This is a genomic window from Shewanella sp. 1311 (assembly GCF_059338235.1).
Genome location: NZ_CM181686.1, coordinates 4,898,484 through 5,013,826, shown reverse-complemented (window position 1 = coordinate 5,013,826; position 115,343 = coordinate 4,898,484). Strand labels below are relative to the sequence as shown.

Genomic DNA, 115,343 nt, shown 5'->3' with positions numbered 1-115,343 from the left:
AGGGGAGCATAATGCTCCCCTTGATGTTTTTAGGCGGTTATCACAGCGTCAATTATAACTGGCTGTCTAACAAGCGCGATGAGGTGATTTCAATTTTACGTGGTTTCAATGCTTCAGGAATTTCACGCACTAAATCAACATTGAGTAAGCCATTTTCTAAACTTGCACCGAGCACAGTGACATAGTCTGCCAGCTGGAAAGTACGCTCAAAACCGCGTTCAGCTATGCCTTGATATAGGTATTTACGCTCGGTTTGGCTTTCGGCTTTATTGCCTTTCACCAGTAATTTTTCACCTTCACTGCTAATCTCAAGTTCATCCATTGAGAATCCGGCTACGGCCATCGTTATGCGATAACGATTTTCGCCGAGTAATTCGATGTTATATGGAGGATAACCTGAGTTGCCATTATTGGCGGCGGCATGTTCTGCCAATTGCGCTAAACGGTCAAAACCAATGGCACTGCGGTAAAGTGGTGTTAAATCATAAGTACGCATATTCATATCCTTGTCTTAAGCAATATGGAGAATTGGCGGACTGTTTTCAGGATGAAAACGTTTGTAGAGTCTGCCGAATAAAATCTTCTGTCCTTACGGCACAGAATTCACACAAGGACCCTCATCGAGCGATCCTGAAATAGATATAAGGACGGGAGAGAAAATTTCAAGCAAGAAAATTAAAAAAATGTGCAGAACTTTAAAAGACCAATAAAAACAAACGCTAATTCAACTTTAAAACGGTGAAGCGAGATGTAATTGGTATCGCGGCATTAGATTCATTGCGCACGGCAAGCAGTATTCGCTAAATTGTAGCCAATAAAAAAGGAGCCTAGGGCTCCTTTTTCAGTCTTAGCATCGAATTAACGAGTGCGTGGACACAGTTCTTCAGCGCTGAAGAAGTAAGCAATTTCACGAGCAGCAGATTCAACAGCATCAGAGCCGTGAGCCGCGTTTTCGTCAATGCTTTCAGCGAAATCAGCACGGATAGTACCAGGAGCCGCTTGAGCTGGGTTAGTTGCACCTAAAATTTCACGGTGAGCTAAAACAGCGTTTTCGCCTTCTAATACTTGGACCATGATAGGACCAGAAGTCATGAATGCAACCAGAGCACCGAAGAAGCCGCGTTCGCTATGCTCAGCATAGAAACCTTCAGCTTGTTCTTTAGTCAGGTGTAACATTTTTGATGCAACGATCTTAAGACCAGCAGTTTCAAAACGATTGTAGATAGCACCGATGTGGTTTTTTGCAACAGCATCAGGTTTGATAATAGAAAATGTGCGTTCGATCGCCATAACTAGCTTCCTTTGTCAGCAAGTTTAAAAAATTCGCGCGGATTATACGAAATTTAAAAGCTAAATCCTATCTTTATAGCAAATTAGACTGAGATATTGCGCACATTCGCTTTATTCGTAATCAGCTTGATCACGCAAAAGACCCCGCTAGGAGGATAAATCCTCAGCAGGGTCCATTAACTCATTAAAAAATGGGATTATTTTCTATTTTTTGCCCAAATACCTGCCCAAGCAATCAAAGCGACTAAAATGACTGCGGGAGCAAGATCTAACAAGTGATGGAATAAACCGACACCGCCATGCCCTGGATGAGCCCAAGCCATTGAAGGGACAAGCATACATAACAATACAAGCAAAAGTTTCATGTGAACATCCTTGCAGTTGCGATAACAAAGTTAAGCCATTTAAATGCCTTAACCAATATACAACAAGGTACGATATCCGCTAAAAATGAACTTGACTGTGATCAAACTCTCGCCAAATATTCTCTGCGCCGCTGCAAATACGTGAGGTAAATCACCTTAGTTAAACGTCAAAAGGACAAGATGCCTCACATAAAAAGCCGTATCACCACTGTGCTCACTACTTTTCATCAATCCAACACTGCTGAATCGCTTCCAGTATTTTTTCATTACAGTGCTTGGGATCATCGGCAAAATCATCCAAGGCTAACACCCACTCATACAATTGCGTGAAATGCAACTGAGTAGGATTCACCTCTGGGTGTGCTTCGAGTAATTCCAACGCAATATCTAACGAATCTATCCATGTTAATGTCATCGTTTTCCCCTATTCGGTTCGCTTTAATGGGTAAGTTCTTGCTAAACGGCGTTACCCATAAGGAGGTGAATCAAGTGTTGATATTCCGTAGTCAATACTCGACAGCAAGGGCACTAACCCTGTGCTTGCGTCACCTTTTTTACTTTAATCGCATTTTTTTCAACAAAATCAATAATAGCACCCGCCACATCTTTCGTGGTGGCGCCTTCAATTCCTTCAAGCCCTGGTGAAGAGTTCACTTCCATGATGACAGGACCGTGGTTTGAGCGTAGCAAGTCAACACCAGCCACATTAAGCCCCATGGTCTTAGCCGCACGAATGGCGACTGAGCGTTCCTCTGGGGTTAATTTGACTAAACTTGCCGTGCCACCACGGTGCAAGTTAGAGCGGAACTCACCGGGCATAGCTTGACGCTTCATGGCGGCAATCACTTTATCGCCGAGCACGAAACAGCGAATGTCTGCGCCATTGGCTTCTTTAATATATTCCTGCACCATGATGTTGGCTTTAAGGCCCATAAAGGCTTCAATCACGCTCTCAGCCGCTTTACGGGTCTCGGCTAATACCACGCCGATACCTTGGGTGCCTTCGAGTAATTTAATCACCAGAGGCGCGCCACCCACCATATCAATCAAGTCGGGGATATCACTCGGTTTATTGGCAAAACCAGTAATGGGCAAGCCAATACCGCGGCGTGACATCAACTGCATAGAGCGCAATTTGTCACGTGAGCGCGAGATCCCAACAGAATCATTTAAAGCATATACGCCCATCATCTCAAACTGACGCAAAACCGCAGAGCCATAAAAGGTAATCGACGCCCCTATACGGGGGATCACAGCATCAAATGCGGGTAACTCTCGCCCACCAATGTGGATACTCGATTGCCGCATGTTGATATTCATATAACATTCAAGGGGATTGATTACGTGTACTTCATGACCACGTAATTGAGCCGCTTCAACGAGTCGCTTCGTTGAATATAACTCAGGCCCTTGCGATAAGATCGCTATTCTCATTCTGGTCTCCGGCAACCATTAATTTTGAGCGCATAATACGCCTGCGCAGGGATAAATCAAACAACAAGAGGCATAGACAAGATTAGTTGCACAAATGCTCAACGCCAAAAGCAAAAAACCAGTCACGTGGACTGGTTTTAACAATTATCGCGGCAGCATTAATTGCCTTCGCTGACCATGTTAACCGTGTATTTAGGGATCTCAATCACCATGTCAGTGTCGACCACTTTCGCCTGACAAGATAGACGGCTTTCGGGCTCAAGTCCCCAAGCTTTGTCTAACATGTCATCTTCCAGCTCATCACTTGGCTCAAGATCATTAAAGCCTTCACGCACGATACAGTGACACGTCGTGCAAGCACAGGACTTTTCACATGCATGCTCGATATTGATGCCATTACGCAGCGCAACATCAAGAATGGTCTCACCAACATTCGCCTCAAGCACTGCGCCATCTGGGCACAACTCGGCATGGGGAAGAAAGACTAATTGGGGCATTACATCACCTATATGTTGTCGATCGACTGGCCTTTGAATGCCACTCGAATAGAATTGTCCATACGTCTGGCAGCAAAATCTTGGGTTTGCTCATCCAGTTTTTCAATCGCGAGCTTAATCGCATCGGCATCATCGCCCGCGGCAACTTGCGCCACATTGGCCATAGTGGCATCGATTTGTCCACGCTCATCGGCATTCAGCAAGTCGCCATCTTTCGCTAACGCGGCATGTAAAGACTCGAGTACCCTCGCAGCCTCCACTTGCTGCTCGGCCAGCATACGACGACCGATATCGTCTTTGGCATACTTCATCGAATCTTTCAGCATAGTGGCAATTTCAGTATCCGATAAACCAAAAGATGGCTTAACTTGAATGCTAGATTGCACGCCGGTGGATTTCTCCATCGCGGTCACGCTGAGTAAACCATCGGCATCCACTTGGAAAGTCACACGAATGTGCGCAGCGCCTGCAGCTAACGGCGGAATACCTTTTAAAGTAAAACGCGCCAGTGAGCGGCAATCGGCAACGAGCTCACGCTCGCCCTGCACCACATGAAATGCCATGGCCGTTTGACCATCTTTAAAGGTGGTAAATTCCTGTGCTCGCGCAACCGGAATCGTCGTATTACGCGACACCACTTTTTCCACTAAACCGCCCATGGTCTCTATGCCTAATGACAAAGGGATCACATCGAGGAGCAGCAAATCAGATTCGGGTTTATTACCCACTAAAATGTCGGCTTGAATAGCTGCACCAATGGCGACAACACGGTCGGGATCGATAGACGTCAGTGGTGGTTTACCGAAGAAAGCTTCAACCTGTTCACGCACTAATGGCACGCGCGTTGAACCGCCAACCATCACAGTTTCAAGCACTTCATCTGTCGTCACGCCCGCATCACGCAGGGTACGGCGACAGCTAGCAATGGTCTTCTTAACCAACGCCGCAATCATGGCATCAAATTCAGCTTTAGAAACGATTTGCGTGAGCTCAGTCCCATCGGCAAGGATCACTTTTGCTTCAGTTTCTGCTGCATCCGTTAAGGCTTCTTTGACTCGACGCGATTCAATCAACAGTTGACGGCTTAATTGTGAGTCGATGTCGCTAAGCTGCCACACTTGTTGCATATGTGCTTGCAGTAAATGATCGAAATCATCGCCACCAAGCGCAGAATCACCGCCGGTGGCTAACACTTCGAATACACCGCGATTCAAACGCAAAATAGAAATATCGAAGGTACCGCCGCCTAAGTCATAGATGGCAATTACGCCCTCTTGCTTAGAATCTAAACCGTAGGCAATCGCAGCAGCCGTCGGCTCATTCAACAGACGTAGCACTTTAACACCCAGCAAAGCTGCAGCATCTTTCGTGCCTTGGCGCTGGGCATCATCAAAATAGGCCGGTACGGTTATCACGACACCTTGCAGCTCGCCACCTAAGGTTTTTTCAGCGCGGGCAATCAGCGGACGTAAAATCTCCGCAGACACTTGCACTGGATTCACTTGGCCTTGGGGAGTCACGAATAAAGGTAAACCGTTTTCGCTTTCGGCAAACTCGTAGGGGAATGATTGCTCGCCGGCTTTGATATCAGCCAGGCTGCGGCCCATAAAACGCTTAACCGAAACGATCGTGTTTTGCGGATCCTGCGCCGAACTCAACGCCGCAAGGGCACCGACTTCGACTGAATCTTGGGTATAACGCACGATAGAAGGTAATGAATGCTGTCCCAGTTCGTCCGGCAGGGTCGCCGTCTCTCCACTTCGAACAGCCGCCACCAAAGAATTGGTCGTACCTAAATCGATGCCAACGGCAAGTCTATGTTGGTGCGGCGCGGCACTTTGACCGGGCTCAGCTATCTGAAAAAGGGCCATATATATCCAACTTAGTAATGCCAACTCAAGCGTACTTGAGTCAGCAAAGTAACATAAACACGGAAATCAATCTAACAGAGCGTCTTCGACTCTGGTCAACTCGTCGTGTAATTTTGCCATAAATTTGAGTTTGCGAACTTGATCCGCCGCTAACAATGCATCTTCAGCCTGCTCACTGGTTAACAGTTGAGTCAATTGCTGAGTGAGTTGCACGCGGTACTCTGCAAACGATTGATATAGCTCGTCAATACTCGCTTGAGGATCGTCACTATCGCGTATGTCTTCCAACGCCTCGCGCCATTCCATTTGCTGCATCAAGAAGCCAGTATCTTTCACTGTCGTGGTTTCATGGCTTAATTCAATACCACGCAGCGACAACATATGCTCGGCGCGGCGAATGGGATCTTTTAAGGTTTGAAAACCATCATTGACTTGCGCCGTGCGCTGCACCGACAGCAATTTTTGCTGCTCAGTATCATTGGCAAATTTATCGGGATGAACCGCCCGTTGCAGTTCGCGATAGCGTTCTGCAAGTAAGGCGGTATCAATATCGAAGGCAGGGGAAAATTTAAACAGCTCGAAATAATTCATGCGTCAACTTTAGCGGTTAAACAGTGAAACTCTCACCGCAACCACACTCACCTTTTGCGTTAGGATTGTTAAATTGGAAGCCTTCGTTCAGCCCTTCTTTAACAAAATCCAGCTCGATCCCTTGAAGATAGATGAGGCTCTTGGCATCGATGATGATTTTAACATCTTCGATATCAAACACTTCATCGTCATCATTTAAAGAATCAACGAACTCAAGTACATAAGCCATACCAGAACAGCCTGATGTTCTTAAGCCGAGACGCAGGCCTACACCTTTGCCTCGGTTGACTAAGAAAGATCTGACACGATCGGCTGCCGCTGGGGTCATTGTAATCGCCATCTTAACTCCAGATGTTACTTAGCTTGTTTCGATTTGTACTCGTCGATAGCAGCTTTAATGGCATCTTCAGCCAAAATTGAACAGTGGATCTTCACCGGTGGCAATGCCAATTCTTCAGCGATATCTGTGTTCTTAATCGCCGCAGCTTGTTCGATAGTCTTGCCTTTAACCCACTCAGTTACCAGTGAGCTAGACGCAATCGCGCTACCACAACCGTAAGTTTTGAACTTAGCGTCTTGAATGATGCCATCAGCACCAATTTTCAACTGAAGTTTCATCACGTCACCGCAAGCAGGCGCGCCTACCATACCGGTCACGACCGAAGGATCGTTTTTATCAAAAGAACCAACGTTACGTGGGTTCTCATAATGATCTATCACTTTTTCACTGTAAGCCATGGTACTGCTCCAAAATTATCTATTGTAAAGGTCAGAATTAATGATGTGCCCATTGAACTTGGTTCAGGTCGATTCCATCTTTAAACATTTCCCACAAAGGAGACATTTCTCTTAATTTATCAATAGATTGAGTAATTACTTCGATAGCGTGATCAATTTCTTCTTCGGTTGTGAAACGGCCGATAGAGAAACGAATCGAGCTATGTGCCATTTCATCGTTTAAGCCAAGCGCACGTAATACGTAGCTAGGCTCTAGGCTCGCTGAGGTACAAGCCGAACCCGATGAAACCGCTAAATCTTTCAGTGCCATCATTAACGACTCGCCTTCAACATAGTTGAAGCTGACGTTGAGGCTACCGCTAACACGCTCAATCGCATCACCATTGATATAGGTTTCTTCAATGTGCTTGATGCCATTCCATAATTTGTCACGTAATGCACCGATACGAGCGTCATCAGAGGCCATTTCCGCTTTTGCGATTGCAGCAGCTTCACCTAAACCTACGATTTGATGCGTTGGTAACGTACCGCTACGCATACCACGCTCATGGCCACCACCGTGCATTTGCGCTTCTAAGCGAATGCGTGGCTTACGACGAACATATAGCGCGCCGATACCTTTAGGGCCATACATTTTGTGACCAGAAATCGAGATCAAATCCACTTTAGTGGCTTGCACATCGATAGGCACTTTGCCTGCACTTTGCGCTGCATCCATGTGGAAAATAATGCCTTTTGAACGGCACAGCTCACCGATTGCATCGATATCGTGGATCACACCGATTTCGTTGTTCACGTGCATGATGCTGACAAGGATAGTGTCGTCACGCATTGCCGCTTCTAAACGTTCCATCGGAATGATGCCGTTAGCCGCTGGCTCTAAATAAGTCACTTCGAAACCTTCACGCTCTAATTGGCGACAGGTATCAAGAACGGCTTTATGTTCAGTCTTACTGGTGATGATGTGCTTACCTTTCTTGTGATAGAAATGAGCAACACCTTTAATCGCTAAGTTGTTCGATTCCGTCGCGCCAGAGGTAAACACTATTTCGCGGTGATCGGCGTTAATTAACTCAGCAATTTGATTGCGAGCAATATCTACCGCTTCTTCAGCTTGCCAGCCGTAGCGGTGTGAACGTGATGCCGGATTACCAAAGATGCCGTCCATTGTCATACATTGGAACATCTTTTCCGCGACTCTTGGATCAACAGGCGTGGTGGCGGCGTAATCTAAATAGATAGGAAGCTTCATAACACACTCCGTACTGAGCAGTCTCTGGTAGAGGCTACATACAACGTACAAAAATTATTTTTATATATAACAAAGGCCGTTATAAACTGACTCTTTGTTCCTTTTGCATAGTGTCTTGCTTAAGCGAGATAAATTGCACATCTCGTTTCTGCATCAAGCCAGCAAGACTGATACCATCTAAAAAATCTGAAATTTGTTTGCTTAAATCGCCCCAAAGTGAATGGGTTAAGCAGCGAGTTCCACTCTGACAATTACCAAGTCCTTGGCAACGAGTCGCATCGACAGACTCGTCTACAGCATGGACAACCATGCCGACTGAAATATCATTGGCTTCTAGGCCTAAGCGATAACCACCGCCCGGTCCACGTACACTGGCAACTAAGCCGTGTTTTCTTAGCTTAGCGAAGAGTTGTTCCAGATAGGAAAGCGAAATCCCTTGTCTTTCAGAGATATCCGCTAAGGGAACTGGTCCCGATGCTGAGTGGATTGCCACATCTAGCATAGCGGTTACTGCATAACGACCTTTTGATGTAAGTTTCATAACTACCATAGCTCCCGAACAGGTATGCATTATTTCAACATACCCGAGTAATTCAGTCAAGTATTAAAACCTACTAAAACACTCAAGTATATGAGTGTGCAAATAACCAATACCCTTTCATCTTGGTGGGGTATTTAACCTTTTTCTAGCTTAAGATTCAATGCTAGAGCGCCAATTAATCGACATCTAGCATGATATAAACCCACAATAAAAGTCATCGCTACACTGTGACGCGATCAAACTCAGGTTTGATCGCAATATGCGCCTTTACAACAGGATGAGCTAAAGTAAAACGCTAAACGATACCCTTGCGAAGGTCAGCCCTTAAGTAAGGCCACTAAGTTAAATGATTTCGTTGAACCATTTCTTGAAACTTAGATACTCGGATCAAACTCATCGATAGCATTTTGTCGCTTATCGGCGGCGGCTTTCTCTGCATCATTAAACTCGCCCATATCCAGCTCTGGCAGTTTTTCGGTGCAGACATTACCTCCCAGCCCTTGAATGGCTTGACACAACTCTTGAACTTTCGAGTCCATCAGATGCATATGATCCAGCATCTGCCCTATCGCATTGGCAACAGGATCGGGATTATCCGGTGATACTGCGTATGCATCAAAACCGTATTTTTTCGCCATCGCGCTGCGGCGTTCGGTTTTCTCTTTCGATTGTGGTGACGGTGATGCCACCACGCGCCCAGGAATACCCACTACTGTGGTATCTTTTGGCACATCTTTCACCACAACCGAGTTTGAACCCACACGCGCACCATCGTGCATGGTAATAGGACCGAGGATTTTTGCTCCCGCGCCCACCACCACGTTATTGGCTAACGTCGGGTGACGTTTACCCGCCTGCCATGTGGTTCCGCCGAGCGTTACACCATGATAAAGGGTGCAATCATCGCCAATTTCAGCCGTTTCACCAATCACCACCCCCATGCCATGGTCGATAAAAAATCGATGACCTATGGTGGCGCCGGGATGGATTTCTACACCCGTCAACCAACGGGAAAAAGTCGATAAACAACGTGCCGTTAAGCGCCAATCGCGCTTCCATAGCTTATGGCTTATCCGATGCAACCAAATGGCATGCATGCCCGGATAGTTAACCAAGATCTCAAACGCGCTGCGCGCCGCAGGATCACGGTGATATATAGATTCAATGTCTTCTTTTAGCCTAGCTATCACGCCCATTGTTTATCCCTTTACGGTCATTCTGTATGGTAATTATTGATGATTAGGATTTGGCTATTTGTCTTTAGAACCCGTCACTTTCTCAATAGAGGTCAAAATACCCCTGAGGATATTCATCTCCTGACTCTCAATCCGTGCGCGGCTAAACAAGCGGCGCAGTTTCATCATCACTTGTCCGGGATGATTCTTAATGATAAATCCGGTTGATAGCAGTGTCGTCTCAAGGTGTGCAAAGAAACGTTCCTGATCGGCGGCCAAGGGATACTCAGTCAGCTCTTCTTCGGCCACTTCTTTTTGTGCGAGGTGGGCAACACGGGTTTCATAACAAATGATTTGTACGGCTTGCGCAAGATTGAGCGAGCTGTATTCAGGATTTGCAGGAATCGCCACATGATAAGTGCATTGTTGCAACTCTTCATTGCTCAACCCGTGGTTCTCACGGCCAAACACGATTGCAACGGGGCCTTTAAGTGCCTCGGTCGCTAATCTCACCCCAGCTTCTCTTGGCTCTAACATCGGCCAATCTAAGGTGCGACTGCGCGCGCTGGTTGCAATCACGAGACTGCAATCGGCAATCGCTTCAGCGAGTGAATCCACTTTCACAAGGTGTTTCAGAATATCCGATGCACCCGCGGCTAATGCAATGGAATGCCCATCGGGTTCAACACGCGGTTCTGCAAGGTACAGATTTGACAGACCCATAGTCTTCATCGCTCTGGCAGTGGAACCAATATTGCCGGGGTGCGAAGTCCCCACTAAAACCACTCGAATATTACTTAGCATGAAACAACTTAATTTAATTCATAAAACGTTGGGGACGAATATTATCACAGCCATTGCCGAATGCTTATATGAAAATCGGTATTTGATATAACTATCAAATCGGGTATAATGCCGCCCGCTATTTTAACGTTCTTTAACATCCAGGGGATTGCAATGCATCCGATGCTGACGATTGCTGTACGCGCTGCCCGCGCGGCCGGCCAAAATATTATGCGCGCCTATACCGAACTTGACCGTATTGAAGTCAGTTCAAAAGGTATCAACGATTTTGTTACCAGTGTAGACAAGGAAGCAGAAGCGACAATTACTTACCAAATTCGTAAATCTTACCCTGATCACACTATCGTGGGTGAAGAGAAAGGCGAAAACCGCGGTGAGAATAACGACTACGTTTGGATAGTTGACCCTCTGGATGGCACTAACAACTTTGTTAGAGGCATTCCCCACTTCGCGATTTCAATCGCTCTGCAACATAAAGGTAAAACTGAAGTTGCGGTTGTTTACGATCCTGTCCGTGAAGAACTCTTTACCGCCGTCCGTGGTAAAGGTGCAAAACTCAATGATTTCCGTCTGCGTGTTACCAACGTGAATGAATTAGCTCCTACCATGATTGGTACAGGCTTCCCATTCAAGGCGCGTCAACACACTGAAACTTATATGGCTATTTTCGGCGAAGTTTTCGGCCAATGTGCTGACTTACGTCGCGCAGGTTCTGCCGCATTAGATTTAGCCTATGTTGCTGCGGGTCGTTTAGACGGTTTCTTCGAAATCGGCTTAAAGCCATGGGATATCGCTGCTGGCGATCTTATCTGCCGCGAAGCGGGCGGTACGGTTACCGATTTCACTGGCAACCATAACTATTTGATTTCTGGTAACATCGTTGCAGGTTCACCTAAAGTGACCACAGAATTAGTTAAAATCATGCGTCCTTTATTGAACGAAGCTTTAAAGCGTTAATTGTAGGCGTTAATCTCGAAGCGTTAGTCTCGATTAACACTTAGCTTTCCAAAACGCATAGATACAAAACGTTAGACATAAAAAAGGCCAGTGGCAATCTCTTCTAAGAGCGCTCACTGGCCTTTTTGTTTATGTAGCTTTCATTTCTAAAACTTTAACAAGATACCCCTGCAAGCGTCAGTACTGATTTCAGCATCAATCGGCTAACAGGACGTACAACCACTGATTGCGTTATCTACCCGCTAAGGCTTGCGCTGGCGCAATCTGGCTGGCTTTCCAAGCAGGATAGAGCGTGGCGATTAAGCTCATCACAAACGCCATCACAATCACCAACACCGCATCTGAGCCATGTAACTCAGACGGTAAAAAGTCGACAAAGTACACATCGGCTGAAAGCAGTTGAATACCGAGTAACTGCTCCATAGTACTGGCAATCGCACTTAAATTTAGTGCCACACTCACGCCAATAATCCCACCAAGACCACAGCCAAGCAGACCATTCAAGGCGCCCTGCACCATGAAAATCCCCATCACAGCAAGGCGGCTCAGACCCATAGTCATCAAAATCGCAATCTCAGAGGCTTTATCCCGCACCGCCATTACTAAGGTGGAAACGATGTTAAAGCAGGCGACACCAATCACCAGCACAAGCACTAAGTACATGACTGTGCGAACCAACTGAATGTCTTGATATAAATGCCCTTGGGTACGGGTCCAGTCACTGATATAAACCGACTGCTTTTGCGCATAACCAAGTTCACGCACTTTGACGGGTGCATCAAACACTTTATCGACGCTAATACGCACGCCAGTCACGCCGCTCTTCATGTTCAAAATCTGCGCCGCGTACTGCATAGGAATATAAGCCGTGGTCAGCTCAAGCTCGCCGCCAAGATTATAGGCGCCAGACACCACAAAACGATGGCTCTTCGCGGCGCGTAAACTGCCCGCCGCTTCTGGATCCATATCCTGCACATATAAGGCCAGCGTATCGCCAACCTCAAGCCCCAACTTGGTCAACAAACTCTGCCCAAGGACGATGTTATTCTCATCTTGGCCTAGACTCTGCCAGCTGGCATCGCTCATAAATTGCGCCAGTGTCGAGACATGGATTTCTTCTTTTGGATCGATCCCCACGACAGCTAAGCCTTGAAAACCGCCGGGCTTTTGCACTAAACCTTGCATGCGGATAAAAGGCGCCGCGCCGCGAATACCTTCAATTAACAGCGCCCCCTCGGCAACACTTTGCCAATTTGCGATAGGCTCGCTCACACCGACTATGTCCGCCTGCGGCACGACGCCAAGCAATCTATGTTCTAACTCGCGCTCAAAACCGTTCATCGCCGACAGAACGATGATCAATACCGCCACGCCTAAGGCGATGCCCGCAGTCGATGCGAAGGAAATAAAGCTAATAAAGCTGTTTGATTGGCGGGCGCGATAAAAACGCCAACCAATGGATAAGGCTAACGGTCCTTTCATACTTGGGTTTCCGCCGCTAATTGCAGGAAGCCGTTCTTCATCATCAGCTGACGGTCCATACGGGCAGCCAATTTATGATCATGGGTCACCACCACAAACGCTGTACCCAGTTGTTCGGCCAACTCGCGGATCAACTCATAAACCGCATCGCCACTGTTGGCATCTAAGTTACCCGTAGGTTCATCGGCCAGCACTAACTTTGGTTTATTAATCAAGGCCCTTGCGATAGCCACACGCTGACGTTCGCCGCCCGATAACTCGGCGGGAATGTGCGTCATGCGATGCCCTAACCCGACCCGCTCCAACAAGGCTTTAGCATCGGCGAGCGCCAGCTTACGATCTTTACCTTGAATAAATGCCGGCATAGCGACGTTTTCTAACGCGGTAAATTCAGGCAATAAATGATGGAATTGATAGATAAAACCCAAATCTTGGTTACGGATCTGCGCTTGACGCGCACTGGACACTTGATATAAATCTTCGCCTAACAGCAAGACTTTACCTGCGATTGGTTCATCCAACGTGCCCATGATGTGCAGCAAGGTACTTTTACCTGAGCCTGAACTGCCGACAATCGCCAACTGCTCGCCCTTAAACACTTGCAGATCAACATTAGACAACACTTGCGTGGTCACGGCGCCATCATGGTAACTCTTACTGACACTCTGCACTTGCAGTAACACGTCTTGCATTGAAGTTCTCTCTTAAACAGGCTTTGGCATCGATTTATGTCATTAAATCAGTGCATTTAATTATTCGCTTCTTGCTAAACCGTCGCTCAATTCAAAAATGCCGACGGTTTACAGCTATTGGCGCATACCGTTACTCATATCTGAGCGCAGTCGCGGGTTGCACATTGGCGGCGCGCAGTGCGGGATATAAGGTCGCCAGCAGGGTCACCAGTAGCGTACCAATCACGATCACAGACAACTGCATCAACTCCAATTTCACCGGCAAGCTCTGCCCCACACCTAAAATAGAAATCCCTAAGGTGGTCATAATGCCATTCAGATTCAAGGTGATGAGTATCCCAACCGCCAGCCCCAGCACTAAACCGAGCACTGCATTGAGCGACCCTTGCACCACAAAAATGCCCATCACGGCGGGGGTGGTCACGCCTTGGGTTTTGAGCACCGCCACATCTGTGGTTTTATCGACCACCATCATGACCAGCGCCGAGACGATATTGAATGCGGCCACGGCCACAATCAGACTCAACATCAGCGACATCATGTTCTTTTCCATTTTGACCGCGCCAAACAAGTGGCCATAGGTATCACGCCAATCGCTGGTTGTCGCCTTAACACCTTGTTTAGCTAATATATCCTGAACTTTAGGCGCTAAAGCGGGTGCGCTAAAGGGATCGGCTAAATAGAGTCTAAGCTGATCGATAGCCTCACTGGGTTGGCGCATCAGCCGTTTCGCATCTTGATAATGGATATACGCCACGCCCGCATCGACCTGAGAGCCCATTTCAAAAATGCCCGAGACTAAAAACTTACGTTGGCTCGGCACTGGGCCTAAGGGCGAGTACACCACACCATCGCCACTCAATAATCGCACCGTATCACCGGGGGCGACTTTAAGTTGCCTTGCCAGCTCAGAGCCCAAAATTACCTTGTAGTCGCCGCTCGTCAGCTGCTCAAATGCACCTGAGTAAGTGTGCTGGGCAACCGAAGATAACTTTTCCGCTAACTCGGGGAACACGCCATAAACCTGCACAGCACGAATACTCGCCGCCGATTGCACCATGGCCTGCGTTGACACGCTCGGCGTCACGCCTAATACGCCCGGTAAGGCTTTAAGCGCACTCGCCTGCTCAGTCCAATCGACTAAGGGCGCTTCACTATAAAGAGTTAATTGCGGTACTGCGCCTAAGATACGTTGTTTGAGTTGGCCTTCGAGACCATTCATCACAGAACTCACAACAATGAGCGCGGCAACGCCTAAAAAAATGCCCGAAACGGCAAATAGAGTAATGAACGACGCGAACGCGTTCGCTTTTCTGGCCCGCCAATAACGGTAACCAATATAGAAAGGAAATCCTGGATTCATTGAAAGAGGGTTGCGTCCTGTGTGCTGAACTTGCTAAATCATGAAGATGGGCACGATAATAGGGGTATTGGTCCTATAAATAAAGAGGCAAGCCTTGTTCACTGACACCAATCCGTATTTTAGTGTGCCTCACCCTTTTACCGCCTACTTAAGTCTGTGGCCGAGTTCCGAGCCATTACCCTCTGAAATGGCATTAAGATCAATGCAATCATTGGGTATTCAGCTACTCAGCGAAGTGAAAACGCTCGAGGCCAATTGCTTGCTGCAACTGCGCCATTTAGACAACGACGCTAAGGTGGTGGTGGACTTTTTAAAGCTGCAATCCCGCAAAGTGGATTTAGTACTGCAGCATGTATTAGAGAAAGAAACCCGAGAAGGCGAAAAATGCATTGGCAATCAGTTTGGTGGCAGCGGCCTAAGACTACTCACACCCACAGCCTTGGCCATCGGCTCACACTATAAAATCACCCTGTTTATTCACGACGAGCTAGTCGCCATTCTTTGTTTTGGCAAAGTAACCGCCTCTACCGCGCAAAAAACGCTATCCACCGAGTGCAGCGCCAATAGCGATACTAATAGCGGTGACACACAAAATGCCGAACAACATACTCAGGCGGAACTTCACTCTCCTGCCACGCAGTGGCAAACCGACTTTGAATTCAGTCAAATTCTCGAAGCTGACGTGGAGCAATTAGTCAAAGCCAGCCTCAATGTGCAGCAGAAACAACTCAAGTTACGTAAACTCGCCAGAGACGAGCGTCAATAGCCGCTGACTTTTCACTGGCACCTGCGCCATCAAGTCTCTACAATGTCTGCAACTCTTTGTGAATGAATCAGTTTATCGCACGCCAATGACTCACATATCAGCCTTAACGCCGCCAGCCGTCAAAAATGGCACTCAAATCCAGACTCTGTCCACCATGGGCGGCGTTTGCCAAGCCGTTACACTCGCCAGTTTAGCGCGTCAACATAAGGGGACGACCTTAGTTGTCACCAGTGATACGCCAAGCGCCTTAAGCTTAGAGCTAGAACTGAGTTATTTGCTCGGTAAAACAGGCATTAAGGTCAGATTATTCCCTGACCGCGAAACCTTGCCCTACGACAGTTTTTCGCCCCATCAGGATTTGATCTCCCAGCGACTCGAAACCCTGTCGCAGCTGTCTCAAATTGAGCAAAACATCGTTATCGTGCCCGTCACCACCTTGATGATGCGCCTGCCACCTAAGGCCTATTTAAGCGCCAACGTGTTTGTGCTGAAAAAAGGCGATAGCTACAAGTTACACGATGTACGCCAGCATTTAACCGACACTGGCTACCATTCCGTGGAGCAAGTGTATGAACACGGCGAGTTTGCGATTCGCGGCTCGATTCTGGATATCTTCCCCACTGGGATGAACATGCCACTGCGCATCGAGCTATTCGATGAAGAAGTGGAAACCATCCGCCATTTTGATCCCGAAACCCAACGTTCATTGCAGCCTGTCGACTCGATTCGCCTATTGCCCGCGAAGGAATTTCCGACCGACAGCTCAGCCATCGAAGGCTTTAGACAAAGATACCGTCGCCGTTTTGAGGTCATAGTTAAAGAGCCGGAATCAGTTTATCAGCTGGTGAGCCGTAACTTGATGCCGGCGGGGATTGAAAACTACCTGCCGCTGTTTTTTGATGACACAGCGACCCTATTCGATTACTTGCCCAAGGACACTCAGTTAGTCACTTTAGGGGATATCGAAAAGTCGGCGCGCGCGCATTTGCAAGAAGTCGAACATCGCTATCAAGACAGACGAGTCGATCCACTGCGGCCGCTACTGGCGCCTAAAGAGCTGTATTTACTCATTGAAGAGTTATTTGCCGCCTTTAAACCGCTACCACGTTACCAAATGCACGTGCCGATAGATGGCACTGAAACGACAAAAGCTGTGGTTATTGCCGCCAGCCCCCTGCCCGATATCAGCGCCAACCATAAATTAAAGCAACCGCTGTTAGCGCTGCAAGATTATGCCAGCAGCGCCAAGCGCATGTTGTTTAGCGCTGAGTCCGAGGGTCGCCGCGAAGCGCTACTTGAATTGCTCGCTAAAATTCAGTTAAAACCTGCGCTGTTTAACCATTTTGATGAATTTATTCAAAGTGATGCCAAGTTAGGCCTTATCGTATCGCCGCTGTCACGCGGTTGTTTACTGCAGATCAGCGCCAAAGATGGCATCAGTATCATTTGTGAAACTGAGCTCTTTGGCCATCGAATTTCCCAGCAACGTCGCCGTGAAAAACAGCGTCAGATCAGTAACGACGCACTGATTAAAAACTTGGCCGAGCTCAAAGTCGGCCAGCCCATTGTGCATTTAGAACACGGTGTTGCCCTCTATAAAGGCTTAGTCACGCTAGATACAGGCGGACTGGTCGCCGAATACCTGCAACTGGAATACGCCGGCGGCGATAAACTGTATGTGCCAGTGTCTTCACTGCATCTTATCAGCCGCTACAGTGTTGGCGCCGACGAAGACGCCCACTTAAATAAACTCGGCAATGAGACCTGGGCTAAAGCCAAGAAAAAAGCCATTGAAAAAATCCGCGATGTTGCGGCCGAGCTGCTCGATGTATATGCCCGTCGCCAATCCCGTCCCGGCGAAAGCTGTGAGATTGACGAAGAAGAATACGCTCAGTTCGCCCGCGGTTTCCCCTTCGAGGAAACCGTCGATCAAGAAAGCGCCATTATCGCCGTGTTAGCCGATATGCAATCGCCAACCGCCATGGACAGATTAGTCTGTGGCGATGTGGGCTTTGGTAAAACCGAAGTCGCCATGCGCGCCGCCTTTGTGGCCGTCAACGCCGGTAAACAAGTGGTCGTGCTGGTCCCGACCACATTGCTTGCCCAGCAACACTATGAAAACTTTAAAGACAGATTTGCCGACTGGCCCGTGGTCACCGAAGTGATGTCACGCTTTCGCACCGCCAAAGAGCAGACTCAAGTGCTACAGCAATTGGAAGAAGGCAAAGTCGATATCGTTATCGGTACCCACAAGTTATTGCAATCTGAGGCCAAGTTTGAAAACTTAGGCCTACTGATCATCGACGAAGAACACAGATTTGGTGTGCGTCAGAAAGAGAAAATCAAGGCACTGCGTGCCAACGTCGATATCTTAACTCTGACCGCAACGCCTATTCCACGGACCTTAAATATGGCCATGTCGGGCATGCGCGATTTATCGATTATCGCCACCCCGCCCGCCAAACGTTTAGCGGTAAAAACCTTTGTGCGCGAGTCCGATCCTGCAACCGTGCGCGAGGCCATTTTGCGGGAAATTCTCCGTGGCGGCCAAGTGTATTACCTGCACAATAATGTTGAAAGTATTGAAAAATGTGCCCAAGGCATTATCGATTTACTGCCAGAAGCACGGGTAGTCGTCGCCCACGGTCAAATGCGTGAACGCGACCTTGAGCGGGTGATGTCTGACTTTTATCACCAAAGATTCAACGTGTTAGTCTGTACCACTATTATCGAAACCGGTATCGACGTCCCGAGTGCCAACACCATTATTATTGAGCGCGCCGATACCTTTGGTCTGGCGCAGTTACACCAATTACGCGGCCGCGTCGGACGCTCGCACCATCAGGCTTATGCCTATTTGATGACGCCGCATCCTAAACGTATGACTCCCGATGCGCGTAAGCGTTTAGAAGCCATTGATGCCCTTGAAGATCTCGGTGCAGGCTTTATGCTGGCGACACAAGATTTGGAGATCCGCGGTGCAGGTGAACTCTTAGGTGATGAGCAGAGCGGCCATATTTCGAAAATTGGTTTTAGCTTATACATGGAAATGCTCGAAGCGGCAGTCAAAGCTTTAAAACAAGGCAAAGAGCCATCGCTGGCGCAAATGCTGAATCAACAATGTGAAATTGAACTGCGTATCCCCGCCCTACTGCCTGAGGCCTATGTGAGCGACGTGAATATTCGTCTATCGCTCTATAAACGCATCGCAGGTTGCGAAACCGAAGCGGCGCTGGATGAGTTAAAAGTCGAATTGATCGACCGTTTTGGCCTATTGCCCGAACCGACGCGCAACTTAATGGAAATGACCCTCTATAAACATGAGGCGACTCGCTTAGGGGCGACTAAAATAGAAGTGCACAGTAAAGGTGGCAGCATAGAATTTAGTCATGATCACGTCATCGATCCTATGTTTATTATTGGATTACTCCAAAGCCAGCCACAAATCTATCGAATGGAAGGACCGAATAAGTTAAAGTTCAGCCTTGCGGCCGAAACCAGCAAAGACAGGCTCGCTTTAGTGAAACTCTTGCTTGAACAATTATCGCAACATCGTCTTGGAGATAATAAATAGTGTTACGTAAACTCGCGGTCTCTATCGCTACCCTCATTGCACTATCGCACAGTCAGGTGGTCCAAGCTGAAGCTTGGTTCGAAGTTGAAGTCTATGTATTTGAACGCCAAAGTCAGTCAACTGAGCAATGGCCAGATACGCCGATCAAGACAAAAACCGATAAAGCGATAGACTTGATCTCTCCAGCGGTTGCACAAGTCGTTACCCCAATGGCGAGTGAGTCGGCGCCTTGTACGCTAGTATTTGATGCCGATGCCAATAGCCATTGCGCTGAAAGCTTAAACGGTGATCCAACGTCTGAGCCTATAGCCGCCGCGCCAACCAGTGTCGAATATCGCTATCCGCCAGTGATCCCGTCAGACATCAGCAGCGCAACGACCAGCTATGCCAGCGCCAATGGTGGCCCAGTGTTATTAGCACGCAGCCAAAGCCAGTTCGCGAGCATTATCAATAGCATCTCCCGTGAACGCGGCACGCGCAGTTTACTGCACATGGCGTGGCAACAACCGATGCGCGGCAAAAGTGGTTCAGTGCCTATTCGTTTATTTGCGGGTAAAGATTTCTCGGATACCTATCATTTTGATGGCAGAAAAATCGTTACGCCAACTCAAACAGAACCTATGATCAATGCCGATGGCACGCCTATGCTTGCGCCTGTGGTCTCGCCTGTTTGGGAATTAGATGGCACGTTAAATATCTACTTGAGCCACTATTTGTATATTGAAACCGCACTGAATATGCGCAAAGAAGGTAGAAAGCTATTACCAGCAATGCCAAGCGATGCCGCCGATACCAGCGCAACACTCACGGCGCCTAAAGTCATGACACCGTTTTTAATGTCAGTGCCTTTGGAACAAAACCGCCGGGTGAAGAGTGAAGAAATCCATTATTTAGATCACCCCGAAATGGGCATGGTGATCCAAATTCGTAAGATGGCACAACCTAGTGCACAGCAAAAAAGTCAGAATGCCGAATCGATACAAACGGTTGGGCAATACTGAGTCAGCAAGTAAACAACAAAAGACTTGAGTCGTACTGTAAAATGAATGACTTAGACTGTACTGCTGTTTAAGACTGTACTATGGAGAAGTCGAGGTAGATATCATCGGCTTCGTCTTCTCCCACAGTGACAGTTAATCCCTCGGTACAAGGCACGCCCACTTCGCACCAAGCAATCAAGTTATTCACCGCAATATCACTGCCTTGGGCTAATACTTCGACACTGCCATCACGGCAATTGGTGACATAGCCTGTCACGCCCAATGCTCTGGCCTTAGTCAAGGTCGCATGCCGACAACCCACACCTTGCACTTTACCCGTTAAACTTATCAATACACGCTTCATCTCACGCCCCTTTTGCATTGCACACAAGCCTGTTATTGGATTAAGCATAGCCGCAATTATCCGAAGGCTAAGTGTTAACCTATGGATCTATAGAGCAAAAAACAAACGATATTTTATTTTAGGCAAAAAAAACAGCTAACAAGACTGCAGTTAGCTGTGTCGGGCGACATACGCAAAGGGATATCCAATAAATGGACAAATACAACAGCAACTCTGTAGCATTTTGTTACAAAATAGCAAGGCTGGCTACTTTACACAATAAATAATTATTTTCAAGAGTTTGAAAAATAAAACTATCCCTCCCTAACGAATATAATGCTTTTAGCTGAAAATCGGCTCCTACCTCTGCCTACATTGTTCATTTAAAAAAACACTCCTGTGAAAATCGCAGAAGTATGAGGACACGTTGACGTTCAACGCTGGGATTGTGTTTGTTCAGGCCAGATCGCAATTGCGAAACGAGGGTTTGGGAAATAAGGGGGTTAGAAGTGAGGGTTGTAGAATTGAAGTGTCGCTATGCCACGCTAATAACGGGTGCTGTGTATGGCGAAGCGTTACAGCAAGACAAGCAAAATATGCCAGCTACACATTCAAAAGACAAAAGACAAAAGCAAAAAGCAAAAAACAAAAAACCGGCATAGCCTGTAATGCCGATCAGTTAAGACAGATCGCTTGACGATCTCGCTGAAAAGATCAAAATCCGATGACCTCATGTCATCGGATTTTTTTATGCAACTCTCAGAAGCACTCGCTCGCACTCATATTACCCGCCTAACCGAATTCACCAGCTTAGTTGATGTGTTAGAACCTGAGTTAATTCAATCTTGTTTGGACTCTCAAGGCGTTGCGACATTAAGACGGCGTAAATTGCCGATGGACGCGATGATTTGGGCCGTTATTGGAATGGCTTTGTTCCGAGGGGAGTCTGTTCGGTCACTCATCAACAAACTCGACATTGTTTTGCCGCAAGAGATTGATTATGTTGCACGCAGCGCCGTGACTCAGGCGCGTAAACGATTGGGCAGTGAGGTTATTCGAGAAGTGTTTAGTCGCAGCGCCAATACCTGGCACGCGAGAGCTGAACATCCTCATTGGTGCGGTCTTAACTTGTATGGTGTTGACGGTGTAGTGTGGCGGACACCCGATAGTGTCCAAAATCAAGCCGCCTTTGCGCGAACCGCAAACGCTTCAGGCGAAGCGGCTTATCCGCAAATTCGCATGGTTTGCTTGATGGAGTTAAGCAGCCATTTGTTGGTCAACAGCGCTTTTGATTCGGTTGCCGAAAATGAAATGAACTTAGCATCTCAGCTCATTCCTAGCATTCCCAATCACAGCCTAACCCTATTTGATCGAGGATTTTACTCGCTCGGCCTTCTGCACGCTTGGCAGCAAGCGCAACCTGATAGCCACTGGTTGTTACCATTGAAGAAAGGCACTCAATATGAGGTGGTTCGAACATTGGGAAAACATGACCAGTGGGTGAAACTCACCACCACGCCTCAAGCCAGAAAGAAATGGCCGCAGCTCCCTGATACCCTTGAAGCGCGTTTACTCACTAAGACAGTGAAAGGTAAGTCAGTTGCCATTTTGACCTCGTTGACTGACCCGATGCGTTACCCCAGCGAAGACATCGTCGACTTATATGCCCATCGATGGGAAATCGAACTGGGCTACAGAGAGATGAAACAACATCTGTTGGAGAGTCGTTTTACGCTACGCAGTCAACTACCGGAGCTGGTGACTCAAGAGTTGTGGGGCGTGCTACTGGCCTATAATCTCATTAGATATAAGATGTTGCTGATGGCTAAAAGCTTGCCATCGGTCCATCCTAATCAACTGAGTTTTAGGGATGCGGCGAGTTATATCATCTTCAAGTTGACGCAACTGCCATCACAAACACCGGGGAATGTCCCGAGAGATGTATTGGATATAGAACGAAATGCACGGCAATTTAAGTTGGATGGTAAACGGGAAAGGGCTTATCCAAGAGTCCTTAAAATGAGCAAAAACAAGTTTCCGGTTAGACCAAAGAAAAATGCCGTTCACTCTTAAGTGAACGGCATTAGGCAGAGCCTGCCGGTTTTTACTTTATTGCGCGATAAGTTGATTACGCGATAACCTGCTACTCGCTGATCATCTGACCATTTTGATAGCGATACTCGGATGAGGGTTCGCCATTAAAGTAATACACCGACCTGCCGTGCAGTTGATTATCAAGATACTCATCACTTTGTAGCAGGCTGCCATCTTCGTTAAAACTGTAACCTTTACCCTGCAATTGACCTTTATCATCATACTGCGTCTGCCCTAATAAATGGCCATTGGCGGAAAAGGCTTGCCAGTGACCCACTTCGTGTCCTGCTTTATAGTTACCATGCCAAAGCTTAACCATGCTGTAGCTGCTTTCATCTTGCAGCAGCCATTGGCCTTCACGCAGACCGTTAACATACTGACCTTGGGCTTGCAGCTGTTTATCAAAGCCACGGAGTAAATACGCGCCATGTAACTTAGCGTTTTTATAAAACTCTCGGCGCATTATCGTGCCATCGGCTGCGATTTCTGTTTGTTCGCCACTCAGCTTACCTTGTTGGTTAAACTGCTCATTGCGTGTCGTGTCACGGGTTTGCGTGACCCACTTGCCGACCTTTAAACCTAGGTGGTATTGGCCGCTGACAAAACTGCCGTCCTCTACATTATCTTCCCGATAGGTACCGTGCATTTGACCTTTGCTATAGCTCGCACGTTGGACAGCGCCATTCCAGCCAATCCCGATATACAAGCCATCGTATTGCCCCTTGAGTTGTTCATCGCGTTCAATCAATTCACCTGCAGAGTCGAAGCGCTGACGTAAACTCCAGTTTTTTGCAGTATCACGCTGATATTGATGGGTTAACTTTCCAGTGGCATCGAAGCGCTGTTCAGTGCTAATCCGGCCTTTTGCAAGATATTGAGTATCGGTTTGGGTGGCGACATTACCAGCATCATCATAGGTAATATTCTGTATTTCACGGCCATCATTATCGTACTCTTGCTGCATGGCTAACAGCCCTGGCCCTTTAAAACGCTGCTGGTTTCCTACCTGCTTGCCATGCTGATAATGTTTGATCTCTTGCAGAATATCTGCGGCCTGATAGATCAACACTTCTCCGTGCATTTTTCCATTCAGGTAAAACTCTTTGGTGTATAACCAGCCCTCTTTAGTCCAATACAGTCGTTCACCTTGGTATTTTCCCGCCACCATATTCACGCTTTGTTCTGGCTTACCATTGTCATAGAAGCTTTCATATCGCCCTTCCATACCGTTTGCGCCATAGTTTGCGCGCGATGCCAGCTGGCCGTTGGCATGATAACTTTGCGATAAGCCTAATTCAGCCCCATTCACGCGATGCTGAAGTTCCCGCAATTGACCATTGGTATGGTAACTTTTCTGATCTCCATGCAACTGGCCATTCTGGTAGTGGTACTCTCCCGAAAGCGCTCCGTCTTCCCAATAATGCAGATGCGTGCCCTGATAATTTCCTTGCGCATCGCTACTGCCCTTGCGAGACAATTGACCGTTGGGGTAGAAAAACTCGAAATCGCCAACGATAAAACTCTCGACTAAATTGGGATTGTTGACACTGCCCTTAAAAACCGGTTTATCCGTTTCTAAATAAAATAGCTGCAATGGCCACTCGCCATTTTGTTCTGTCGGCGCTTGCTCCAGATAATAAATGGCTTCGCCAGGTACATCGTTAAGCCGCCATTCTTGGTCGAGTAAAATTCGCTCAGCCAACAAATTAAACGACATCAGTAGCGCAGATAATAGTAATAAGACTCGCATTTTCTGCTCCTTAAGGTAACGCAGGGAATATATTAACCCACTGTTTATTGACCGGTTCGCCACTTATCGTCAGCTGTTCTATCTTTGCAGCGCGCCCCGCCAGCACAAACCAGCGTTGCTCACGTAATACTTGCTGCAACGGACGCTGATAAAAGTCACTGCCATAATCTTGAATAGCAGGCGCAAGGGGTAAATTCTGCGCATTTAAAAAACGATAGCGCCGCATAACGTCGGCGACGGTTTGAGTGGCATCAAGATTCGGCAGTTGAGTGATATCAATCAACCAGCTTTGCTCAGGTTGATACGCTAGCGCTTGCCATTTGGGCGTACCAGTACAGGCCAAGGTGCTGCTGACCTTGATGTCGTAAAAATTGCGGCGGATCCCATCGGCGCTGCTCAGTTGGTACTGCACAAACTTATCCAGCCCAGCACCAAAACCCGTGTTGCTGCTGGCGCTGGTGTTTGTCCATTGCAGTGTATGTCCGTTGACCTTAGGGGCATCGACTACACTGAGGGTGCACACCGCTGCCTGCTCGGACGTTAACAGCATGCTGACGCCATATTTAGCAACGATTTGCGGCTCAAGTAAGGCAGGACCAGCAGGTGTGCTAGGTTGCGGCTGATTATCATAGGACGCATACATATCATCGCTGTAAAGCAGTTGCTGCTGCGCCGGCGGATAAGCCATATTTTGCGCGTAATCTAAGGTCGGCATAAAACGAATATTTTTAGTCAGTTCGCCGCTGTCAGTCGCAGTATTCACATAGAGTGTCAGTGTCGACGGCGCGGCGGCAAAGGTAAACTGTGTAATCGTTTCATATTGCGCCGATGAGGCCAGCGACAGCATATTTTGCTCTGCCGACGTTAGCCAATCCGGTCCAGTGGCTGGCGGTGGCAGATAGTGCACCATAGCGCCTTCGGCACCGTCATAGCGCCGGTACAACCAAGTTTTGTCAGCGCCGCCTCGCGATTTCAGTAAATAACTGAATGGTTGATCTGGGATTGGCGAGAGTTCCAGCTGTAAATCTTCATACTGCAAGCTCACAGTTTTGTTTGGGTCGGGGGTCAGGTTAAGTTTGACCAGTTTCGCACCATGATAATGGGCCGTCGCGCGAAACTCAGCAACCTGAGCTAAGAGGTCATTTGGTGCATTCCAGCCAATAAGCAGATTTTGCTGCACAGATTGATGGAAACCATCCTGTTCTGGATAACTGTAACTGCCCACCTTGCTCAGTTGCAGCGGCAGAACTGTGCCATCCGCGCTGTATGCCGTGATATCGGTTAAGCTAAATCCGCCTTCGGGTTTAAAACCTGAAAAGTCATGATGATAGGTTAGATTTAATAGATCATCTTGCTGGTAAAAGTAACCCGCATCATAGGCAAACACAGCATCAATGCCTAAGGTCTTATTGATGTCATCCAGTACAAAGTCAGGCTGTTTTTGATACTCAAAGGCAGGGAAATCATAATCAAAACCTAAACGCTGTGTTAAATCACCCAACTGGCGCTGCTGCGGCAACATAATAACGTTGCTGCGCACTGTGCCCTTATAGCCGTAACGCTCAAACGGCGCTTCTGCCACTAAGGCTAACTGTGCTAACCAACCCCGCTCACGTTCTAACATCAGCTGACCGTATATTTTGGCTTGCTCACCGTCACTTTCAACTTTGGCTAATACATGCGTATCAGTGACTTGCAATACAGTAAGTTTGGCATTGGCGTGGCCTTGATAGGTAGGAAGCGCGACGACCGCCCCCGCTTTGGCGGGTATGGTGCTAAGGAAGGCCGATGAGCTAAAGAGTTTTTTCAGTTCCTGCTCAAGCTCTGCGCCGCGTTCAGCCAGCAGCGCCTGCCATACCGGTTTGTTCAATGCACTGAATTCTTTAACGCTGCCATCGTCTAGATTTAACGTAAATTCAAATCCCTGCGAGAAAATAGCGTGCATTTCGGGATTACGATCGGCCCGCTGGCCACTACTGACGCCGCTCCCTTGACCATCGCGCATGTTCATATAATCGACATGCACTTGAAACCGACTGTTTTTGCCTGTTTCGAGGACCTTATAACGCAGCAATTGATGTGAGCTAGTATTAACCGTTTCGGTACGCCGACCGTTGTCTACAGTGATGTTGGTGGTGCTATACAGCTGATACGAGCGCTCTTCCCCTTTCTCAGGTTTGAACTCAACATCAGCATCCCCAAAAGAACAGGCCGATAATAAACAGCATGCAACTACGCTAACCAAGTACTTCATGGTTATTCCTTGTATCTCAAATAATAAGCGCCGCATTATGCCCTTTCACGCCCAGTAAATAAAATGCTTTGCTGTTTTTGCCTGTCCAGCACAACACCTAAGTGCGCGACTAAAATATCCTTTTAGATCGTCACAGGTAGGGCAATACCTATCTTAGGCAAGTTCTTAATGACGAATTACAACATAAAGAACTGATGCGCAAAGCTAGTTCTGCTGTATTAATTGTCATTATTTACCCAGTGACTCACCGTCTTTTTATTTAATAAGAAGTATCCCTTTGGGCTCGACGATAACATCTGCAGCACACGGAAGTGTAAATGCCGCGTTCACATGGTCTAAGATGTTCCCAACATCATAGACATTTCCCATATCCCTATCGGTCAGATGTGAAAGAGCGGCCATGTTACCAACGGTCACGGTTGCAACAAGGTCAAGCTTAACTAAGCCATTAATACACAAATCAGCCCTAAACAGCTTTTGCCCCAAAGTGTGTTTCGTAGTTTGAATGCTTTAATCAAAATCAAAGTCGTGGGGCTTCACCCCACACCCGACCAAGGAGGACTGCTCGTCCTATCCTCCTTGGATGCTCCAAGACGCCCCTAACGGAGTTGAAAGCCCCTTGTGCTCATTGCCAAATTTGCTATCGCTTCCGAAGGATGCGTCCCTGCACCTGCGAAAGCTAGTCGTCATCCATGACCGAACTCACGCAATTTGTCTATTCGCCCTGCGGCAACTCCGAGGGGAGGTGTATTCCTTGGAGTTTTGAGTCGTTAGATAGCTATTCATCATCAAAAAATAATAGCGAAAAATGAGAAAGCTAAAACGATATCAAGTGATTACTCACCAAGCTGTATAAAAAACCGCTACCGTAAAAAAGCAAATTCCTATAGCATCATTCATACCAATTGACATGGATGTGGCAGCGGCCAAGTCCAACAAGCGATTTATGCTCTGCAAACAGCGCAGCGCATAAATACTAAGACGTTAGCTTCATGGATAAATCGATGCTTTTAGAAAAATTGCAGAATTCGTTAAGAGATGCATTTCAAGAATGTATAAGTTCAAATTATTCTAAGCCTAGATTATTTCATGCGGCTAGAAGTAAAGCTTGGGTGAAAAACATCGCAGCATCATTTAGAGAAGAATATGTTCAAACTGAATACAGAGTTTTTTCAGCAGATTATTCTGATAATAGAAGCGAATTTAAATTAAATGAATTGCTTTTTGATATTAGTGTTGTGAATGTTAAATCTATACCTTCTGCGTCAAACAAGAAGCAGCTAATCTATGTGAATAAAATGGAATGGGCTATTGAAAGTGAATTTCAAAGAAGCGATAGTCGCGCTTCTATAATCGATTTTAGTAAATTGGCCATGGCTCGATCAGAAAATAAGTTATTGATACTCTCTCATAGTAAAAGTATAAAAAATTGGGCGTTATCAATACTGAGTGGTGCAGTACCGGAAGATGGCGATAATTACTTCTTAGCATTTGTACCTCATCCTGAAAGTTGGAATGAAGACATGAAAGTGGAACTATATTCTCATGGTAAAGATGGCTGGGAAGCAAGAAGCTAACAAGGCAAGACACAAGACCTCAGGCAACTTGCGGGGCAAAAAAAGCGCCAGTTACCTCCGACGTGTGCTCGCGGCGTTGACCATAGAAATTTTAATTCGAAACTCACTAATTCGAACTAAAAGTCTAACTCGGAAATGTTCAAAGTGTGTTGCGTATGTCTTTTAAATCTACAGGTTACGTGAATGCACGAAAGGTGAGCCATGGTGATTGGCGAGACGACCGTCCGCCACATGGACGGGGCGGTCGTGCATCCACGGACGGACTGGCTGCGAGTCGGTGAGTCAATGCCATGGCAAGCCTATATGCGTGGATACCAGCCAACGCTAAACCTCTAAAACCTAAAACCCAAAACCCAAAACCCAAAACCAAAGTTGCCGATCCCCCGCGCTGGTTACCAACACATTTCTATCCAAAACCAATATAGTCGATTTTATAATCTAGAGCCCTCAATATGCCCTACTTAAATATATACCCATAGTCACGCTAATATTCAAAGTCGCAAGATGCGCCACATGAAGTACGAAAGCCAAAACCATAAGGCGGAATAGCCGATGAGATAAATCCACTCCCCTCTTAAATAGAAAAAGAGGAGTGATACTTTTATTCAATCGATATCAATCAAGCCAACTTAAAGGCTTTTATTTTGGGCAGATGTGCGGCGAGTTGGGGGAATTTGTGGGGTTGAACGTCATCCCAATCAATCGAATAATAGGCGCTTAATTCACTGGCGAGTTGCTTATTATCGAACATCTCATCATTCACTGAGAAAAGAAAAATGGACATCCAGTCTTAATGGCATGGTAATTAACCTCCGACTATGCTTGGTTAAGCATTTAACAAGGAGGTTTGTATGCCGCGCCCTCGCAGAACTCAGATAAGTGTTGAAGACACGCCTTATTACCATTGCTGTAGCCGCGTGGTGCGGCGTGCATTTTTGTGTGGCGATGATGCCTATTCGGGAAAAAATTATGACCATCGCCACGCTTGGGTAGAATTGCTACTGTTTGAACTCGAAGCGGTTTTTGCCATTGATGTGGCGGCCTTTGCAGTGATGTCCAATCATCTGCATGTGGTGCTGCGGGTCGATATCGACAGCGCCAATCGTTGGACTGACCGCGAAGTACTTGAGCAGTGGCATAAGCTGTTTAAAGGCGATGAATTAACGCACAAATTCGCCAAAGGTGAGTTAGTTGAGGCGCATGAAGTTCACAGATTAAAGCATTCAATCGCAATTTACCGCAGCCGATTATGCGATATTTCATGGTTTATGCGCTGCCTTAATGAACCGATAGCAAGACAAGCAAATCAAGAAGATAACTGTACAGGTCGTTTCTGGGAAGGTCGCTTTAAATCGCAAGCCCTGCTCGATGAAGCCGCTGTGTTAACTTGTATGGCCTATGTTGATTTGAATCCTATTAGAGCGCAACTGGCTGATACACCAGAACAATCCGACCATGCCAGTATCCAGTTGCGTATTCGGGCTGCATTAAAAGGTGAGCAACCTAAAAATCTACTGCCTTTTATCGGTAATGAGCGCGACAACCAGCCCAATGGCATTGCGTTTTTATTATCGGATTACCTTGAATTGGTCGATGATACAGGTCGAATAATTCGAAGTGATAAACGTGGGGCAATCAGTGTAAATAGCGCTAAGTTACTGGCAAGATTAAATATCCCACATGACAATTGGCTTAAGCTCACCACTGAGTTTGGCAGGCTATTTCATGGTCCGGTGGGTACGCTGCAAGCACTCACTGATTACTGTGAACATCTAGAAAAGCGACGACGGCACTTTGCGGCAAGCTGTCAGCACTTTCACAGCAACTAACTGTAATACTGCTTAACCAAACCAATCACTGCCCATTTGTTTTATTGGGTGGGTTAGTATGTCTTAAATACACCATTTTTTAATGAGTTAGCTCATTTTTATGCTTTAGCTTTAGCCCTTCAACTTTTGATGACTCTCATTTAAGCAATTTTAGCTCGTACAAGTTGTAGACAAACCAAAAGTGCATTATGTTGTTGATCTAAAATGGATGGCCAGATTTTTTTTCTTAGATGGCTCTAAGCTAGCTCCCAAATTGTCACCGCAAGTCACTCTCGTCGGTCTGCTTGCCTCTGGGGCATCTAGTGCCCTGAACAAAGATGTTACTTTGATAGAAGCTGTAGTCAAGTCAGGTGTTGATGTTAGTATGGCTCTTGTTGGCTTGCGGGGCGGAGGAGTGGGTACAGCTCTATCCATTGGTTATTCGGTAGTAGATGTTACATATCCAGGCGGATGGATACAGGCGAATAAAGACGCCAATAGAGGTATATCGCAATTTTCAAAAGAAATTGATACACATAATATCCAGAAAGGATGGCGAGAAGACCCTGTGAATACAATGAAACAGATTTTTGGGGTACCGGTGATTAAATTATGAAAACTTTTTTCTTTGACGACTTTCTAATTGGTGGGTGGGCGTACGCAAGACGTCATGGTACGTCAGACGATCGTGCTTGTAGTCTTGCTGTCGCTCAAGTTGAGCTATTTATCTTATTTCCTCTCATGCCTTGGTTAGTTCTGTTACTAAAATATTTAAAGTTCGAAAGTTCCAATATCATGTACGTGATAATTGGTTCTGCAATCATGTTGGGTATTATTTTTGAATTATATGTCAGTAAGAAAGGTCTGTTTAGAGATATAGATTTCCACAGTGAAGAAGTAAGCAAAAAGATCAAAAAGTGTACATATTTTTTTGTTTTTCTATTTTTCTATATGCCACTATCGACCTACATTACGTGGCCCATTATGAGGCAGCTCTAATTTCTATCAGCTCCATTTCCTTGGGAGCTTTTTCTTGCCTGATACAGGGCAATTTTGCCAGCGCTCTGGGCAGTCGTTACCAGTAGAACTGATCAGTGTTTGCCAGCAGGGCGGGCAGTTTGGTGCAGCGCCGCTACTTGGCGGCTCTGGAGAAAATGATCGCTTCTGCTGTCTAAGAGTGATCACTTCTACCGTTTTGAGCTGCTCAGTCTGCTGCGAGTTTTGACCAAATGAGTTTTTGGAGATTATTCGCTTAAGTTCATGCAAAGAAAATGGATGGCTTGTTTATCGGGTTTGATACTAACGTTCAATAATCGCCTTACAAATATTAATCCGAAACCAATGAGTTAGAGTAAAAAATCTAGCAAGGTTTTGTCCAAAAGTGTGTTGCGTATGTCTTTTAAATCTACAGGTTACGTGAATGCACGAAAGGTGAGCCATGGTGATTGGCGAGACGACCGTCCACCCCATGGACGGGGCGGTCGAGCATCCACGGACGGACTGGCTGCGAGTCGATGAGTCAATGCCATGGCAAGCCTATATGCGTGGATACCAGCCAACGCTAAACCTCTAAAACCCAAAACCCAAAACCCAAAACCCAAAACCCAAAACCCAAAACCAAAGTTGCCGATCCCCCGCGCTGGTTACCAACACATTTCTATCCAAAACCAATATAGTCGATTTTATAATCTAGAGCCCTCAATATGCCCTACTTAAATATATACCCATAGTCACGCTAATATTCAAAGTCGCAAGATGCGCCACATGAAGTACGAAAGCCAAAACTATAAGGCGGAATAGCCGATGAGATAAACCCACTCCCCTCTTAAATATAAAAAGAGGAGTGTTACCTTTATCCAATCGATATCAATTAAGCCAATTTAAAGGCTTTTATTTTGGGGAGATGGGCGGCGAGTTGGTGGAATTTGTGGGGCTGAACGTCATCCCAATCAATCGAATAATAGGCGCTTAATTCACTGGCGAGTTGCTGATTATCAAACATCTCATCATTAACCGAAAATATGCACATGGCCTTGTGAGTATTTTTTTCACGAAATTGCGACACGCACTTATTAGCAATATCGGCATATTCTTCTGGGCGGTCAATCTTGCCCTGCATATTATCTTCTGGGTGCAAATTAGGATTAATCAGCACAGATTTAAGCCCATTTAAAAAACCAATGCGTTCGGCCCAATAAGCGCCGAGTCCCACGCCAACCATTAACGGCGCGGGATCGTCGCTATGCTTCATTTGCTTGGCGACTTCCTTGAGCAAGTGTTGCATGTCGTGCTTAGGGTGCAAGGTGCTGTAACTGATCAAACGTACGTCAGGGTCGATAAACTGCAACTGACGCATTTTTTCGTGATTACCTGGGCTAGTCGCATCAAATCCATGAAGATAGAAAATCATATCAAGGCCTTTTAATCATTTTTGATTACAGTGAATTAACTAACCCTAGCAAAAGAGTGATCTCACACCTTGCGCTACATCAAACTTTCGCCTGTTGGGCCAAACAAATTTGCTCCGCAAGCTGTTTCGCGTTTTCCCAACGGGCGGTGTTATCGAGCGCTGCGGCCGTTTGTGCGGCATTGGGCTTGAGTAAACTTGCAGGATGCTGCGGCGCGCTCGCTGGCCATGTAAAGCCATCGAGTAGCGACATCACGCCCGCATTGTCATTGCACACTAAAATCATATCGCAACCAGCGGCTAAGGCGGCGCTGGCCCTTGCACGGTAATCGCCCGCAAATCCTGCGCCTTGCATGCCTAGATCGTCGGAGAAAATCACACCGTTAAAGCCAAGATCTTTGCGCAGCACTTGTTTTAGCCAGTATTCAGAAAAACCCGCAGAATTGGGGTCAACTTTAGGGTAAACCACGTGCGCGGGCATCACGCCTAATAACTTTTCTCTTGCGATCAATTCTTTAAACGGCAGGATATCCTTTGCAAAAATCGCCTCGGCATCGCGCTCGTCAATCGGTTTCTCGTAGTGCGAATCCGCCACTACACTGCCGTGTCCGGGGAAATGTTTACCCACGGCGCCCATGCCAGCTGCGGCCATGCCCGCAATAAAGCTTTCGGCCAGTGTAATGACCTCAGCGGGCTCTGGGCTAAAGCTGCGTTTACTTATGACTTGACTCACGCCGTTTAAGTCCAACACGGGCGCGAAACTTAAGTCGATATCGCAGGCCAGTAGTTCAATCGCCATCAAGAAACCGAGCTCACAGGCCCAACGTTTGGCTAACGCTATATCGCCCTTTGCTGCGGGTAGAATATCGCCCATAGCGGGAATAATGGTAAAGCCATCGCGGAAGCGTTGTACTCGACCACCCTCATGATCGACGGCAATTAATAGCTCAGGGCGGATTTGGCGTATCTGTTGTACCAGATGGATCAACTGATCACGGCTTGAAAAATTGCGGGAAAATAGAATTAAACCACCCACCTGTGGATGGCGTAGCATCTCAGATTCTGCCTCACTGACGTCCAACGACAGTAGGTCCAACATTAAATAGCTCATACTTCTCCCTAAAAAATTTCATTAATACTCAAAAAACAACCACTCAAGCCATAAGTAGTCCGCGCTCACAAAAATGCTCAAAAAAGCGAACCATCTGCCCTTGTAGCGCGTTTAAAGCCTGTATTCTTGGCCATAAAATGGCCAGCAAAAAAGTCCCAATTAAGTTCAGCTTATCCGAACTATATCGAATTAAAAAAACTAATGTGAATTGTCACGCTAATCTATGGGATACTGAGGTTAGAGTATCACACAAGCAGATTTCGCATGAAAGAGCGCCGCCATTGACCAGAGTTCACGTTGAAGATTAGCGTGCTTCAATCTGCAGAGCGAGCAATCCCATGCACTCAGACTAAAATAATAAACAAGACACAACAGGACTTCTATCATGATTAGCGTATTTGACATGTTCAAGATCGGCATAGGTCCATCGAGTTCACATACTGTCGGCCCAATGAAAGCGGGCAAAATTTTTATGCAAAACCTGACTGACTCAGGACTCGTGACCCAGATTGATGAATTAAGAGCCGAGCTCTTTGGCTCCCTCGGCCAAACAGGCAAAGGCCACGGCACGGGCAAAGCAGTGATTTTAGGCTTAATGGGTGAAGATCCAGAAACCGTAGACACTGACAGTATCGACGGCATTTTAGAGCACGTCTCCAAGGACGAAACCTTAACCCTGCACTGTGGCAAAGTGGTTAAATTTACCCGCGAGCAAGGCATTACTTACCACAGACGCAAAACCTTGCCAGCACACGCCAACGCCATGACCTTATACGCTTATTGTAAAGATGAGTGTATTTTCGAGCGCACTTATTATTCTGTCGGCGGCGGCTTTATCTTAGATGAAGACGAAATCAGCCAACGTAATGCATCACCTGCATCACCAATTGAAGCAGCACCTTTTGATTTTGGCAGCGCAGCACAGTTATTAGAATTGTGTGGCGAGCAAGGTCTGAGCATTTCTTCTTTGATGATGGCGAACGAACTGAGTTTAGCCACAGAAGATGAAGTCAAAGCCAAGCTGTGGAACATTTGGCAGACCATGAAAACCTGTATCGAACGCGGTTATCAAAAAGAAGGCATTTTACCTGGTGGCTTAAAACTGCGTCGCCGCGCCCCTGCCCTGTACCGTCGTTTGAAAGCCGAAGGCCGTAACAACGTCGATCCATTAACCGCAATGGATTGGGTTGATTTATTCGCCCTGTCAGTAAACGAGCAAAATGCGGCTGGCGCTCGCGTCGTGACGGCGCCAACAAACGGCGCTGCGGGAATTATCCCTGCAGTATTATGCTATTACGATACCTTCGTACAAGAAGTGGATATCGATGTCTGCGCCCGTTACCTGTTAACCGCCGCCGCGATTGGTATTTTGTACAAGAAGAATGCCTCAATTTCTGGCGCCGAAGTGGGTTGCCAAGGTGAAGTTGGCGTAGCCTGTTCTATGGCCGCTGGCGCACTGACTGAAATCATGGGCGGCACGATTGAGCACGTTGAAAATGCAGCTGAAATCGGCATGGAACATAACTTAGGCTTAACCTGCGATCCTGTGGGCGGCCTAGTGCAAGTACCTTGTATCGAACGTAATGCCATGGGCGCGATCAAAGCGATCAACGCCTCTCGTATGGCCCTACGCGGTGACGGTCACCACAAGGTTTCACTGGATAAAGTGATCAAAACCATGATGGATACCGGCAGAGATATGCGCAGCAAATACAAAGAAACCGCCAAAGGCGGCCTAGCGGTCAACATTGTTGAGTGCTGAGTGTTAATTCACTCCTACTAATCGCTTAAACTGCATCATAAAAAATGCCGCAACTCACTGAGTAGCGGCATTTTTGTTTTAGCTCATCGGCGTGACTGCTGAATCGACGATTCAGGGCTTAAAGTACAAACTATGGAACTTAAGGTGTTCTTCAATAAAGCTCGCGATGAAGTAGTAGCTGTGATCGTACCCCGGTTGCATCCGCACATCTAAGGGATAGCCCTTAGCATTGGCAATGTCCACCAGCGATTGTGGCATTAATTGGGTGTCTAAAAAGCTATCGGCTTCACCTTGATCAATCATAACTGGCACCTCGGCAATGGCGAGCTTGAGCAACTCACAGGCATCGTACTGGCGCCAGTGTTCACGATTCTCACCTAAGTACTCACTGAAGGCTTTAATACCCCAAGGCGCATTACTTGGATTCGAAATCGGACTAAAGGCCGAAATGGAGCTGTATCTGTGCGGATTACTCAGGCCAATCACCAAAGCACCATGGCCACCCATCGAATGGCCGGAGATGGCGCGCTGGGTAGTCACAGGAAAATGGGCTTCAATCAACGCGGGCAACTCGTGGACTATGTAATCGTACATTTTGTAATGACGATTCCACGGTACTTTGGTCGCATTGAGGTAAAAACCCGCTCCTAAGCCTAAATCGTAGGCTTTGTCCGCTGCATCGGGCACATCATCACCGCGAGGACTGGTATCAGGGGCAACAATCGCCATCCCAAGTTCAGCCGCCATGCGCTGCGCGCCCGCCTTCTGCATAAAGTTTTCATCGGTACAGGTTAGACCTGAGAGCCAATACAGCACAGGCACAGGTTTATTCACCGCTTCAGGTGGCAGATAAATCGCAAAGCGCATCTCGCAGTTTAACGACTGAGATTGATGGCGATATTGCTTATGCCAACCGCCGAAACTCTTGTTACAACTGATATTTTCTATGGTCATACAAGTCCTTTTAAGCTCAATCTTTTAGCGCTTGTCTTAGCGTTAGTCATGTCATTTGTCTTAGCGTTTGTCATCTGCTCAGTGCAACACAGCAGACAGATTGTCACCTGTCTGCCGGTTTGTCACATCAAAGTGAAGCATCAAGTTAGCGTACAAAATCGCTTATTTATCAAAATGGATCACACTACGGATGCTCTTACCTTCGTGCATCAGCTCGAACGCTTCATTGATTTGCTCAAGCCCCATAGTGTGAGTGATAAAGTCATCGAGCTTAAACTCACCCGCCATATAACGCTCAACAATGTGTGGCAGTTCAGAACGCCCTTTCACGCCACCAAAAGCAGAACCGCGCCACACTCGGCCAGTAACTAATTGGAATGGACGAGTTGAAATCTCTTGCCCTGCACCGGCAACACCGATGATTACCGACTCGCCCCAGCCCTTATGACAACACTCTAAAGCGCTGCGCATCACGTTGACGTTGCCGATACACTCAAATGAGTAATCTACGCCGCCGTCGGTCATCTCAACGATCACCTCTTGGATGGGCTTATCGAGTAATTTAGGGTTGATGCAATCGGTCGCGCCGAGTTTTTTGGCTAACTCGAACTTAGACTCGTTGATATCAATGGCGATAATGCGGCTGGCTTTTGCCATAGTCGCGCCAATGATCGCCGATAAACCAATACCGCCGAGGCCGAAAATCGCCACGGTTGCGCCTTCTTCCACTTTGGCCGTGTTCATCACAGCGCCCATGCCGGTAGTCACGCCACAACCTAACAGACAAATTTCTTCTAATGGCGCGCTCTTATTGACTTTAGCCAATGAGATTTCAGGCAGCACAGTATATTCAGAGAAGGTCGAGCAACCCATATAATGGAAAATAGGTTTACCATCGAGATAAAAACGCGTGGTGCCATCGGGCATTAAGCCCTTACCTTGGGTCGCGCGAATTTTTTGGCACAGGTTAGTTTTGCCCGATAGGCAGAACTTACACTCGCCGCACTCGGGAGTATAAAGTGGGATCACATGATCGCCCACTTGCACACTGGTCACGCCCTCGCCCACTTGCTCAACGATACCGCCGCCTTCGTGGCCTAGAATCGCCGGGAATACCCCTTCTGGATCGTCACCGCTCAGGGTAAACGCGTCCGTGTGACACACGCCTGTGGCCACAATGCGCACTAAGACTTCGCCCGCTTTTGGTAACATCACATCCACTTCTTCAATCTTCAGTGGTTGTCCTGGTCCCCAAGCAACAGCGGCCTTTGATTTAATAAACTGCGGTTTTTCGTTCGACATTGTTACCGTCCCTTGATAGGTAATAAGAGAAAATTATTGTTGTAATCGATTCTACTTAAGCTAAAGCATCTTGGTTCAAACATATTGGCTCAAACATACCGACTCAGCATACGCTGATACCGATTGCACTGATGCTACTGCACTGATGCTAATGAATAGTAAGATTGTATTTGTTTCTCAGCGAGAGACAATCTAGTATTCAAGCAATTCATTTTTACTGAGCAACAACAATGTATCTCTGGGATGGCATTTCTGAGTTTGTCGCAGTGGCTGAGGCTGAAAGTTTTACCTTAGCGGCGCAGCGACTGAATATCTCCACCGCCCACGTGAGCCGCCAAGTCAGCGCCTTAGAGAATCGCCTCGGCACTAAGCTGTTTTACCGCACTACTCGCAAAGTGTCGCTAACCGAAGAAGGCACCATTTATTATCGTCATTGCCGCCAATTACAAACCGGGTTAGAAGAAGCCGAGCGCGCCATCTCAAACCTAAAGGACTCACCCCAAGGCCTAGTCAAGCTCACCGCTCCCGTGGCCTATGGCGAAAAATTTATCATGCCGTTACTCAATGATTTTATGGTGCAATATCCCAGTGTTGAGTTTAGCGTCGACCTCACTAATCGCACCTTGGACTTGATTGAAGGCGGTTATGATCTGGCCATTCGCCTCGGCAAACTCGCCGATTCGAGTTTAATGGCCAAACCGCTCAGCAGCCGTACTCACTATGTGGCCGCCTCACCGAGTTATGTGGAAAAATACGGCCAGCCCCATACGCTATCAGAGCTTAACCAGCACAATTGCTTGATTGGTAATCACAATTACTGGCGCTTTGTGGAGAATGGTCGCGAACGCAATATCAAAGTGCGCGGCAATCTCAATTGTAACAGCGGCTACGCATTAAGGGATGCTGCGCTAAAGGGAATTGGTATAGTACAACTGCCTGATTATTATATTGAAGAAGATATTCAAGCTGGACGTTTACTGTCCTTACTCGACGGTCACCGCGAAGCCAAAGAAGGCATTTGGGCGCTCTATCCACAAAATCGCCACCTGTCGGCCAAGATCCGCGTATTGGTCGATTACCTCGCCGAAAAACTCATCGAACAGGACTAATCTTTTTCTGAACAGCTGGTTGTTGAGCAGTATTTTGTGGAGCAGTCTGTTGCTAAAAAATCTATTGCTGAGAGGTTTATTGTGGAGCCGTCTGTTGTTGAGCGGATTACTCAGTTCGAACAAACGAAGCGATAACAGACAAGACGCCGCAAACTAGCGCCAGTTTTCCCGCAAGGTGTAATACAACATGCCTAACGCCAGCGCTTGATTGCCGAACCATTCATTTAACGGAATGCGGATATGGCGCATGGCGGCAAACAAATCAAACTCACGCAATTGCCCGTCCATCGCATTGGCCATGATCTCGGCCATAATGTGCGATGTCGCCACCCCATGTCCTGAATATCCTTGGCAATAGAACACATTAGGCGACACTTTGCCGAGCTGCGGGATACGGTTAATCACAATCCCCGCCATTCCCGCCCACGCAAATTCGATATCAACGCCCTTTAATTGTGGAAACGTGCGCTCAATTGCAGGCCGTAATTCCGCCGCCACATTTTTAGGATCGCGGCCGCTATAGTTAGTGCCGCCGCCGAACATCAACCGTTTATCTGCAGTCAGGCGATAGTAATCCAGCACAAAGCGACAATCGTACACGGCTAAATCCTGCGGATTAATCTGCGAAGCGATCTCATCGGGCAGAATCGCCGTGGCACAATTGCCTAAGGACGCTGGAAATAACATGCCACGTAGTTGAGGACGCGCAAGTTTATGGTAGGCATTCCCCGCGATCAGCACGCTATTGGCGCGCACTTTTCCCTTGGCGGTGACAACGGTAGCAAGATCGCCCTCCTCAATATCGAGCACGGGCGAGTTTTCAAAGATCAACGCCCCAAGACCTGCTGCGGCGCGGGCCTCACCAAGACATAAATTCACTGAGTGTAAATGCATGTTGCGCCGATTGACTAAGCCACCGTGATACAAGGGCGAGCCTAAATAGGCGGGCATTTCATCGGCGGAGACCAAGGTCATAAACTCCCCTATGCCGCGACGTTGCGCTTCATCATGCATAGCCCTAAGCTCCTGCATGTGCTTTGGCTGGTAAGCGGTTTGTATATGACCAAATTTTAAATCACACTCTATGCCGTACTTGGCCACCCGATTTTTAATAATGTCATGACCGCGCCAACGTAAATTCCACACATAATCTTCAGCTTCATTACCAATCTGACGACGCAGTTGTTTTGTCATCGCGGCATCGCCAGACAAACTGCCGGTCACCTGCCCACCGTTGCGTCCGGTTGCGCCCCACGCAATTTTGTTGGCCTCAATAAGCGCCACCTTGTAGCCCTTCTCGGATAATTCCAGCGCCGTTGCTACACCGGTAAACCCGCCACCGACAATCGCCACATCGACGCGAATGTCGCCTTCAAGCTCAGGATAATCCGACTCTTGGTTTATGGTGGCATTGTAGTAGGAGGCGCAACGCTCTGCTGGCATAGTCATTCCTTGATGTTGAAAGTTAAGTGTTAAAAGTTAAATATTAAAAGTTGAGTGTTGAACGTTAAGTACTAAAAGCTGTGTGCTGGTAATGGGTGTTGAGTCTTAGTTTATAGGCGCGAGTGTTAACACGTTTCCCCCGACGGTTGTTTTATATTTTTTACAAGCGTTCAGAATTTGAGAGTATATCTGAGTTGAGATCGAGGTCAACAGTGGATTGTGCTAACCGCTTGCTGGACATAACAAAGGGAGTTGGGCTGGCTCCTGCTTGACGAGCCTGAAATCGAAAAGCTTGAGATGAAAGTATCTGAAATGGCGGCCCTGTTATTATGGAGCTAGAGATTAAGCAGCCAGAGATTAAGAACATGAGCTTAGGCGCCGAATATTAAGGCGTGGCTCATTTTATCTTTTAAGCCTTATGCTTTTTGCTGGTTTAAGATAGGCTTGTACGGCGTCATCCTCTTTTAATCTCAGCAACCTAGAGTCCATTATGCAACGATTGCCAATTGTCCAGCCACTTACCCAACTGCCGTTTTCCCAAGCGTGCGAAAACAACAAAGCGCCGATTTTAGCCGTATTAACGCAAGCATTCTCACTCAACCAACATGTGCTCGAAATCGGCAGTGGCACTGGCCAACATGCCGTATTTTTTGCAGCAAATCTTCCCCATTTAATCTGGCAAACCAGCGATCAAGCTGAGTATATTGGTGGCATTAGCGCAAGGTGTGAGCAAGAAGGCGGGCTATTCAATGCTGGAGAAAATCTAGCTTTACCGCTTATCCTTGATGTTACCGCGCCATGGCCAGTGGAGGGATTAACACCTGATATTGATAGCGTATTTACTGCGAACACTTTGCATATTATGAGCAAAAATATGGTTGAAGCGTTTTTTACTGGTCTTGGTCTGTATCTCCCCCAACTCAAGACCCTGTGCATTTACGGCCCCTTTAACTACCAAGGCGAATTTAGCAGTGACAGCAATCGCCAATTCGATAGCTTTTTAAAACAGCGCGATCCCGCCAGCGGCATTCGCGATATCGAATGGATTTGCAGTTTAGCCAGCGAGCAAGGCTTAACACTCAAGCAAGATGTAGCTATGCCCGCCAATAATCGACTGCTGCATTTTGTTAGAGGCTAGCATTTTGTTAGGGGCTCGTTTCTTGTTAAAAGCTAGCTTTAGTTTAATGGTTTAGTCCGTTTTGGCCTCAGCGGTTCTGTGTCCATAACTCAGCACTCGAGTGGCTTTCCACTCTTCATCCTGTTTGCACCACACGATCACAAAGTCGGCTAGGCCATCACAGCTGCCGGTTTCAAAACTGCAAAAACGGTGAACGCCTTGCTCTATTGCGCCAAACTCTTTCACCGGAAACACTTTCATCGTGCCCGCAACTAACTCACGGCGGTAATGACCACAGGCATATTTTTCTGTATTGGCGATCATATCCTTGCGGTTCCACGTCACGCCGCCCGTGTCGTGGTAAAACTCCACATCTTCAGTGAAAAACGCAGCGTGTTTCTTAAGTTCAGCGGGGGCTGCGCACTTATTGAAGCTATCAAACACGGCAAAATCCACAGCTGCAATTTGGGCAGATAAGGTATCTTCTAACGCAGTCGCGGGTTGCGAAATGCCTGCATGTGAAGCCTCAGCGGTTTTATCCGATGCGGCTTTAGCTAGTGTAGGCGCATCTGTGGCAACAGCCGGTTCGGTAGTGGCGAGTGACAAAGTTAAAACGGCGACTGTGGCTAGGCTATAAAATGCTGGATTCATATTCTCTCCGTGAATGTTGGCTGTAAATTTTTATGGCGACGATCCACATCACAAAACTGCATAGCGCCACACATCTGCAGCAGAAGTATCAGCAAAGCGTATGCCAATTAAAATACCCTTTAAAATCATGCAAATATAATTACGGCTTGAGTTAATCTGTAGAAGCTGCCGACAACTTGTGGCTAATCTCACTATTTTTGCGCGATTTACCCCACCTCAGCGTTTCGCTTTTTCGCATAAGCTATTTCGTATTCGCTGATCACACTCGCTTTCTCATATTTGTTTCTCAGCAACATCAGCTTGGTAGTGCAAGCAGCCCCCTCAACAGACATACCCGCTATCATACTGTTATTAAAGAGCAAAATTTACATAGTTTTTACACAAAAGCGGGATCTGCGCTCTTGATGCACTATTTAAGAATAATTATCATTCGCCGAAATTATCCAAGGAAGAATGATATGTCCCGCTTTATCTGCCGTACTCGCAAAACAAGTCATACATCCGGTGCAACTCTGTCTCCTAAACTGAGCCTGCTATCGCGCGCCATTGGCTTAAGCCTGTTGTTACCCGCTGCATGGGCAACTGCCGCAGCTCCCCAAGATGCCACGCCAGAAATGGAACGTATGGTGATCACAGCTACGCAAACTCAGCATTCGGAACTGTCGGCGCCCGCTTCTGTGTCTGTGATTAACCGCAGTGAACTCGAAGCGCTAGTGATCGACGATCTGGCCAGTGCAGTGCGTTATTTACAGGGCGTGAATATCAGTGAAGGCACGCCCTATGGTCGCAATGAAATTAGCCTGCGCGGACTGGATTCTGACTACACGCTGATCTTAATCAACGGTCGCCGAGTCAACTCCCGCGAAGCACTAACCTCCGGTTATGGCAACGATTTTGACTTGTCCTCTATTCCAATGTCTGCCATTGAGCGTATCGAAGTCGTGCGCGGGCCTATGTCCTCCCTGTATGGCTCCGAAGCCTTAGGCGGCGTGGTTAACGTGATTTTGCGCCAACCCACTGACGACTGGCAGACCAGTGTCGGCGTGCAATACGATTCGCCCACCAGCGGCAAAGGTGGCGACAGCACTAAGTACAATTTCTACACCAGCGGCGCGCTAATCAAAGATAAACTGCTGGCAAACTTAATCGTCGACAGCAATCAACGTGATGCCTGGCGCTCAGATTTAAAACCCACAATCGATGCGTTAGAAGACAGAGATGAAATCAGCGCCCTCGCTAACCTGCAATGGTTGATTGATAGCCAGCAAGATCTGCAATTTGATTTAAGTTACGCCAACGACGAACGCGAGTCGGATTGGAATAACTACGGCACTATCCTCACCAATAACCAGCAAGCCGAGCGGATAAGCTCAGGTTTAACCCACAATGGCCACTGGAATTGGGGCGATACTCGCCTGCGCTATTACTATGAAAATGTTGAGGTAACTGACGACTCAGCGTTAATCGCCGAAATTGGTAATATCACCCAAACCAACCACAATCTCGACGGCCAAACCACAGTACTACTTGGGGATCACATGTTAACCAGCGGCGCAGAATACCGTTGGACCCAGCTCGAAAATAGCCGCAATATTTTAGGTGATGGCACCTTAGACGACAGCCAATCGGCATTGTATCTACAAGATGAATTTAGCTTAGGCGAACTCAATATCACCTTAGGTGGGCGCGTCGATCACCACGATGTGTACGGCACCGAATTTAGCCCACGCTTGTATTTGGTGTATAACTTAAGCTCTGAATGGGTCATTAAAGGTGGTGGCGGCAAAGCCTTTAAAGCGCCAAATATGGCGCAATCCCAAGCCGATTATATTATCCCCGCTTGTCGTGGCGCCTGTACCGTTGCGGGAAATCCTGATCTTCAACCCGAAACCTCAGTGAACTACGAATTATCGACCCAATATCAAACTACGGATTTTGGTGGCTCGATCACCTACTTCCATAACGATGTAGAAAATAAAATTATCACCGAAACTTGGAATAGAGTCCCTGGTGCTGTATTAACTTACCAAAACGTGAACGAAGCTAAGATCACAGGTTGGGAATTACAAGCTTGGTACGATGTAAGCGACACAGTCAGCTTTAGCGGTAATTACAGTAAAACCGATGCCGAAGATAAGCAAAATGGCGCGCCTTTTACCCTAACGCCGGATGACAGCTACAACCTGAAACTGCAATGGCAGGCATTGGAGGGCTTATCCACCTTTATCGCCTACCACTATACTGGCGATCAGTATTTGCGCACCAATGTAAAATCGACGGGTTATGGTTCACTCGACCTAGGCGCGAATTACCAAATTAATCCTATGTTCAGAGTCAAACTCGGCGTCACTAACCTAACGGATGCTGAGCGCGACCAAGTGGCTACCGATCTTGATTACATTCAAAAGAGCCGCAGTATTTATGCGGGCGTGACGGCAAGTTTCTAATAGCAATCAGCCACAGACATGGGTTTATCTAGATAAAAACGGGCTTGCGAAACTCTCGCCAGCCCGTTGTTTATGAATTCGTTGTAAGCTTTCGAACTTTTAGAACACTTCCTCAAGGGATCTGCCTTAAAAATTCCAGCGCTTTATCTAAGTCACGGGTGCGCGCCATCGGCGGCAGTGAGTTTAAAAAGGCTTGGCCGTAATAGCGATTCACAATGCGATTATCACAAAGGATCAGCACACCGCGATCTTTTTCATCGCGAATCAGACGGCCAACACCTTGTTTCAGCGCAATAATCGCCTGAGGTAAGGACACTTCAGTAAAAGGATCGAGTCCCTGACGACTCACATTGTCGGCTCGGGCACGATACAGGGGCTCATCGGGCGACACAAAAGGTAATTTGTCGATGATCACGCAGCTTAACAATTTGCCGCGCACATCCACCCCTTCCCAAAAACTACTGGTGCCGAGTAATACCGCATTGCCGAGTTGGCGAAACTTCGTCAGCAGACTCTGTTTACCCGCTTGACCTTGTACCAGCAGCGGATACTGAGTGCGAGTTCGCAGTGCCAGCGCCGCTTGTTCGAGCATTTTATGGCTGGTAAATAAAATAAAAGTCCGTCCCTGCGCCGCATCTATCGCTTGCACGCACACATCCACCAACTGCTTTAACGCTTGCTGTTGATTGGTCACGCTCCCAAGTTGTCTCGGCACACAAAATACCGCTTGGCGGGGATAATCGAAGGGACTGTCGAGAATACTTTGCTGCGCATCAACGATACCCATTTCTCGGGCAAAATGAACAAGACTGCGGTTAACCTGCAAAGTTGCCGAGGTAAATATCCAGCTGGTTTCAGGCACAAATAACTGCTGGCACTCACGGGCAATATTGATTGGTGAAATTCGCAGCACCACAAAACGACTACCAAATTCAATGCTGTAGGCAGCCAGATTATTATCACAGTTAAAAAACACACTGAGCTTGTTATTCAGCTCCGCCAACTTGATGGCGATATCATCTAACAATTCACTGCGGCCAATATGGGCCATTAATAAATTCTGCAGCGCAGTTAATTCCGCTAATAAATCCCATGACGCCGCCGCGAGCGCTTTATTGCCCAGCACTAAACGCCAGTCGGATTCACCGCAGGAATATAACTGATTATGCCAGTCACTTAATTTAGCGAGGCAACGCTGACAAAATTGGGCGAGTTGCCCCGTATCACTGAGTTCGGTCTGATAAATAGCGAGTAGCTTTTGAATAAAATCATCGATAGTACGACTCGAACATTGCTGACCAAAATAGTTAACGCAAATATCGGGTAATAAATGCGCTTCATCGAAAATCACCACGTCGGGATCGGGCAGTAACTCAGCAAAGCCCGTGTCTTTGAGTACGCTATCGGCGAAAAACAAATGGTGGTTAACCACAATGATTTTGGCATCCATGGCTCGGCTGCGCGCCTTGCGAGTAAAGCAGGCATCATAAAAATCGCAACGCTTGCCAATACAGCTTTCTTTGGTACTGACCACGAGCGGCAGCGCCGAGGAATTCTCAGGTACTGAGGTCAAGCCGCCAATATCGCCATCTTTACAGGTGCTCGCCCACTGATTTATTTTCAACAAATCATCCAATAAACGCGCATCGATATGTGTCGCCTCGCTCATTTGCTTATCGAGTCGCCACTGGCACAGATAATTATTGCGCCCCTTTAGCAGCGCCAGTTTGGGCTCAATTCCCAACATGGCGACCAGCGCGGGTAAATCTTTAAAAAACAACTGCTCTTGCAGATTTTTACTGCCGGTACTAACGATAACTTGCTTACCGCTCAATATCGCGGGGATCAAATATGCAAAGGTTTTACCCACCCCTGTGCCCGCCTCAATCACCACATTACTCTTCGCCGCTATCGCCTCACTCACTTGCTGCGCCATCTGCATTTGGCTTGTGCGCGCACTAAACCCTTGAATGTGCTTAGACAATACTCCATCGGGCAAAAATGCCCGTTGCACTTCGCCCGCGAGTCGGCTCACCGCAGCAGCGCCTTTTGAGGCAGCAGGCTTAGCCACTGTTTCTTTTGAGGGAGCATGCTTTGATGTCGGTTGGCGGGTGCGAGTCAAAGGGAGAATCAATCCTTTATCAAGGTGTTAGGGAGCGTTATAAAAAATGTAGTAAGGCCACACTATAAGCTGCTGTGGGCTGCTGAGCGAGTGCATTGTGATGACTTTACTTAACCACAAGCACTGGTTAGTGCCGCAAGCCGCTAACATAAACAATAGCGTTAAGCTTAACAGCTCGAAGCATTATGCTGATTTGAGATAAGACTACAAGTTAGCAAGGATAATTTCGCGGGTTCTTTCCCTCGCGCCATACATGAGCCTCCATTTAAAGCTGTTCATTATGGGTCGTCAGTTTTGATACAAAGCTCCCAAAACAAAATACTTGAGTACGCGCAGCATTAGTTGCCATTGTTTCACCAGTGACTCGCCATAAACTCGTCGCTGAAGGCTCGACGGCGGCATATATGGATATATTCACGGCGTGTCACTGGAATGACTGTGCTTAATGATTACATACACATTGACTTCACGACTTTCTCGGTCATTGGAACAGATTACGCTGATGCTAGTTCGGCACGACTTACCAACACATTTCGGTCCACTTTCAACATCCCCTCAACAAATATGCTCAATGGCTTTATTTAGCGATAACCACCAGCCTTTCACAAAAACGCATAAATATTCTCATTTAATTCAAAATTGCTGTTGCAAAGGCTCATAAAAGCGGTTAGTTTAAATCCACTTATACGGATAGACGTCCGTAACAACGCATTCAACGCTTTACTGTATTTTGAGCAGTTGAGTCAATAAAGTTAAATACCGAGAGAGTAAAATGAGCCCACTACTGAACGCTATCCACCACCATCACCACCATATGCGGTAGCCTTCGGACGCTCACTGCCGGAGGACTATATCCTTCTGGCGGACTGATTCAAGATGATCATAAACCCCTGGAAGGAATTCCGGGGGTTTTTGCATTTAGGCGTTAATTTTGGTTTTAATTTTGATTTTAATTTAAATAGAAATTTTAGATATTTCACAAATTATCAATACGTTAGCTAGAGCACTTAACTAGAGCTCTTAGCTAGAGCCCATTGAACGGCAAGGCGTATTAAACCGATTAAACAACACATTTTGAATCTTTTAATTTTGATACTTTTGAGCGAGATAACACTATGACTGAATCGAACCGTTTACGCATCGCCATCCAAAAATCTGGCCGTCTTTCTACTGACTCTCAGCAACTGCTAAAAAGCTGTGGTGTTAAATTTTCCATTAATGAACAACGCCTTATTGCTCACGCCGACAATATGCCTATCGATTTACTGCGTGTTCGTGATGATGATATCCCAGGATTGGTGATGGACGGCGTGGTTGATATGGGGATCATCGGTGAAAACGTGCTCGAAGAGGAACAAATCGAGCGTCAAACCCTGAACAAGCCCGCAGACTGCCTCAAACTGCGTCAGTTAGATTTCGGTTCATGTCGCCTCTCGTTAGCCGTACCAACAGAATTCAGTTACGCCGATGCCTCCTCTTTAGAAGGATTACGCATCGCCACTTCTTACCCGAACCTGCTGCGCCGTTTTATGCAACAAAAAGGCATAACTTATCGCGACTGTATGTTAAAAGGCTCGGTTGAAGTCGCCCCACGTGCCGGCCTTGCCGATGGTATTTGTGATCTTGTGTCGACGGGCGCAACCTTAGAAGCCAACGGTTTATACGAAACCGAAGTAATTTACCGCTCTATGGCCTGCATCATTCAATCGACCCAAACCCAAACGCCGACTAAACAAGCACTCATCGACAAGATTCTTTCCCGCGTCAATGGCGTTATCCGCGCCCGTGAGAGCAAATACATCCTGCTGCACGCGCCAACCGAAACCTTAGATCAAATCGTCGCCCTGCTGCCCGGCGCTGAAAACCCCACCGTATTGCCATTAAATGATGATACTAACCGCGTCGCTATCCACGCCGTCAGTACTGAAGATTTGTTCTGGGATACCATGGAACAGCTGACCGCACTCGGTGCCAGCTCGATTCTGGTCATGCCGATTGAAAAAATGATGGGGTAATGTATGGAAATCCTAACTTGGTCAACCTTATCAACCGCCGAGCAGAAAACGGCGCTGAAACGCTCGCCCTTAATCGGTGACAGTGGCTTAGAGCAAAGCGTTCGCGCCATTCTCGATGCGGTGGCGACGCGGGGTGATGCCGCCATTCAAGAATTTAATCAAAAATTTGATGGCTTCAATAGCGCTAAGATTGGTGAACTCCGTATGGGCGAAGCCGAAATAGCTGCGGCAAGCGCACGGGTATCGCCAGAGCTGAAAGCGGCGATATCCAAAGCCATGGCGAACATAGATGTGTTTCACAGCGCCCAGCAATTTCGCCCGATTGATATGGAGACCGAGGCGGGAGTACGCTGCGAACTACGTAGCGAACCGATTGAAAAAGTGGGTTTATATATCCCCGGTGGCAGCGCACCATTAATTTCTACCGTGATGATGCTTGCCCTGCCCGCCAAGATCGCCGGCTGCGAACAAAGAGTATTGGTCAGCCCACCGCCGATCAACGATGCCATTATCTATGCCGCCAATGCCTGTGGGATCACCGAAATCTATCAAGTGGGCGGCGCGCAGGCCATTGCGGCACTGGCCTTTGGCACGGAAACGATTCCGGCGGTTGATAAGATTTTTGGTCCTGGTAATCGCTACGTGACGGAAGCTAAACGCTTAGTGTCACAGGATGGCCGCTGCACTGTGTGTATCGATATGCCGGCAGGCCCTTCTGAGGTGTTGGTGATTGCCGATAGCGACGCTAATTGCGAATTTATCGCCGCCGATTTACTTTCGCAAGCGGAGCACGGCCCTGATTCACAAGTGATTTTAGTGACGGATTCGCAAGCTATCGCGGACGGAGTGAATGACGCACTGACGAGACAACTTGCCGTCCTGCCGCGTTGTGATATCGCGGCAACGGCGCTATTGAGCAGTCGTACTTTGGTTGTGGACGATATGCTGCAAGCCGCGCAGGTTTCCAATCAATATGGGCCTGAGCACTTGATCATTCAAACGCGCTTTCCCCGTGAGGTGCTGAAAAACATTCGCGCCGCTGGCTCGGTATTTTTAGGCACTTATACGCCGGAATCAGTTGGCGATTATGCCAGTGGCACCAACCACGTGCTGCCGACTTACGGTTACAGCCGCGCCGTGTCGAGCCTGTCATTAGCCGACTTTAGCCGCCGCTTTACTGTGCAGGAACTCAGCGCTAAGGGTTTAATCGGATTGGGGCAAGCGGTCATGACGTTAGCCAGTAACGAATTGCTCGATGCGCACAAAAATGCCGTCGCCATTCGCCTAGCTAGCCTAGAAAAATGATCTGCTTAATCTTAAGTGATTGAAAATAGAGCTGAGTGAAGAAAATGAGCCAAGTGAGCAGCATGGAAAAGACAGTAGAACCCACAGCATCGACGTTAGCACCATCGTCATTAAAACAATCAACGTTAGCGCAATCAGCGACGCTAAATTTAGCCGAGCGCCTAGCGCGCCCTGAGTTACTGGATTTAACGCCCTACCAGAGTGCCCGCAGACTGGGCGGTCGTGGTGATATTTGGATCAATGCCAACGAGTCGCCCTTCAATAATGTCGATACGGCAGCACTCGATTTATCGAAATTGAATCGTTACCCAGAATGCCAACCGCCGCAGCTTATCAATGCCTACAGCGAATACAGTGGTGTAAACGCCAGCAAGATAGTCGCCAGCCGCGGCGCCGATGAAGCGATTGAACTGTTAATTCGCGCCTTTTGTATTCCAGGTGTCGACAGCATCGCCTGCTTTGGCCCGACGTACGGCATGTATGCCATCAGCGCGAACACCTTTAATGTGGGCGTTAAAGCGTTAAATCTCAGCGCGGAATATGGCTTGCCGACAAGCTATGCCGAGGACGTTCGCGGCGCAAAACTGGTGTTTATCTGCAATCCCAATAATCCGACCGGGACTGTGATCGACAAAGCCATTATTGAGCAAGCGATCAACGCCCTGCCCGACGCGCTTGTGGTGATCGATGAGGCCTATATTGAGTTTTGTCCTGAATACAGTGTGGCGGATTTACTGGAAAGCTATCCGAATCTAGTGGTGCTACGAACCCTGTCAAAAGCCTTTGCACTCGCCGGCGCACGCTGTGGTTTTATGCTGGCAAACGAGGCAGTGGTCGAAATCATTATGCGCGTAATTGCACCCTATCCTGTGCCACTGCCCGTGAGTGGGGTCGCCACACAGGCGCTATCAAGCGCTGGCGTTGCACGGATGAAAGTGCAAGTTGCACAATTAAATGAGCAAGGCGCCAGACTCACAGCGGCGATCAGCGCTTATTGTTCAAAATCGAATAGTTCAGATTCGCGCGCCCGCGTGCTTAAGCCTAACGGCAATTATGTGCTGGCTGAATTTGATGATGTCGCCAAGGTCGCAGCGTTACTGCAAGGCAGCGGCGTTGTCGCCCGCGCCTACAAAGACCCAAGGCTTGCCAAGGCTATCCGCTTTAGCTTCAGTTCAAAGGCGGATACCGATGTGTTAGTGAATTTATTTGAATCGCAACGCACTGAGCAATCACCAGAAACGAATAATAAGTAACTAAACATAAAAACTAATAAAACCAATAAAAAGCGAATGCAGCACTGAAGGTAAAATCAGCTTAAGCATTAGCTAAACGAATTGAATTTGAAGGTAGAGCCATGAACCCACAATTTATCCCAAACGTTGCACAAAAAATTCTGTTTATCGACCGCGATGGCACCTTGATTGAAGAACCCGTCACCGACAAACAGGTCGATAGTCTGGCTAAATTAGTGTTTGAGCCACAGGTTATCCCCGCTTTGCTACGTCTGCAAAAGGCGGGATTTCGTTTAGTCATGGTCAGCAATCAAGACGGCCTTGGCACACCGTCTTTCCCGCAGGAAGATTTCGACGCGCCCCACAATATGATGATGCAAATTCTCACAAGCCAAGGGGTTAACTTTGAAGATGTGGTGATTTGCCCGCACTTTAACGATGAAAATTGCAGCTGCCGTAAACCTAAGCTTGGGCTAGTAAAAGACTATCTCACCCAAGGTTGCATCGATTTCACCCAATCGGCGGTGATTGGCGATCGCGAAACCGATGTGGAGCTGGGCAATGCCATGGGCATTAAAAGCCTTAAATATCAACGCGACACTTTAGGCTGGAACGCCATCGCCGATGCGCTGCTGAATAAAGGCCGCACCGCAACGGTCGTGCGTACCACCAAAGAAACCGATATTCGTGTGGCTGTTGATCTCGACAGCCCCGTTAAAGGCAAAATCGACACTGGCATTGGCTTTTTCGACCACATGCTCGATCAAATTGCCACCCACGGTAATTTTAGAATGGATGTGAAAGTCGATGGCGACTTGGAAATCGACGATCACCACAGCGTCGAAGACACGGCGCTAGCCATAGGTGATGCCCTGCGCCAAGCGCTCGGTGACAAACGCGGCATTGCCCGTTTTGGCTTTAGTCTGCCGATGGACGAAGCCAAGGGCGAATGTCTGCTGGATATCTCTGGTCGTCCTTTTATCAAGTTCTCGGCCAATTTTGAGCGCGAGCATGTGGGCGAAATGGCCACTGAAATGGTGCCACACTTCTTCCGCTCCTTTGCCGATGGCCTGCGCTGTACGCTGCATCTGTCGACGCAGGGCGATAACGATCACCACAAGGTTGAAGCCCTGTTTAAAGTGCTCGGCCGCGCGCTGCGCCAAGCGGTTAAAGTCGAAGGCGATATTCTGCCATCGAGCAAAGGCGTACTTTAAGGCATCAGCATAAATCGTTTAAGAGGTTAGGATGCAACAAGACACTCTATTAACAGCTGGTCAGCAATTAACAGCAAATGAATCACCAGATGCTGAAACCGTCATCATAGACACGGGCTGCGCCAATTTAAACTCAGTACGTTTCGCCTTCGAGCGTTTAGGCGCTAAGGTATTGGTCACAGACGATAAAGCCAAAATCAAAGCGGCAAAACGTGTGGTGCTGCCGGGTGTAGGCACAGCGGGTGTAGCCATGGCGTCCTTGCATGAAAAAGGCTTAGTCGAACTCATCCAAGGCCTGACTCAACCGGTGCTAGGCGTGTGCCTTGGCATGCAAATGTTGGCGACGATTTCTAAGGAGCGCGGCGGCAAAGGTCAAGATTGTGAGTGCTTAGGCATAATCCCAACCGACATTTGTGAGCTGGATACGCAGTTACTCAAAGCTGAAAGCCTACCTTTGCCACACATGGGTTGGAACCAACTTAAGCTAACAACAAAGTCACAAGGCGCCAACAGCCCTAACGTTCACCCGCTGTTTGCGGGTATTGAAGATGGCAGTTATGTATATTTCGTCCACAGTTACCGCGCGCCGTTGAGCGAATTCACCTTAGCCGAATGTACTTATGGTGAAGGTTTTAGCGCCGCCATTGGCAAAGGCAACTTTATGGGCGTGCAGTTCCACCCCGAAAAAAGTGCCGCCGTGGGCGCGCAAATTCTGCGTAACTTTTTACAGATGGACGAGTTACTGATGAACGAAGCTCTGATGAACAAAGCGCTGCGAAGCAACTCTGCTGATGGCCAAGCGGGTGTAAATAAGGCTGACCAATGAATATATTACTCATCAAAAAACCAGTTATTAATAAATCACTTATAAACAAATCAATCAAGGATGTGAGCTTATGATTATTCCTGCAATTGATTTAATTGATGGCAATGTTGTCCGCCTCTATCAAGGTGATTACGGCCAGCAGACCACCTTTGATTTAAGTCCTTTGGCGCAGCTGCAATCCTACGAGGCTCAAGGCGCGAAGTGGTTGCATATCGTTGATTTAACAGGCGCGAAAGATCCCGCTAAACGCCAAACTCGCCTTATCAGTCAACTCGTGGCGGGACTAAACGCTAATATTCAAGTTGGCGGTGGCATTCGCACGGAAGAACAAGTCACTGAATTATTAAATATCGGCGTAAAACGTGTGGTAATTGGCTCGCTGGCAGTGAAAGAACCTGAGTTAGTCAAACAATGGTTTATCAAATACGGCAGCGAAGCGATTTGCCTCGCACTCGATGTCAATATCAACCAAAGCGGCGAGAAAATTGTCGCCGTATCCGGTTGGCAAAGTGGCGGCGGTAAGAGTTTAGAATCCCTTGTAGAAACCTTTAGCGCGGTCGGCTTAAAGCATGCGCTAGTAACTGATATTAGCCGTGACGGCACCTTAACGGGCGCGAATACCGAGCTTTATCAAGAAATTGCTGCAAGTTATCCCGATATCGCTTGGCAAGCCTCCGGCGGTATTGCGACTCTTGAAGATGTTGCCGCCGTGCGTGACAGCGGCGCTGCGGGCATCATTATCGGTAAAGCCTTGCTTATCAATCAGTTTAACGTAGCGGAGGCAATCCAATGCTGGCCAAACGACTAGTTCCCTGTTTAGATGTGAAAGACGGTAAAGTAGTGAAAGGCGTGCAGTTTCGTAACCACGAAATTGTCGGTGATATCGTGCCGTTAGCCGCGCGTTATGCCGAAGAAGGCGCCGATGAGCTAGTGTTTTATGACATTACCGCCAGCGCCCACGAACGTGTGGTCGATAAATCTTGGGTGAGCCGCGTGGCGGAGCAGATTGATATTCCCTTCTGCGTGGCAGGTGGCATTAAAACCATTAGCCAAGCCCGTGAATTATTAGCCTTTGGGGCGGATAAGATTTCGATTAACTCGCCCGCCTTGACCGATCCAAGTTTAATCTCACGCCTGCAGGACGAGTTTGGCCGCCAGTGTATCGTGATTGGCATCGACTCCTTTTTCGATGCCACCAGCAACAGCTATAAGGTAAAGCAATTTACCGGCGATGAAGCGGCGACTAAGGATACGCAGTGGTTTACCCAAGACTGGGTTGAAGAAGTGCAAAAACGAGGTTGTGGTGAAATCGTGCTCAATGTGATGAACCAAGACGGCGTGCGCGGCGGTTACGATATCAAGCAGTTAAGTCTTGTTCGCGCCATCTGCGACGTGCCGTTAATTGCCTCGGGCGGCGCTGGGACTATGGCGCATTTTCGCGATGTATTTATTGAAGCCAAGGTCGATGCGGCGCTGGCAGCGAGCGTATTCCACAAGGCGATTATCAACATTGGTGAGTTAAAAGCCTACTTAGCGGCCGAAGGGATCGCGATTAGACGCTAGAGCGGTTCTAGGTTCTAGGTTCTAGGTTCTAGGTTCTAGGTTCTAGGTTCTAGGTTCTAGGTTCTAGGTTCTAGGTTCTAGGTTCTACAAACGGATTAAGAGTGAACACTATGTCAACGCAAACAAACACTAAAGCGGATTTTAGCGAGCTGGATTGGGACAAACAGGATGGGCTTATTCCTGCCGTGATCCAAAATCACTTATCGGGCAAGGTATTAATGCTCGGTTACATGGATAAGGCCGCGCTGGAAAAAACCTTGAGCACAGGTGATGTCACCTTTTTCAGCCGTTCAAAACAGCGCTTGTGGACTAAGGGTGAAACCTCAGGTAATACGCTAAAGTTGGTGGCTATCGATAAAGACTGCGATAACGACAGCCTGTTAGTGCAAGTGATCCCCAACGGCCCAACCTGCCACAAAGGCACCGAAAGTTGCTGGTTAGATGACAATGCACACCCTTTCTTGAACAACCTCGCCAGCTTAATCACCTCGCGTAAAGGGCAAAGTGCCGATTCAAGCTATACAGCGTCTTTATTTGCGCGCGGCACTAAACGTATCGCCCAAAAGGTCGGGGAAGAAGGCCTTGAAACCGCCCTTGCCGCTGCGACCCACGATAAGGAAGAGTTAGTTAACGAAGCCTCAGATCTTATCTATCACTTGCTGGTATTGCTTGAAGATCAAGACTTAAGCCTCAGTGACATCACAGCAAACTTGCTGGCAAGACATGAAAAGGCGCTGCAGAGCAAAGCATAAACGGCTCACAGGCTCTGATATCACGCTAGTCGCTTACATCTAGAAATGCCGCACACTTGAGCCAAGTCTGCGGCATTTTTTATCTTGCCATAAATCTAGCTAACTCCTCTTTCCTTCCCCTCGTTGACCATAAACTCAGTGTGAGTTAGGCATGTCTTCCAGCTTAGCCACATGACAAAAAACAAACAAAATACTGTTGTAATGGTTGACAAGTACACCTCAAATCCCTAAGGTAGCCTCCGTTGCCGTTAGGTTATTAAGGCAAGGCATAAAAACACTTATCCGTTTTTACTCAACACACGCTAAGGCAAGTTTTATGTGTTTCACAGCATTTTATACTCCCTATCTGTAGCCGCAATGGCATAGATAGGCTCCCTCGCCTGACCTTCCATTGTGGCCATATCCTTTCGGATCCACTGAACGCCACTGTCTCATTTGCTTAAATCATTTTGTGCTTGAAGCGCATCAAAATCATTTAAGACAGTTACTTTAGGATCAAATCTTTAGCTCATTTCTTGCAACACGCTTTTGAGATCATGTTATGACACAGAATAAAATTTTCGGCAGTCTGCTGCTTATCGCAGGCACCACAATCGGCGCGGGTATGCTGGCTTTGCCTATCGCTTCGGCGGGACTTGGTTTTGGTACGTCCTCCGCCATCATGTTGATCCTATGGGCGCTAATGGCCTACACGGCACTGCTAATGGTGGAAATCCATCAATTCGCCCCCAGCGATGCCAGCCTTAATCACTTGGCGCAACGCTTATTGGGCCGTAAAGGCCAGTTGATCGCCAATAGCGCCTTGATGTTTTTACTGTACGCCCTCTGCGCCGCCTACATTGCCGGTGGCGGTGAGCAAGTGAACCAAAAGCTGAGCACTTGGCTAGGGCTAAGTTTGCCACCACAGGCGGGCGCGATCCTGTTTACCCTGCTGATTGGGACGATTGTGGGCATGGGAACCCACTGTGTGGACCTTATCAATCGCGGTTTATTTGCCCTTAAGCTATTGGCATTATTGCTTATGTTGGCCTTGTTACTGCCGCAGGTAGAAAGCCCACATTTACTCGAACTCCCACTTAACCAAGGTTTAATTATCACGGCTATTCCGGTGATTTTTACCTCCTTTGGTTTCCACGGTTCGATTCCATCAGTGGTGCGCTACTTAGGCGTTGAGGTTAAATCCCTGCGCAGGATCATGCTACTCGGCTCCGCTTTACCACTGGTCATTTATCTTTTGTGGCAAGTAGGTAGCCAAGGCGTATTGAGCCAAAGCCAATTGCTCGAAAACCAAAGTTTATCGAGCTTTATCAATCAACTGGCGAGCGAACTGCACAGCGAATACTTAAGCAGCGCGATCAGTTTGTTTGCCGATCTCGCCCTTGCGACTTCGTTTTTAGGGGTGAGTTTAGGCTTGTTTGATTTTATGGCCTCGACCTTAAGACGAGAGGATAACTTTTCTGGCCGTAGTCTGACCGCTGCCATCACCTTTTTGCCGCCCTTAGGTTTTGCGCTTTTCTACCCACAAGGTTTTATCACAGCCCTAGGTTATGCGGCGATTGCACTGGTGATCCTCGCCATCTTTTTACCTGTAGCCATGGTGTGGACACAGCGCAAGATGCGAGATGCTGCCAATCTGCCGACGGGATATCGGGTCGCGGGCGGTAAGTTTGCCCTACTGCTCGCCACACTTTGCGGAATCGTGGTGATCGCCGCGCAGATGTTTAGCTAGCTCCAATTCACTCACCAAGAGTGAGTTAACTAAAAGTTAGCTAGCTCGAATAAAAGATTAGGTACAAGAGCCTGTAAAGCTTCAACTATTGACAGCAGGCTCTTGTCTATTCGATGATCCTTCCACATTAGTCAGCTAAGCCCTTGAGTGTTAAACTGCCTCTGATGCTCGTGCACGCGGCGACAGCGGCTAAGAAGACGGCTCCTAGAGTCAGTGACTAAAGACGGTTACTAATGTCAGTTACTAAAGTCAGTTGCTAAAAAAGTACCTCAGCAAGATACCGATGCAAAGCAGGCGTGATTGTATTTGTGCAATGCTAAGGCACGAGTTTGATCAGGGCTCAGTGAATAAGGAAAGAAATCGAACCCAATGCCAATCCACAACAAGCCAAGCCGTAGCAGTGCTTCTGATAGCAAGGCACCTCAACACGAGGCAACGGAGACATCCGCTGGCCCTCACAGAGGTGCTGCAGGTTCTGGGACGGATACTCATGTTGCAACACAAAGCCGCCGTAAATTCCCCCTGAAAAAGACTTTATTGGCGACCAGCTTAACGGGCATCTTGGCGGGGGTGGCGTTAACTGTTTGGATTGTGAATACCCAGGCTGAAAAACTGATCATGCAGGCGGCAAACTTTGCCCTCGTAGGCATGGACAGCGAACTGATTGACATTGAATTAGGGGAAAGTCAGTTAGAACATTGGCGCATTACTTCTGCCAATCTTAGGGTGCATGACAGCCATATCACGCTTAATGATGTGAATATCCAGCTAAAACTTGACTGGCCGCAGAGCTTTGCCGAGCTGAAACAGTTCAGCCAAATTGCTTACCTCACTCAAAAAATCACCCAAATCTCCACAGGTGATATTGAAGTCGAGTTAGGGCAATCGCTATTTTTGCCCAATCGAAATGCCATCGATGAACAAGGCCCTGCCTTGGCCTTAGATATCAAATCATTACCCCTCATCGATATCGGCAAAACCAGCCTTATTCTCAAAGCTCACCAACTCGACACCCAAAATGATTTACCCGCCTATCGTTTGGTAATGGACAAGTTGAGCCTTAACGGCGCGGGGGAAATCAACAGCGAGTTTAGCCACGAAGGTGAAAGCATCGCCAAACTCAAAGCCACACTCGCAGCCCAACAGTGGCAACTGGCAAGTCAAATTGCACTCGCGCCGCTGCTTACAAGCTTGCATCAAATCAGCCTGAGGCAAACGCAAGACAGTGTGCTGAGTCCATTAACTGAACTTGATAAAGAGTGGCAAGCGTTAGCGATTGATCTACAAGGTCAATTAGTGTCCGACAGCCGTATTACATTAACTTCGGGCGAGCTTATCAGCCAGCACCAATTAATTGATCCTAAGCTGACCTTTAATCAGTTGGCGGCGCTAGAACTTGCGCCAAAACCCGAGCTTGTGTCAAAACCTAAGTTAGCATTTAAGATTGCCGGACATTTAGCCGAACTTGACCTAAGCCTTGAGCCCTTTACCATAGCCTTGACTCCCAATGCAGCCCAGCAACAGCGATTGATGCAGCTGCTCGATGAGACGCTGGCGAAACCTTTAACTCAGCCTCCATCCAAATCGGCAGCCAAGCCCGCTTCGGAGCAAGTGTCTAATCAAGTTGCAAGTCAAACAGCGAGTCAAATCGCTCAGCTGCTGTCAGGGCTCAAAAGCACAGATGCACCAGTGGGGATCGCGCTGACATTAAGTGAAGCCCTGCATTATCCGCTGACTCAAATCCAGCAAGATGCACAGAGTCAACCGCTTAAGAATGAGCCGCTTGATAATAAGCCGCTTAGCTTCAAGCTTCCCCGAATTGAGCTAAAAACCTTAAGCAGTAAACTCGATACCCAAATCGATTTGGCCAATGTTGAAGTGGTCAAGTCCGCCGAAGCGCTGTTCTTCCAAACAGATTGGCGCCTTAACGCTAAACAAACCAGCTCACTGCAATTATCTGAATTGTGGGCGAATACGCCCCAAGATCTCAGCTGGAATAGCAGCCAGTTAACCACTGCGGGCAAATTGAGCTTTAATCAAACGCCAAGCTCAACCGACTGGCAATTCATTACGACGCCTATCGGCGCTGCCACCCAAACACAGCAAAATGCCGGCGACACGCTGCAGCTAACTGTGGGCGAGCTTAAACAGCTCCGTGCTCAAGATAACAATGCGGCTAAACATGCCGATGTGAGCCTTGGCAGTATCACAATAAATGCTCTTGCACCGCTTACCGTAAGCTCGCAGCGCAACTCAAATACCAGCTCAAGTATCAGCTCAGGACAAACTTCAGTGCCCGCGTCCGATACTGCAAACCAATTAACACTGGCCTTACCGCCTTTGAACTTGGCACTGGAGCAGCTGCATTTTTCGCAAACCACACAGACGGTTGTTAGTGAAACGGCTGCTGTTGATATAAAAAAGGCTGAAACGACTGCTATTGAAACGAAAGTGACAGAAGCTAGCGCTGAAAAAAGTGCAGATAAAAGTTCTGATAAAAATCAGAACAATAGCATCACAACTAAAACCGATATGAGCGCGGGCAGTTTCTCGATTGCATTCCAAAAAGCCATGTCATTTGAGTTTAAGCCCGAGGTCGAAACCCCACTCGACTCGTTGCTCGCAGCCACTTGGCAGAATCAGCTTGAATGGCAAGCCAATCAGCTCAATATCGAAAAGCAGCTCAGCAGCAAAGGTCGCAGCCGTAAAGAAACCGTACTCAAGCTGGACAAGTTAACGCTGGCACAAAGCTTAAATTGGAAAAATAATACGCTCTTTGGTGATGAGCACTGGCAAGTGGGCACTGTTGAGCTGCAAAGCCAACACAAGCTGAACCTTGCCACTGAGAGCAAACCTCTAGTGCTGACGGGTCAATGGGTTGTCGACACTAGCATGACCGAGGCGCTGTCCTTGCTCAATCAAACCCAGCCCTTGCCTGCTGAGCTTAATGTCACGGGTCATAACCAATTACAGGCACAGTTTAATTTAACCCAACAGCGCGATCAGACCCAATTTGCCATGCAAATTACCCAGTCGATGACCGAACTTGAAGGTTTTTATAAGGACACCACCTTTGAGGGGGGAAAACTGCAGGCGCAATGTGAGTTTACTTGGGGCCAATCTCATAAAAAACAGCAAGATAAAGGCTATTTTAGCAGTCTCAGTAAGCTAAATTGTCCGCAGACAATGATGACCTTTAACCTGTTTGATCCTGGCTTTCCACTGACCGATATCGAAGTGGAAGCCGATATCGCCCTTGGTAAAGATGCCGAGAAACTGCCCGACAATTGGATACAGCAACTCACAGGCTTAAGTGACACCGATGTTTCCATGACCGCCAAAGGCAAAGTACTCAGCGGCCAGTTCCTGCTACCAGAATTTAATCTGAAATTACAGGATAAATCCCATGCGTATCTGCTGCTGCAGGCCATGAGTCTGGAAGAAGTTCTGCGCATTCAACCGCAAATTGGCGTCTATGCCGATGGCATATTCGATGGCGTATTACCCGTCGATTTAATCAACGGCAAAGTCTCGATCACAGGCGGTCAACTCGCCGCCCGCGCCCCCGGCGGCTTAATCGCCATTTCGGGTAATCCGGCGGTTGAACAAATGCGCCAATCCCAGCCATACCTAGATTTTGTCTTTTCGACGCTAGAACACTTACAATACAGTCAATTATCGAGCAGCTTTGACATGGACCAAGCCGGTGATGCTAAGCTACTCGTCGAAGTGAAAGGCCGCAGCCAAGGGGTTGAACGTCCTATTCACTTGAATTACTCTCATGAAGAGAACATGCTGCAATTATTTAGAAGTCTGCAAATTGGTAATGACTTGCAGGACAGAATCGAAAAATCAGTGAAGTAACAAGGAAACCTCAGTGAAGATAATTCAATTACAGCAAGTTAGCCTAGGTGCCCGAAGCGCGCTTGTCGCATTGTTCGCACTCGCCGCATTGCAGGGCTGTGCGCCCACAGTAAAAATAGAACCGCCGGATAAACCTATCGTTATCAATCTCAATGTGAAAATTGAACATGAGATACGGATCAAAGTGGATAAGGAATTAGATCAACTCCTGTCAGACGATAAGCTGTTCTAATTGATTAAGAATTGAGGAATCACCATGAAATCAATCCGACTAAAAACAAAGTTATTATTGCTATTAACCCTCAGCGTCTTAAGCATAAGCGCCTTTGCCATGTCACTTCAAGACGCTAAATCACAGGGCTATTTAGGCGAACAAGCCAACGGCTACTTGGGATTAGTGCAAGCCAATCCCGAAGCCAAAGCCGTGATGGATGACGTGAATAACAAACGTCGCGCCCACTACGAAACCATCGCCAAGAAGAACAAACTCTCCCCCGCCGACGTCGCTAAACTCGCCGGTGAAAAAGCCATAGCCGCCACAGATAAAGGCAACTATGTGCAAGATGCCAAAGGAAAATGGATTAAAAAGTAGTCCGCTTTTAAAGCGCACTAGCGCATAGAGCAAAACGAATAGACATAAAAAAACGCCTGCAATTGCAGGCGTTTTCATTAGTGGTCGATAAAGGGAATGATTTGCTGGCCAATACCTTTGAGTGAGGATCTAGATTTTAGATTGTTTGATGGAGTTTGGTTAAGCACTGTCATTCCAGTGACTCGCAGCAAGTACATCCGTGTATGCTCGACCGTGACATCCCTGTCACGGACGGTCACTTCCATGACTGTGCTTAATCTCATCGACCCCGGCGTAAACTGGGTAACCAAATTTAACAATGGGTGTCTCATTAAATTTTCCCGGTCAAATATTCTTCGCCATGCGGATGAATTTCATACCTAATATTTCTTTCATATAATCCGCCTAGTATTTTTAAAATTATAAATGCATTTAGAGCAATAGGTGTCCAACAATGCCCCCGACCCCAGTAGCCCACAGACTCTCAAAAACCGAGCTTAGAAACACACGAGAACGAGCTTTTAATGTTTTACCCATAGACACCTCCTTAATGTTGTCTTGACCCATAGGAATCAATCTAATACTTACGTAACGCAACAAAACTAACAGAAAGGCTACAGAGCCAACAAGCAACACAGGGAGCGTCACTCCCCCACCTAAAGCCCCCATTGGTCTAAATACACTCACTCATAACGCCTCCATAAACGGCACAAAATGGCTGGCTATAATTGGCGACGAAGGAGCACAAGCCAGCTGTTTTGTGTCCGCGTTTTAATGGCCTTATTAGGTGACGTTACCCAATTTTAGCCAGTGTTTCTTGAGCAGCTACCATTATCATTTTCCACTGAGAGTCTTTTAATAACTCATCAATAGATTGATTTTCGCTATCAATATTTTGCTCAAAAAGTTTTGTAAACTCCCAGAGGATTAACTTTTCATCCGGAGTGAAACTTTCAGATATTAAACCGGGACCTTGAGGTAAGGATTCCATAACTAAATCATCAAACCACCAACAAACAAATTCGCTTTTATAGTCGATGTAATCAACCTTTGACGCAAATATTTTCTGTTCTGAAGGGGAAGACAAGAAATTTAAAATTTCTAAGCACGATTCCCTGAACTCCAAAGCGGTACTTTCCATAGTTATCTAACCTTTGTATAGTTCGCATGCGCGTTTACCTCATTAGACCAGTAAAAACGCGCATGGTTAACTACCTGTAATAAAAGGAACTTACCAGCTTTTGTTTAGATATACCACCAGGAAAAACGCGCATGCGCGTTTTCCAAACCTATTATCTCAAGCTGTCAAAAAATAAGTTATCGATTATAAATGCTATATATATGAAGCTCTTATGTAAACGCGCACAAATATTTTCAATCTAGTCCTTGAAAACTACACAAACCAGATAATACTGTATAAAAAAAAGGGCTATCCACTTAGCACAACCAACCACTATATATTGTGGTTATCGATTTTTAATTGATTGGTACGTTATTGGCTTAGAGCGCACAGCTTGTTCAAGCAACCTGTAGAATAATAATCCCCGTGAATCTGAATTTCTTCTGTTGAAGCGAAATGTAAACTCGTCTAAATAATAATCAAGTTGCTTAGCCTTTACCGCGCCTTGATACGTACCTAAAAGCCATCTTTTACATAATGATGAGACTCGATGTACCCCAGCCATTGTTTCATGTGCAGGTACAGATGAACCTAAATGCACTATCCGATTATGCTTATATCCTTTTTTGTCTATTTGTTTGTATGCTTGAGAACCATCACTACAAATTGTGCTATCAGGTTCTATTACATCTTGAATGAATTGATGGATATGTTCTTTAGTTGCACTTTCTACTTGCCTTAAACGTATTCGCCCAAATCCAGAGGGTGATAGCAGCTCAACAGCCACCAAAACTACAGCTTTACGTTTACCCTGTTGATTTTTAATAGATGATTTTGGAATGACACCACCTATTAATGTTTCGTCAACTTCTACGATGCCGGACAGTTTATCTCTTTCAGGATCAACCATGGCATATCTTAACTTGTGCATTAAAGACCAAGCTGTTTGATAACTCCCAAGACCTAATAGCCTTTGGACTCCAAGAGCGCTGACCCCATTCTTTTGATTTGTAAAAAACCAAACAGCTGCAAACCAACTTTTCATGGGGGTTCTTGTTTTGTCAAAAAGTGTACTTGATGTTACTGAACATTGAGAACGGCAAGCATGACATTTTAACTTGCCATTACTTAACTGATAAGGTGATTGATGGCTCGAACAGCTTGGACAAATGAATCCGTTTGGCCAACGAAGTGCATAAAGGTAGCTGGTGCAAGATTGTTCATCATGAAACCAATCAACAAATTCGTCCCAATTTGTAGGGTAATCGACGCCAGCTTTTAATAGATACGATGAAGTTTTCATTACTACATATTGACACTGGTGGTGCTAAATGGATAGCCCTTATAAAAAATCAGTATTAAGGGCGGTAAAAAACCGGACACCACAACTCTTTTAGCGCTGCGCAAACAATATAGAAAACACTGCCAACCATAGTTCAATAAAAACTCCTCCCTCTTGAACCTCTAGACTACGCAAATGCTAAAAGGTGCGCCATGGTGATTGGCGAGACGACCGTCCGCCCAGGGCCGCTTTTTGGCATCCATGCCATCGCGGCATTTGTAAATCCTTTCACATCAGACGGGGCGGTCGAGCATCCAAGGACGGACTGGCTGCGAGTCGTCAAGTGAACACCATGGCAAACCAGACCAAAAAGACCGACCATCCAAAATTCTTTTTTTCTTTTAGAAATACACAAACAACATCAAAAAATCAGGGCAAAATATCTTCAAATGTAAGCTCTAATCTTTTGAATTGAAAATCCCGGACACCCACAACTTTCTTGCTTAGCGCTACACGAACAACACCGAGATAACCAGTTCAAGTCCGCGTAAAATGAGAACTCCTGTTTTTAAATCAACAGACTACGCAAATGCCGAAAGGTGCGCCATGGTGATTAGCGAGACGACCGTCCGCCCCATGGACGGGGCGGTCGAGCATCCAAGGATGGACTCGCTGCGAGTCGATGAGTCAATACCATGGCAAACCAGACTGCGTAGTGAGTTTGATACTAAAAGCAGAGCCAATAAAGAGTAATAAGACTTACGAATTATCATTGGATAGCATTAAATAGAAAGGTGTCGAAGATTCACGTGACTAATTTTAGGAAAAGGCTTTCTTAGCAGAAAAGAGTACGTATAGTGCACTAACGCCATTAGGATTTGAGCGAATTATCAGCAAGTGGTTAATATCAAAAGCAATCGTGATGTATGGCTAATGGTAGAGATTAAAAACCAATGATGACTATTGATCTACAACCACATTATGCCGCAACCACATGGCGCTGCGCACGCAGTGGGTGTAAGCGATTATGCATCACTTTGATGGTTTCAAACTGCACCATAGTTTTCGCGCCCGACAAAACACATTCGGGTGACAATAACATCACTAGCGCCGACTGTAGGGTATTTTCAACCACGAGGGCGAGCACTCTTTGCTTTTGGCATTTAAGCTCAAAGACTTTACCCACATCGCTATAAACACAGACATCACTGGTATCAAAAAACCATGATTTAGGCATTTGCGGCGTCAGCATAAAATGGGCTGCGGTGGCATTGAGGGCAATTTGAACAATTGCAGCATCGGACAAAGACAGGGTTTTAGGTAATCTATCGAGTAAGCTCATATAGAATTTGGCGTGCGCAATATTAAATTCCATGCTGGATAAGGCATCAGGAATGAGTAATTTTGCTTTATAAGACGTCAGAAATTCAATCTCGGAACCTAACGATACGCCTAAAACACCATACGAATCGTTATATTTCCATTGCCAATCTTTTTGTGGCATTAATAACATAACGGTGACCCAATATTTGAACACTGGGACATAATAGTAGATATTTTATCCAATATCAAAATAAAAATAATAAAATACAAATTATTTAACAGTTACTTAGTCGATCTAATATAGGATCTTAACAGCGATCTAGGGATCGTTTTAGATCGCTGTTGAAGAATAAGATCTTATTTTAGATCGTTATATTGATCTTAAGATCATTATTTTAAGCGGTATGCATTCACAATTTCTTTAATTAACTTCGGACCTTGATAAATAAAACCCGAATAAATCTGCACCATAGTGGCGCCCGCATCAAATTTAGCCAAGGCATCTTCGGCACTATTGATGCCGCCCACACCGATGATCGGGATCTGCCCTTTCAAACATATCGCTAACTGTTTGATCACTTTGGTAGACAGCTCTGTCAACGGTTTGCCGCTTAAGCCGCCGCTTTCATTGGCGTTGGCAAGCCCGCTAACACCATCACGCGTTAAGGTAGTATTGGTCGCAATTGCGCCATCAAATTTGTTTTTAATCAAAGCTTGCGCGATATTTTCAATTTCTTCGATGGTTAAATCTGGAGCAATTTTAAGCGCGATGGGCACATATTTTTTATGCTTTTCGGCCAGTTCAAGTTGCTTAGTTTTAATTGCGCTCAATAATTCATCTAATAGATCGCCATATTGTAGCGATCGCAATCCTGGGGTATTGGGTGATGAAATATTCACCGCAATATAAGCCGTATGGAGATAAACTTTATCCATGCAGATCAAATAATCGTCTTTACCTTGTTCTACTGGGGTGTCTTTATTTTTACCAATATTGACGCCAACCATAATGTTGGTCTTTTTAGCGATCAAATTTTTGACCAGATTATCGACACCTTTATTATTAAACCCCATGCGATTAATAATGCCTTTGGCAGGCTTTAATCTAAATAGGCGGGGTAAATCATTACCAGGTTGTGGTCTTGGGGTCACAGTGCCCACTTCAACATGACCAAATCCCATCGCATGAAAGGCATCAATCGATTCGCCGTCCTTGTCCATACCCGCAGCGAGTCCCACTGGGTTAGGAAAAGTCAGTCCCATAACACTCACGGGAGCCGGTGCAATCGTTTGTCCGTATAGACACGTTAACGGGCTATTGGCGGTCATTTTTAGACTGCCTATAGCAAGATGGTGAGCTCGCTCAGGATCCATCTGAAACATGACTTTCTGTGCGATTTTATAAAACATGTACTTTCCTCGACCTAAAAAAAGCCCCGGCGATCGCCAGGGCTTCTGATTGTTATAATAAGTTTACTTTTGGCCTTCGCAGTGAAGGATCAGAAGGTTAAGTTCACGTAGGGCGACAGAGAACTTAGCAAACTCATGGCTTTGCGACGTTTTGAAGTCAGCTAGCATATGGAACCATCTTTCCAATAAGCCTTGATTGATCTCAATCCATTGAGAAATCACGCTTTCGGCATCACAGGTTGCACTGCAGGTTCTTAGTACCACTGAACTTAATGCACGTTGTTGCCAATCTAACTCTTCCCTAAAGGCGGCACGAGCCAGTGCTTGCCAATGGTTAGCCACAGGTTGAGCGCTGATCTGTTCTAAGAACCAGTGCAGCTCAACGCGGGCGCCGAGTTTGAAGTAAGTTTCAGCCACTAGCGCAACTGTCTTATCTTCTGTTTGGGCAATTTGGGCAATGTCTAAGGCAGAGAACAAGGTGCTCATGTTAGCCACAATGGTTGCCACAGCTTGTGGTACGTTTTCTTTGACCAAAGCATTGATCTCAGATTGGATACCTTTAGCTTCTTCTTCAACCAGATATAAATGAACATTATCTTTAATTTGTTCAAATACAGGTTTGAAGAAAGCAACTGTCTGTTCGATGCTACCAGTGCGGTTACGGTGACGGAGGAACCAGCGGCTAGCACGACGCATATTGCGGCGTAACTGATGCAGCATTTCACCTTGAACCACAGCAGGAACTATGCCGTTTAAGTCAGTGATCGATTTTGTTAATTCAGCTAAACCAAATACTTCGCGGGCCATAGTGTAGCAAATTGCCGCGTCAGCAACTGAGGCACCTGTCTCATCTTGCATACGTTGAACAAAATTCAACCCCATATCGTTAACGAGTTCATTGGCGAGTGAGGTCGCAATGATTTCGCCACGCAGTGGATGGGTTGCCATTTTGTCGCTGTATTTTTCCTGAAGTTTTTTCGGGAAATAGGCGATAAGCAATTGGCTTAACAACGTATCTTCAGTGATTTCTGGCGTCACTAATTGCTCTTTCAGCACCATCTTCGCATAGGCAACCAGTACTGATAGCTCAGGACGTGTTAACGCACGACCACTGGCTAAACGCTCAGCCAATTCGTCGTCAGACGGTAAGAACTCTAAGGCTCTGTCTAACTTGCCTTCTTTTTCCAGATACTGGATAAAGCGGATCTGCTCTTTTAACTGCTCAGCACCACGCACTTGAGTCACAGAGATAGTACGCGTTTGATCTTTACAGTCTTGCAGTACGATGTGGCCGACTTCTTCAGTCATTTCTTCCAGTAAACGGTTACGTTGTTTCAACGTCAGTTCACCTTCAGTTACCATAGCGTTCAGCAAAATCTTGATGTTCACTTCGTTATCTGAACAGTCCACACCACCTACGTTATCCACGAAGTCAGTGTTGATACGGCCGCCGTTAGACGCATATTCGATACGACCTAACTGAGTACAACCTAAGTTACCGCCCTCGCCGACTATCTTAGCGCGCAGTTCGCCACCGTTGACACGCAATGCATCGTTGGCGCGATCGCCGACTTCAGCATGGGTTTCGCGTGCAGATTTCACATAGGTACCGATACCGCCGTTCCAGATCAAATCAACTGGCATTTTCAGCAGTTCTTTCATCAGCTCAGTTGGGGTCATAGAGGTTTTCTCTGTGGCCAACATTTGCTTAATTTCTGCCGATAATGGAATGGATTTAGATGAACGTAGGAAAATACCGCCACCTTTAGAAATCAACTTGCTGTTGTAATCTTCCCAGCTTGAACGTGGCAGAGCGAATAAACGCGCCCGTTCATCATAACTTAATGCCGTATCCGGATTTGGATCGATAAAGATATGCATGTGGTTAAAGGCTGCAACCAGTTTCGTGTGCTTAGACAACAACATACCGTTACCGAATACGTCGCCCGCCATGTCACCTATACCTAAACAGGTAAAGTCTGTGGTTTGGCAATCAATACCGACTTCGCGGAAATGACGCTTAACAGATTCCCAGCCGCCTTTGGCCGTGATACCCATTTTCTTATGGTCATAACCGTTACTGCCACCCGATGCGAATGCATCACCGAGCCAGAAGTTGTATTCAAGAGAAATCGAGTTTGCGATATCAGAGAATGTCGCAGTGCCTTTATCGGCTGCGACCACTAAATATGGGTCATCTTCATCGTGACGAACCACATCCAATGGGTGAACGATTTCACCGTTCAAAATGTTATCGGTAATATCGAGTAAAGCACGGATAAAGATGCGGTAGCATTCTTGACCTTCGGTGAAGAAAGCTTCACGGCCGCCTTCGGTTGGCAATTGTTTACAAACAAAGCCACCTTTAGCACCCACAGGCACGATCACAGTGTTTTTCACTTGCTGTGCTTTTACCAGACCTAGTACTTCAGTACGGAAGTCTTCACGACGATCTGACCAACGCAGACCACCACGGGCCACTTTACCGTAACGTAAATGCACACCTTCAACCCGTGGCGAATAAACGAAGATCTCGAATTTCGGCAGTGGACGTGGCATTTCAGGGATCAGTGAAGGCATGAATTTAAACGAGATATAACTCTTAGATTCGCCTTTAGCATCTTGTTGGTAGAAGTTGGTACGCAGAGTGGCGTTAATCAAGTCTAAATAACGACGAATAATACGGTCATCATCTAAGCTAGACACTTCGTCTAAACGTAAATTGATCTGTTCCATAAACTTGCCCAGAGTACGGGTTTTCAGTTTAGGGTTAAATTTACGGATGAACATCTTCACCAACAAATCAGCGATTTGTGGGTAACGACCGAAGGTTTCTTCGATATAAGACTGACTGAACGTCGCATCGATTTGACGCATGTATTTGGCATACGCGCGCAGTACCGAGACTTCACGGCCCGTTAAGCCTGACGCCAGAATAATACGGTTGAAACCGTCATCTTCTAACTTCTTTTGCCACACTTGTGACAGTGCAGTTTGGAATCTGTCTTGGCTATCGGCGATGTTGTCTGTGTTGACGACTTTAACTGTCATCAAGAAGTCTAAGATCCAGAAGGTAGAACCGTCTGAGGTCGTGACTTCATATGGACGCTCGTTGATCACGCGCAGACCAAAGTTTTCCAGCATTGGCAGCACGTCAGAAAGATGAATTGGCTCATCTTTATGAAATAGCTTTAAACGCACTTTATTGTCGTTCAGCGCCGCTTCCTGCGGTTGATAGAACAACATGCCGAGCTTGTGTTCGTCATCCAGTGCTTCGAGCTGTTGCATGTCAACGACGGCAGAACTTGGCAATACATCTTCTTTATAGCTTTGCTCAAACGCATTGAAATAACGCTTAGTCAGATGAGTGCCGGCTTCTTCACCGAGTGCACTGTTAAGCGCAGTGCTTAACTTATCTTCCCACGAACGTGCCGCTTCTATTAAGTTGTTCTCTATGGCAGCCACATCTACATCCATATTATTGTTATCAACTTTGACTATGTAGTGAGTGCGGGCTAGCGTCGACTCGGAGAAATAAGTCGTAAACTCTACATCTTCTTTGCTGTTAAAATGCTGGGCCAGAATACGTTGAGTATCTTGGCGGAGTTTAGTGTTGTAACGGTCCTTAGAAACGTACACTAAACAGGATAAGAAACGGCCAAAGCCATCTTTGCGCACAAAGAGTTTCAGCTTGTCTCTGTCTTGCATTTCTAACACGCCATGGGCCATGTGCGATAAATCATCAACATTGGCTTGAATTAGCTCGTCACGAGGTAAATTCTCAAGAATGTTTAGCAGGGCTTTATAGTCGTGTGAACGTGGGGTTAAGCCTGAACGATCTAACACACGCTGCACTTTTTCATTCAGCAGTGGGATTTCACGTGGGCTGCGGTTATACAGGTTTGACGCATATAAACCGATAAATCTATCTTCACCAACCACATTGCCTTTCTTATCGAAACGCTTGATGCCGATATAATCGACATAAGCTGGGCGATGTACGCGGCTCTTGGCACTGCTCTTAGTGAGGATCAACAAGCTGTGATCTAAGGCTTCTTTGCGGGCGCTATCGGAGAAGCTAGATAGCAACAAACCTTGCTCAGGTTGCGCTTTAGTGTGCTTGTTCATCAAACCTAAACTAGAGGCGATATTAGGCACTAACTCAACGTCACCTTCGACACGATTCAAATCGTATTGGCGGTAACCTAAAAGCGTAAAGTGATGATTATTCAAGTAAGTCAGGAAGTTAATCGCTTCTTCTAACTCTTGCTTATCGCCTGGGAACGGACGTTTTGGCAACTCCTTGATCATCTCACCCAACTTGGCAGACATGGCTTCCCAGTCATTGACTGATGAAGCAACATCGGCAAGCACAGACTGAATTTCGCGCTCTAATGCTTTGATATCGACAGTGCTGCTTTGGCGGTCAATTTCAATCAAGAATACGGCGACATGTTCAGTGCTTTCTGGGCTCTGATTAAGATAAGTGACATTGGTCACACCGCTATCTGAACGCTCGATAGCCAGCGGAGTGTGTAACATCATGTGAGCAGTAATACCCATACGATTCAATGCCATACCAACTGAATCTACCAAGAATGGCATGTCAGGTTGGATAACTTCAATGATCGAGTGGGTAGATTGCCAGCCGTGTTTGGCCTGGCTAGGGTTGAACACTCGTAGGTGAGTGTTACCTTTTGGCGTTTTGTTCAGGGCGTTCCATAAACTGAGAACCGCACCGTATAAATCACTGTCATTACGCGCATTGAGATCGTCTTTCGACATGTGGGCATAAAGGCAGGTGGCGAACTGTTCAACTTGCTTGGCTTGTGAATTAGGGACTTTAGCGTGAATTAAACTGACTACATTTTCAAGTAGTACTGAAGGCATTGCATCTTTCAAGGCCATGTTGCTGTTTCCTTAAGCGTCTATGGCAGCGCTTTTTTCATTATTTGGATGCTTCGGCTTAACGATCTCAGATAAATTAATGTGATCTGGATCATCGCGCGAAGTTTATTACTAAAACCGCTGTATTTCGAGGAAAATTTTAGTGGTACATCCTCTTGAAATCCAGTATTCGCGTAAACAATGAATGACAAATGACCAAACAATCGATAAAGCAGACTAAGTATTCAAAAACAAATGGGGAGCTAAGCTCCCCATTTGTAGACCCTACTTAGGTTGGCGCCAGAAAACGGCGGCCAATGCAGGAAGGATAATTATGGCACCGAGCATATTTACCACAAACATGAATGTTAACAATATTCCCATGTCCATTTGGAATTTAAGTGCCGAGAAGAACCAAGTACTGACACCAATCGCCAATGTGAGGCCAGTAAAGATCACCGCACTGCCCCGTTCGACCAACGCCTCATAGTATGCCTGTTGCACCGGCATACCGTTCGAGAGCTTAGACGACATGGTCGAGAGGATATAAATACCGTAATCCACACCAATACCGACGCCCAGCGCAATAACAGGTAAGGTACTGACTGCTAAGCCAATATCCAGTTGCGTCATCAAAGCTTGCGCCAATGTCGACACCACATATAGCGGGATAATTACCGCCACAGTCGCTTTCAAGGATTTAAAGCTGATTAAACAGAGTACAAACACGGCACCATAGACGTATAACATCATAGGTAATTGCGCTTCGGCGACTGCTTCGTTGGTCGCGGCCATCACGCCTACAGGACCCGATGCCAGTTTAAACTGCAGCTTGTCGTTATCCATTTTCGCGGCGACGGCTTTCACCTTAGCGACCACAGTTTCTATGGTTTCTGCCTTGTGATCTTTCATAAACAAATACACAGGCATGACAGAACAATCGCCATTTAACAAACCAGAGGTCGTCGGAATTTGGCCAATGGCCTGCACTAAACTCGCGGTCGTGCGCGGCAGCACTTCCCACCTTGGATTACCTTCGTTAAAGCCTGCGTTCACTTTTTTAGCGACCGACGCCAGACTCACAGTCGACTCCACCCCAGGCGTATTACGCACTAACCATTCAAACTCATCAATTTGAGTCAGCACATCGTGGTAAGTACAAGCCTCGGGCGCCGCCTCAACAATCACAGTCATCACGTCGGTAGTGATGGAGAAATGATCTGTGATAAAGAAGGTATCGAGGTTATAGCGCGAATCTTGGTGTAACGCTGGCGCCCCACCTTGTAAGTCACCAATCTTCATCTGATTGGCTTGTTGCAGACCGGCAAAATACAACACCACAGTGGCAATAATCACCACCACAGCATATTTAGGCGTCGCAAAACGTGCTAAGAAACGCCAAATAGCTTCAGTGCGGACTTCTTCAGCCGTCGGCTCAGCGGTTTTATTGACTTTGATTTCGGTAAAAGAAATCACCAAAGGCAACAGGATAAGGTTAGTGAAAATGATCACGCCCACACCGAGTGACGCCGAAATCGCAAGCTCGCGAATAATCCCGATATCAATCGACAACAGAGTAATAAAACCAACAGTATCAGATAGTAATGCGACACCACCTGGCACTAACAAACTGCGAAATGCCGAAGCCGCCGCCGCTTTGGTGGTTTGTCCGTCCATCACGCGGCGCCTTACCGCGTTGATCATCTGCACCCCGTGGCTGACCCCGATGGCAAATACCAAAAACGGCACCAAAATTGACATGGGATCAAGACCAAAACCTATCACAGTCAATAATCCAAGCTGCCAGACCACAGCGGTTAAACTGCAGACGAGGGGTAAAACGGTCAGAATGATCGATTTAGAGAAGAGGTAAACCATGACGGCGGTGATCAAAATGGCGATCACAAAGAACAGCAATACGCCCTTAGCACCATCGGCCACATCCCCGGCCATTTTGGCGAAACCTATGATGTGAATTTTAACCTTGTCGGTTTCGAACTTGCCCCTGAGTTCTTTTTCGAGCTGCGCCGCAAAGGCAATGGTATCTAAGGGTTTACCTGTTTGTGGATCAAAGTCCATTAACTGCGCCGACACCATGGCCGCACTGTAATCGTTGGCAATTAATCGGCCAACAATGCCCGCTTTTTCAATATTATCGCGCACGGTTTCGAGCCCAGATACTGAGGTCGAAAAATCCGCAGGAATAACGGGCCCGCCAGCAAAACCATCTTCAACGACTTCTGTAAAACGAGTGGAAGGCGAAAAAATCGATTTCACCTGCGCGCGATCAACCCCAGGTATAAAAAACAGCTGATCGTGCACATTTTTTAAGGTATCAAAATAGTTCGCATTAAAAATATTGCCGCTGGTGTCTTCCACCGCCACCATGATGCTGTTGGCGCCACCAAAATCTTTTTGGTGTTTCAGGTAGGTCTGCATATAACTGTGATGCAGTGGAATGTTTTTGATGAAGGCAGCATCCATTTTGAGTTGACTGGCTTGAAAGCCTAAAAACAACGTCAAAAACACAAAAATGCCGACGACCCACGCACGATTGCGGAATAAAAATGACTCAAATCCGTTGACCAGTTTTTCTAACATCTTCTCGGCCCTGTTATTGTAGTTTTAAAATTTTATGGCTTAAGAATAAACAGCCCTTGGCTGCCGGATAACCACATATTCCCTTGATTATCCTTCGCAATAGAGACTAAGTTTTCCCCTTGGCGACGAGTGACAATACTGCTGGTATCATCCCCATTCAGCTTAATCACTATCCCTGCATTTCCCACGAGATAAACCGCATCGTCCGACACTGACATCGCCCCATTGATTGAAGATTGCACTGGCAGTTCGATTTCATTCCACTGGCTTAAACTCACATCAGCTTTGAATATATGACCGCGAAGGCCCATCACATACACGGCATCTTTCGTTTCAATGGCATTAAACATAGAGCCATCGTAATCAAAACTGGTACGCGCAAAGGTTTGGCCTTGATCGCTTGAAACGGCCACTAGACCTAACTCGCCGACCAGTAATAAACGTCCGTCAGTCAAGGTTAAAATACGATTAAAGTGCGGCAATAATGAAGCGCGTGCGCTCACATAGGCTGATTGATCGCTGCCTTTCAACTCCGCTAAATAGGACACATCCTCTTCGGCTAACAGCTCCTCATGGAACTCGTCGCTCCAATGTGCGCCACCATCATTAGTGCGATAAAACAAGCCATAAGCCCCAATGGCTAACCCCTTGTTTTCATCTAAAAAAACCACATCGAGGAATGGCTTTTCAATCTCGGGCGAATGCATCTGCTGCTGCCAAGTTTGGCCACCATCCTGAGTATGTAAAATGGTCGCATCATGACCCACGGCCCAGCCGAGTTTGTCATTAAGGAAAAACACTTTGGTCAACTGCGAGCTTACGGGCGTCGCCACTTGATGCCAACTGCCGTCATACACTAGAACATGACCGCGTTCACCCACAGCCACTAAGCCTGTGCCCACGTTGGCAATATCTAAAATCAAGGATGAAGCCGCAAGCGGTTGAATTTGAGAAAAAATCGGATCAGAGGGTGTTGCAGATAACGTAGAAGGGAAAAAAGCGCCACCGAAACTTAATGCAGCAACACACTGAAGGATGCGAAACGACATACAAACTTCCTTAAACTAATGAGGGGCGCAGAGCGCCCCTTTATTTGTGGCGTATTAACGGATACCTTCGCGACGCAACGCATCGGGGGTAAAGTTAGCTTCAGTCAGTTTGGCATCGAAGTTATACATACCACTTTGGTTGTCTAAACCCATAGCGAGATAACGACGGGATTGCAAATCATGGAAGACTTCCAGCGTGTCCCATTGAGTTGGCACTTCGTAGTAGTTCAAGCCATGTGCAACAGCCACACGATACAGCTGATCACGGTTATCGTAGAGATCGGCTATCGACACTTGCCATGAATCTTCGTCAAGGTACATATCGCGCACTTTGTAAATGTGGCGCATACCGTCTTTCAACGTCGCCTTCACTTGCCATACGCGGTGTTTTTCCCAACGAACATACTCAGGGTTAACATGCCCAGGTTTTAAGATTTGGTCATATTTCAGCTTGTCTGAGTGCAGTTTGTAATCGTTGTACGGGATGTAAATTTCTTTCTTGCCAACCAGTTCCCAGTTATAACGCACTGGAGAGCCGTTAAACATGTCGAAATCATCCGTCGTACGCAGACCATCAGACACTGTACCCGGTGTATCGAAAGCGACGTTTGGCGCTTTACGGACACGACGTTGTCCTGTGTTATAGGTCCAAGCTTGGCGTGGCAACGCCTCTTGATCCATGGTCTCTTTTACCAATAACGCAGTACCAGCTAAACGTGCTGGCTGAGTCACCACTTGCTTAAAGTAGAACAACGTATTGCTGGCTTTAAGCAGATCTAAGGTCATTTCTGGACGAGAATATTCGAAGCGAATTTCCTCTGAGGTTTCCACTAAGCTATAGCTACCATCGGCCGTTGGTGCAGCTTGGCTACGGGAAGTCTCGATATCGACCCCACGAAAACGCAAAATGTGGTTCCAAATCGCTTCTAAACCATTTGCTGGGATCGGAAATGGAATACCAATAGCAGCGCCAGAAATACCATTGCCCTGTGCAATCAATTCTGCACGTGTCGCGTTAGCTTTGGTCGCATCATAGACAAACTGCGGCACTGATGCGCTACGGCGAGTCTTATACACATTCATCTTGTAGGTATCAGGATAAAGTTCGAACAGCTTCATCTGACCCGGCGTTAAAAAGTCTTTATATTGCGCTTTGTTAGCATTGGTAATGGTGAATTCAATCTTATCCTCAGGGAAAGGATCTGGGTGATGCATTCCTTTGGTATAACCCGCTACAGGCTTAGTGATACCACCATCCCAAGCAGGAATAGAACCGTCAGCATTACCTGCTTTTTCAGCACCTAAAGGGGTGAGCTCATTGCCAAGTTTAGCCGCGTCAGCCTCTGATACCTTAGCCATAGCGACTGGCGCTACGAGTGCAAACATCACCGCACTCGCCAATATCGTCAGTTTCTTCATTGTTTGAGTCCTTTTAGATCGAATACTTGATATTGAATGAAACATAATCACGATCTGCCATCGCATTCGTCGTACCGACACCGCCAAAGAAATTGTTATAGGAGATATCTGCACCCCAACGGTTTTGATAGTCGAAGTTAACGCCTAGCGCGACAGACTTGCGTCCTTCCGTGAACAGGAACATAGGATCCGGAGTAATACCGTCAACGTCATGGGAGAAAATGACCCGTGGCGACATATTGACCCCAGCAAAGACGTTGTTGAAATCCGCTTTTGCCACTAAACGGTAGCCCCAAGCAAAGTCAGTTGGGAACGGGTTAGTTTCGGGACCATTGTGCAAGGCTTGAATGATGCCAGGCATATCTGGATTGCCGCCAGAACGTGACGTACCGGGACCATTGAGACGTAGCTCATCGAAACCTGGCATATCGTGGATCCACACACCGCCCACTTCGGCCAACATAGTTAAGTTATCTAAACCTAAGGTTGGGCCAAATAGATGGGTGAAAGTCATCTGCGCCTGTGTGGTATCCACGCGAATAAAGCCATCCACGGTTTCACCCGGTTGAACGTCTTTAATCTGTGAAATACCATCAAGATCGGGACGAAGCCCCGCATTGGCTAACTGTTGTGGCATACCGGCGAACAGCAATTCAACGTCATCAATCTGCAGTGGCTCATCTTGACGATGGGCAATCTCACCTGCGACAGACGTATCACCAATCAAGGTGTTGAAGCTGAAACCGTAGAGTTTAATATCCTCTGGATAGACGATTTGCGCCTTAGAGAAGCTCTTCAGGCTGAGCAGCAATTCACGGTTAATGTTGCCCGAGTTTTGGCCTACCGTCGCCAAGTCAGATAACAATGCACCCGTGCTAAAGTCGGCAGCAGTACCACTGATAAGTGGACGACGACTATGGTAATTCATGAAATAGAAACCAAATTCCGTTTCACCTAGCTCAGGCGCGTAATAACCCAGCTTGATACCGTATTGGCCATCATTGCTTGGTTCTTCTTCATCCTGCACTAGCGTCACTTTCGTTGGGTAGGCTAAAGCCATAGAAACCAATTGCTGCGTCGGAACGGATTGGCCACTGGCGATCATGCCCGCTAAACGCTCATATTCTTGCATCACAAAATCTAAGTTGATGTCAGGGTTAGCGTTAAAACCAAGCTGAGCGTTTTGAGCATAGCCACCAAAACCGGCAAAATCGTTAGTCGCAAAAATGGAGCCCGGAGTTGGGACCCAAATAGGTTGCCAATCATATTGATAGAATGCTTCAACCGTTAGTGAATCTGTCAGGCCAAGGGATGCCCACACCATACCTTGCGGTCTAAACGCTTCTTTTAACTCAGCACCAGGTGCGTTAAGAATGTTCAAATCCACGGCGTTAATTTCACTGATCCCATGGGCAATCAGCGTACTTTCACCCCATGACACCACTTGGTTACCAACACGAATAGATAATGGATTCGCACCCTCATTCAAATCGAAGTTGGCATAGACAAACGCATCTAATAAACGGATATCTTTACATTGTACTTCTGAAGCGCGGCTATCTTCGCAAGGGTCAAATTCTTTACCCGTGATCGGATCGTTGTAGTCATAATTGCCATCGTTCAGTTTACGATCATAAAAATACATACCGCGGGCGAACAAACCGTAGTTCTTGTATTTCAACGATAATTCATGCAAACCTTTGACGATCTCAGACGTAGTATCGCCTTGAGAATAAAGTAAGTTACTTAAGTCATTGTTGCTGGAATACGACCCGGGCTGGGCCCAAATCTCAGCTGAAGTATATTTTGTATTACCAAATGCGCTGTAATTAGACCAATCGAATTGGGGTTGATTCACCTTACCAATTTGACCTTCCCAATCGCGCGCCCCAACACGCCAGCTCGCACCAGCAGTCCACGTTGAGTCAAATGTGCCCTCAACCTCTCCCCAATCAAAAGATATTGCATTAACGCTTGGGATCATTAACAAACTCAATGCCGACGCCACCCCCAAAGCAAGCGCCGATTTGTTAAAACTATTTTTAACAATTTTCATTTTAGCTCTCCGTACCCTGCTGGATTCTTTGTTTTAGGAATTACAACCAACATCTTGTTAGCTCACAGGTAACATCATTGTTACAGCAATTAATCCCCTTGGGCAAGGCGCAGTTAGAGAAAATTTTCTAAAGAATTAAGCATGTAGACACATTTGTGCCAGCAGTTGAAAAGGTGGGATTTAAATTAGAGAAAAGCGGGAGAGAAATGAAGCGGGAAAAGATATCAAAAAATCATATAATTCATTAACATATTTAAAAACTAAATATCACAAACCGAGCCTAATAATCAGCCGACCGTTTAAAGTAATTACTCTAAGCGCAAATAAACAAATTCAGACTAGACTCGATTTAATGAAACAAATTGTCCCTTGTCATCTAAAACCAATTTAAAATAGCCTTGAATGCCATTTTCGGTTAAAAAACGTCTGAAATGACGGCCATTAATCCACAAAATACGTCCTTGCGTTTCGCGGACCTCAATTTTATCAGCAAGCCCTTGATAATAGGGTAAGAAATCTCGATAGCTGATCGTTAGTTTGAAATACAATTCCATAATATCAGGGCGGCATCGATTGCCGCCCTCCTCCTACAAACCGCTATTTTGCCAATGCCTTAGAGACTTTTTCGTACATATCCTTAGATAAGTCAGGTAAAGCCAAAAGTTGCCCTAAACAGGCTTTTATTAAGGTTTGACGGCCTAAGTCGAATTTATGGAACTGGATCAATGGCGTCACCATGCGTGCCGCGACCTGCGGATTGAGCTTATTAAGGGTAATTAAGCATTCGGTTAAGAAAGCATAACCCTTACCGTCTTGACGGTGGAATTGGTAAATATTACCCGCCGCAAAACTGCCCACTAACGCGCGCACTCGGTTTGGATTACTCATACTAAAACGCTTGTGCTGCTGTAATTGACGCAGACGTTCAATCACATCTTGCGCATTACGAGTCGCTTGCAACATAAACCATTTATCCATTACCAATGGCGTGTCCTGCCAACGCAGCTCAAATGCGGTCATCAGCTCATCGCGACAAGGCAAATCGCCCACATTCGCCGCAGTCAGTGCGCCGAGGGAATCTGTCATATTGCTGGCTTTGTCGAACTGAGCAATCACTAACGTTTCAGCCTCATCCGACACTCTTGCTAACCAAGTTAAACACTGATTTTTAAGCGCTCTTGCCTGCGTGCTATCGACTGATACCAAAGAGCGATAGAGCGCGATCAATTCATCTTCAGAGTGTGAAGCCAGCTCAGTTAACACAAATTCACGGGCTAAGGCTAACGCATCGAGATCAACGCTTTCTGTTTGCTCAATCAAAGCAGATGCCGTAGGTATGGCTAAGATTTCGGCAATCAATGCTGAGTCAAGTTCAGTGTCTAACAACACGCCTTTAAAACTATCGCGCACACGGGGATCGAGTGTCATGGCTTGTTGCTGCTGTAAACTCGCCACATTCTGCCAAATCGCTTGGCTCACTAAGGTCACTGAGGCTTCCCAGCGCGCCACTTCGCTGCTGGCAAAACGCATCAAGTGAACCAGTTGATCCACATTGAATCGATATTGCAATTTAACGGGCGCGGAGAAGTTTTGCAGTAACGAAACCACCGGTTTATGACTTAATCCCTCAAAACTAAACACTTGTTCAGCCTGAGTAAAGTCGAGAACTTCATTCACTAAAGAGTGGCCCTTGGCATCTAAGAGTTCGATGCTGAACGGGATATGCAAGGGTGATGCACAGTTCGCTAGACTTTGTTTAAGGGTTAATTGGTAAATGCCCGTTAGCGCATCGAAACTGTCCATCGCAGTCACAATCGGCGTGCCCGCTTGGCTATACCATAAACGGAATTGGGTTAAATCCACGCCGCTGGCATCTTCCATTGCCGCCACAAAATCATCGCAGGTGACCGCTTGGCCATCGTGGCGTTTAAAATACAGTTTCATCCCCGCTTGAAACTTTTCTTCGCCAAGCAAAGTGTGCATCATGCGGATCACTTCAGCGCCCTTGTTATACACAGTGACGGTGTAGAAATTATTCATCTCAATCACAGATTCTGGACGAATGGGATGGGACATAGGGCCAGAATCTTCGGCAAATTGCTGATTCTTGATCACTTTGATTGCGTGAATTCGATTCACAGCGCGTGAGCCTAAATCGGAGCTGAATTCTTGATCGCGAAAAACCGTTAAGCCTTCTTTTAAACTTAGCTGGAACCAATCACGGCACGTCACGCGGTTTCCGGTCCAATTATGGAAATACTCATGGCCTACCACCGATTCAATACCGTGATAATCCTCGTCGGTAGCCGTTAACGTATCTGCAAGCACATATTTAGTGTTGAAGATATTTAAGCCTTTGTTTTCCATCGCTCCCATATTGAAAAAGTCGACGGCAACTATCATGTAAATATCTAAATCGTACTCGAGGTCAAAACGACTCTCATCCCATGCCATGGATTTTTTCAGCGATGCCATCGCATGGTGTGCTTTATGTAAATTACCTTTATCGACGAACACTTGCAGGATCACTTTACGGCGACTGCGGGTAATGAACTCATCTTGCAACAGATCAAAATCGCCAGCGACTAAGGCAAACAAGTAAGCCGGTTTTGGAAACGGATCTTGCCAGCAAACATAATGGCGGCCGCCCTCTAATTCGCCTTGATCAATCAAATTCCCGTTACTCAGTAAAAACGGGAATGCGGCTCTATCGGCTTCGATGCGCACAGTATATTTGGCTAATACATCGGGACGGTCGAGGAAATAAGTGATCCGTCTAAAGCCCTCAGCCTCACATTGCGTGCAGTAGGCACCATCGGACATATACAGGCCTTCAAGGCTCGAATTGGCCTCGGGATCGAGCTTAGTGACGATGTTCAGCTCAAACTCATCAAGCGCCGTTTCTAAGACTAATTGACCCGCGCTAACATGATAAGGCACTGCTTCACCGTCAACCGTCAGCGAGACCACAGTTAAGTCTTCGCCATCCAATACTAAAGCTTGGGCATGCTTAGAAGCGCGTTTTACCCGACTTATCGCCTGCACATGAGTCTCATTGCCCGCCAGATTAAAGGCTAAGTCGATCGTGTCTATCGTGAAGAGTGGCGCTTGATAATCTTTTAAGTATTTTGCTTGAGCTTGTGTCATTTCGATCCCTTTAACGCTGATCTAAATAAGAAAAAACGCGCCATAAGCGCGTTTTGATATTGGATAAATCGACTCGACTAGCGCCTACTTAGCACTAGTTTTAGCCAGTTTTTGCGCATCAGCCATATCTAAAGTGATATAAGCCGTTTCATCTAAAAATGCGTCTGGCAATTCGGCGTCGTCTTTAATGTCTTCCATGGATTTAACCGGTGCTAAACCATTGGCGACTCGGCGCTCGTTCGTTCTATCGAGGACTTTCTTCTCATCGGCTTCGCGGGAGGCAATGCGCTCACTTTCAACCAGAGAAACTGTCTTCTCTTTGTGGTGCTTTTTAAAGTCGGCAATATCTTGATTGATATAAGCAAACTCTACGCTGCTTTTGATGCGGTTAAGGTGCTTGGCCTCAAGGCTAGTCACTAACTCAGGCGTCACATCATTGAGCGTGCCATATTGCGCCATTGGCACTTTATCCCAAGGCAAGGCATTTTTCTCTTCAGCTTCGCCGTACTCACCTGGCTCTAACGCACTTGGGTAAGCAATGTTTGGTGTCACACCTTTAAGCTGAGTGCTGCCGCCATTGATCCGATAGAACTTTTGAATCGTGTATTGCACATGACCAATTGGCTTTTCATACATGTCGTAGATACGGCCTAAGCTCTTATGCTGCTGCACTGTACCTTTACCAAAGCTAGACTCACCAACAATCAGCGCGCGGTCATAATCTTGCAATGCGGCAGCAAAAATCTCAGAGGCTGAAGCACTGTAACGGTCAACCATAACAGTTAAAGGACCGGCATAACTGGTTTTGCCATCGTTATCACGGTGCGCAGACACACGGCCATCGGCATCACGAATTTGCACCACAGGACCCATATCGATAAAGAGTCCCGTCAGCAACACGGCTTCTGTTAATGCACCACCACCGTTACCTCTAAGGTCGATGACTATGCCTTCAACTTTGGCTTCGTTTAACTTCACTAGCTCTTTTTCAACGTCCTGTGACAGATTCATGTAGAAACCAGGAATATGGATCACACCGACTTTGCGATTAGCGTACTCGCCATCTTTAGGTTCAATCACCTTAGAGGTTGCCGCTCTGTCTTCAAGACGAATTTTATCGCGTACTAAGGTAACGTCGAATGGCTTAGCATTCGAACCACCTTTCTTCGGTAAAATTTGCAGTACGACTTTACTGCCCTTAGGTCCTTTGATCAGATCAACCACGTCGTCTAAACGCCAGCCGATCACATCAACAATTTCACCGCCTTCTTGACCGACGCCGACAATCTTGTCTTCTGGCGACAGTTTTTCGCTGCCAGCCGCAGGGCCGCCAGCAATTAAGCTTTTAATCACAGTGTAATCGTCTTCAAGTTGCAGCTGAGCACCAATCCCTTCAAGGCTTAAATTCATTTCCATTTGGAAACGTTCAGCATTGCGTGGTGACAGGTAACTCGTATGCGGCTCAATGCTACGTGAGAAGGCATTCATCACGCCTTGGAACACGTCTTCACTGTTGGTTTGAGTCAAACGTTTGATGGCGTTGTTGTAACGCTTTTGCAAGATCTCAACAATCTCAGGCCATTTTTTACCTGTGAGCTTCAGATTTAGCGCATCGTATTTAACACGTTGACGCCATAACTCATTGATCTCGGTTTGATCTTTTGGCCATGCAGCATCGTCACGGTCATACTCATAGGCATCGCCGGGGGCGGAGAAGTCCATCTCTTTATCCAGTAGGGATAAAGCATAGACAAAGCCTTCATAACGACGCTTTTGGACGATATCAAACATTTTATAGGCAGGCTCAAGTTCACCAGAACTGAGCATGTCATCGAATTGGGTAGCATAAGGTTTAAAGCTATCGACATCCGCTTGGGTTAACACATTGCGGCGATAGTCTAACTGCTGCAGGTAACGGTCAAAAATTTGCGTAGAAAAGGCATCATCAAGATTAAATCTATGATAATGCGAACGAGTGTATAAGTCCGTTACCCTTTTGCTCGCGACCTTATGTTGCGCTTCCTGCTTGAGAGTGGGTAACTCGCTGATTTGAATCGTGGGTGGTACGGCCCAAGCCGAGAATCCGACAAAAACAGTGGCGATCGAGGTAGCCAAAGTGAGTTTTCGCATCAACAAGTTACTCCGTTTTAAAAAATGATTACAGCAGGATATGTTCTGCTCTAACTTTAATCGTTAGGCCACTATCAAGCTGAACATGAATATCTTCCTTGTTAATATCAGTAATCACACCGGCTACGGGTGTCATACCTAACTTAACATTGACGCGTTGTTTTTTCGTTAAATCAGTCAATTGTGCTTGGACATAATTTACGACTGGCGCTGCAGCTTTAGGCGCAGGCTTAGCAGGACGCTCAGTTTTAGCACGTTGAGGAACAGCCACCTTTTTAGGTGCTTTCTTCGCCGCAGGCTTAGGTGCGAGTGCTGCACGTTTCGCTTTCGCTTTATCCTGACTTTCTTTCAACATGGCTTGAGCATGGTCAATGTGCTCTTGCTCTAACTCGCCGCAAGGTTCGCCATCCAGATTAACGCGTTGTGCGCCAGCTTTAACGCACTTTAAATAGCGCCAGCTGCTGGTGTAACGTCTTAAGGCAACTCTGAGCTGAGTTTTACTGACTTTAGAATCATCAGCCAACCTTTCAGCCAAATCTTGAAACAATCCGATTTTTAATGGCTTAGTTTCACCTTCAGCAATAAAGCACAAAGGAAATGTTTCATACAAATACGCCAAAATTGCATTGGTGTCGGTCAACTTTTCTGTTGATTCCATCATTACTTCCACAGTCAAAAAGGGACATCGATTCGAGGTGATATATATCAACTTCTTACGTGTCGTTTATCTTCGTTAAACTCAATATTGAGTCAACGTACAAATTAGCATCCTAGCCGCGTTTACTAAAGTTAAAAAAAATATACCTTAACAAATTTTTACAGCTCAAAACACTAAGCTTATTCATTGCATGCCAATCAAACCAGCTTAATGCGTGCAGGCGCACATTATAAGGCGCACGCCACCGATTGCGACTATGAATTATGCGTTATTGTACGCAAATTAATCAAATAGGCAGTTTTCAAAACTTTTAACCAGTAATTCCAGCCCCTTTTGGTCTTCTTCGTCGAAACGATCGAAGATTGGGCTGTCAATATCGAGCACGGCAACCACGTTACCTTGAGCACAAACTGGCACAACGATTTCAGAATTACTGGCAGAATCACAGGCAATATGGCCATCAAATTGATGAACATCGGCCACTCGCTGGGTTTGATTGGTGAATGCCGCCGTACCACACACGCCTTTTCCTAACGGAATACGTGTACAAGCCACTTTACCTTGAAATGGGCCTAATACGAGTTGTTCGCCACGCATAACGTAGAATCCCACCCAGTTCAGCTCAGTTAAATTATCATTGAGTAAGGCTGAAAAATTCGCCATTGCCGCAACAAGGTCGTCTTCCCCTTCCAACAAGGCCAAGGCTTGACGGTTAAGTGACTCATAAAATTTCGATTTCATTACATTTCCTAACAATTTTATTCTGCTGCTTCGGTCTTTTTAGCCGTTTTTTTCGCAACAGGTGGATTCGTTGGCGTACTATTAACCTGAACGACACCTTTAAGCAAGTTCGTCAGCTCATCTTTATTGTTAGCAAAATAGAATGCGAGCTTTTCGCCCACGCTTTCATCTATACCTAAATCAGCTTTTTGAATGAAGGGGATAAGGTTATCGGCGATATCGAGCATCTTATCGTAGGCATCAGCCTCCTTCTTAGATGTGAATGTCATCTTTTCAACCCCTTCTCTGACCACGACAAACTGTGTTATTACTGCCATGACTGCCCTCGCACTGTTTTTATATACAGTAACTAGAGTGACATAGATTGAACTTGTGATGCAAGTGTTCTGATTAATCTGATATTATTAGCGTACTTTCGTTGCCAAGATTATAAAGCGCTAGACTGTGCAGAACGGCTGATTAGCACTACACTTTGCACCGATCTCGCTGTTATTACTCCTATTTAGGCTAATATATATTTTTATATGCATGAAAACGCAGCAGAAAATTCAGTAATCCTTTGCCGTTCCTGCGATTTAGCAGTCCGCAAACGTGCCTTGCCAAGCGGTGTCAGAGCCCTTTGCCCCCGTTGCAGCACTGCACTTTATGACACTCCCTACTGCTCTGTAAATGGCATGCTCGCCCTATGTATCTCGGCACTAGTGTTTTATTTTCCAGCCAATTTTTTACCCGTACTCGAAATTCACTTTTTCGGTAGCATTCGCACCACCACGGTTTTTCAGGGCGCGTTTGCGGTATTTGACCAAGGTTATTGGGTCGTTGGTTTAGCCGTGCTTGCCGCCGCTGTGATTGGTCCAGGCTTATTACTGTTGTCGATACTGACGCAGATTTTGATTGTGAAATGGGGACTGAGTCGTCTTTTTTGGCGTAACTCATTAAAGCAATTATTGAAGTTTCATGGCGTATTATCACAGCTCACTATGCTGGAAATTTATGTGATCAGTTTTTTGGTTTCATCATTCCAGCTATCTGATTTTTCGGATATTTATTTTGGCATGGGCACATTTTGCTTCACTATGTTGTTTCTCGTGACTTTGTTTCTTCAACGAGAGTACGACTTAGAGCACATGTGGACGTTATTGGAAGGTCATCGCTGATATGAAGCAACAAGGTAAAGATATCGGCCTGTGTCTGTGTAAGGTCTGCCGCCAGCTCAATAGTAGTGACCTCACCCACTGCCAGCGCTGTGAAGCTGAGTTGCAGGTCAGGGACTATTCCAGCCTGCAAAAAAGTTGGGCTTTGTTGATTACCGCTGCCATCTTGCTGGTACCAGCGAATATTTACCCTATCACTATGCTGACCAACCAAGGGCAAGTGCGGCACGACACGATTTTTTCGGGCATTTTGCATTTAGTGCATTCAGATATGTTACCCATTGCCGTGATAGTTTTTACTGCCAGTATTTTAGTGCCATGGATTAAAATCATCGGCTTATCCATTTATCTGTGTGCGATCAGCTTTGATATTCCGATTTCAAAAAAGAAATTGATGGTGGGTTTTCACATCATCGAATGGATTGGTCGTTGGTCAATGCTCGATTTATTTGTCATCTCAATCACAGTGGCATTAGTGAATATGGGACAACTACTCGACGCGAAACCCGCGCCTGCCGCGACCGCATTTGCCTTGGTTATTCTGTTAACTCAGTTAGCCGCAAAAGTGTTAGACACTCGTTTACTCTGGGATCGATTGGAACCTCAAGATGACACAAATTGAATCGCCGAAAGTTGTAAAGAAAAAACTCTTTTCGCCCATTTGGCTACTGCCTATTGTCGCGTTGGCATTGGGTGCGTGGTTGGGCATTAAGAGCATTAAAGAATCGGGCGTTGAAATTCAAATTCACTTTCCGAGCGCCACTGGGATTGACGTAGGTAAAACCTTAGTCAAATACCAAGGCTTGACTGTCGGTAAAGTCAAAGACATAGGAATAGATGAAGATCTCAAGGGCGTAAACGTTAAAGTCATGATGGACTACCGTGCTAAGCCTTTCTTAAATAAGGAAACTCTCTTCTGGCTGGTCACCCCTAAGGCCAGTATCACAGGTGTTGAAGGCTTAGATGCATTGTTCTCAGGTAACTACATTGCGATTCAACCGGGTAAAGGCAATGCGTCAACCTTCTTCGAGGCTGAGCGCCAACCGCCGCCGATGCAAATCGGCTCAGAAGGTGTGATGGTCGAACTGACCTCAGACAAACTCGGTTCGTTGGATGTTGGCTCGCCAATATTTTTCCGCCAAATCCCCGTGGGCAGTGTGGTCAGCTATCGTTTAGATGGTAATCAAAGAGTCATCATCAGCGCCTTCATTCAAGAGCAATACGCGCGATTAGTGAAGAAAAACTCCCACTTTTGGAATGTCTCCGGCGTCAAAATTGATGCATCACTGACAGGCGTTAAAGTCAGCTCTGAGAGTTTGGCATCCATTCTGGCTGGCGGCGTGAGTTTTAGCTCTGATGATAAAGCGGATATTGCCAAAAACGGTGACATTTTTTCGCTTTATGATTCAGAAACCACAGCCCTTGGCGGCATAGAAATAAACCTGACCATGGCTGATGCTAACGGTGTCGACAAAGGCACTCGTATTGTTTATCGCGGCATCAATATCGGCAGCATTTTAAGCAAGCAACTCACCGCGAATGGCGTAATAGCCGTGGCTAAGTTTGAACCTCAATACGGTTCACTGTTAACTAACGACGGGGTGTTTTGGCTTGAAGGTGCCGATATTTCCCTCTCAGGCATTAAAAATCCAGAGCGTTTACTAACGGGCAGCGTGATTAACTTCCTGCCGGGCATTAATACAAAAACGGCGATGCCAAGCAGTTTTGCCTTACAAGCCAAAGCGCCTGATTTACTGCAATCAAAGAAGCGTTTCTTGACCTTAACCTCAGCCGAAAACATGGGTATTTCAGCGGGCGCTGAAGTTCGCTTTAAGCAAATCCCTATTGGCTCAGTGCTTGCGGTTAAGTTAACCAAAGATTTATCGGCGGTGGAATACCAACTCGAGTTACAACCTGAGTTTGCTAGCCTAATTCGCAGCGACAGCTATTTTGTCCCTGAGTCGGCATTAACAGTAAAAGCATCACTAGACAGCGTTTCAGTCAAAGCAAGGGATTTTACGACGCTCACTCAAGGTGCGGTTAGCTTGATCCAAGGCCACAGCGATACACCACTCGCCGCCAACAGCGCCCTCACCTTGTTTAGCTCAGTGGATGCCGCGACAGCCTTTTATGATCGTCAGCAACAAGTGCATCTAACCTTAATCAGTCAAGATGGCGCAGATGTCAGCCAAGGCTCACCGATTTACTATAAAAAGATGCAAATTGGCACAGTTGACTCAGTGAACTGGCAAAGTAAGACCGAAGACTTTGCTATCAAGCTCGCTATCGACAAACAATTCCAGCCCTTGCTGAAAAAGCCGAATGTGTTCTGGCGTAACAGCGCCGTGGATATTAGCGCCAGTCTTGCGGGCATTGATGTTGCGGTCGCGCCGCTTCAAGGAGCATTAAAGGGCAGCATCAGTCTGGGATTGCTTGATAGCAATGGCAAAGCCAGCAATACAGCTAACTTAAAACTCTATGAGAGCAAGCAGTTGGCATTAACGCAGGCGCAGGCAATTCGCCTCACCTTACCCGCTTCAAGTAAACTGACGGCCAAAGCAGCGATTCGCTATCAAGGTCATCAAGTGGGTGAAGTGTCGCAGGTGAAGCTCAATGCCGATCTCAATACACTCACTGCAACGGCCTATCTCTACGGCGAATACGCCGAACATTTCAGCCGCAGCGACTGTGAATATCATCTAGTGGATGCGCAAATTTCTCTAGCAGGAATTAAAGCACCAGAAACCTTGATCACTGGCCCTTACATCGGTGTGCTACCGGGTACAAGCAGTCAAAAAGCGACCCAGTTTGTTGCCAACCTCGCTGCCAGCAGCTATGCCAACGTTGCCGAAGATGCGCTAAAATTCACCTTAGAAGATAACAACTTAGGCTCGATGAAAGTCGGCACACCTATCTTCTTCCGTGGTATCAAAGTCGGTCAAATCGATGGTTATCACCTGTCGACACAGGGCAATAGCGTGCTGATGCAAGCCCATATTGAGCCGCAGTACAGTCACTTAGTGAATCAAAGCAGTCAGTTCTGGGATGCTTCTGGAATTAAAGTCGATGTTGGCCTCTTTTCAGGTGCGCAAATCGAAGCGGGCTCGCTGGAAACCTTACTCGCTGGCGGTATTAATGTCGCGACTAAGGACACGACTCAAGAGGTTAATCGTTTAGCAGCAGGAACAGTATTAAGATTGCAACACAAAGCCGAAAACGAATGGCAGGAATGGGCACCCGCCCAGTAATTCTTTTCTTCAAAATACTTACACCAACGCACTAATATTAAAGCTCTTAAAAGTCAATCAGGCGCATTATGCGCCTGATTTATTTTTAGCTTCCCTTGCAATTCTATTGAGACATTCTAGGTCGCTCAACACTCTAACCCCTTATCCATAAAACCAATAACAAACGGCAATCGCAGCGCTGATCCCTGCAAAATCCGCGGTTAACCCACAGGCTAAGGCGTGGCGGCCATGGCGAATACCCACAGAGCCAAAATACACGGCGAGTACGTAAAAAGTGGTTTCAGTGCTACCCTGAAAAATCGCCGCTAATCGGCCTGCAAAAGAATCGACGCCGTGATGATCCATGGTCTCGAGCATCATGGCTCTGGCACCTGAGCCACTAAAAGGTTTCATCAGCGCGGTCGGCATAGCATCGACAAAACGCGTATCGAAACCCAATATCCGTACGCCACTGGCAATCAAGTGCAACAGATAATCCAAAGCGCCGGATGCGCGCAGTAAACCTATAGCCAATAACATGGCGAGCAAATAAGGGATCAGCTGGATAGATTGGGCAAAACCCGCCTTCGCCCCTTCAATAAACTCATCATAAACCGCCACCTTACGGATGCCCGCAACAATGACGAAGGTAAACACTAATAACAATAAAATGCCGTTACCCATTGCCGTCGACACTGTGCCAATGGCTTCAGCACTTAAGGTCATCAGATAAAAACCACTCGCCACTAGGCCAGAGAGCATCAAGGCGCCATAACCGAGCACCACAGAGTTCAATAACGAAATCCGCTGCACTAACGCCACTACCAGTAAGCCCGCCAATGTCGAGGCCGAGGTTGCCAGTAAAATCGGTAGGAAAATATCCGCAGGCGCGGCTGCACCTTGCTGGGCACGGTAAAGGAATACTGTCACAGGCACTAAGGTCACAGAGGAAGTATTGAGCACTAAAAATAAGATTTGTGCATTAGTCGCCACGGTTTTTAGCGGATTTAAACTCTGCAAATCATGCATTGCCCTTAAACCAAGCGGCGTGGCGGCATTATCTAAACCGAAGATATTCGCCGTTAAATTCATCGTGATACTGCCAAAGGCGGGATGGCCCTTGGGCACTTCTGGCATCAAACGGCGCAGTAAGGGCTCAAACACAAAGGCGATAGCGCTGACCACTCCGGCCTTCTCGCCCACCTGCATTAACCCCATCCACAGGGAAAGTACACCAATCAGCCCAAGGGAAATTTCGGCGGCAAGCTTAGCGCTCGCAAATAATGCGGCGACCGAAGCCGATAGGACTTCTATGTGCCCATTGAACAGTTGCACCGCTATTGCTAGCAATGCCGTGATAAAAAAAGCTAACCACACGCGATTCAGCACTCTAATCCCCTTATTTTTATTTGTTTTTATTCTATTAGCTCATGACTACTGAGTGCTAGCTTTATGGCGACTCATTGCAATATTACGGTAATCGTCAGTGCATAAACCTCAAATCACCATAACGACTGAGGCACTTGGGATAAAATCTCAGACCCAATAAGGGATTATGATATACTCGCGCCAGTTGATACACAGTCTATTTTCCTATGGTTCAATGAAATCAATGGTTCAATTAAATCAAAATTTTATCGATACAATCACCCAAGAACTCCCCGCCCATTTATCCATGGACGAGTTTATTGCCGCTTGCGACAGGCCGCTTAGACGTTCAATTCGGGTCAATACCTTAAAAATCAGCAGCGACGACTTTAAGACTCTGATGCAACCTAAGGGCTGGACGTTCGATCCTATTCCTTGGTGTGAAGACGGATTTTGGATCAGTTACGATGAAGAAGAACAACTCGGCAATGCCTTAGAGCACATTCAGGGCTTATTCTACATTCAAGAAGCCAGCTCTATGTTGCCGCCAACCGCACTTTTTACGCCTAGTGCATTTACGACTAGTGCAAAGTGGCAGTACGTACTCGATCTCGCCTCTGCGCCGGGTTCAAAAACCACGCAAATGGCCGCATTGATGCAAAACCAAGGTTTATTGGTGGCGAATGAGTATTCGGCGAGCCGCGTGAAAGTATTGCACGCCAATGTGCTGCGCATGGGCGCAAGTCACTGCGCTCTCACCCATTTCGATGGCCGTGTGTTTGGCGAATACCTATACGAAACTTTCGATGCCGTGCTCATTGATGCGCCCTGTGGCGGCGAAGGCACAGTGCGTAAAGACGCCGATGCGTTAAAACATTGGAGTCTTGACGATGTGTTGGCGATTAGCGAAACCCAAAAAGCCTTAATCGAATCGGCGTTTCTCGCCCTGAAACCCGGCGGCAATTTGGTCTACTCGACCTGCACCTTAAACCGTCTCGAAAACCAAGGTGTGTGCGAGTATTTAAAGCAAGTCTACGGCGATGCCGTGCAATTTGAATCCTTAAGTGATTTATTTGATGGCGCTGAGCGAGCCACGACTGCCGAAGGCTTCTTGCATGTCTGGCCGCAAATTTACGACAGTGAAGGTTTCTTTGTCGCTAAATTGACAAAAACAGCCTCTGTGCCGCGGTTACAGCCTGAGCCTAAACTGCAGAAAAATTTCCCCTTCACGGCCGCATCAGCGAAACAAGCCCAAGGGATCAAAGACTATTTTCAGCAGGATTTAGGCATCAGCTTACCGGACGAACTCATCATGGTTCGCGATGATGAATTCTGGCTATTTCCCCATGAATTCAACGCGTTTATCGGCCGTATGCGCTTTCAGCGTATTGGCATTAAACTCGCAGATAACAGTAAGCACGGTTTTAAAGTCCGCCATGAAGCGATTATTGCTTTAGCGGGAAAACAACTTAGCCCAACGGCAAAAACGGTCGATGTGAGCGATGTTGAAGCCAAAGAGTATTTGATGGGGCGAGATATTCCCTTAGCTACCGCAGGCAAAGCCCAAGGTGAAGTGATCGTCTGTTATGGCGGCGCGCCGTTAGGCATGGCGAAACATTTAGGCAATAAGTTAAAAAACAATCTGCCCAGAGACTTAGTGAAAGATAAAGTGTTATTGCTACCAGAACAGACAAAATCGTTATAGTTCTGCTGTTTTTTAGCGATAAATAACCTAAAAAAGGGGAAGGTGAACGCGACTCTAGGGCAAAAGCTCGACTACACTGAGTCTATTGTAAAGCGCACTGCATGGCGCTTTCACCTGTAGCGCACGGCTCTTCAACGAGCCATTCCCCTAGGCCCAAACAGCTTTCATCGTTTTGGGCCTTTTTTTATGCCAATGTCTTTTTGCCTGAGCCTTTTTGCCTGAGCCTTTTTGCCTGAGCCTTTATGTCTCAGTATTGGCAATCGCGCAATCGCATAACATGGGTCAAAACACTTAAAGCTAACGGCCGACTAAACGCGCCGCATCTTTGAATAAATTAAAGAAGTTATTACTGGTGTACTCAGCAAGATCCTCGTAGCGCTCACCTCTAAGCTCGGCCACAAACTCAGCAACATCACGCACATAAGCGGGCTGGTTCTCTTGACCACGGTGTGGAATAGGCGCCAAATAAGGCGAATCCGTTTCAACCAGCAGGCGATCCTGTGGCACTTTACGGATAACAGTGCGAAGTTCACCGGCATTTTTAAAGGTGACTATGCCTGATACTGAAATGTAAAAGCCAAGGTCAATCGCCGCTTTCGCCATTTCCCAGTTCTCGGTAAAGCAATGCAGTACGCCGCCGACTTTATCCGCGTTGCCCTGCTTAAGCATAGTGATCGTGTCTTCACGTGCATCACGGGTATGGACAATCAAAGGTTTATTCACTTCGACCGCAAGGGCGATCTGCTGCTCAAAACATTGTTGTTGCAGCAATTTAGTTTCGTCGGCATAAAAATAATCTAGGCCAGTTTCACCAATCGCGACCACTTTAGGATCGGTGGCAAAGCGGCGGATTTGCTCAACATCGAGACCTTCTTTAACGTCTAATGGATGCACGCCCGATGACAAAAATACCTGATCGAAGGCTGCAACTTTATCTCGCATCGATTCAAATCCCTGCTGGCGCACGTTGACGCATAGCATATAGTCCACGCCACGGGCTTTCGCGCTGGCCAGAATATGTTCTAGGGTTTGTTGATCAGGCGCCGCTTTAAGGCGATCGAGATGGCAGTGTGAATCAATAAGCACAGGGATTTCCAAGCAGAATAACAAAAGGACGACAAGGATACCCAGCCAAGGGATCGAGGTCAAATTCCACGGAGGTGAAGTATCAATTTAGAGTGCGGGCCAATGTTAAAACTAGAACAGTTAAACGAGAGTAACGCTTAAAGCAGAGCATTTAAACCTAAGTAACCTTCAAACCAGAGCAATAATGCGGGCCAACCTACATAGTGCAGGTTAGATCGCCGGAGGCCAGTTCGCGGGACAGTAATTTTTCGATGTGGTGTTTATGGCTATCGGGCTCAGAAACAATTTTAATGCCAATGCCTACAGGACGGCCGCCCGAAGCACCTAAGGGATTGATCCATACCACGACACCGCGAAATTCATTCGTTATGGTCGCGCCCGGTAAGCGATACGCAATCGTCAGCGGCTGGCCAAGGTAATGCCCTTCACTGGTGGCTATGAATAATCCTGCCGGCTTAATAAAAGGCATATAGGCACGATATAGCTGATGTAAGGTATCAAAATTAACGACGAGATCTACCATGGCATATTACTTATTTGTTATCTCTCTATATTCTAAGACATAACTTTGACACAAGGCCAGATAATTGACGCTCGGCATTGTACTTAAGCTATGACACATTCCCATGATCTTGGCCGCCAAGTTCCCGAGCTGCGCATGGATAAACGCATCTTGGTGGCTATTTTTCAGTAACACCTGTCGTATAAGCAGGTATAAAACCTTAAGAACATCAATTATTTGTTGTTCACTTATAGTTAACAAACTAGCACACAGATGACCAGACGACAAACTTTGGGCCCAATCTTTGCGAAACTGTAGCAAGGATTGATAACGGCTCTGTTGACTACCTTCAGACTGCAAACTCTCTGCCAACTTTAGCGGTCCACCCACCACACTCAAGCACCAAGTGACATCTTCTTGGATATCACATTGCTGCGCTAACCAGTTTTTGATGATCTCTCGGCTTGGCACAACGAAGGGAATGCGCTGACAGCGGCTGCTGACCGTCGCCATCAGACGTGCAGGCGTATTCGACTGCAATATCAGTAAAGTGTCTTTACCCGGCTCTTCAAGGGTTTTAAGGAGAGCGTTGGCGGCAGCGGAGTTAAGCCGCTCGCTATGATGAATAATCGCCACCCGCATACCGCTTTGCTGGGCTGTCGCCGTAAGACGCGTGCAAAGCTCACGAATTTGATCGACTTTAATTTGATTGCCATCGGCGGCAATATGGTAAAAATCGGGATGATTGCCCGCATCAAAGAGCTGACAAGACTTACAAAAACCGCAGGCCCCCACAGGCGTTGGCTGCAAACACATGGCCGCGCGCGCCATAAACACACTCAGCAGCTCACCACCATAGGCAGAATCAATGCCGACAAGCTGCGCATGGGGCATTTTTTGCCGCGTGAGTTGCGCTAAAAATGCCTGCCTTGGCCCTTCGAGCCAAGGCAATTGCGCAGCCGTAAACCCAGACTCAACTACCATGCCATCGCCTGTAGTACGGCTAAGATATCTTTATGCACTTCGGCCATGGTTTGACTCGCATCGATAACCACTATGCTGTCATCTTCGCTGGCAAGTTTAAGGTAAGTCGCGCGAGCCCGTTCAAAGAAATCAATCGCTTGTTGCTCAATTCTATCAAGCTCACCGCGTTTAGCCGCGCGGGTTAGCCCAAGCTTAGGATCTAAATCTAAGTACAAGGTGAGATCGGGTTTAAAGCCTTTAAGGGTGGCAGTGCTAACCGCCTCCACTAACGGCATTAAGCCCCTGCCACCACCTTGATAGGCCAATGACGATAAATTGTGTCTGTCACCCAATACCCATTGACTCTGCGCAAGCGCGGGCTTAATGACATTGGCAACCAACTGGGCTCTGGCGGCATAGATGAGTAAACACTCGGCCTCGTCACACAGGGGATCGGTCGCATCGGCAATTTTGACTAAGTCACGGATACGTTCGGCCAGTGGCGTGCCACCCGGCTCGCGGGTGCAGATCGGCGCTTTACCCGTATGTTTTTCAATAAAGTCGCGAATAAGGTTAATCGCACTCGACTTACCCGCGCCTTCTAAACCTTCAATAACGATAAATTTTGCAAAAACTGACATTGGATTTTCTTTCTCTGCATTTTTACTTTGGTGATTTTTCTGGCGTCGCCGTTTTTTTCTTACGCTGATACACATCTACAGCTTGGTTGTGTGCTTCAAGTGTGCTTGAAAACACATGGGTACCATCGTTGCGTGACACGAAATAGAGATAACTCACACTAGCAGGTTTAGACACGGCCATCAGTGAGGCTTTACTCGGTGCTGCAATCGGCGTTGGCGGTAATCCAAAAATACGGTAAGTGTTAAAAGGTGTCTCTTCGACTAAATCTTTACGGGTGATATTGCCCTTATAGCGTTCGCCCATGCCATAAATAACCGTCGGGTCGGTTTGCAGACGCATGCCTTGATTAAGACGATTAACGAATACTCCGGCAATTTGGTCGCGCTCATGGGCTTGGCCGGTTTCCTTCTCAACTATCGATGCCAAGATCAGCATTTCATAGGGGGATTTTAACGGCAAATTCGGCGCCCGTTCTGCCCACGCTTTGGCAAGCTCTTGCTCCATCATCTTATAGCTTTGAGTCAGCAGGACTTTAACATCCGCCTCGGCGGTATAATGATAAGTGTCGGGGAAGAATTTACCCTCTGGCAAACCTGAGTCATCGCCCTGCGCCATCAACACGGCGGCAAACACCTCTGGTGACATCTGTAAATGCGGCGCACTGGCAAGTTGTTGTTCCCATTCAACGATGGTTTTTCCTTCAACTAAGGTCAAACTGAAGGTTTTCACTTTTCCGGCAATCAAATCATTCAGCAAATCGGTAATGGTTTGTGAAGGTGAAATTTCGTAAAGACCCGAGCGGATCTTAGCAAGCTCAGGGCGGAACTTAAGTAGCCACTTGAGTTTCCACGTGTCTTGAATCACGCCATCGTCGGCAAGTTGCTGTGCAAGCTGGTTGACGCTGGTACCGCGTTCAACGGTCAGCTCTTTAGGCTCGCTGAGACTCAGCGGCGTTTGACTGTATTCGATAACAGTTTGATAGCCCCAAAAGGCGCCCAAACAGACTAATGTCAGCAAGGTCAACAGGGTTGAACTGGCGATAAGAATGAGTTTTTTCATAGGGTGAGTGAAAGTGTCTGTCTAAGTTGCGCGGTAATCGGAGCACGGCTGAACTTGCGCGAGTCTATCGCCAGCACATCCACAATTCCTAAAACGCTGTTAGTGATAAACGCTGAGTCAAATTCAATTAAACGCTCGGCGCCAACGGGCAAACATTCGATATTCATGTTCTGTTCAAGCAAGGCTATCATAACCTGTTCACGCATCACACCCGCCACGCCGCACTGTGCTAATGAAGGGGTTATAACGCGATTGCCTTTGATAAAAAACACATTCGCCATCGAAGATTCAATCACATTGTCTTCGATATCGTTAACTAACCAGTCATCAAACCCCTGTGGTAAAGGGTGGGATTTTATTAAGACTTGTTCGAGTCGATTTAAATGCTTCATCCCAGCCAACAAGGGCTGCAAACCCAATCGTATCGATGAGGTTTTAAGGCAAATGCCCGCTTGCTGCCACTTTGCATAATGGCTTGGGATCGTATGAACTGAGACGATTTCGGTAGGATTAACCGTTTCTGGTGGTGTGTAACCACGGCCACCGACACCACGGGTAACGATTAACTTAATGCAATGATGTGGATATTCAATGGCTAAGGCATGAAACTTCTGTTGCAGTGCTTCACTCATTTGCCATTGAAACCCAAGCCTTGCGGCGCCTGCGGTTAAACGAGCTTGATGGGCGTTGAAAAACAAAATCCCCTCAGCGCCTGTTCGCATAGTCGCAAACAGGCCATCACCGTAGGCAAGCCCTCGATCGGAAGGGTCGACACTCGCCTGCGATGCGCCATTCACCCAAAACACTTGTGTTAGTCCTGACTGATACGGCTGGCAACCGCTTCTTGCTGATCTTTGTATTTAGCACTTTTACGGGTGTTATAAGGACGTGCTACCGCATGATTGAGGCGTTCAAAGTTAAGCGCGCCTATGGTCATACGTGGACGCAGGGCCAAAGGTAACTTGCCGCTGTTATAGAACTCGAGCACGATTTTACCCTGCCAACCCGGATCGATACGGTGCGCAGTCACGTGCACCATCAGGCCTAAACGCGCCAATGATGAACGACCATCGAGCCAACCGACGATATCGGCGGGCAGCGTCACGCTCTCGTAAGTCACCGCCAAGGCCAATTCACCAGGATGCAAGAAAAACGCTTCGCCATCAGGGATTTCGATAATCTCACTCATCACCCGATCAAGCGCAGCTTGCATCTCGACGCTTGGACCACTCAAGTCGATATAAGGCGCAGTATGATCTTTAAAGACGCGAAACTGTCCACCTAAGCGCACATCAACACTGACGCCTGAAATAGCTTCTATGCCTGGGCGAGGTTCTATTACGATAGTGCCGTTATCAAGGGCCTGTTCAATTTCGATATCGGTTAAGCGCATCTTGCCTATTACTCCTTGAGTTTATATGCCGTTATTTTGCCAGTAAATGTTGGATACGAGTTTTTAAAATATCGGTCGCAATACGATTCTTACCGCCACGGGGAACGATAATATCGGCGTATTGTTTCGACGGTTCGATAAACTGTAAGAACATAGGACGCACGGTTTTCTTGTACTGAGAAATCACAGATTCCATCGTACGGCCGCGTTCTGCCACATCACGGGTTAGGCGACGTAGGAAACAAATGTCCAGCGGCGTGTCCATAAACACACTCGCGTCCATCAACGCACGTAACTTAGGATCGGTCAGCAGTAAGATACCTTCTAAAATGATCACCTTTTTCGGTGTCATCGTCAGAGTTTCTGCTGTACGAGTGTGCTCTGTGTAGCTATAACAAGGGATATCAACAGCTTCGCCAGACTTAAGCAACTGTAAATGGGTGCACAACAGTTGATGGTCCAACGCTTTAGGATGATCGTAATTCGTTAATACCCGTTCATCCATGGATAAATGACTCTGATCGCGATAGTACGCGTCTTCATTAATTACCCCAATTTGATCTGTGCCTAAATCGCGGCGTAATTCGTCAAAAATCGTTTTGGCAATTAAACTTTTGCCCGATGCTGACGCGCCAGCAATTGCAATAATGACACACTGCTGAGAATTCATACCCTTAAACCTTACTCGTCATCTGAAACACTAATAGAAACTGTTTTCTGGCTTTGCTTTAAAGCCAATTCTGCGCCCACTTTACGGGCAATTTCCCGATAAAGTGCGGCTACTTCACTGTCTGGATCGGCAACGACCGTCGGCGCACCGTTATCCATGGCTTCACGGATATTAATGTGCAGCGGTAAGGCGCCTAACAGTGGAACTTGATAACGCTCGGCGATTTTACTGCCACCGTGTGTTCCAAATGGATGTTCTTTATGGCCACACTCGGGACATAAATGGAAACTCATGTTCTCGACGATACCCAACACAGGAATGTTCACTTTCTGGAACATATTGATGCCCTTCTTGGCATCGGCCAGCGCGATATCCTGCGGCGTAGTGACGATAACAGCACCACTCACCGGCACTTTTTGCGACAGGGTTAATTGAATATCACCCGTACCCGGCGGCATATCGACGACTAAATAATCCAGCTCTGGCCATTGGGTTTCATTGAGCAGTTGCGCTAAGGCGCCCGCTGCCATTGGGCCACGCCACACGGCGGCTTCATCACTGCTGAGCATAAACCCAATCGATTGCGCGGCAATGCCATGGGCACTGGCGGCGGTCATATGTTTGCCATCGGGGGAAAGCGGTCTGAAATTAGGAATACCTAGCATCATAGGCACTGACGGGCCGTAAATATCCGCATCGAGAATACCCACCTGCGCGCCTTCAGCCGCTAAGGCCAAGGCTAAGTTCACCGCTGTGGTTGATTTACCCACACCGCCCTTACCTGAGGCAACGGCAATCACTTGCTTCACATTGGCAATAGGTGCGATAGAAGATAACGCTGAATAGGCTTTAGGTTGAAAATCGATTTCACACTCGACTTCATCGATAGCATCGAGCACGGCCAACTTGTTGGTCAACGCCATCACAGTGTCGCGATACTGGGTCATGCAAGGGTATGGATAGACTAAGCCAAGCTGCAAACGCTTACCTTCCAACGCCAGTTTATTTACGCATCCTGCGCTCACTAACCCTTTCGCGAGATACGGGTCAACAAATGAATCGAGAATAGCCAGAACTGGCCCGAGAAGATCGTCATTTAGACGATAATCAGTTTGAGTTGAAGACAAAAGAATTACCCCCACCAATAAATTTGCCCAAGTGTACCAGATAATGCAGAAAACATTAGCGCAGATTTAGCTCAATCGGCTCAGCTTTTGATGAAAATCATCCTGTAATCGGTTAGTATCTCTACCAATATTTTTGGCCCACCACGATATTTGAGACAAGATGGCAACTTCACAACGTAAAATTCTCGTGACCAGCGCACTTCCCTACGCAAACGGACCGATACATTTAGGTCACATGTTGGAATACATCCAGACAGATATCTGGTCGCGTTATCAAAAACTTCGTGGACATGAGTGCCACTATATTTGTGCCGATGACGCCCATGGCACGCCGATCATGCTTAAAGCCCAGCAATTAGGCATAGCGCCTGAAGATATGATCGCCCAAGTGAACAAAGAACATCAGCAGGATTTTGCCGATTTTAATGTCGCCTTCGATAACTATCACAGCACCCACAGCGAAGAAAACCGTCTCATGGCGAGCGATATTTATCTCAAGCTACGGGACAACGGCTACATCAAGAGCAAGAGCATTTCTCAGTTATTCGATCCTGAAAAATCCATGTTCCTACCCGACCGCTTCGTAAAAGGCACTTGCCCTAAGTGTAAGTCACCTGATCAATATGGCGATAACTGTGATTCTTGCGGCGCGACTTACAGCCCAACTGAACTGATCAATCCAAAATCAGCGGTATCGGGTGCAACGCCAGTGATGAAAGACACTGAGCACTTTTTCTTCGACCTGCCCGCCTTCGAAGGCATGCTAAAAGAGTGGACTCGCTCTGGCGCTCTGCAAGTCGAAATGGCCAATAAACTCGATGAATGGTTTGAGCAAGGTCTGCAGCAATGGGACATCACCCGTGATGCACCGTATTTTGGTTTCGAAATTCCCGATGCACCGGGCAAGTATTTCTACGTGTGGTTAGATGCGCCTATCGGCTACATGGGTTCATTCAAAAACCTGTGTGCAAAACGTCCTGAGCTGAGCTTCGATGAATTCTGGGGTAAAGATTCTACTGCTGAGGTTTATCACTTCATCGGTAAAGACATCGTTTACTTCCATAGCCTCTTCTGGCCAGCCATGCTGCACGGCTCAGGTTATCGTCAGCCAAACAGCGTCTATGCCCACGGTTATGTGACGGTCAATGGCGCGAAGATGTCAAAATCGAAAGGCACGTTCATTAAGGCGCGTACCTATTTAGATCATTTAGATCCTGAATATTTACGTTACTACTACGCCGCTAAACTCAGCAGCCGTATCGACGATTTAGATTTAAATCTGGAAGATTTCGCCCAGCGCGTGAACTCAGATTTAGTCGGTAAACTAGTGAACTTAGCCTCGCGCACAGCAGGTTTTATCACTAAACGCTTCGATGGCAAGCTAGCGAAAATTAACGACACTACCCTGACCGAAGCGTTTTTAGCCAAGCAAGACGTGATTGCCGATTTTTACGAGTCGCGCGAATACGGCAAAGCGATGCGCGAAATCATGGCGCTGGCGGATATTGCCAACGGGTTTGTGGCTGATGCTGCACCTTGGCAAATGGTGAAACATGACGATCAACAGGAAGCAGCCCATCAAGTGTGTTCAAACGCCTTGAATCTGTTCCGTATTCTCGTGACGTATCTAAAACCTGTATTGCCACGTTTAGCCCAAGATGTAGAAGCCTTCTTCCAATTGCCACTCACTTGGAATGCATTGAGCCAAGATTTAGCGGGTCATGAAATCGCCCCATTCAAGGCAATGATGCAACGTGTTGAGCTAGATAAAGTTAACGCTATGGTTGCTGATTCCAAGGATAACCTGCAAGTCACGGCCGATGCACCAAAGACGGCAGCGCCTGAAAAAACCGCTAAAGCTTCATCGGTAAGCAGTGAACCGCTGGTTGACGATCCGATCAGTGAGACCATCAACTTTGATGATTTTGCGAAAATCGACCTGCGTATCGCTCGCATCGTCAAAGCAGAGCATGTTGCTGACGCTGACAAGTTACTCAAGTTACAACTCGACATCGGTGGTGAAACGCGCCAAGTGTTTGCTGGGATCAAATCGGCCTATTCGCCAGAAGATCTCGAAGGCAAGTTGACTGTTATGGTGGCTAACTTAGCGCCACGTAAGATGCGTTTTGGCATGTCAGAAGGCATGGTGTTAGCCGCAGGCCCTGGTGGCAGCGACCTGTGGATTTTAGAACCCCATGAAGGCGCACAGCCTGGCATGCGTGTTAAGTAATCTGCGCTAGATAACGCTCAAAAAATCAATAAGGCCGCATTTTATGTGGCCTTATTTGTTGGTTTTGACTGTTAGCCAATTCGTGGTGCCTAGTGTCACTTTGTCTTTTAAAAGACTGAGTTTACGCCACTAGGTTTAGCAAACAGGTTTAAGCGACTAGTTTAACTGACAGGTTTAAGTGACAGGTTTCAGAAAACGAGTTAATGCTCGTATTTCTATCGACAAGGAGTGTGATATTCATATCTGTGACAGGTCTAAAATCGACGCAGTGTTCAGTGAATCATTCGAGGAGTAATTATGGAAAATATCGTTGAGCAGTTGCTGTTTTCTTCCTCGATTACGGGTCCAATCTGTTTGATGTTAGCGCTCGGTGTGATCCTAAAACGCACCCAAATCATCAATGAAAACTTTATTGATGTCGCATCAAAATTAGTCTTTAACGTGACGCTGCCAGCCTTGCTGTTCCTTAGCATTATTAGCTCCAATCACGATCTCGCCTCCAGTGCGCCCTTAATTGGCTATGGTTTAGCGGCCAATTTCCTGTTTTTTATACTCTCCACCTATGCAACTGGGCGGCTATTTCCCAAGCACAAAGACCAAGGCGTGATCATTCAAGGGGGATTCAGGGCTAATACCGCGATTATCGGCTTAGCTTATGTTTCCAACGCCTACGGCAGTTCTGGTGTTGCTTTAGCTGCGGTTTATGTCGCCTCGATGACGCTGCTCTACAATATTCAAGCGGTTATTTGCCTAAGCCCTAAAGGCGAAGAATCCAGCCAACGCGCATTTGGCGTGATTATTAAAACCATTACCAAAAACCCGCTGATCATTGCCATTATGGTCGGTATGTTGTTCTATTTACTTGCAATTCCAATACCGAAAATGGTGCTCGATGCGGGCCAATATTTTGCCAATATGACCCTGCCACTAGCGTTACTGTGCACTGGCGGTTCGCTCGATATTGGTTCACTCAAACATGAAAAGCATTCAACTTGGTTCTCGACCGCATTGAAACTGATCTTTGCCCCGCTTTTTATCACGATTGGGGCCTTGCTGTTGGGCTATCGAGGGATTGAGTTAGCGCTGGTCTTTTTAATGAGTTCTGCTCCCACCGCAGCCGCAAGCTATGTGATGGCACGCGCTATGGGTGGCAATGCCCCCCTTGCGGCCAATATTATCGCGCTGACCACAGTCTGCTCGTTAATCACGTGCACCTTAGGCATCTTTGTATTGTCCACTTTGGGGCTGATCTAGCTACAGCTAAAGGCTAAGAGCTAATTGCTCAAACGCTAGAGGAACAAGTTTGAGTGCTGATAAGTCACCATAACTCACAGTAAAAAAGGCGAGCCATGCTCGCCTTTCGATTAGGGATAAAACGGTTAGATAGTCACCATAAGCCGCTTAATTAATGGATTAGACCGGATTGGTGATATCTACAAAATGATGCACTAAATCAAACTCGCGGGCGAGATGACGGCCTAAGGCTTGAATACCGAAACGTTCAGTCGCATGGTGCCCCGCCGCAAAATAATGTATGCCCTGCTCCACCGCACTGTGGAAAGTGCGTTCGGACACTTCACCACTGATAAACGCATCCACACCTAAACTCGCCGCAACATCGATATAGTCCTGCGCGCCGCCAGTACACCAAGCTAAATGTTGGATCTTGTCATCGCCATCACCTATATGCAGTGGGGCTCTGCCTAACGCATCCTCAAGGGTGTGAGAAAATTCGCTAGCACTAACTGCAAGATCAAGTTTTCCACGCCACAGCAGCCCCTGAGCCACCTCTTCGATGGCTTCTGCGTCGACGATCCCAAGTTTCCTGCCTAAGGTCGCGTTATTACCGAGCATTGGGTGGGCATCTAAGGGCAAATGATAGCCAAATAAATTAATATCATGCTTGAGCAGTGCCTTAATCCGCCGTTGTTTCATGCCAGTGATCACTTCAGGCTCATTCTTCCAAAAAAAGCCGTGATGAACCAAAATCGCATCGGCGTTTAATCGAATAGCTTCATCGATCAAAGCCTGACACGCAGTCACGCCCGTCACTATGGTGCAGATTTCATCCTTGCCTTCTACCTGCAGCCCATTGGGCGCGTAATCTTTAAACGCCGATACATGTAAAAAATCGGCTAAATATTGGGTTAATTCTGTCCGTGTCATTGCTTTACCGTCCTTTACCCGAGATGATCATTTACTGAAGATGACGACTTATTCAAGATAAGACAGTCGCTTACATCGCGACATCAACACGCACACCACCTTGCAGATAGACGACACGTACTCTGTCACCCGCATTGAATACCATGCCAGCATCATAGTCTTGGATCACCATAACTTGGGTGCCATCTTCTTGATTGATCATCAATTCCACCAGCTTCAATGACTGCACGCTCGTGCCACTGCCATAACGATTGCCGATACCGCCACCAATCAAGGCACCTAAAATGGTCGCCACATCACGGCCAGAACCGCCACCAAACTGATTGCCAATCACCCCACCCGCTAAGGCGCCACCAAAGGTTTTCCAACCTCGATTACGGTCTTCAATCAGCTGGGTTTCAGTGATATTACGTACCGAAGTGATATCGCCATAGAGCACTTTCTCGACAGGCACGGCTTGATTACGGTCATAACCCGCACTCGCGGGGCTGAGGATAAACGCAAAAATAAACATAAAGCTTGCTAGAGTAGGTTTCCACATATCTGAATTTCCGCTAACTTAATAATAAGGTCTATAACTAAATCATACTCAATTGTGAAGTCACTGTCTTTTCTGAATCACGAATTTGAAGCTTTTCCTTCGCCCGAACTCGCCTTAACCGATCCTAATGGGTTATTGGCTATCGGCGGCGACTTACGTCCTGAACGCTTACTCTCGGCTTACTACAACGGTATTTTTCCTTGGTTTAACTCAGATGATCCTATTTTGTGGTGGTCGCCCGATCCCCGCGCCGTGTTTATTCCCGGTGAAGTCCACATCAGCACAAGTTTGCGGAAATACTTAAAAAAACAACCTTGGCGGATCACAATCAATCACGCTTTCACCGATGTAATGGCGGGATGCGCGCAGCCAAGAGAAAAACAGAGCGGCACTTGGATTACTCAAGAAATTCAAATGGCCTATCGCGAACTGCATCACACAGGTCACGCCCATTCCATTGAAGTCTGGGAAGGCGAACGTTTAATTGGTGGGCTTTACGGCTTAGCAATCGGCCAAGTGTTTTGCGGCGAATCCATGTTTCACCGTAAAACTAATGCGTCCAAGGCCGCCGTTGCAGCGCTGCAACAGCATTTACTCAAAATGGGATTCAAACTCATCGATGCACAAGTGATGAATCCTCACCTAGAAAGTTTGGGAGCCAAAGCCATTAAACGCATTGATTTTATAACGTTACTGAGCGAACTGAGAAACAATCCCGTGGACCCAACGACTTGGACCACTAAAGAGGTCATCCTTGAACTCGAGTAAAGCATCGATCGCTATCGGTATCAGTCAAATATTTCCCTGCAGCTACCTCGATGGCCAGCAGGAGCAGCTACTAGTCATCCAAGAAGATACGCTCGATCCCATTTTATTTGAGCGTTTACTCGCGGTGGGTTTTCGCCGCAGTGGCGGCTCCATCTATAAACCCCGTTGCCCAAGGTGCAGCGCGTGCCAGCCTATTCGTGTGCCAGCGCATGAATTTGTGCCATCGAAACGTCAAAAACGGACTTTAGCAAAAAACCAAGATCTGACCTGGCGAATTACATCGGAACAAACCGCCGAACAGTATGCCCTGTATGAACATTACATTCGTGAGCGGCATTTTGATGGCCCTATGTTCCCCCCGAGTGAAGATCAATATCATCACTTTCTTTTTTGCCATTGGTTGCCGCCGACGTTTATCGAAGTCTATAACGGCGATAAATTATTAGCCGTAGCGGTCACAGATACCTTACCCAATAGTCTGTCGGCGATTTACAGCTATTTTGACCCCGACGAAGAACAGCGTTCCCTCGGCGCTCTGTTAATTTTAATTCAGTGCCGATTGGCAAAACTCATGGACAAAGAATTTGTTTATCTCGGATATCAAATAGATGAAAACCGTAAGATGTCCTACAAGCGTTTATATCGCCCATATCAAATTCTCACACCGACGGGCTGGGAGTATTCCCAAGTTTGCTAAGTACTTCCCCTTTACAGCAGGGTGAATTTGGGGCATGATACGCCCGTTTTTTATATTCGAAGGCTAATGGGATAATTAATTAATGGCGAAAGAAGACAACATTGAAATGCAAGGCACTATCCTTGAAACCTTGCCAAACACAATGTTTCGTGTAGAGCTTGAAAATGGTCATGTGGTGATAGCCCACATTTCAGGCAAAATGCGCAAAAACTACATCAGGATCCTTACTGGCGATAAAGTTACCGTCCAGCTGACTCCTTATGATCTGACCAAAGGTCGCATTGTCTTCCGCGCACGCTGATATAGCCTCTTAGATTTAAAAACCCGGCAAGGCCGGGTTTTTTTGTTTGCGAAAGATGAAAAAAATGGCTGCAATTGCAGCCATTTTTATGTCTAAAACTAATGGATAATCAAGCGTTAAGCTTTTGTTGTCGCTTTTTCGTGACGTTCGGTACGAATGACAAGCTCGCCCTCCTTCACATCCACATGCGCCACACCGCCTGACTCTAAGACACCAAATAAGATCTCGTCTGCCAATGGACGTTTGATCAATTCGGTCACGACTCGAGCCATTGGACGCGCGCCCATGTTCTTGTCGTAGCCTTTCTCGGCCAACAAGGTTCTGGCTTCGTCGCTGACTTCCAAAGTAACGTGTTTTGCATCCAATTGAGCCTGCAATTCCACCAAGAATTTATCGACCACTTTGGCGATAATCGTCATATCCAAATGGTTGAACCAAATGATGGAATCGAGACGATTTCGAAATTCTGGCGAAAATACCCGATTAATTTCAGATAACGCATCTTGGGTGTGATCTTGTTGGGTAAAGCCAATCGACTTACGAATAGTCTCCTGAACACCCGCGTTCGTTGTCATCACCAAAGTCACGTGTCTGAAGTCAGCCTTACGACCATTATTGTCGGTCAAAGTACCGTGATCCATCACCTGCAACAGCAAGTTATAGACATCGCGGTGGGCCTTCTCGATTTCATCCAATAGCACCACACAGTGCGGATTTTTAATCACAGCATCGGTGAGCAAGCCACCTTGGTCATAACCCACATATCCAGGAGGCGCACCAATCAAGCGTGACACTGTATGGCTTTCCATGTACTCAGACATATCAAAGCGCACCAGTTTCATCCCTAAACAGTTGGCCAGTTGGTTAGTGACTTCGGTTTTACCCACACCGGTGGGACCCGCGAATAAGAAGCTCCCCACAGGTTTCCTGTCTGTGCCTAAGCCACTGCGTGATAAACGAATGGCCGAACTCAGACTCTCAATGGCCTTGTCTTGGCCAAAGACCACCATCTTAAGGTTACGCTCAAGATTACGCAGTAAGTCCTTATCAGTGGCGGACACCGACTTCTCAGGGATACGCGCCATTTTCGCCACTATCGACTCAATCTCAGCTTGGCCTATGGTCTTTTTACGTTTGCTCATAGGCAACATCACCATACGCGCACCCGCTTCATCGATCACATCGATGGCTTTATCGGGTAAATGTCTGTCATTGATGTGCTTGGCCGACAATACCGCAGCGCTGCTGATCGCAGCCTGTGTATAACGAACTCCATGATATTCTTCGTATTTAGACTTAAGCCCCATCAAAATCTTAGTGGTTTCTTCCACTGAAGGCTCATTGATATCCACCTTTTGGAAACGACGTGCAAGTGCGCGGTCTTTCTCAAAAATACTTTGATATTCTTGGAAAGTTGTCGAGCCCATGCAGCGCAAGTTGCCGCTAGATAGTAAAGGTTTCAGCAGATTAGAGGCATCCATTACGCCGCCAGAGGCCGCGCCCGCACCGATAATGGTGTGGATCTCATCGATGAATAGAATGGCATGCTTATCGGCAGCCAGTTCTTTCAACAGGTTCTTAAAGCGCTTTTCAAAGTCGCCGCGATACTTAGTTCCCGCCAGCAGTGAACCTAAATCCAAGGAATACACTGTCGCTTCAAGCATCACATCGGGCACTTGTTTATTGACGATGCGATACGCCAGCCCTTCGGCAATCGCCGTTTTACCTACGCCCGCCTCACCCACTAACAGTGGATTATTTTTACGGCGACGGCACAGGGTTTGAATCGCGCGCTCAATTTCTTGATCACGACCAATCAGTGGGTCGATGATCCCTTGCTTAGCAAGTTGATTTAAGTTGGACGCAAATTGCGACAACATGCTGCGCTCTTCGCTACTTTCGCCCTGATCTTCAACCCGTTCTTGATCTTGATGTGACTCAGCATCATCATTTTTGGCGAAACCATGGGAAATAAAATTCACAACGTCTAGGCGACTAATATCGCAGCGGCGCAGTAAATACACGGCTTGGGATTCTTGCTCACTGAAAATGGCAACTAACACGTTAGCGCCGTTCACTTCATTGCGACCCGATGACTGCACATGGAATACTGCACGTTGCAGCACTCGTTGGAACCCCAGCGTCGGCTGAGTTTCTTTGTCATCATCAATATCGGCAATGATTGGGGTTGTTTGTTGGATAAAGCTTGCCACTTCATCTCTGAGTTTATCTAGATTCGCTCCACAGGCGATTAACGCTTCTTGAGCCGCAGGATTGTCGATCAGAGCTAATAACAGATGTTCCACTGTCATATACTCGTGACGCGCGTCTCTGGCTTGCTGAAACGCCAGATTTAAGGTGACTTCCAGGTCTTTGTTCAGCATAAGCACCCCCAAAATTAACAACAGACTACAGAGTAAAGCGGTTTTATGCTTTCTCTAACGAACACAGTAACGGATGTTGGTTTTGTCTTGCAAATTGATTTACTTGTATCACCTTAGTTTCTGCAATCCCAAACGGGAAAATACCGCAAATACCTTTTCCTTGGTGATGGATCGTCAACATGATATCGGTCGCTTCCTGCTCGTTCTTGCGAAAGAAAACCTGCAAAACTTCAATCACAAAATCCATTGGGGTGTAATCATCATTATTGAGTACCACCTTATACATCGAAGGCGGCATTAACTCTGATTCGACACGTTCTTCAACGTGTTCAATATTTCCTATCTTTGCCATTTTTTAATACTAGCCTCTCGTGTTGGCCTCTTCCAATTGATCCGTTCAAATTAATCAGTTGTTACCCCTTTGTTAATTTTAGCTTGACTTCCGCTTTTACTCCTTACATTCTGTTGTGCAGACGGTGAACGAATACCCGTCTATACAGGTTTTACTATCTTACTGGTAAGTAGACAACAGAAGGAAGTGGAAGTATGGCAAGCGGAACTGTTAAATGGTTCAACAACGCCAAAGGATTCGGGTTTATTTGCCCTGATCAAGGTGGTGAGGACGTTTTTGCACACTATTCTACCATTGAAATGGAAGGCTATCGAACTCTAAAAGCAGGCCAACCCGTTCAATTTGAAGTAGAAGCCGGTCCAAAAGGGATGCACGCTTCAGCCATTTCACCAACAAAATAACGTTTGGTGAGGCCAATGATCTAAAAGGCAGGGACTTGTCCCTGCCTTTTTATTGCTGCGTGTTTTATCAATCCCCACCACTTAATGCTGCATCGCTTGTCAGCATTACGCATGAATTTAATTCAAGATCAATCGCCGCAGCTCACCCATTGCATCCCCACAAAAAAATTTATCACCAGTCTCGACAGTAAATTTAGGGCATAAAAAAGGATCTGCCATGCAGATCCCTTTTTAAAATCAGTCTAATGACTTACAACTTTACATCAACTTTGATGGCCCACACTGACGCGCACACCATCCAAAAGCTAACACTAACGAGATTAAGCAATCAACAGCTTGTTTAACGTCTCGCTTGGGCGCATGGCTTTTTCAGCCTTAGCCGCATCTAAACGGTAGTAACCGCCTAAATCGACTGGTGCACCTTGTGCCGTCGCTAATTCAGCCACAATCACTTGCTCATTTGCGGCCAACGCATGCGCTAACGGAATGAAGTGAGCTTGTAACTGCTCATCTCCCGTTTGCGCGGCTAAGGCTTGTGCCCAGTACATGGCTAAGTAGAAATGGCTGCCACGGTTGTCTAACTCACCGACTCTTCTTGATGGCGATTTGTTGCTATCTAAGAATTGGCCAATGGCTTGATCTAAGGTATCAGCTAACACTTGGGCTTTTGGATTACCGACAGTTTGGCTTAAATGCTCAAGAGACGCCGCCAGAGCCAAGAATTCACCGAGTGAATCCCAACGTAAGTGACCTTCTTTCTCAACCTGTTGCACGTGCTTAGGTGCACTACCGCCCGCACCTGTTTCAAATAGACCACCACCGTTCATTAACGGAACGATTGACAGCATTTTGGCACTGGTGCCTAGCTCAAGGATTGGGAACAAGTCAGTCAGGTAGTCACGTAGAACGTTGCCCGTAACTGAAATGGTATCTTTGCCTTCTTTGATGCGAGCCAAAGACAAACGCGTCGCGTCTTCTGGAGACATGATGCTGATATCTAAGCCATCAGTGTCATGCTCTGGCAGATACTGCTGCACTTTTGCAATAATTTGCGCATCGTGGGCACGTTTGCTATCTAACCAGAATACCGCAGGAGTATTGCTTAAACGGGCACGGCGCACGGCCAGTTTTACCCAATCACGGATAGGTGCGTCTTTAACTTGGCACATTCTCCAGATATCGCCCGCTTCCACATTGTGGCTCATCAATACCTTACCGCTGGCATCGACAACGTTCACCACACCATCAGCAGGCATTTCAAAGGTCTTATCGTGGCTGCCGTATTCTTCGGCTTTTTGCGCCATCAAGCCCACGTTTGGCACGCTGCCCATGGTTTTAGGATCAAAAGCGCCGTGCTCTTTACAGAAAGCAATCGTTTCTTGGTAGATACCGGCATAGCAACGATCTGGGATCATAGCTTTAGTGTCATGCAGTTGACCATCTGGTCCCCACATTTGGCCAGATGAACGAATCGCAGCAGGCATAGACGCATCGATAATGATGTCGCTTGGCACGTGTAAGTTGGTGATACCTTTGTCAGAATCAACCATAGCCAATGCGGGACGTGCAGCGTAAACGGCGGCGATATCGGCTTCAACTTCGGCGCGGCTATCGGCAGGTAATGTCGCGATCTTGGCATAAACATCACCAAAACCATTGTTAACATCTACGCCTAATTCAGCGAAAAGCGCCGCATGTCTGTCAAATACTGGCTTGAAGAATACCTTCACAGCGTGACCAAACATAATAGGATCAGACACTTTCATCATAGTGGCTTTCAGATGCAGCGATAACAGCACATCTTCTGCTTTGGCATTTTCGATTTCACGCTCATAGAAGCTCACTAAGGCTTTTTTACTCAATACCGCAGCATCGATAATTTCGCCAGCCAGCAGCTTAAGACCGGACTTGAGCACCACTTCTTGGCCATCTTTTTGCGTCAGCACGATATTCACGCTGCCCGCATCAGATAAAGTCACTGACTGCTCGCTGCCGTAAAAATCGCCGTCGGTCATGTGAGCAACGTGAGACTTAGAATCTGTAGCCCATTTACCCATTGAATGCGGGTTTTTCTTGGCGAAGTTTTTCACCGATAATGGGGCGCGGCGATCTGAGTTACCTTCACGTAATACTGGGTTTACCGCACTGCCTTTAATCTTGTCGTAACGTGTTTTAATTGACTTTTCAGCGTCGGTTTTTGGCTCATCCGGATAGTGAGGGATGTCATAACCTTTTTGCTGCAGTTCAAGGATACAGGCTTTTAATTGTGGAATCGAAGCACTGATATTCGGTAACTTGATGATGTTCGCTTCTGGCTGATTCGCTAACTCGCCAAGCTCAGTCAGATGATCGCCAATCTTTTGTGCTTCGGTCAGTTGCTCAGGGAAGCTGGCAATAATACGGCCCGATAACGAGATATCACGGGTTTCAACCGCAACGCCCGCGGCGTCGGTAAACGTTCTGATAATAGGTAAGAGTGAGAGGGTGGCCAGTGCTGGCGCTTCGTCTGTTTCAGTGTAAATAATTGTTGATGAGTTATCTTTCATGTTACATCCTACATTATTGTAAAATTTAATATTTTTTATAATAATTTTATAGCATGGCGAACAAATCTGAGCACAGTGAAAATATCAATCAAGGCAATCGAATCCGCCTTAACCTTTCAAATTATCAATGCCCTTCTGCCTTTGCGCGCAAGCTAAAATTTGTTACAACGACTCATTAAAACCTAATAAACATTTAGGCACAGATCACATTTTCTGGCCGACATCATAGAGCATTCGCAATAATATTCAAATTCCACTAACGGCGAATGCCAAGTACACTATGACCACATTAACGACTCAATCAAGTCAGGTAAGCGTGTCTCAACCTCCTGTTAGCAAAAGTATGAACAAAAACAAGTTTCCACCTAAACGTGCCAATTCCAGCGCCAGTTCCCCAGCCAAGAGCACGATTAAACCCGCTAAGCCCGCGAGCAGAGGCCCTGCCAACCGCGCTACCGCCGTAGATAACAAAGTGGCGCCAGCACGTAATGCCAATGGCAGTTTAAAGAAAGAACCCTTTAAAAATCCTAATCGACGCGCAATTGCAGCGGCAAAACCGGTGCAGAGCCAAACGCTCGCACCGATTATCGTGCTGTTTAATAAACCTTTTGATGTACTTTGCCAGTTTACCGATGAACAAGGTCGCAAAACTCTAAAAGACTATATTCCCATTGCTGACGTGTATGCCGCAGGCCGCTTAGACAGAGACAGTGAGGGCCTGTTGCTGCTGACCAATGACGGTCAATTACAGGCAAGACTGACAGAACCGAAAAAGAAAACCTTTAAGACCTATTGGGTGCAAGTAGAAGGCGTGCCGACGGAAGATGCACTGACGAAACTGCGCCAAGGTGTTGAATTAAATGATGGTATGACGCTGCCAGCTAAAGTCAAAATCATGGATTCACCCGATATTTGGCCACGTAATCCACCGGTGAGAGAACGCAAAAATATCCCAACAACTTGGTTAGAAATCCAAATTCATGAAGGCCGTAACCGCCAAGTCAGACGCATGACAGCGCATATCGGTTTTCCGACCTTAAGATTAATCCGTTATAAAATAGGCCAATGGAGTCTAGATAATTTGCCATCGGGCGAGCATAAATGTATCCGCCTAGGTGATGAAGTCTAACTTTCAGCCAAGTTTCTGCGCTCAACGCCACTAAAAATTGGCACCATGTCCACTCAAAGGAGGCACTATGAGTCAACGATATAAACCCAATGTGACCGTCGCTTGTATTATTCATGCGACTTCACAGGACAAATATCTGATGGTAGAAGAGTGGATTGATGGCGAGCAGCGCTTTAATCAGCCAGCGGGTCACTTAGAAGCGAATGAAAGCTTAATCCAAGCCTGTGAGCGTGAAGTGTTTGAGGAAACGGGGTTATCACTTAACCCCCAAGGACTCGTCGGCATCTATCAATTTAGCGCCAGTGAAGACTTAGCCTTTGTGCGCTTTACTTTCTTCGTGCAGTTAGATGATATGCCCTCACCTGCGCCGCAGGACAAGGCTATCCACAGTGCGCACTGGCTGAGTTTTGCACAGATAGAAGCCAAGTCATCTTTACTGCGCAGCCCCTTAGTGCTCGATTGCCTAAAAGACTATCTTAATAACGCACAACAGGGACAAACTTATCCCCTCTCCTTACTCAATAGTGACCGCCTCGCGATAGCCCAAGCGAGTTAGGCGTGATAGAATACCGCCCCGCATAAACTGCTTGTTAAACTTATGCATGTGTTAGTGCCTGTCGGCCTCTACGTGGCTAAATAGCAGACTGTACAGTAGACCGTAAATACGAGTTTTACTGACCGCTCGCACGACACCCAGATTTTTAAGTTAGCTTGGATTTAAAGCTAGCCCATATTTTTTAAGCTAGGTTAGGCACTTTTTGTTACGCGTTCAATGTCGCGGCTTAACTTCAACAACCTAGCCAACACACATACTCAATGGTTTTTAGGATCTATGACATCAATCGAACCCACTCATACAGGAAAAAAAGTCATTGTCGGCATGTCCGGCGGTGTAGATTCATCTGTTTCAGCCTATTTGCTTATGCAGCAAGGCTATCAGGTTGAAGGCCTTTTCATGAAGAACTGGGAAGAAGATGACAACAGCGAGTACTGCGCTGCCGCAGAAGATTTAAAAGATGCCCAAGCCGTGTGCGACAAGCTCGGGATCAAGCTACACACAGTCAACTTTGCAGCCGAATATTGGGACAATGTCTTTGAGTATTTCCTCGCTGAATACAAAGCCGGCCGCACGCCAAATCCCGATATCATGTGCAACAAAGAAATCAAATTTAAGGCATTTTTAGAATTTGCCGACGAAATCCTCGATGCCGATTACATCGCCATGGGCCACTATGTGCGCCGCCGCGATAATAGCGATGGCAGCACACAAATGCTCCGTGGCGTCGATGGCAATAAAGATCAAAGTTATTTCCTCTACACCCTTAGCCACGAGCAAGTTGCTCGAAGTCTGTTCCCTGTCGGTGAATTGGAAAAACATGAAGTACGTGAAATCGCAAAAGAAATGGGCCTAATCA

Annotated in this window: 95 protein-coding genes and 1 pseudogene (1 of these 96 only partly in view); 37 read left to right on the top strand and 59 right to left on the bottom strand. The window is 46.9% G+C overall.

What is annotated here, in order from left to right:
• Positions 1 to 52 precede the first annotated feature (52 nt).
• From AC5YB3_RS22005 to trmJ, 14 genes are all read right to left on the bottom strand, one after another.
• Entirely contained in the window at positions 53 to 496 is a 444-nt protein-coding gene (locus AC5YB3_RS22005; protein ID WP_494526175.1) for an Hsp20 family protein, read from the bottom strand.
• 362 nt (positions 497 to 858) lie between these two features.
• On the bottom strand, positions 859 to 1,290 hold the full coding sequence (gene ndk, locus AC5YB3_RS22000) for a nucleoside-diphosphate kinase (RefSeq protein WP_006081848.1): 432 nt from the start codon (positions 1,288 to 1,290) through the stop codon (positions 859 to 861).
• A gap of 197 nt (positions 1,291 to 1,487) precedes the next feature.
• Positions 1,488 to 1,655 carry a hypothetical protein gene (locus AC5YB3_RS21995; protein WP_006081849.1) on the bottom strand — a complete coding sequence of 56 codons (168 nt, stop codon included), beginning with the start codon at positions 1,653 to 1,655 and terminating at the stop codon, positions 1,488 to 1,490.
• 217 nt (positions 1,656 to 1,872) lie between these two features.
• Entirely contained in the window at positions 1,873 to 2,070 is a 198-nt protein-coding gene (iscX, locus tag AC5YB3_RS21990) for a Fe-S cluster assembly protein IscX (RefSeq protein ID WP_006081850.1), read from the bottom strand.
• A gap of 113 nt (positions 2,071 to 2,183) precedes the next feature.
• Positions 2,184 to 3,089 (bottom strand): 30S ribosomal protein S6--L-glutamate ligase, encoded by a 906-nt coding sequence (gene rimK, locus AC5YB3_RS21985; RefSeq protein WP_006081851.1) that lies wholly within the window; start codon positions 3,087 to 3,089, stop codon positions 2,184 to 2,186.
• 158 nt (positions 3,090 to 3,247) lie between these two features.
• Entirely contained in the window at positions 3,248 to 3,586 is a 339-nt protein-coding gene (fdx, locus tag AC5YB3_RS21980; RefSeq protein ID WP_006081852.1) for an ISC system 2Fe-2S type ferredoxin, read from the bottom strand.
• Positions 3,587 to 3,594: 8 nt separating this feature from the next.
• Positions 3,595 to 5,457: a Fe-S protein assembly chaperone HscA gene (gene hscA / locus AC5YB3_RS21975; protein ID WP_494526174.1), complete on the bottom strand. Its 1,863-nt coding sequence runs from the start codon at positions 5,455 to 5,457 to the stop codon at positions 3,595 to 3,597.
• A gap of 66 nt (positions 5,458 to 5,523) precedes the next feature.
• Positions 5,524 to 6,048: a co-chaperone HscB gene (hscB, locus tag AC5YB3_RS21970; RefSeq protein ID WP_494526173.1), complete on the bottom strand. Its 525-nt coding sequence runs from the start codon at positions 6,046 to 6,048 to the stop codon at positions 5,524 to 5,526.
• A gap of 16 nt (positions 6,049 to 6,064) precedes the next feature.
• Complete coding sequence (gene iscA, locus AC5YB3_RS21965; RefSeq protein WP_006081855.1) at positions 6,065 to 6,388, bottom strand: iron-sulfur cluster assembly protein IscA; 324 nt, start codon at positions 6,386 to 6,388, stop codon at positions 6,065 to 6,067.
• Between the two features lie 14 nt (positions 6,389 to 6,402).
• Entirely contained in the window at positions 6,403 to 6,786 is a 384-nt protein-coding gene (gene iscU / locus AC5YB3_RS21960) for a Fe-S cluster assembly scaffold IscU (protein WP_006081856.1), read from the bottom strand.
• Between the two features lie 37 nt (positions 6,787 to 6,823).
• Positions 6,824 to 8,038 carry an IscS subfamily cysteine desulfurase gene (locus AC5YB3_RS21955; protein ID WP_006081857.1) on the bottom strand — a complete coding sequence of 405 codons (1,215 nt, stop codon included), beginning with the start codon at positions 8,036 to 8,038 and terminating at the stop codon, positions 6,824 to 6,826.
• Between the two features lie 79 nt (positions 8,039 to 8,117).
• Positions 8,118 to 8,579 (bottom strand): Fe-S cluster assembly transcriptional regulator IscR, encoded by a 462-nt coding sequence (gene iscR, locus AC5YB3_RS21950; RefSeq protein ID WP_006081858.1) that lies wholly within the window; start codon positions 8,577 to 8,579, stop codon positions 8,118 to 8,120.
• Positions 8,580 to 8,953: 374 nt separating this feature from the next.
• The gene (gene cysE, locus AC5YB3_RS21945; RefSeq protein ID WP_006081859.1) at positions 8,954 to 9,775 is read right to left on the bottom strand and encodes a serine O-acetyltransferase; all 822 of its coding nucleotides are present in this window, start codon (positions 9,773 to 9,775) and stop codon (positions 8,954 to 8,956) included.
• A 54-nt stretch (positions 9,776 to 9,829) separates the two neighbouring features.
• Positions 9,830 to 10,558 (bottom strand): tRNA (cytosine(32)/uridine(32)-2'-O)-methyltransferase TrmJ, encoded by a 729-nt coding sequence (gene trmJ / locus AC5YB3_RS21940; protein ID WP_006081860.1) that lies wholly within the window; start codon positions 10,556 to 10,558, stop codon positions 9,830 to 9,832.
• A gap of 153 nt (positions 10,559 to 10,711) precedes the next feature.
• Between trmJ and suhB the strand changes: the two genes are divergently transcribed.
• Positions 10,712 to 11,515 (top strand): inositol-1-monophosphatase, encoded by an 804-nt coding sequence (gene suhB / locus AC5YB3_RS21935; RefSeq protein WP_006081861.1) that lies wholly within the window; start codon positions 10,712 to 10,714, stop codon positions 11,513 to 11,515.
• A gap of 231 nt (positions 11,516 to 11,746) precedes the next feature.
• Here suhB and lolE read toward each other — a convergent pair whose 3' ends face one another.
• The 3 genes from lolE to AC5YB3_RS21920 all read right to left on the bottom strand — a co-directional run bounded on the left by lolE (position 11,747) and on the right by AC5YB3_RS21920 (position 15,052).
• Positions 11,747 to 12,997 carry a lipoprotein-releasing ABC transporter permease subunit LolE gene (lolE, locus tag AC5YB3_RS21930; RefSeq protein WP_494526172.1) on the bottom strand — a complete coding sequence of 417 codons (1,251 nt, stop codon included), beginning with the start codon at positions 12,995 to 12,997 and terminating at the stop codon, positions 11,747 to 11,749.
• Positions 12,994 to 13,689 carry a lipoprotein-releasing ABC transporter ATP-binding protein LolD gene (gene lolD, locus AC5YB3_RS21925; protein ID WP_494526171.1) on the bottom strand — a complete coding sequence of 232 codons (696 nt, stop codon included), beginning with the start codon at positions 13,687 to 13,689 and terminating at the stop codon, positions 12,994 to 12,996. The genes lolE and lolD overlap by 4 nt, the downstream gene beginning before the upstream one ends.
• A 130-nt stretch (positions 13,690 to 13,819) precedes the next feature.
• Positions 13,820 to 15,052 (bottom strand): lipoprotein-releasing ABC transporter permease subunit, encoded by a 1,233-nt coding sequence (locus tag AC5YB3_RS21920; RefSeq protein WP_012089342.1) that lies wholly within the window; start codon positions 15,050 to 15,052, stop codon positions 13,820 to 13,822.
• Between the two features lie 94 nt (positions 15,053 to 15,146).
• On the opposite strand from AC5YB3_RS21920, the gene AC5YB3_RS21915 reads away from it, so the two are divergent.
• From AC5YB3_RS21915 to AC5YB3_RS21905, 3 genes are all read left to right on the top strand, one after another.
• Complete coding sequence (locus AC5YB3_RS21915) at positions 15,147 to 15,818, top strand: hypothetical protein (protein ID WP_494526170.1); 672 nt, start codon at positions 15,147 to 15,149, stop codon at positions 15,816 to 15,818.
• Between the two features lie 85 nt (positions 15,819 to 15,903).
• Positions 15,904 to 19,392 carry a transcription-repair coupling factor gene (gene mfd, locus AC5YB3_RS21910; RefSeq protein ID WP_494526169.1) on the top strand — a complete coding sequence of 1,163 codons (3,489 nt, stop codon included), beginning with the start codon at positions 15,904 to 15,906 and terminating at the stop codon, positions 19,390 to 19,392.
• On the top strand, positions 19,392 to 20,393 hold the full coding sequence (locus tag AC5YB3_RS21905; RefSeq protein ID WP_494526168.1) for a peptidoglycan binding protein CsiV: 1,002 nt from the start codon (positions 19,392 to 19,394) through the stop codon (positions 20,391 to 20,393). The genes mfd and AC5YB3_RS21905 overlap by 1 nt, the downstream gene beginning before the upstream one ends.
• Before the next feature lie 67 nt (positions 20,394 to 20,460).
• Here AC5YB3_RS21905 and AC5YB3_RS21900 read toward each other — a convergent pair whose 3' ends face one another.
• The gene (locus tag AC5YB3_RS21900) at positions 20,461 to 20,736 is read right to left on the bottom strand and encodes an acylphosphatase (RefSeq protein ID WP_011846955.1); all 276 of its coding nucleotides are present in this window, start codon (positions 20,734 to 20,736) and stop codon (positions 20,461 to 20,463) included.
• A 729-nt stretch (positions 20,737 to 21,465) separates the two neighbouring features.
• Here AC5YB3_RS21900 and AC5YB3_RS21895 point away from each other — a divergent pair.
• Complete coding sequence (locus AC5YB3_RS21895) at positions 21,466 to 22,788, top strand: IS4-like element ISSba6 family transposase (protein WP_494526167.1); 1,323 nt, start codon at positions 21,466 to 21,468, stop codon at positions 22,786 to 22,788.
• A 70-nt stretch (positions 22,789 to 22,858) separates the two neighbouring features.
• On the opposite strand, the gene AC5YB3_RS21890 is transcribed toward AC5YB3_RS21895, so the two are convergent.
• Positions 22,859 to 24,559, bottom strand: a complete 1,701-nt coding sequence (locus AC5YB3_RS21890; RefSeq protein WP_494526166.1) for a toxin-antitoxin system YwqK family antitoxin — start codon at positions 24,557 to 24,559, stop codon at positions 22,859 to 22,861.
• 10 nt (positions 24,560 to 24,569) lie between these two features.
• Complete coding sequence (locus AC5YB3_RS21885; RefSeq protein WP_494526165.1) at positions 24,570 to 26,813, bottom strand: hypothetical protein; 2,244 nt, start codon at positions 26,811 to 26,813, stop codon at positions 24,570 to 24,572.
• 992 nt (positions 26,814 to 27,805) lie between these two features.
• Here AC5YB3_RS21885 and AC5YB3_RS21880 point away from each other — a divergent pair.
• On the top strand, positions 27,806 to 28,390 hold the full coding sequence (locus AC5YB3_RS21880; RefSeq protein ID WP_242326179.1) for a hypothetical protein: 585 nt from the start codon (positions 27,806 to 27,808) through the stop codon (positions 28,388 to 28,390).
• Between the two features lie 619 nt (positions 28,391 to 29,009).
• Here AC5YB3_RS21880 and AC5YB3_RS21875 read toward each other — a convergent pair.
• Positions 29,010 to 29,162: pseudogene (locus AC5YB3_RS21875) on the bottom strand (YqiA/YcfP family alpha/beta fold hydrolase); the annotation flags it as partial.
• A 79-nt stretch (positions 29,163 to 29,241) separates the two neighbouring features.
• Between AC5YB3_RS21875 and AC5YB3_RS21870 the strand changes: the two are divergent.
• Positions 29,242 to 30,219 carry a transposase gene (locus tag AC5YB3_RS21870; protein WP_494526164.1) on the top strand — a complete coding sequence of 326 codons (978 nt, stop codon included), beginning with the start codon at positions 29,242 to 29,244 and terminating at the stop codon, positions 30,217 to 30,219.
• 208 nt (positions 30,220 to 30,427) lie between these two features.
• Entirely contained in the window at positions 30,428 to 30,814 is a 387-nt protein-coding gene (locus AC5YB3_RS21865; RefSeq protein WP_494526163.1) for a hypothetical protein, read from the top strand.
• A 1,254-nt stretch (positions 30,815 to 32,068) separates the two neighbouring features.
• On the opposite strand, the gene ycfP is transcribed toward AC5YB3_RS21865, so the two are convergent.
• Both ycfP and nagZ read right to left on the bottom strand, forming a co-directional pair.
• Complete coding sequence (ycfP, locus tag AC5YB3_RS21860; RefSeq protein ID WP_494526162.1) at positions 32,069 to 32,608, bottom strand: alpha/beta hydrolase YcfP; 540 nt, start codon at positions 32,606 to 32,608, stop codon at positions 32,069 to 32,071.
• A 79-nt stretch (positions 32,609 to 32,687) separates the two neighbouring features.
• Entirely contained in the window at positions 32,688 to 33,716 is a 1,029-nt protein-coding gene (gene nagZ, locus AC5YB3_RS21855) for a beta-N-acetylhexosaminidase (RefSeq protein ID WP_494526161.1), read from the bottom strand.
• Positions 33,717 to 34,101: 385 nt separating this feature from the next.
• On the opposite strand from nagZ, the gene AC5YB3_RS21850 reads away from it, so the two are divergent.
• Entirely contained in the window at positions 34,102 to 35,478 is a 1,377-nt protein-coding gene (locus tag AC5YB3_RS21850) for an L-serine ammonia-lyase (RefSeq protein WP_006086305.1), read from the top strand.
• A gap of 111 nt (positions 35,479 to 35,589) precedes the next feature.
• Here AC5YB3_RS21850 and fghA read toward each other — a convergent pair whose 3' ends face one another.
• Both fghA and AC5YB3_RS21840 read right to left on the bottom strand, forming a co-directional pair.
• On the bottom strand, positions 35,590 to 36,432 hold the full coding sequence (gene fghA, locus AC5YB3_RS21845; protein WP_259529221.1) for an S-formylglutathione hydrolase: 843 nt from the start codon (positions 36,430 to 36,432) through the stop codon (positions 35,590 to 35,592).
• 162 nt (positions 36,433 to 36,594) lie between these two features.
• Positions 36,595 to 37,734 carry an S-(hydroxymethyl)glutathione dehydrogenase/class III alcohol dehydrogenase gene (locus AC5YB3_RS21840; RefSeq protein ID WP_006081880.1) on the bottom strand — a complete coding sequence of 380 codons (1,140 nt, stop codon included), beginning with the start codon at positions 37,732 to 37,734 and terminating at the stop codon, positions 36,595 to 36,597.
• A gap of 230 nt (positions 37,735 to 37,964) precedes the next feature.
• Here AC5YB3_RS21840 and AC5YB3_RS21835 point away from each other — a divergent pair, with 230 nt between their 5' ends.
• On the top strand, positions 37,965 to 38,843 hold the full coding sequence (locus tag AC5YB3_RS21835) for a LysR family transcriptional regulator (RefSeq protein WP_427650104.1): 879 nt from the start codon (positions 37,965 to 37,967) through the stop codon (positions 38,841 to 38,843).
• 153 nt (positions 38,844 to 38,996) lie between these two features.
• Here the strand turns inward: AC5YB3_RS21835 and AC5YB3_RS21830 are convergent, their stop codons facing one another.
• Positions 38,997 to 40,286, bottom strand: coding sequence for an NAD(P)/FAD-dependent oxidoreductase (locus AC5YB3_RS21830; RefSeq protein ID WP_494526160.1), 1,290 nt, complete (start codon positions 40,284 to 40,286; stop codon positions 38,997 to 38,999).
• Between the two features lie 490 nt (positions 40,287 to 40,776).
• Between AC5YB3_RS21830 and AC5YB3_RS21825 the strand changes: the two genes are divergently transcribed.
• Entirely contained in the window at positions 40,777 to 41,424 is a 648-nt protein-coding gene (locus AC5YB3_RS21825) for a DUF938 domain-containing protein (RefSeq protein WP_494526159.1), read from the top strand.
• A gap of 51 nt (positions 41,425 to 41,475) precedes the next feature.
• Here the strand turns inward: AC5YB3_RS21825 and AC5YB3_RS21820 are convergent, their stop codons facing one another.
• Positions 41,476 to 42,054, bottom strand: coding sequence for a DUF4440 domain-containing protein (locus AC5YB3_RS21820; protein ID WP_427749003.1), 579 nt, complete (start codon positions 42,052 to 42,054; stop codon positions 41,476 to 41,478).
• 458 nt (positions 42,055 to 42,512) lie between these two features.
• On the opposite strand from AC5YB3_RS21820, the gene AC5YB3_RS21815 reads away from it, so the two are divergent.
• Positions 42,513 to 44,501 (top strand): TonB-dependent receptor domain-containing protein, encoded by a 1,989-nt coding sequence (locus AC5YB3_RS21815; protein WP_494526158.1) that lies wholly within the window; start codon positions 42,513 to 42,515, stop codon positions 44,499 to 44,501.
• A gap of 112 nt (positions 44,502 to 44,613) precedes the next feature.
• Here AC5YB3_RS21815 and yoaA read toward each other — a convergent pair whose 3' ends face one another.
• Entirely contained in the window at positions 44,614 to 46,623 is a 2,010-nt protein-coding gene (yoaA, locus tag AC5YB3_RS21810) for a DNA repair helicase YoaA (RefSeq protein ID WP_494526157.1), read from the bottom strand.
• Positions 46,624 to 47,738: 1,115 nt separating this feature from the next.
• Here yoaA and hisG point away from each other — a divergent pair.
• The 12 genes from hisG to AC5YB3_RS21750 all read left to right on the top strand — a co-directional run bounded on the left by hisG (position 47,739) and on the right by AC5YB3_RS21750 (position 61,715).
• The gene (gene hisG / locus AC5YB3_RS21805; protein WP_006086295.1) at positions 47,739 to 48,638 is read left to right on the top strand and encodes an ATP phosphoribosyltransferase; all 900 of its coding nucleotides are present in this window, start codon (positions 47,739 to 47,741) and stop codon (positions 48,636 to 48,638) included.
• 3 nt (positions 48,639 to 48,641) lie between these two features.
• Positions 48,642 to 49,943 carry a histidinol dehydrogenase gene (gene hisD, locus AC5YB3_RS21800; RefSeq protein ID WP_494526156.1) on the top strand — a complete coding sequence of 434 codons (1,302 nt, stop codon included), beginning with the start codon at positions 48,642 to 48,644 and terminating at the stop codon, positions 49,941 to 49,943.
• Between the two features lie 44 nt (positions 49,944 to 49,987).
• The gene (gene hisC, locus AC5YB3_RS21795) at positions 49,988 to 51,196 is read left to right on the top strand and encodes a histidinol-phosphate transaminase (protein WP_494526155.1); all 1,209 of its coding nucleotides are present in this window, start codon (positions 49,988 to 49,990) and stop codon (positions 51,194 to 51,196) included.
• A gap of 101 nt (positions 51,197 to 51,297) precedes the next feature.
• Positions 51,298 to 52,389 (top strand): bifunctional histidinol-phosphatase/imidazoleglycerol-phosphate dehydratase HisB, encoded by a 1,092-nt coding sequence (gene hisB / locus AC5YB3_RS21790; protein ID WP_494526154.1) that lies wholly within the window; start codon positions 51,298 to 51,300, stop codon positions 52,387 to 52,389.
• Positions 52,390 to 52,420: 31 nt separating this feature from the next.
• On the top strand, positions 52,421 to 53,215 hold the full coding sequence (gene hisH, locus AC5YB3_RS21785; protein ID WP_494526153.1) for an imidazole glycerol phosphate synthase subunit HisH: 795 nt from the start codon (positions 52,421 to 52,423) through the stop codon (positions 53,213 to 53,215).
• A 70-nt stretch (positions 53,216 to 53,285) separates the two neighbouring features.
• Positions 53,286 to 54,023: a 1-(5-phosphoribosyl)-5-[(5-phosphoribosylamino)methylideneamino]imidazole-4-carboxamide isomerase gene (gene hisA, locus AC5YB3_RS21780; RefSeq protein WP_311890222.1), complete on the top strand. Its 738-nt coding sequence runs from the start codon at positions 53,286 to 53,288 to the stop codon at positions 54,021 to 54,023.
• Positions 54,005 to 54,778, top strand: a complete 774-nt coding sequence (gene hisF / locus AC5YB3_RS21775; protein ID WP_006081894.1) for an imidazole glycerol phosphate synthase subunit HisF — start codon at positions 54,005 to 54,007, stop codon at positions 54,776 to 54,778. Before hisA ends, hisF begins: the two co-directional genes overlap by 19 nt.
• A 110-nt stretch (positions 54,779 to 54,888) precedes the next feature.
• A complete protein-coding gene (gene hisIE / locus AC5YB3_RS21770) occupies positions 54,889 to 55,530 on the top strand; it encodes a bifunctional phosphoribosyl-AMP cyclohydrolase/phosphoribosyl-ATP diphosphatase HisIE (protein ID WP_012089368.1) in 642 nt (213 codons plus the stop codon).
• A gap of 541 nt (positions 55,531 to 56,071) precedes the next feature.
• A complete protein-coding gene (locus AC5YB3_RS21765; RefSeq protein WP_494526152.1) occupies positions 56,072 to 57,259 on the top strand; it encodes an aromatic amino acid transport family protein in 1,188 nt (395 codons plus the stop codon).
• Positions 57,260 to 57,628: 369 nt separating this feature from the next.
• On the top strand, positions 57,629 to 61,123 hold the full coding sequence (locus AC5YB3_RS21760; RefSeq protein ID WP_494526151.1) for an intermembrane phospholipid transport YdbH family protein: 3,495 nt from the start codon (positions 57,629 to 57,631) through the stop codon (positions 61,121 to 61,123).
• Positions 61,124 to 61,136: 13 nt separating this feature from the next.
• On the top strand, positions 61,137 to 61,355 hold the full coding sequence (locus tag AC5YB3_RS21755; protein ID WP_006081898.1) for a YnbE family lipoprotein: 219 nt from the start codon (positions 61,137 to 61,139) through the stop codon (positions 61,353 to 61,355).
• Positions 61,356 to 61,379: 24 nt separating this feature from the next.
• Complete coding sequence (locus tag AC5YB3_RS21750; protein ID WP_413484979.1) at positions 61,380 to 61,715, top strand: YdbL family probable chaperone protein; 336 nt, start codon at positions 61,380 to 61,382, stop codon at positions 61,713 to 61,715.
• Between the two features lie 77 nt (positions 61,716 to 61,792).
• Here the strand turns inward: AC5YB3_RS21750 and AC5YB3_RS21745 are convergent, their stop codons facing one another.
• The 16 genes from AC5YB3_RS21745 to AC5YB3_RS21670 form a co-directional block, all read right to left on the bottom strand.
• A complete protein-coding gene (locus AC5YB3_RS21745) occupies positions 61,793 to 62,026 on the bottom strand; it encodes a hypothetical protein (protein WP_012587504.1) in 234 nt (77 codons plus the stop codon).
• A gap of 461 nt (positions 62,027 to 62,487) precedes the next feature.
• Positions 62,488 to 62,835 carry a hypothetical protein gene (locus tag AC5YB3_RS21740; protein WP_312000139.1) on the bottom strand — a complete coding sequence of 116 codons (348 nt, stop codon included), beginning with the start codon at positions 62,833 to 62,835 and terminating at the stop codon, positions 62,488 to 62,490.
• A gap of 325 nt (positions 62,836 to 63,160) precedes the next feature.
• A complete protein-coding gene (locus AC5YB3_RS21735) occupies positions 63,161 to 64,117 on the bottom strand; it encodes an IS1595-like element ISSod11 family transposase (RefSeq protein ID WP_494525734.1) in 957 nt (318 codons plus the stop codon).
• A 958-nt stretch (positions 64,118 to 65,075) separates the two neighbouring features.
• Positions 65,076 to 65,609, bottom strand: coding sequence for a cell division protein ZapC (locus tag AC5YB3_RS21730; RefSeq protein WP_006081901.1), 534 nt, complete (start codon positions 65,607 to 65,609; stop codon positions 65,076 to 65,078).
• Between the two features lie 200 nt (positions 65,610 to 65,809).
• On the bottom strand, positions 65,810 to 66,829 hold the full coding sequence (pyrD, locus tag AC5YB3_RS21725; protein WP_494526150.1) for a quinone-dependent dihydroorotate dehydrogenase: 1,020 nt from the start codon (positions 66,827 to 66,829) through the stop codon (positions 65,810 to 65,812).
• A gap of 63 nt (positions 66,830 to 66,892) precedes the next feature.
• The gene (locus tag AC5YB3_RS21720; RefSeq protein ID WP_011846980.1) at positions 66,893 to 71,737 is read right to left on the bottom strand and encodes an NAD-glutamate dehydrogenase; all 4,845 of its coding nucleotides are present in this window, start codon (positions 71,735 to 71,737) and stop codon (positions 66,893 to 66,895) included.
• A gap of 264 nt (positions 71,738 to 72,001) precedes the next feature.
• Entirely contained in the window at positions 72,002 to 74,317 is a 2,316-nt protein-coding gene (locus tag AC5YB3_RS21715; RefSeq protein ID WP_012089377.1) for an efflux RND transporter permease subunit, read from the bottom strand.
• Between the two features lie 32 nt (positions 74,318 to 74,349).
• Complete coding sequence (locus AC5YB3_RS21710) at positions 74,350 to 75,366, bottom strand: YCF48-related protein (RefSeq protein WP_494526149.1); 1,017 nt, start codon at positions 75,364 to 75,366, stop codon at positions 74,350 to 74,352.
• 54 nt (positions 75,367 to 75,420) lie between these two features.
• On the bottom strand, positions 75,421 to 76,785 hold the full coding sequence (locus AC5YB3_RS21705; RefSeq protein ID WP_006081906.1) for a DUF1329 domain-containing protein: 1,365 nt from the start codon (positions 76,783 to 76,785) through the stop codon (positions 75,421 to 75,423).
• 13 nt (positions 76,786 to 76,798) lie between these two features.
• Entirely contained in the window at positions 76,799 to 78,841 is a 2,043-nt protein-coding gene (locus AC5YB3_RS21700; RefSeq protein WP_494526148.1) for a DUF1302 domain-containing protein, read from the bottom strand.
• 338 nt (positions 78,842 to 79,179) lie between these two features.
• A complete protein-coding gene (locus AC5YB3_RS21695) occupies positions 79,180 to 79,395 on the bottom strand; it encodes a DUF2835 domain-containing protein (RefSeq protein ID WP_006086278.1) in 216 nt (71 codons plus the stop codon).
• 43 nt (positions 79,396 to 79,438) lie between these two features.
• On the bottom strand, positions 79,439 to 81,988 hold the full coding sequence (gene pepN / locus AC5YB3_RS21690) for an aminopeptidase N (protein ID WP_494526147.1): 2,550 nt from the start codon (positions 81,986 to 81,988) through the stop codon (positions 79,439 to 79,441).
• A gap of 84 nt (positions 81,989 to 82,072) precedes the next feature.
• Entirely contained in the window at positions 82,073 to 84,118 is a 2,046-nt protein-coding gene (gene prc, locus AC5YB3_RS21685) for a carboxy terminal-processing peptidase (protein ID WP_063883461.1), read from the bottom strand.
• Between the two features lie 28 nt (positions 84,119 to 84,146).
• A complete protein-coding gene (gene proQ, locus AC5YB3_RS21680) occupies positions 84,147 to 84,776 on the bottom strand; it encodes an RNA chaperone ProQ (RefSeq protein WP_006081911.1) in 630 nt (209 codons plus the stop codon).
• A 282-nt stretch (positions 84,777 to 85,058) separates the two neighbouring features.
• Positions 85,059 to 85,517 carry a GAF domain-containing protein gene (locus tag AC5YB3_RS21675; RefSeq protein ID WP_006081912.1) on the bottom strand — a complete coding sequence of 153 codons (459 nt, stop codon included), beginning with the start codon at positions 85,515 to 85,517 and terminating at the stop codon, positions 85,059 to 85,061.
• 17 nt (positions 85,518 to 85,534) lie between these two features.
• Positions 85,535 to 85,834 carry a YebG family protein gene (locus AC5YB3_RS21670; RefSeq protein WP_006086275.1) on the bottom strand — a complete coding sequence of 100 codons (300 nt, stop codon included), beginning with the start codon at positions 85,832 to 85,834 and terminating at the stop codon, positions 85,535 to 85,537.
• Positions 85,835 to 86,041: 207 nt separating this feature from the next.
• On the opposite strand from AC5YB3_RS21670, the gene AC5YB3_RS21665 reads away from it, so the two are divergent.
• The 3 genes from AC5YB3_RS21665 to AC5YB3_RS21655 are packed head-to-tail and all read left to right on the top strand — an operon-like array spanning position 86,042 to position 89,919.
• The gene (locus tag AC5YB3_RS21665) at positions 86,042 to 86,674 is read left to right on the top strand and encodes a paraquat-inducible protein A (RefSeq protein ID WP_006081914.1); all 633 of its coding nucleotides are present in this window, start codon (positions 86,042 to 86,044) and stop codon (positions 86,672 to 86,674) included.
• Position 86,675: 1 nt separating this feature from the next.
• Entirely contained in the window at positions 86,676 to 87,293 is a 618-nt protein-coding gene (locus AC5YB3_RS21660; RefSeq protein ID WP_011846987.1) for a paraquat-inducible protein A, read from the top strand.
• Positions 87,280 to 89,919 carry a PqiB family protein gene (locus AC5YB3_RS21655; RefSeq protein ID WP_432341895.1) on the top strand — a complete coding sequence of 880 codons (2,640 nt, stop codon included), beginning with the start codon at positions 87,280 to 87,282 and terminating at the stop codon, positions 89,917 to 89,919. Before AC5YB3_RS21660 ends, AC5YB3_RS21655 begins: the two co-directional genes overlap by 14 nt.
• A 141-nt stretch (positions 89,920 to 90,060) precedes the next feature.
• On the opposite strand, the gene AC5YB3_RS21650 is transcribed toward AC5YB3_RS21655, so the two are convergent.
• On the bottom strand, positions 90,061 to 91,287 hold the full coding sequence (locus AC5YB3_RS21650) for a nucleoside recognition domain-containing protein (protein WP_259528833.1): 1,227 nt from the start codon (positions 91,285 to 91,287) through the stop codon (positions 90,061 to 90,063).
• A gap of 223 nt (positions 91,288 to 91,510) precedes the next feature.
• Here AC5YB3_RS21650 and rsmF point away from each other — a divergent pair, with 223 nt between their 5' ends.
• On the top strand, positions 91,511 to 92,971 hold the full coding sequence (gene rsmF / locus AC5YB3_RS21645; RefSeq protein ID WP_259528834.1) for a 16S rRNA (cytosine(1407)-C(5))-methyltransferase RsmF: 1,461 nt from the start codon (positions 91,511 to 91,513) through the stop codon (positions 92,969 to 92,971).
• A 297-nt stretch (positions 92,972 to 93,268) separates the two neighbouring features.
• Here rsmF and AC5YB3_RS21640 read toward each other — a convergent pair whose 3' ends face one another.
• From AC5YB3_RS21640 to apbC, 9 genes are all read right to left on the bottom strand, one after another.
• Positions 93,269 to 94,057 (bottom strand): TatD family hydrolase, encoded by a 789-nt coding sequence (locus AC5YB3_RS21640; RefSeq protein ID WP_006086270.1) that lies wholly within the window; start codon positions 94,055 to 94,057, stop codon positions 93,269 to 93,271.
• Positions 94,058 to 94,253: 196 nt separating this feature from the next.
• The gene (locus AC5YB3_RS21635) at positions 94,254 to 94,580 is read right to left on the bottom strand and encodes a PilZ domain-containing protein (RefSeq protein WP_006081920.1); all 327 of its coding nucleotides are present in this window, start codon (positions 94,578 to 94,580) and stop codon (positions 94,254 to 94,256) included.
• 6 nt (positions 94,581 to 94,586) lie between these two features.
• On the bottom strand, positions 94,587 to 95,543 hold the full coding sequence (holB, locus tag AC5YB3_RS21630; RefSeq protein ID WP_494526146.1) for a DNA polymerase III subunit delta': 957 nt from the start codon (positions 95,541 to 95,543) through the stop codon (positions 94,587 to 94,589).
• The gene (gene tmk, locus AC5YB3_RS21625; protein WP_494526145.1) at positions 95,537 to 96,163 is read right to left on the bottom strand and encodes a dTMP kinase; all 627 of its coding nucleotides are present in this window, start codon (positions 96,161 to 96,163) and stop codon (positions 95,537 to 95,539) included. Before tmk ends, holB begins: the two co-directional genes overlap by 7 nt.
• Positions 96,164 to 96,185: 22 nt before the next feature.
• Complete coding sequence (mltG, locus tag AC5YB3_RS21620) at positions 96,186 to 97,223, bottom strand: endolytic transglycosylase MltG (RefSeq protein ID WP_494526144.1); 1,038 nt, start codon at positions 97,221 to 97,223, stop codon at positions 96,186 to 96,188.
• Positions 97,220 to 98,029: an aminodeoxychorismate lyase gene (gene pabC / locus AC5YB3_RS21615; RefSeq protein ID WP_494526143.1), complete on the bottom strand. Its 810-nt coding sequence runs from the start codon at positions 98,027 to 98,029 to the stop codon at positions 97,220 to 97,222. The genes mltG and pabC overlap by 4 nt, the downstream gene beginning before the upstream one ends.
• Positions 98,030 to 98,034: 5 nt before the next feature.
• Positions 98,035 to 98,616, bottom strand: coding sequence for a dCTP deaminase (gene dcd / locus AC5YB3_RS21610; protein WP_006081925.1), 582 nt, complete (start codon positions 98,614 to 98,616; stop codon positions 98,035 to 98,037).
• 31 nt (positions 98,617 to 98,647) lie between these two features.
• Complete coding sequence (udk, locus tag AC5YB3_RS21605; protein WP_011846994.1) at positions 98,648 to 99,286, bottom strand: uridine kinase; 639 nt, start codon at positions 99,284 to 99,286, stop codon at positions 98,648 to 98,650.
• Between the two features lie 11 nt (positions 99,287 to 99,297).
• A complete protein-coding gene (gene apbC, locus AC5YB3_RS21600) occupies positions 99,298 to 100,413 on the bottom strand; it encodes an iron-sulfur cluster carrier protein ApbC (RefSeq protein ID WP_259528838.1) in 1,116 nt (371 codons plus the stop codon).
• 160 nt (positions 100,414 to 100,573) lie between these two features.
• On the opposite strand from apbC, the gene metG reads away from it, so the two are divergent.
• A complete protein-coding gene (metG, locus tag AC5YB3_RS21595) occupies positions 100,574 to 102,643 on the top strand; it encodes a methionine--tRNA ligase (RefSeq protein ID WP_494526142.1) in 2,070 nt (689 codons plus the stop codon).
• A gap of 297 nt (positions 102,644 to 102,940) precedes the next feature.
• Positions 102,941 to 103,897, top strand: coding sequence for an AEC family transporter (locus AC5YB3_RS21590; RefSeq protein WP_494526141.1), 957 nt, complete (start codon positions 102,941 to 102,943; stop codon positions 103,895 to 103,897).
• Positions 103,898 to 104,056: 159 nt separating this feature from the next.
• On the opposite strand, the gene AC5YB3_RS21585 is transcribed toward AC5YB3_RS21590, so the two are convergent.
• Together AC5YB3_RS21585 and AC5YB3_RS21580 are read right to left on the bottom strand one after the other, a co-directional pair.
• The gene (locus tag AC5YB3_RS21585) at positions 104,057 to 104,809 is read right to left on the bottom strand and encodes a Nif3-like dinuclear metal center hexameric protein (protein ID WP_494526140.1); all 753 of its coding nucleotides are present in this window, start codon (positions 104,807 to 104,809) and stop codon (positions 104,057 to 104,059) included.
• 70 nt (positions 104,810 to 104,879) lie between these two features.
• Positions 104,880 to 105,350, bottom strand: coding sequence for an outer membrane lipoprotein (locus tag AC5YB3_RS21580; RefSeq protein ID WP_006081931.1), 471 nt, complete (start codon positions 105,348 to 105,350; stop codon positions 104,880 to 104,882).
• Positions 105,351 to 105,404: 54 nt separating this feature from the next.
• On the opposite strand from AC5YB3_RS21580, the gene aat reads away from it, so the two are divergent.
• From aat to infA, 3 genes are all read left to right on the top strand, one after another.
• A complete protein-coding gene (aat, locus tag AC5YB3_RS21575) occupies positions 105,405 to 106,118 on the top strand; it encodes a leucyl/phenylalanyl-tRNA--protein transferase (RefSeq protein ID WP_071939370.1) in 714 nt (237 codons plus the stop codon).
• Positions 106,105 to 106,815 carry an arginyltransferase gene (locus tag AC5YB3_RS21570; RefSeq protein WP_347097390.1) on the top strand — a complete coding sequence of 237 codons (711 nt, stop codon included), beginning with the start codon at positions 106,105 to 106,107 and terminating at the stop codon, positions 106,813 to 106,815. The genes aat and AC5YB3_RS21570 overlap by 14 nt, the downstream gene beginning before the upstream one ends.
• Before the next feature lie 82 nt (positions 106,816 to 106,897).
• Positions 106,898 to 107,116, top strand: coding sequence for a translation initiation factor IF-1 (infA, locus tag AC5YB3_RS21565; RefSeq protein WP_006081934.1), 219 nt, complete (start codon positions 106,898 to 106,900; stop codon positions 107,114 to 107,116).
• Between the two features lie 116 nt (positions 107,117 to 107,232).
• On the opposite strand, the gene clpA is transcribed toward infA, so the two are convergent.
• Both clpA and clpS read right to left on the bottom strand, forming a co-directional pair.
• Complete coding sequence (clpA, locus tag AC5YB3_RS21560; protein WP_006081935.1) at positions 107,233 to 109,500, bottom strand: ATP-dependent Clp protease ATP-binding subunit ClpA; 2,268 nt, start codon at positions 109,498 to 109,500, stop codon at positions 107,233 to 107,235.
• A 43-nt stretch (positions 109,501 to 109,543) separates the two neighbouring features.
• Positions 109,544 to 109,852 carry an ATP-dependent Clp protease adapter ClpS gene (gene clpS, locus AC5YB3_RS21555; RefSeq protein WP_006081936.1) on the bottom strand — a complete coding sequence of 103 codons (309 nt, stop codon included), beginning with the start codon at positions 109,850 to 109,852 and terminating at the stop codon, positions 109,544 to 109,546.
• Positions 109,853 to 110,046: 194 nt separating this feature from the next.
• Between clpS and cspD the strand changes: the two genes are divergently transcribed.
• On the top strand, positions 110,047 to 110,253 hold the full coding sequence (cspD, locus tag AC5YB3_RS21550; protein ID WP_006081937.1) for a cold shock domain-containing protein CspD: 207 nt from the start codon (positions 110,047 to 110,049) through the stop codon (positions 110,251 to 110,253).
• A gap of 320 nt (positions 110,254 to 110,573) precedes the next feature.
• Here the strand turns inward: cspD and AC5YB3_RS21545 are convergent, their stop codons facing one another.
• The gene (locus AC5YB3_RS21545) at positions 110,574 to 112,799 is read right to left on the bottom strand and encodes an NADP-dependent isocitrate dehydrogenase (protein ID WP_494526139.1); all 2,226 of its coding nucleotides are present in this window, start codon (positions 112,797 to 112,799) and stop codon (positions 110,574 to 110,576) included.
• A 343-nt stretch (positions 112,800 to 113,142) separates the two neighbouring features.
• Between AC5YB3_RS21545 and rluE the strand changes: the two genes are divergently transcribed.
• The 3 genes from rluE to mnmA form a co-directional block, all read left to right on the top strand.
• Positions 113,143 to 113,928, top strand: coding sequence for a 23S rRNA pseudouridine(2457) synthase RluE (gene rluE, locus AC5YB3_RS21540; RefSeq protein WP_300480209.1), 786 nt, complete (start codon positions 113,143 to 113,145; stop codon positions 113,926 to 113,928).
• Between the two features lie 67 nt (positions 113,929 to 113,995).
• A complete protein-coding gene (locus AC5YB3_RS21535; protein ID WP_413488337.1) occupies positions 113,996 to 114,484 on the top strand; it encodes an NUDIX hydrolase in 489 nt (162 codons plus the stop codon).
• A 276-nt stretch (positions 114,485 to 114,760) separates the two neighbouring features.
• Positions 114,761 to 115,343, top strand: the 5' portion of a protein-coding gene (mnmA, locus tag AC5YB3_RS21530) for a tRNA 2-thiouridine(34) synthase MnmA (RefSeq protein ID WP_494526138.1). The gene runs 536 nt beyond the window's last position; only the first 583 of its 1,119 coding nucleotides appear in the window; the start codon lies at positions 114,761 to 114,763; its stop codon lies beyond the right edge, outside the window.

Coding starts and splice junctions, on each gene's coding strand:
- iscX (WP_006081850.1), bottom strand. CDS start 2,070: ATGACATTAACATGGATAGATTCGTTAGATATTGCGTTGGAATTACTC.
- hisIE (WP_012089368.1), top strand. CDS start 54,889: ATGTCAACGCAAACAAACACTAAAGCGGATTTTAGCGAGCTGGATTGG.
- AC5YB3_RS21995 (WP_006081849.1), bottom strand. CDS start 1,655: ATGAAACTTTTGCTTGTATTGTTATGTATGCTTGTCCCTTCAATGGCT.
- AC5YB3_RS21580 (WP_006081931.1), bottom strand. CDS start 105,350: ATGTGGAAACCTACTCTAGCAAGCTTTATGTTTATTTTTGCGTTTATC.
- proQ (WP_006081911.1), bottom strand. CDS start 84,776: ATGGAATCAACAGAAAAGTTGACCGACACCAATGCAATTTTGGCGTAT.
- infA (WP_006081934.1), top strand. CDS start 106,898: ATGGCGAAAGAAGACAACATTGAAATGCAAGGCACTATCCTTGAAACC.
- AC5YB3_RS21840 (WP_006081880.1), bottom strand. CDS start 37,734: ATGTCGAACGAAAAACCGCAGTTTATTAAATCAAAGGCCGCTGTTGCT.
- clpS (WP_006081936.1), bottom strand. CDS start 109,852: ATGGCAAAGATAGGAAATATTGAACACGTTGAAGAACGTGTCGAATCA.
- rluE (WP_300480209.1), top strand. CDS start 113,143: ATGAACAAAAACAAGTTTCCACCTAAACGTGCCAATTCCAGCGCCAGT.
- AC5YB3_RS21715 (WP_012089377.1), bottom strand. CDS start 74,317: ATGTTAGAAAAACTGGTCAACGGATTTGAGTCATTTTTATTCCGCAAT.
- pepN (WP_494526147.1), bottom strand. CDS start 81,988: ATGACACAAGCTCAAGCAAAATACTTAAAAGATTATCAAGCGCCACTC.
- AC5YB3_RS21815 (WP_494526158.1), top strand. CDS start 42,513: ATGTCCCGCTTTATCTGCCGTACTCGCAAAACAAGTCATACATCCGGT.
- cysE (WP_006081859.1), bottom strand. CDS start 9,775: ATGGGCGTGATAGCTAGGCTAAAAGAAGACATTGAATCTATATATCAC.
- AC5YB3_RS21655 (WP_432341895.1), top strand. CDS start 87,280: ATGACACAAATTGAATCGCCGAAAGTTGTAAAGAAAAAACTCTTTTCG.
- AC5YB3_RS21735 (WP_494525734.1), bottom strand. CDS start 64,117: ATGAAAACTTCATCGTATCTATTAAAAGCTGGCGTCGATTACCCTACA.
- iscU (WP_006081856.1), bottom strand. CDS start 6,786: ATGGCTTACAGTGAAAAAGTGATAGATCATTATGAGAACCCACGTAAC.
- ndk (WP_006081848.1), bottom strand. CDS start 1,290: ATGGCGATCGAACGCACATTTTCTATTATCAAACCTGATGCTGTTGCA.
- cspD (WP_006081937.1), top strand. CDS start 110,047: ATGGCAAGCGGAACTGTTAAATGGTTCAACAACGCCAAAGGATTCGGG.
- AC5YB3_RS21535 (WP_413488337.1), top strand. CDS start 113,996: ATGAGTCAACGATATAAACCCAATGTGACCGTCGCTTGTATTATTCAT.
- hscA (WP_494526174.1), bottom strand. CDS start 5,457: ATGGCCCTTTTTCAGATAGCTGAGCCCGGTCAAAGTGCCGCGCCGCAC.
- AC5YB3_RS21835 (WP_427650104.1), top strand. CDS start 37,965: ATGTATCTCTGGGATGGCATTTCTGAGTTTGTCGCAGTGGCTGAGGCT.
- rimK (WP_006081851.1), bottom strand. CDS start 3,089: ATGAGAATAGCGATCTTATCGCAAGGGCCTGAGTTATATTCAACGAAG.
- AC5YB3_RS21890 (WP_494526166.1), bottom strand. CDS start 24,559: ATGCGAGTCTTATTACTATTATCTGCGCTACTGATGTCGTTTAATTTG.
- prc (WP_063883461.1), bottom strand. CDS start 84,118: ATGCGAAAACTCACTTTGGCTACCTCGATCGCCACTGTTTTTGTCGGA.
- AC5YB3_RS21740 (WP_312000139.1), bottom strand. CDS start 62,835: ATGGAAAGTACCGCTTTGGAGTTCAGGGAATCGTGCTTAGAAATTTTA.
- hisH (WP_494526153.1), top strand. CDS start 52,421: ATGCAACAAGACACTCTATTAACAGCTGGTCAGCAATTAACAGCAAAT.
- AC5YB3_RS21720 (WP_011846980.1), bottom strand. CDS start 71,737: ATGGCCTTGAAAGATGCAATGCCTTCAGTACTACTTGAAAATGTAGTC.
- AC5YB3_RS21865 (WP_494526163.1), top strand. CDS start 30,428: ATGGCCAGATTTTTTTTCTTAGATGGCTCTAAGCTAGCTCCCAAATTG.
- AC5YB3_RS21705 (WP_006081906.1), bottom strand. CDS start 76,785: ATGAAGAAACTGACGATATTGGCGAGTGCGGTGATGTTTGCACTCGTA.
- metG (WP_494526142.1), top strand. CDS start 100,574: ATGGCAACTTCACAACGTAAAATTCTCGTGACCAGCGCACTTCCCTAC.
- nagZ (WP_494526161.1), bottom strand. CDS start 33,716: ATGAGCTATTTAATGTTGGACCTACTGTCGTTGGACGTCAGTGAGGCA.
- AC5YB3_RS22005 (WP_494526175.1), bottom strand. CDS start 496: ATGCGTACTTATGATTTAACACCACTTTACCGCAGTGCCATTGGTTTT.
- AC5YB3_RS21635 (WP_006081920.1), bottom strand. CDS start 94,580: ATGGTAGATCTCGTCGTTAATTTTGATACCTTACATCAGCTATATCGT.
- hisC (WP_494526155.1), top strand. CDS start 49,988: ATGAGCCAAGTGAGCAGCATGGAAAAGACAGTAGAACCCACAGCATCG.
- lolE (WP_494526172.1), bottom strand. CDS start 12,997: ATGAAAGGACCGTTAGCCTTATCCATTGGTTGGCGTTTTTATCGCGCC.
- rsmF (WP_259528834.1), top strand. CDS start 91,511: ATGGTTCAATTAAATCAAAATTTTATCGATACAATCACCCAAGAACTC.
- AC5YB3_RS21700 (WP_494526148.1), bottom strand. CDS start 78,841: ATGAAAATTGTTAAAAATAGTTTTAACAAATCGGCGCTTGCTTTGGGG.
- AC5YB3_RS21670 (WP_006086275.1), bottom strand. CDS start 85,834: ATGGCAGTAATAACACAGTTTGTCGTGGTCAGAGAAGGGGTTGAAAAG.
- AC5YB3_RS21590 (WP_494526141.1), top strand. CDS start 102,941: ATGGAAAATATCGTTGAGCAGTTGCTGTTTTCTTCCTCGATTACGGGT.
- hisD (WP_494526156.1), top strand. CDS start 48,642: ATGGAAATCCTAACTTGGTCAACCTTATCAACCGCCGAGCAGAAAACG.
- hscB (WP_494526173.1), bottom strand. CDS start 6,048: ATGAATTATTTCGAGCTGTTTAAATTTTCCCCTGCCTTCGATATTGAT.
- clpA (WP_006081935.1), bottom strand. CDS start 109,500: ATGCTGAACAAAGACCTGGAAGTCACCTTAAATCTGGCGTTTCAGCAA.
- AC5YB3_RS21730 (WP_006081901.1), bottom strand. CDS start 65,609: ATGTTATTAATGCCACAAAAAGATTGGCAATGGAAATATAACGATTCG.
- AC5YB3_RS21745 (WP_012587504.1), bottom strand. CDS start 62,026: ATGAGACACCCATTGTTAAATTTGGTTACCCAGTTTACGCCGGGGTCG.
- lolD (WP_494526171.1), bottom strand. CDS start 13,689: ATGCAAGACGTGTTACTGCAAGTGCAGAGTGTCAGTAAGAGTTACCAT.
- AC5YB3_RS21585 (WP_494526140.1), bottom strand. CDS start 104,809: ATGACACGGACAGAATTAACCCAATATTTAGCCGATTTTTTACATGTA.
- AC5YB3_RS21895 (WP_494526167.1), top strand. CDS start 21,466: ATGCAACTCTCAGAAGCACTCGCTCGCACTCATATTACCCGCCTAACC.
- pyrD (WP_494526150.1), bottom strand. CDS start 66,829: ATGTTTTATAAAATCGCACAGAAAGTCATGTTTCAGATGGATCCTGAG.
- hisG (WP_006086295.1), top strand. CDS start 47,739: ATGACTGAATCGAACCGTTTACGCATCGCCATCCAAAAATCTGGCCGT.
- tmk (WP_494526145.1), bottom strand. CDS start 96,163: ATGTCAGTTTTTGCAAAATTTATCGTTATTGAAGGTTTAGAAGGCGCG.
- AC5YB3_RS21900 (WP_011846955.1), bottom strand. CDS start 20,736: ATGAAGCGTGTATTGATAAGTTTAACGGGTAAAGTGCAAGGTGTGGGT.
- AC5YB3_RS21660 (WP_011846987.1), top strand. CDS start 86,676: ATGAAGCAACAAGGTAAAGATATCGGCCTGTGTCTGTGTAAGGTCTGC.
- holB (WP_494526146.1), bottom strand. CDS start 95,543: ATGGTAGTTGAGTCTGGGTTTACGGCTGCGCAATTGCCTTGGCTCGAA.
- AC5YB3_RS21765 (WP_494526152.1), top strand. CDS start 56,072: ATGACACAGAATAAAATTTTCGGCAGTCTGCTGCTTATCGCAGGCACC.
- AC5YB3_RS21710 (WP_494526149.1), bottom strand. CDS start 75,366: ATGTCGTTTCGCATCCTTCAGTGTGTTGCTGCATTAAGTTTCGGTGGC.
- AC5YB3_RS21695 (WP_006086278.1), bottom strand. CDS start 79,395: ATGGAATTGTATTTCAAACTAACGATCAGCTATCGAGATTTCTTACCC.
- AC5YB3_RS21955 (WP_006081857.1), bottom strand. CDS start 8,038: ATGAAGCTTCCTATCTATTTAGATTACGCCGCCACCACGCCTGTTGAT.
- fdx (WP_006081852.1), bottom strand. CDS start 3,586: ATGCCCCAATTAGTCTTTCTTCCCCATGCCGAGTTGTGCCCAGATGGC.
- iscR (WP_006081858.1), bottom strand. CDS start 8,579: ATGAAACTTACATCAAAAGGTCGTTATGCAGTAACCGCTATGCTAGAT.
- AC5YB3_RS21885 (WP_494526165.1), bottom strand. CDS start 26,813: ATGAAGTACTTGGTTAGCGTAGTTGCATGCTGTTTATTATCGGCCTGT.
- AC5YB3_RS21870 (WP_494526164.1), top strand. CDS start 29,242: ATGCCGCGCCCTCGCAGAACTCAGATAAGTGTTGAAGACACGCCTTAT.
- mltG (WP_494526144.1), bottom strand. CDS start 97,223: ATGAAAAAACTCATTCTTATCGCCAGTTCAACCCTGTTGACCTTGCTG.
- hisF (WP_006081894.1), top strand. CDS start 54,005: ATGCTGGCCAAACGACTAGTTCCCTGTTTAGATGTGAAAGACGGTAAA.
- AC5YB3_RS21880 (WP_242326179.1), top strand. CDS start 27,806: ATGGATAAATCGATGCTTTTAGAAAAATTGCAGAATTCGTTAAGAGAT.
- AC5YB3_RS21675 (WP_006081912.1), bottom strand. CDS start 85,517: ATGAAATCGAAATTTTATGAGTCACTTAACCGTCAAGCCTTGGCCTTG.
- AC5YB3_RS21545 (WP_494526139.1), bottom strand. CDS start 112,799: ATGAAAGATAACTCATCAACAATTATTTACACTGAAACAGACGAAGCG.
- hisA (WP_311890222.1), top strand. CDS start 53,286: ATGATTATTCCTGCAATTGATTTAATTGATGGCAATGTTGTCCGCCTC.
- fghA (WP_259529221.1), bottom strand. CDS start 36,432: ATGACCATAGAAAATATCAGTTGTAACAAGAGTTTCGGCGGTTGGCAT.
- AC5YB3_RS21750 (WP_413484979.1), top strand. CDS start 61,380: ATGAAATCAATCCGACTAAAAACAAAGTTATTATTGCTATTAACCCTC.
- AC5YB3_RS21820 (WP_427749003.1), bottom strand. CDS start 42,054: ATGAATCCAGCATTTTATAGCCTAGCCACAGTCGCCGTTTTAACTTTG.
- AC5YB3_RS21665 (WP_006081914.1), top strand. CDS start 86,042: ATGCATGAAAACGCAGCAGAAAATTCAGTAATCCTTTGCCGTTCCTGC.
- hisB (WP_494526154.1), top strand. CDS start 51,298: ATGAACCCACAATTTATCCCAAACGTTGCACAAAAAATTCTGTTTATC.
- AC5YB3_RS21825 (WP_494526159.1), top strand. CDS start 40,777: ATGCAACGATTGCCAATTGTCCAGCCACTTACCCAACTGCCGTTTTCC.
- ycfP (WP_494526162.1), bottom strand. CDS start 32,608: ATGATTTTCTATCTTCATGGATTTGATGCGACTAGCCCAGGTAATCAC.
- AC5YB3_RS21830 (WP_494526160.1), bottom strand. CDS start 40,286: ATGCCAGCAGAGCGTTGCGCCTCCTACTACAATGCCACCATAAACCAA.
- trmJ (WP_006081860.1), bottom strand. CDS start 10,558: ATGCTAAGTAATATTCGAGTGGTTTTAGTGGGGACTTCGCACCCCGGC.
- mfd (WP_494526169.1), top strand. CDS start 15,904: ATGACTCACATATCAGCCTTAACGCCGCCAGCCGTCAAAAATGGCACT.
- iscA (WP_006081855.1), bottom strand. CDS start 6,388: ATGGCGATTACAATGACCCCAGCGGCAGCCGATCGTGTCAGATCTTTC.
- AC5YB3_RS21760 (WP_494526151.1), top strand. CDS start 57,629: ATGCCAATCCACAACAAGCCAAGCCGTAGCAGTGCTTCTGATAGCAAG.
- AC5YB3_RS21920 (WP_012089342.1), bottom strand. CDS start 15,052: ATGAATCCAGGATTTCCTTTCTATATTGGTTACCGTTATTGGCGGGCC.
- udk (WP_011846994.1), bottom strand. CDS start 99,286: ATGAATTCTCAGCAGTGTGTCATTATTGCAATTGCTGGCGCGTCAGCA.
- AC5YB3_RS21850 (WP_006086305.1), top strand. CDS start 34,102: ATGATTAGCGTATTTGACATGTTCAAGATCGGCATAGGTCCATCGAGT.
- suhB (WP_006081861.1), top strand. CDS start 10,712: ATGCATCCGATGCTGACGATTGCTGTACGCGCTGCCCGCGCGGCCGGC.
- dcd (WP_006081925.1), bottom strand. CDS start 98,616: ATGCGCTTAACCGATATCGAAATTGAACAGGCCCTTGATAACGGCACT.